The following is a 115,343-nucleotide window of genomic DNA, read 5'->3' as shown; positions in this document are numbered from 1 at the left end:
GCAGTAACACCAACAGACCTGAACGGACTGCCATCTTATCGTGATAAGATCAGTTTAGCCCTTAATATACCTACCTTTATTAATCTATACGGATATGGCTATCGTAATGTTTATGAATTAGCAGATCTCGTTTCTGTTAACGATAAAAGATTAGAATTTGAAGGTAGCGAAGTTAAATAAATCATTTACCTGCACAAATCATTAAACCCATCTATTCTGACTATTCACATGAATAGTCAGAATAAGTTCCGTACTTACTTTTTTCTCTCTGTTAATTGAAACCATACTAAGTTATTAACTTGCAGGCAAATACCAATATCATCTTCAGGAGCAAAACAGGAATCCGCCATCATAGCTCTGCACTTATTTTGTGATTATCTGCCAAACCTGCCTGTCCGGTACCCAGCACAACAAAAGAATAATCAAAAGCAACGAACTGTATTTACTATCATAACGGTTTCTTTAAAACCCATGCAGATGTATGAGCAGTAAAACCGATATGACCATAATAGTCGACAGCCTGTGGCGCAGCAATTAAAACAATTCCGGCATTCTCTCCAGTATTTTTCTGAATTTCCCGAATCAACTGCTTACCAATACCCTGCTTTTGATAGCGCTCATCAACAGCCAAATCAGCCAGATAAGTAATATAAACAAAATCAGTTAAACAGCGCGCAATACCTACCAGCTTCTGTCCGTCCCATGCTGTAATAATTAAATTTGCATTATTCAGCATAGACTGAAAACGGGATTTATCCGTAATCGGACGCCGTTCCCCCAGACTGCAGTTTCGGTAAAGATTCAGCGTTTCTTCGAGTTCGGGTTTGATATTACAACGGTAAGCAATATTATTCATACATAATACCTCCAGTAAACGAACAAAGTATTAACTTCACATACAGATACAGTGAAAAACTAATTTGTACAGATGAAACCAACTAATAACCCTGTTCATGGTTCAGCATATTATAAAATTTGTTTAGAAACTCAATAAAATCTGCAGCACTTTGATTGATTGCCTGCGGAGTAATTGTTACTAATGAAGCATCTGTATTAGCGCCAAACAAAGAAAATGCACCCTGATAATTTGCTTTAACATAATGTAAAGTCATTTCATACGGACGCAGAACTGCCGTTAAATCATAAGGTGCCTGATAATCCTGTTCCGAACTTCCCATAGAAACAGCCAAACCGATTTTTCGATCTTTAAGCTGAGTCCCGCGGGAACCATATGCCCATCCGTAGGTTAAAACATCATCAAACCACTGTTTCATTAGTGGCGTGCAGTTAAACCAGTAAACCGGAAATTGCCAGATCAGACTACCATATACCTCTACCAAAGTCTGCTCTTTCTCCACATCAATCTTACCGTCCGGATAAGACTGATACAGCTCACGCACCGGAAATTTTTTTACTTCTTCAATCCAGCGTTTATTGACTAAAGAATGTTCAATATCAGAATGCGCTATAATAATCAGTATTTTTTCATTTTATTCCCCTTGGTTGTTTGATTGCTAAATATAAATAAAAATTAGCTTATCCGAACACATCCGAATTTCAGTTTACAGTACAGCCTGCACTTTAGCCAGACAGAGCACAGTATTACAGACTATGGCCGTTGCTGATTAAATATTCAGCAAAACTCATCTGTTCAGATAAAAGACCCTGCTGCCGTCGCTGATACCATTCAATCTTATCATTCAGAATCTGCAGATGTTTTTGCAGTTTTGCCTGCTGTTGCAAAAAATCATCACGGGTCTGTAACAACAACTCCAGCCGTTCAGCAATAGTTACATCACCCTGACTGCGCAGCAACACATACTGCTGAAGCTGTTCCATACTCATACCAGTATTTTTCAGATGCAAAATAAAACGCATCCAGTCAACGTCCTTTTCGGTATAGAAACGACGCTGATTGACAGAGCGCTGCGGAGAAATCAGCCCAAGACTTTCATAATACCGGACAGTTGCCGGCGTTAATCCGAATATATCCGCAAAAGCACGGATACTGTATTGTTGTGACTCTGTCATTCTTATTCCCATCACGAAAATAAAGCTCAAACAACTTAAAATATCATTTCATATTAAAAACTAAGTAATAGCAAATCAGGCAAAACAAAAAGACTGAGCAATAACTTGCTTGCCTAACCCTTTTAATGCGTAAAATAAAGAATCAATCTGTATAAAAATAGTAATAAAACTTTGATAATGAATAAAAATATAATTTAAAATAGATATTCAGATAATAATACAGGAAAGCATATGCTTAATATATTGCTAAGGTATAATCAAACCACCACAGCAAAATCAGACAGTACTGGTAACTGTACTTAATTTTTACCAGAGATTAACACCATACATAAAACTCTAAAATATTAAAAATCTGAAAAATAATGGAATATCTGAATAATATTAATTGCCAACACTTTCCATTGGTATGGGATAACCATAAAACCAGTATTTATCAGTTTTTACTCCCTTATCAAAACGCGGATAAACTTCCCGAAACGGCCAAAATTCTGCCTGATCACTCCTTAGATAGTAGAAAAATAAAACAGGCAGCAAGAATGAGGGATGGAATTACAAATTATCATAGTGCCTCTGCAGAACAAAGTTGTGTAGAAAAAATTTTAGCATTACTCACCAAAATAACTGCGCAACCTAATCAATCAGATATCGAAACACTTTACACCCTAGTCCAAACAGGACGAACCTTAAGTTATATTGAAGATTTAACTGAGGAAATACCTAAACTCATTATTGATTTTGATAAATTATACGAATTTATTTATTGGCTAGCACTTCATAGTCCGGATCGTGAAATCATTAAATTCAGTATTGCCATATTAGGATGTTTTACTACCGAACAAACAGAATTATTTTTGTTATTTGGTATGCATGAAGAATTTTCATTATATTCTGCTGGCGCATTACAAAATACACTATCATCTGAAACCGATATTGAAAATGCCTTGCTGACATTAGCAAAAAAAATTGATGGTTGGGGGCGTATCCATATCATTTATCGATTAGTAACATATCCCTTATCATCATCAACAAAAGACTGGTTACTAAGATCCGGCTATCGAAATAGTTTGATGAATGAATATATTGCTTACACCTGTGCAACGTCAGGTGAATTAGATAAAGCTTTAGCGCTTGAAACCATTGATAGTGAATTAATCAGCTCCACAAGTGAAATTATTGAAGCGCTGATAAACGGCGGACCCACTCAGGATATGCATAACTATGCTGCTGGTGCTAAAGTTTGTCTAAATTATTTAACTCATTTACTCAATCTACCAAATTTAACGGATCTGAAAATATTACGAACCGTTTGGTTATTACACGATTTTGTGGTTAATAAAGTAAACCATTATTATCCTAACTGGGATACGCAAATCAAAAATCAAATAATCAACAAAGCAAATGAGGTTATTAAGCAAGATAAATGGTTAGACTTGATTAAAAATACGCTGACAACTAATAATACGCAACAATTTCAGCTGGCTGCAAACCTTTATACACAATATGGCTTTGATGCATGGGAAGCACATTTTGAACATCAAAAAAATTATCATAGCGATCAGTGGCCTTATTTACTACTAAGTGATTCATTACCGAGAATAAAGCAAGTTATTCAATTAGCTAATCAACAATATGATTTTGCCAAAATCGCAACAGGCCCTGCATTAATCCATGAATATGAAACAGAAATTGACACACATAATTTATTAGATTTGATTTTACAAGAACTCAATCATTTTCCCGGTATTGGAGAAGACTTAATATTAATCGGCTTGAATAGCCCGGTAATACAAAACCGCAATATAGCATTAAATACTATAGAAGCTTGGGATCGGTCATTTTGGTCAGAAAGAATTAAAATCGCAATCCAAGAACTGGCAATTATTGAACCTGATGACAAAATTAAACACAGAATCATCACGTTATTAACCTAAAACAATGATTAATAGCCTTATTATTAAAACAATCTTTATAAAATTAATTAACAGAGATGTTATTACATAGGCAAAACCGTATTAAACAGAACTGACTGCATTTGAGCAGCAAAATAATATCAAAATTATTTTGCCTGTGAATCTGGCAGCCGCATTTAGGGATTTCCTTCACCAAGTAGTGATTATGATGTGGGTTTTATATATGTTCATCCGTTTGCTAAATACTTATTAATTGATAATCCGGCTTCTCTTTTGACTCTTCTATTTAATAATAAATTGGATTTACATGGATGAGATTTGAAAAAAACCTTACAACTGCTTCGAAAATCGAATACTACGCCTTTTGAGTAAAAGATTAAGCAAACCTATCAATATAATAAATCAGTCCGAATGGTCAAAATAGATAGTAGACAAAATCTCAAAGAATAAGAAATTCGCGGCACCAAATATATTTAAAAAGCATATTTTTCGTTACATCTATGATGAAGATAGATATTCTTGAAACAACTGCTATACTTCTAAAACTAAATCTACAATCTTATAACTTTAATCTTTGCATAATTAAAACTATATCTAAAGTTGATGGTTCTGGTTCAATACAAAATAACTCTTGAGTTAAAGTTAACTTTAAGTTTTATACTCAAATACTGATAACAACAGGAGTTAGCCATGTCTACAGCATTCAAACAGATCTTTCCGCAAGGCAAGATTAATATTAATTATGCACAATATTTTATCGGCCAAAGCTATTTATGTAACTTAGCCGCTATCGATGAACAAATAGATGTCGATGTTAGCAATGTTACTTTTGAGCCGGGCTGCCATAATCACTGGCACAAACATCTGCATGGCTATCAGATTCTGCTTGTTACAGCAGGACAAGGCTGGTATCAGGAAGCAGATAAACCAGCGCGACTGTTAAATCCCGGGGATTCGGTAGTCATTCATGCCGGAGTCAAACACTGGCATGGTGCCACTAAAGATAGCTGGTTCAGCCATATAGCCATTACTAAAGGTCAAAGTGAATGGCTGGAACCGGTAGACAGTAGTGATTACAACAATCTTTAACTTATCTTTTTTAATCTATAGGAGTAAACCATGAAAAAACAGACAGCAGGCCATGATTTATTAGGTGATTTTGCCCCCCCAGTTTGCACATTTTAATGATGATGTGCTATTTGGAGAGGTGTGGTCTCGCGAACAGCAATTACCAGCGCATCAGCGCAGCATGATTACTATTGCCGCACTGATCAGTGCCGATAACTTTGAGCAGTTACGCGCGCATTTAAACATCGGACAACAAAACGGTATTACTGAAACTGAAATTGTTGAGATTATCACTCATCTGGCTTTTTATGTTGGCTGGCCCAAAGCATGGTCAGCATTTAATCTGGCTAAAGAAATATATCACGATACTAAAAAGTAATCTGTGCAATAATCATCATATCAAACAAATTAATTGTCAGATTAAAGACTTATTTGCAAACTATTCTGATTTGTTTGAAGACAGTAAATGCCGGTTTATTCAATTTTCTGCCGGTAATGTTCAATTTTACAATATGCAAAGGAATAAATATGAGTGTTCAGAATAAGGTTGTTATTATTACCGGTGCATCATCCGGTATTGGTGCGGCAACAGCCCGCTTACTGGCTCGGAACGGAGCTAAAGTTGTTCTGGCAGCACGCCGTGAACAGCAACTGCAATTATTGCAACAGGAAATTACTCAATCTGGCGGTCAGGCAGTTTATCAGGTTACAGATGTGCGCCAACCGGAACAACTGCAGACACTAGTCGAACTGGCACAAAAACATTTTCAGGGCATTGATGTGATATTCAATAACGCCGGAATCATGCCTAACTCACCAATCAGTGCCGTTCAAACTCAGCAGTGGAATGACATGATTGATATTAATCTGAAAGGTGTGCTAAACGGTATAGCTGCAGTAATGCCGATTTTTACTAAACAAAAATCGGGACATATTATTACCACCTCTTCTATAGCCGGTATCAAAAGCTTTATGGGTTGTGGTGTTTATGGAGCCACCAAATTTGCTGTACGCAATCTGATGGAAGTTATCCGGCAGGAAAGTGCAACCGAACAAACCAATATTCGCACCACTACCCTATATCCGGCTGCAATCAATACCGAGCTTTTACAAGGCATTACCGATACTGCTATTTTACAAAGTATGACTGAACTCTATAAACAGGTAGGCATCAGCCCTGACGCTATTGCGCACGTGGTAAATTTTGCAATTGAACAACCTGAAGATACCAATATTAGTGAATTAACTATTTATCCGACTAAACAAGCATAGAAGTCAAATGTGATTCACCAATAAGAGTGCAATACCATCTGTTTGAGCCGATATTACACTCTTATTACGTTTGCTGATACGGAGTGAATCACGATCATTTATATGCTTTTTTTCATATATAACATAGTTGCCTGTATACAATAAAATGTTCAGCATATTCAAATACCATTAAACAACTAAATGATGTATATCTAATGAATTCATTATTGATAACATTCCATTGAATCTATGCAGATATAAAAAGCCCGGACAAATTGTCCGGGCTTTTCAACATCTCAGTCAGGCAATCAGATAGTTATAGATTGATTGCCATCAAAGTTGTTTATTTTCGATGCGTGCGCAAGTAGTCCAGCGTTTTCAGTTGGGCAATTGCCGCAGCTAAAGCCACATGTGCTTTTACCAGAGAAACATCATCTTTGGCTTCATGTATACCTGATTCTGCTGCTTTTTTAGCCTCTTCGGCACGCTGCTGATCCATTTCTTCACTGCGAACGGCCACGTCCGCCAACAGCGTAAGCTTATCCGGCTGTACTTCCAGGACACCACCTGATACGGCTACCAGAATTTCTTCTTTCTGGCCAGGCACTGTTAAACGCAGGGCACCAGGACGCACCAGGCTCATAATGGGTTCATGGCGAGGATAAATACCAAGCTCACCTTCCAGAGTAGGCACGACTACAAAACTTGCTTCTCCGGAGTAGATGCTTTCTTCATTACTCACCACTTCCACTTGCATGGTACTCATCAAGTGCTCCTTAGTTTAGGGTTTTCGCTTTTTCAGCGGCTTCTTCGATATTGCCTACCATGTAGAAAGCCTGTTCTGGCAAGTGATCATATTCACCGCTCAGAATAGCCTTAAAGCCGGCAATAGTATCACGCAGAGATACATATTTACCCGGCGCACCGGTAAATACTTCCGCTACGTGGAAAGGCTGTGACAAAAAGCGCTGAATTTTACGCGCACGGTTTACAGTCAGCTTGTCTTCATCAGACAATTCATCCATACCCAGAATTGCAATAATATCGTTCAATTCTTTGTATTTTTGCAGAGTAGTCTGTACACCGCGTGCAACATCATAATGTTCCTGACCGATTACAGCAGGATCAAGCTGACGGGAAGTGGAATCCAGCGGATCTACAGCAGGATAAATACCTAAAGAGGCAATATCACGGCTCAGCACGACTGTAGCATCCAAGTGGGCAAAAGTAGTAGCCGGAGACGGGTCAGTCAAGTCATCCGCAGGTACATATACGGCCTGAATAGACGTGATAGAACCAGTTTTAGTGGAAGCAATACGCTCCTGTAAGCGTCCCATCTCTTCAGCCAGTGTCGGCTGATAACCCACAGCAGACGGCATACGTCCTAATAATGCAGATACTTCAGTACCGGCCAGTGTGTAACGGTAAATGTTATCGATGAACAGCAATACATCGCGACCTTTACCATTTTCATCTTTTTCATCACGGAAATATTCCGCCATGGTCAGCCCGGTTAATGCCACACGCAGACGGTTACCTGGTGGCTCATTCATCTGACCATACACCATCGCTACTTTATCCAGTACGTTGGAATCTTTCATCTCGTGATAAAAGTCGTTACCTTCACGGGTACGTTCACCAACGCCGGCAAACACAGACAAACCACTGTGTGCTTTAGCAATATTATTAATCAGTTCCATCATGTTTACGGTTTTACCCACACCGGCACCACCGAACAGACCAACTTTACCGCCTTTAGCAAACGGGCACAGCAAATCAATCACCTTGATGCCGGTTTCCAGCAATTCAGTAGAGCTGGAAAGTTCATCAAATTTCGGTGCCTGCTGATGAATAGAACGGGTAGTATCGGTTTTGATTTCACCTGCTTCATCTACCGGGTGACCCAAAACGTCCATAATCCGGCCCAGAGTCGCTGTACCTACCGGTACGGTAATCGGAGCACCGGTATTGATTACGGCCATACCGCGTTTCAGACCATCGGAAGTACCCATCGGAATGGTACGTACAATACCATCACCCAGTAACTGTTCAACTTCCAGAGTTAAATCAGTATCAACCAGTTTAAGAGCGTCATACACATTGGGGATAGAATCATGCGGAAATTCAACGTCCACTACCGCACCAATGATTTGTACGATTTTGCCTTGGCTCATTATCGCATCCTAAGTTTATTTGACCTGTGCTGCTTAAACAGCAGCAGCACCGGCCACAATTTCTGACAACTCTGTGGTAATCGCTGCCTGACGCGATTTGTTATATATCAGACGCAATTCTTTAATGGCATTGCTTGCATTATCAGTAGCAGCTTTCATCGCTACCATACGTGCAGCCTGTTCGGCAGCCATATTTTCAGATAAGGCCTGATAAACCACAGACTCTAAATAACGGCGGACTAAAAATTCCAGCACCTGCTGTGGTGATGGTTCGTATACATATTCCCAGCCGAACTCTTTGCTTTCAGATACTTCATCCAGAACATTCTGACCAATCGGCAACAGGGTTTCCAGACGTGCTTCCTGACGCATAGTATTGATAAAACCGGCATAAACCAGATAAATAGCATCCAGTTTACCTTCGGCATAGCGCTGGAAAATTTCCGTTAACGGACCTAATAATGTAGCTACTTTGGGTGTATCACCCAAACCCACAGCACTGGCAATGACATTCAAACCCACACGGTTACAGGCTGCCAGCCCTTTACCGCCCAGACACACAATCTCTGCATCCAGACCATTCTGCTCACATTCCTGCACCTTATGAAAGAATGCTTTTAAAATATTTGCATTCAATCCGCCGCACAAGCCTTTATCTGTGGTAATGACAATAAAGCCAGCACGCTTGCTGTCATTATTACTGCGTAATAAAGGTACGTTATGAGTAGAGTGGGTTTGTGCCAGATGGCTCATCACCAGACGAATTTTATCGGCATACGGACGCGCCTGACGCATCCGTTCCTGAGTCTTCCGCATTTTAGAGGTTGACACCATCTGCATCGCTTTAGTGATCTTTTGAGTATTCTGAACACTGCGAATTCTGGTGAGAATCTCTTTTCCTACTGCCATTTCAGACTCCTTTCAATAACACGCTTACGCAAAGCTGTAAGACGATTTGAAGGTCTTCATGGCGTTGTCCAATGCTTTGGCATTATCATCGCTCAAAGCGCCGGTTGTATCAATGTCCTGTAACACATTCGGACACTGGGTACGCACATAGCTTAAAAATTCTGCTTCAAAGGCCAATGCTTTTGATACCGGCACATCATCATAAGAGCCGTTATTAATCGCCCACAGTGTCAGCGCCATTTCACCTGTGCTCAGTGTACTGAACTGCTTCTGTTTCATCAGTTCCGTCACAACTTCACCATGACGCAGCTGTTTACGGGTAGCTTCATCCAGATCAGAAGCAAACTGCGAGAATGCAGCCAGTTCACGGTACTGTGCCAGTGCCAGACGAATACCGCCGCCCAGCTTTTTAATGACTTTAGTCTGTGCTGCACCACCTACACGGGATACTGAAATACCGGCATTGATAGCAGGACGAATACCAGAGTTAAACAGGTCTGTTTCCAGGAATATCTGACCGTCTGTAATCGAAATTACATTAGTAGGTACGAATGCAGATACGTCACCGGCCTGAGTTTCAATAATTGGCAAAGCAGTCAGAGAACCGGTTTTACCTTTAACGGCACCTTTAGTCAGTTCTTCTACCTCATGTGCATTAATGCGGGAAGCGCGTTCCAGCAAGCGTGAATGCAGATAGAATACATCACCCGGATAAGCCTCACGACCTGGCGGACGACGCAAAAGCAGGGAAATCTGACGATACGCCACAGCCTGTTTAGACAGGTCATCGTATACAATCAGCGCATCTTCGCCGTTATCACGGAAATATTCACCCATACTGCAACCGGCATATGGCGCAATATATTGCAGTGCAGCTGCTTCTGATGCAGTGGCAGCAATAATGATGGTGTGATCCATGGCACCATGTTCTTCCAGTTTACGTACTACACTGGCAATGGAAGAAGCTTTCTGACCGATAGCAACATAGATACAGATAACACCGGTATCTTTCTGATTAACAATGGCATCAAGTGCCACGGCTGTTTTACCAGTCTGACGGTCACCAATAATCAGCTCACGCTGACCACGACCAATCGGTACCATTGAGTCAATGGCTTTCAAACCGGTTTGCATTGGCTGATCTACAGACTGACGCGCAATCACCCCGGGAGCAATTTTTTCTACCGGAGCGGTGTGTGTAGTATTAATCGGACCTTTGCCATCGATCGGGCGGCCAAGTGCATCAACTACGCGACCAATCAGTTCACGGCCAACCGGTACTTCCAGAATTCGGCCGGTACAGGTAACTTCGTCACCTTCCTTAATATGTTCTGATTCACCCAGAATCACGGCACCTACAGAATCGCGCTCCAGGTTCATGGCGAGACCAAATGTATTGCCGGGAAACTCGAGCATTTCACCTTGCATCACGTCTGATAAGCCGTGAACGCGCACAATCCCGTCAGTTACAGACATTACAGTACCGCGGGTACGTAATTCTGAATCAACGTTCAGGTTTGCGATTTTAGCTTTAATCAAATCGCTAATTTCAGCAGGATTAAGCTGCATGAAAACTCTCCTAATTCATCAATGCCGTATGCAGGCTGTTTAATCTGCCTTGCACCGACAAATCCAATACTTGGTCACCAACTTCTACTTTTACGCCACCAATCAATTCCGGGGCAACCACCTGACGCGCTTTCAACCGGCTTTTGAAATGGGCTTCCATATCTAAAACGACTTGTGTAAATTGTTGTTCGTCAATGGGATAAGCCGTATATACAGTGGCCTCTTTTATGTCGTTTAGGGACAAAGCATAGTCTTGGAATAACGTATAAATTTCTGGCAAAACTGTTAAGCGTTTGTTCTGCGCTAACAGAAAGATGAAATTTTTTAATTCATCAGCCGGCGTAAAATCCACTAATGACAGGATTTGTTTTGCCTTTTCTGTGTATTCGCATTCCGGCTCGTCAATCAGTAACTGCACTTTAGGTTGCAGAATAATTTCAGCCAGTGTTTTCAGTTCGTCCAACCAAGACTCAATTTGATTCTGTTCTTGTGCCAGACTGAATAATGCCTTTGCATATGGTCTGGCTATGGTTGCGAACTCAGCCATGGGATTACAGCTCCTGTTTCAGGTTCGCCAGTAAATCAGCGTGACGTGAAGGATTAACTTCGCTGCGCAGGATAGATTCGGCACCTTTAACAACCAAATCAGCTACCTGCTGACGCAGTGCTTCACGGGCTCTGTTGGCTTCCTGCTCAACATCAGCTTTTGCCTGAGCCATGATACGGGCAGCTTCTTCTGATGCCTGCGTTTTGGCATCTTCAACAATCTGCGCGGCACGCTTTTCTGCATTGGCCACCATTTCGGAGACCTGACTGCGACCCTCGGCTAAGATATCAGCAACACGTTTTTCCGCCTGAGCAAAATCGTTTTTCCCGCGTTCGGCAGCAGCCAAACCTTCGGCAATTTTGTCGGCACGGGCATCAAGTACTTTGACAATGGGCGGCCATACGAATTTCATCGTAAATAGCACAAACATGACAAAAACGAGTACTTGTGCAATTAGGGTTGCATTGATATTCACGATTAAACCTTTAGAATTTGTGTTTATTAATTAAAACAGTTAACAACCAGCAAATCCAAGTTTATCAGCCGCCAATTTTGGCAAAGTATAAGAATGATACGCCCAGGGAGATAATGAACGCAGCATCAATCATACCCATGATAATGAAGAATTTACCCAGCAATGAGTTCATTAATTCAGGCTGACGGGCAGAAGATTCCATGTATTTTGCACCCAGCATACCAATACCGATAGAGGCACCCATTGCAGAAATACCAATCATCAGACCACAAGCGATAGCGATTAAACCACCCATTTACTTAACTCCTTAAATATAAAGAAAAGAGAATACTACAACAAATAAACTGACCCTTAATGGGAATCGTGAGCCTGACCCAGATAAACAAAAGTCAGTACCATAAAGAGATAGGCCTGCAGGGCGATTACCAGAATATGGAATATAGCCCATGCCAGACCTGCAATAATCTGCAGGATAAACAGCACAACATCACTGACACCGGCGGCACCGGACATACCCCATGCACCACCCATTAAGGCAATAACCATAAACAGAATTTCACCGGCATACATATTACCGAACAGTCGCATACCATGTGAAAGGGTTTTGGAGAAAAACTCAATAATATTCATCAGAAAGTTTGGGATAAACAACCAAACTTTGTTACCGAACGGCGCACTGAATAATTCATGAATCCAGCCACCCAGCCCCTTGATTTTAATATTATAAACAATACATAAAAACAAGACTGAAATAGCCATGGCCATGGTGGTATTCAGATCGGCGGTAGGTACCACACGCAGATAAGCATGATGATCACCGGTAGCATGCTGCCATGCCCATGGCAGTAAATCCACCGGCAATAAATCCATGATATTCATGAAGAGAATCCACATGAATACAGTCAGCCCCAGAGGAGCAATAATCTTACGAGATTTCTCGTTATGAATCATATCCTTGCAGATACCACTAACGAATTCAATCAGCAGTTCAATTGCAGCCTGAAAACGGGTTGGCACATCTGCTTTCATACGTCTGGCTGCTATAAACAAGATAGCAGAAGCGATTACACCGGTCAGAATGGAAAAGAATAGTGTATCCAGATTGAGAAATGAGAAATCAACCATATTTGTCTGATAATCTGGTGATTTCTGGGTGTAATTAATTAAGTGATGGCTAATATATTCGCCCGGAGTCATCTCTGTGCCGCTCATAATAACAATCTTTTTCTAAATGTGAACAATCCAGCCTGACTGACCAGTATTAGTCCTGTCAGGAAAGCAAACCAGTTAACAGCGGAATAGCATACATACACCAGTAACATCATCAGGCATATCATCAGAATTTTGCTAATCTCGGCTATTAACAGTGTTGCAGGTAATAGCGCCGGTAATTTTTTTGCAGCAATAATAGTTAATATCGCCAGTAATGTAGGTATCAGGTAACACAGCCCACCTAATACTGCTGACCAGATAGCAGAATAATTCCACAACCATGCGGACACGCAAACTGCGGCAAACAACATGACTGTTTGCCAAAACATGATCCACTTCATTCTGTTACCCTGAAAAACACTTCGGTAAGCTGCGATAATATAATCAACTAATACAATATCGTCAAGTAATTTTGTGAAATTTTGTTAAATTAAATACACCTAATTAATTAATTTTTCTATATATTTCTATAATATTGCTTGAACTGATAACCCAACTGAACAATTTTGCCACAGTTAATTTCTGTTTGCAGGAATTATTCTAGTCCCAGTTTCTGTAATAAATGACTTAAAGTTTCCGGATTATCAAACTGCAGAATAATCCGGCCGCTGCGCTGATTTTTACTTTGCACCTGCACAGGCACAGAAAAACGCTGCTCAAGTGCCGCTTCTATTTGCTGAACTTCACTGCTTTTTTCTGCCGGATGACGTTTGGCAGTCTCCGATTTAGCCTGAATTTGCTGACAGCGACGCTCAACTTCCCGCACTGACCAGCCATTTTGTACCGCTTTCTGTGCCAGGTCAATCTGCCGGATAACCGGCAAAGTTAATAAAGCTCTGGCATGTCCCATTTCCAGCTGACGGCCATACATCAGGTCCTGAACCGGCTGAGGAAGGTTAAGTAAACGGAGACTGTTAGAAATACTGCTGCGGCTGCGACCGACTGCTTTGGCTACTGTATCATGTGTAAGACCGAATTCATCTACCAGACGTTTCAACCCCTGGGCTTCTTCGATAGGATTCAGGTTCTGCCGCTGGATATTTTCAATCAGTCCCATGGCCAGCGCAGCTTCATCGGTAATACTTTTGATGACTACGGGTATTTCCTGCAACCCGGCAAGCTGAGCAGCACGCCAGCGACGCTCACCAGCGATAAGTTCGTACTGATGTAGCCCCATTTCACGTACGATTACTGGCTGAATAACGCCCTGAGCACGAATTGAATCAGCCAGTTCCTGTAACCCTTCATCATCAATCTGGGTTCGAGGCTGATAACGCCCGGGAATAATATCTGTAACTGCTACTGTTGTTAAACGATCCCCTCCGGTAATATCGCTACCGGAACCAAGCAGGGCATCCAGTCCTGCACCCAAACCTTTTGCTTTTACCATGTATTGCTCTTTAATTTCCGGATTAACACCACATTGTGGCAAAGGCTGTTATTACATAAATACATTTAATTTATGCTTATTAACTGCTTATTTGCTGGTACGCAGCAATACCTCATCAGCAAGTGCCAGATAGGCTCTGGTACCAGTGGCACGAGGATCGTATTGCAAGGCCGGCATGCCATGGCTTGGTGCTTCAGCCAGACGTATATTACGCGGAATCGGTGTACTGAACAGCTTATCGGGAAAGTGGGTACCCAGCTGTTCGTCCACCTGTTTTGCCAGCAAACTGCGCGGGTCGTACAGGGTACGGACAATACCTAAAATATCCAGTTGCGGATTGATGGCCTGGCGGATTTTACGCACGGTGGCAATCAGATCGGAAATACCTTCCAGTGCATAATACTCACACAACATGGGTACAATAATGTGCTGTGCTGCAACCAGACCGTTAATGGTTAATAAAGTCAGTGTCGGCGGGCAGTCAATGATAATGTAATCGTACTGATCTGCCACCTGTGCCAGTGCATTTTTCAGGCGCATTTCCCGCGCCAACTCCTGCACCAGCTCCACCTCAGCACCTGCCAGAGCACGATTAGCAGGCAAAACATCAAAACCGCCATGCTGAGCAGAAGTAATGGCCTGCTGAATAGTTTCATTACCAAGCAATACAGCATAAACTCCGCTGGTTACATTGGCTTTATTAATGCCACTACCAGTCGTGGCATTACCCTGAGGGTCGAGATCAACTATCAGAACTCTGGACTTTTTTTCCACCAGCGAAGCGGCCAGATTAACTACGGTTGTAGTTTTACCTACCCCGCCTTTCTGGTTGGCTACTGCAATAATATGCGCACTCATGCACTTTCTTTCTTGCGTACCAGAACCATATGCCGCTCTGCATCCAGATGCGGTACGCTGAGTTTATCTACCCGGATCAGTTCTGTATTTTCAGGTAACCGTTCAATTTCTTCATAGGGATAAACTCCCTTCATAGCCGCCCAGTAACCGCCTTTTGCCATCAGTTGTTTAGTGATGGTAACAAAATCATTCAATTCAGCAAAAGCCCTGCTGGTAATGACATCGAACTGCTCACCAACCATGGCTTCTACCCGTGCCGTTATAACCTGCACATTACTTAAGCCCAGCTCGATTACTGCCTGTTGCAGGAATGATGTTTTTTTGCTGTTAGCATCAAGCAGGGCGACAGCCAAATCAGGGCGTGCTATAGCTACGGGTATGCCCGGCATACCACCGCCGCTGCCTACGTCAATCAGGCCTCTGGCATGCTCTACATAAGGCAAAAGAGTGAGGCTGTCGAGAATATGATGACTGATAACATCCTGATCATTGCGCAGTGCAGTCAGATTGTAGGTACTATTCCATTTTTTCAACAGCTCTACAAAGGCCAGTAATTGTAATTGCTGCGGAACAGTCAGTTCGATATTCATCTGCTGCAAACCTTGTTGCAACATGGTTTTCATGTCATTCATATTTTTTTGCTCCCTCAAAACCCCGTTTCAGATGCACCATCAGTAATGCGACTGCCGCCGGTGTGATACCGGATATACGTGAAGCCTGTCCAACTGTTTCGGGACGAAATTGATTCAGTTTTTGTTGTACCTCTGCGGAAAGGCCTTTTACCAGTGTGTAATCAATGCTGGCCGGTAATTTTAGTTTTTCCAGATTCTGACGGTGGCTGATTTCTTCATTTTGCCGCTCAATATAACCCTGATATTTGGCCTGAATTTCTACCTGCTCAGCCGCATCGGCTTCAAGTACTTCTTGCTGTGCATCAGGTAAAGTCATTAAGTCAGCATAGCTAACATTAGGCCGGCGCAGCATATCCAGCAAACTGGATTCTTTACTCAGAGGCTGACCCAGCACTCGCTGCTGATCACTCAGTGGCAGATTCAATGGTGTATACCATGTGTGACTCATGCGTTGCAGTTCGCGCTCAACTGCTTCCTGTTTTCGCTGAAATATTTGCCATTGCGCATCATTTACCAGACCAACAGCTCGCCCCAGACCGGTCAGACGCATATCAGCATTGTCTTCACGCAATTGCAGACGGTATTCGGCACGGCTGGTAAACATGCGGTACGGCTCAGTAACGCCTTTAGTAATCAGATCATCCACCAGTACACCTAAATAAGCCTGATCACGTTGCAATACGAGTGGTTCAGCTTCACGCAGATATAATACAGCATTGGCTCCGGCAAGTAAGCCCTGAGCGGCGGCTTCTTCATAACCGGTAGTACCGTTAATCTGTCCGGCAAAAAACAGTCCGGCTATATTTTTGGTTTCGAGACTGGCCTTGAGATTACGCGGATCAAAGTAATCATATTCAATGGCATAACCGGGGCGCAGGATATGTGCGTTCTGCAATCCGGGCATTGAATGCACCAGCTTTAACTGAATATCAAACGGCAGACTGGTAGAAATACCGTTCGGATAATATTCGTGTGTTTTCAGCCCTTCAGGTTCCAGAAAAATCTGATGGCTTTCTTTATCGGCAAAACGATTGATTTTATCTTCTATAGAAGGACAGTAACGTGGACCGACTCCCTCAATCTTACCGGTAAACATCGGGCTGCGGTCGAAACCGCTACGGATAATATCGTGGGTGTGACTATTAGTATGAGTAATCCAGCAGGAAATCTGCTGCGGATGTATCTCCCGGCTGCCACGTACTGAAAATACTGGTGCCGGATTGTCGCCCGGCTGTTCTTTAAGCTGGCTGAAATCAATACTGCGACCATCAATTCTTGGCGGGGTACCGGTTTTCAGACGTCCCTGCGGCAAATTCAGTTCTTTCAGGCAGCCTGATAAACGCTGGGCAGCCGGATCACCGGCACGGCCACCGGCATAGTTTTCCAGACCAATGTGAATTTTACCAGCCAGAAAGGTACCTGCCGTCAGCACCACTGCACGACTACGGAATATAACACCCATTGCCGTCATTACCCCGACAGCACAGCCATGTTCCACAACAATATCTTCTACCTGCTGCTGAAATAATTGCAGGTTCGGCTGATTCTCCAGCATGGAACGGATAGCTGCTTTATACAGAATACGGTCGGCCTGTGCCCGTGTTGCACGTACTGCCGGTCCTTTTGATGCATTCAGGCGACGAAATTGAATACCTCCGTAATCAGCAGCCAGCGCCATTGCTCCGCCCAGCGCATCCAGTTCGCGCACCAGATGACCTTTGCCGATGCCGCCGATAGACGGATTACACGACATTTGTCCCAGAGTTTCGATATTGTGGGTAAGTAATAATGTTTGCGCACCCATACGCGCAGTGGCCAAAGCCGCCTCTGTACCGGCATGTCCGCCGCCCACCACAATTACATCGTATTCAATCGGATAATTCATTTGACAACAGTTGATTCCATAGCATTGTTTTTTCAAGAAACAATGCCTGAGCAAAATAGTGCTATTTTACGCGAGCTGTTGCCATTTGTCAGGCATGTAAAAATGCAAAGAGATTTTTCACCCCGGCAGTTATTGCAGCCTGTCTGTTTTAACGGCCGTGCACACCCTGCCATGCGGCATCCAGTCTGGTACCAGCTGCCTGTAATGCAGCATCAGCCTGCTGGCGCTGAACATCAGCCTGATTAAAATCATTTTGCAGACGAGTAACATTATCCTGTGCATTTTTCAGCTGTAACTGCGCCGATTGCAACTGAGTTTGCAATTGCAATGCTTTACTCTGGCTGGCACTTTGTGCTGACAGTGCCGCCTGATAAGCTTTCTGAGCACTGAGTAACTCTACATCGGCAGGAGATTCAGCCCATGCCGTAACCGCCAGACCTAAAATCAACCACAAGCTATATTTTACTTTCATGCCTGCTAACTTTCTTAATCAGAATTAATCTTAATTAGAATTAATGTGCACATACATGCTGATATTGCTGTTCGGAAGCTGAACCACTGGTAATACCCATCGGGCGCAAGTCTGTTTCACCGAAATGATCCTGACGGATCAGTTCGCCATGCGCATCCAGCAACTCTACATCAAGTACCTGGAATATTTTACGACTACAGTCAATCTGTGTTGTACTCAGTGCGGTTTTATAAGCCGGTGTGTTACTGTAATATTGCTGTTTAGGGTCGATAACGGTTTTGCGATCGCGGAAAGTAACCAGATTACCCTGGCGTTTAATACTGCCGCTATCAAGCGCATACTGGATATTACCACTGGCGGATACACCAAGCTCAACCCAGCTGCCGCTGGCTTTCGGAACATTGGTGGTAGTACATGCAGCCAGAATAGCACAAACAGCCAAACTGGTTATCAGGTGACGGAAATAAATGATTTTCATGCTAATTCCTTGCAACAGCCATCAGGTAACTGTCGGAAATAAAGGTAAATTGCAGTACAATACCCGTTTCAGATTAAATGTAACAGGTGTTTTGTGACCCATGCCGAGCAAATTTTACACGATGTTTTCGGCTATCCGGAATTTCGCGGACAACAGGCAGAAATTATCGACACAGTAGCCAGCGGTCATAATGCACTGGTACTGATGCCTACCGGCGCGGGCAAGTCTTTATGTTATCAAATTCCGGCATTAATGCGCGATGGTGTCGCTATTGTGATTTCACCACTGATCGCACTGATGCAGGATCAGGTTACAGCTCTGAATGTCAATGGTATTTCTGCTGCCTGTGTACACGGAGGCACCAGTGGTGAAGAGATACAGCGTATTGCTGATGAAATCGCGGCTGAGCATCTGAAGCTATTATATGTAGCACCGGAACGTCTGGTTATGCCGCGTTTTTTACAGTTTTTACACAACACCCGTATTAGCCTGTTTGCGATTGATGAGGCTCATTGTGTGAGCCAGTGGGGACATGATTTTCGCCCTGAATATCAGCAACTGAGCATTCTGGCAGACGAATTTGCCGGTATTCCGCGTATTGCCCTTACCGCCACAGCAGATAATGTCACCAGAGCAGATATTCAGCACTATCTGGATTTAACAGACGCACGATTATTTGTTTCCAGCTTTAACCGCCCGAATATTGACTATCAGGTTATTGAAAAAAACAACGGCAAGAAACAGTTATTACAATTCATCCGCAGCCAGATGTCCGGAGAGAATGGTATTGTGTATTGTCTGTCACGCAAGCGTGTGGAAGATATTGCTGCTTTTCTAAGCGAAAACGGTTTGACCGCCCTGCCCTATCATGCCGGACTGGACTGGGAAATACGCAGCCGGAATCAGCGCCGCTTCACACAGGAAGATGGCATTATTATTGTAGCAACAGTAGCATTTGGTATGGGTATAGATAAACCGGATGTACGTTTTGTTGCCCATCTTGATATGCCTGCCAGCATTGAACATTTTTATCAGGAATCAGGGCGTGCCGGCCGTGACGGCCTGCCTGCTACCAGCTGGTTGTGTTATGGTCTGAATGACTGGGTACTATTGCGCGAACGGATTGAGCTTGCTGAGCGCGATGAAGCGCAAAAACGCATTGATTTACAAAAACTCGATGCCATGCTGGCCTTTTGTGAGACTGCAGACTGCCGCCGCCGGCTATTGCTGCGTTATTTCGGAGAGGAAGGTGAGTCCTGCGGACATTGCGACAACTGCACTGATCCGCCCAGCAGATTTGACGGCACTGTACTGGCACAAAAATTACTTTCGTGCGTGTATCGGGTAAAACAGCGTTTTGCTACCGGACATGTGATTGATGTTTTGCGCGGTCGCGAAACAGACCTGGTAATACGCTGCGGACACCAGCATTTATCTACTTTCGGTATAGGCAGTGAATTAACAGTTAAAGAGTGGCGTACAGTGGTACGGCAATGCGTTGCGTCAGGGTATCTGAATGTTGATATAGCCAATCAGGCATTACAGCTTACTGAGCAGGCACGGGCAGTATTAAAAAACCAGCAACAGGTCTGGCTGCGACCATTGAAGCATGATAAAACCCGCAACAATCGCAATACTGATACCTGGCTGCGTACTGAACGCGAAGAACGTCTGTGGCAAACGCTGCGCAACTGGCGTAAAGAACGCGCCAGCAAAAACAATGTACCAGCCTATACCATTTTTGCCGACCGGACATTACAGGATTTAGTCCGGCATCCGCCGGCCACACTGGCTGATTTAAACCATATTTATGGATTAGGTGAAAGTAAAATCAGAAATTTCGGTGCAGATATTCTGGCTCTGTGTCGCAAATGGGCGCAGTAGCAGTCAAAGCGTCTCTGCGATTCTGCTCATAAATCACTTATTTTTATACCTTTTATCTTTGCTTATCCGGTCATGATTCTGCCTTTATACCAGCAAAGCAAATAGTTTTTCATAACAGGTGATTATCGGCAAAATAACACCTGATTTTGCCTACTTTATGTGCATGAGAATGTCCGGTAATGCGGGCATTCTGCTGCCGGTATCCTGCCATTATCTGATTGTTATTTTTTATTTGTTTTTTGGTAATTTATCGCATCTATTCTAGGGTTCATTTACCAATCCAACTGATTAGTTTGGCTGTATGCGTTTTTACAGCCATCACCTGTCTGCACATTTATAAAAGCATAGCAGCTCAATTTCGCCTGATAGGCATTCCTGCATTTATCAGGCACCTACCATGTTCAAATTTATCTGTATATAAGATTCACTATCATTACCGATGGCAAACTGTATTGTTTACCCGGTTGTCAATTATAAGTATCCCCATCTGATTTAACTTAGGCTACTTGCATAGCAATCATCTGATAATGACAATAAGCATATTACTGAAAATAAAATTATCTAATTCAGACCTGTTACCTTCTAACAGAGATTTCAGACGAGCTGGTTACAGATATCAGCATTTCAGTTGCAGGCAAGAAATGACCATTTTTTACACTTTGTTTTCAATAATATAAACCAATGATTTATCTATAATAAATAGCCATGTCAACCATGAATGATGCGCTATATCAAATAAATGTGAAAAATGCTGCTTTATTCATCATACAAATCCCATATATAGTAAAAAAAAGCGCAACAACAGCATTTAAACACTAAATATAGTATTTTTACATATAAGCACTGTGATCAGACAAATTGTTATTATTTAATAACAATGCAGTAACTGCTGCCGGTTATTACAGGCAGCAGAAGGATAATCAGCATGAAACCCATTGTAATTAAAAGAGATGGTTGTCACGTACCTTTTGATACAGCCCGCATCAAAGAAGCCATACAACAAGCAGCCAAAGCAGTACAGATTAACGATATCGATTATTGCCATCAGGTGGCAGAAAGTGTGGCCGGTCATCTTGCCGAGCGTGAATATATTGATATTCATGATATCCAGCAGGCTGTTGAAGACCAGTTAATGGCCGGACAGTACAAGGAACTGGCCCGTGCGTATATTGAATACCGCCATTCCCGCGATGTGGCACGTGAATCACGCAGTCGTCTAAATCGTGAAATTCAGGGTCTGGTTGAACAAACCAACTTTAGTCTGCTTAATGAAAACGCCAACAAAGACAGTAAAGTTATTCCGACACAGCGCGATTTACTGGCCGGCATTGTCGCCAAGCACTATGCACAACAGCACCTGCTGCCACGCGATGTGGTACTGGCACATGAACGGGGTGAAATCCATTACCATGATCTGGATTATGCGCCTTTTTTCCCGATGTTCAATTGCATGCTGATTGACCTGAAAGGCATGCTGACTAACGGCTTCAAAATGGGTAATGCCGAAATCGAGCAGCCGAAATCAATTGCCACTGCCACTGCGGTAACAGCACAGATCATTGCACAGGTAGCCAGCCATATTTATGGCGGCAGCACCATCAACCGTATTGATGAAGTACTGGCTCCCTTTGTTCGTGCCAGCTACAACAAACATCTGGCAGTAGCAACTGAATGGCAGATTGCCAATGCAAACGACTATGCACGCGCACGTACTGAAAAAGAGTGTTATGACGCCTTTCAGTCACTGGAATATGAAGTTAATACCCTGCATACGGCCAATGGTCAGACTCCTTTTGTAACCTTTGGCTTTGGGCTGGGCACAAGCTGGGAAAGCCGGCTGATACAAACCGCTATTTTACGCAATCGCCTCGCAGGCCTTGGTAAAAATGGCAAAACAGCCGTTTTTCCCAAACTGGTATTCAGCATAAAAGATGGTATTAACCACAAAGCCGATGATATTAACTACGATATTAAACAACTGGCTCTGGAATGCGCTTCCAAACGTATGTATCCGGATATTCTTAACTATGATCAGGTTGTCGCTGTTACCGGTTCCTTCAAAACCCCGATGGGCTGCCGCAGTTTCCTTGGTGTCTATGAAGAAAACGGGGAGCAAATCCATGAAGGACGGAACAATCTGGGGGTTATCAGCCTGAATCTGCCCCGTATCGCCATAGAAGCCAGATATGATGAAACACGTTTCTGGCAGTTACTGGATGAACGTCTGCAACTGTGCCGCAAAGCACTGATGACACGCATTGCCCGTTTTGAAAATGTCAAAGCAAGAGTAGCTCCGATTCTGTATATGGAGGGTGCCTGCGGGGTACGTCTGAATGCCGATGATTCAGTAGCTCAAATATTCAAAAACGGCCGTGCCTCAATTTCACTAGGTTACATCGGTCTGCACGAAACCATTAATGCCCTGTATGGTACCGAAAAACATGTTTTTGATAGCGAAACCCTGCGCGAGAAAGCCATTGCTATCGTACAAAAACTGCGTGACACTGCCGACCGCTGGAAAGCTGAAACCGGTTATGGTTTCAGCCTGTACAGCACACCCAGTGAAAACTTGTGTGATCGCTTCTGCCGGCTTGATACTGCCGAATTCGGAGTTATCAATGGTGTGACCGATAAAGGTTACTATACCAACAGCTTCCATCTGGATGTTGAGAAAAAGGTTAATCCTTACGATAAAATCGATTTTGAAGCACCCTATCCGAAAATGGCCAGTGGCGGTTTTATTTGCTACGGGGAATATCCGAATTTACAGCACAATCTTAAAGCATTAGAGGACGTATGGGACTACAGCTACCATTATGTCCCCTATTACGGAACCAATACACCGATCGATGAATGCTACGACTGTGGATTCAGCGGTGAATTTTCCTGTACCAGCAAAGGTTTTGTCTGCCCGAAATGCGGCAATCATGATCCTGCACGGGTATCCGTTACCAGACGTGTATGCGGTTATCTGGGCAGTCCGGATTCCCGCCCGTTTAATGCTGGCAAACAGGAAGAAGTCAAACGACGGGTCAAACACCTTGGTCAGCAATGTGGTGCACTGTAAGTATGAATTATCATCAGTATTATCCGGTTGATGTTGTCAACGGTCCCGGAACCCGCTGTACGCTGTTCGTAGCCGGCTGTGAACACAAATGCCGGGGCTGCTATAACGCCACCACATGGCGGACAGATTCCGGTAAGCCATTTGACCAGCAGATGGAAGAGCTGATTATCAGCGACCTTAACGACAAACGTATTGTGCGTCAGGGGCTGTCGCTCACCGGCGGAGATCCGCTGCACCCGCATAACCTGAATGCTATCCTGAAACTGGTCAGACGGGTACGGCAGGAAACCGAACATAAAGACATCTGGTTATGGACAGGCTACACACTGGCAGAATTATCACCGGCGCAAATGCAGATTGTAAATGAAATCAACACCCTTATCGACGGTAAATTCATACAGGAACTGAAAGATCCGGCGCTAGTCTGGCGCGGCAGCAGTAACCAGCAGATTCATTACCTGCATCCGGTATAATTCAACCATTTGACACCATTGTAGTTAACAGATTAATTCTGCATAACAGCAATGGTGTTTCTTTATTTCTTGCCGTCAGAAAATTTTTCTAATAAACCAGCCAGTTATTTTACTCGCATGTTCTCAGACTGCCCGAAATGGCCGGAATAGCATAAAATTCGCGTATTGCAAGTAAAATTCTGGGATAATTTACCTTTAATATTCTGGTTTAAACAATCAAAACACATTCGTCTTAGTGCTGCCAAATCACCAGAGCAGCACAAATTTACTCAATTAAACCGTAGACAACACTACCTGCATCTATTCTGAGCATATTGGTGGTCAGTTAATAGTGACATACGGTTTTATTTACCCGGATACACATGGACAATACCAATGAGCATAATTGATGTAACTGACAGACGCGCCGAAACTCAGGCAATGCTGGATAAAGCAGATTTATTGTTTGACCGCAGAACCTGTGAAACCAGGCTGGAGCAAATGGCTGCGGACATCACTGCAGCATTAAGTGATAAATACCCGCTGGTATTACCGGTGATGGGTGGTGCAGTTGTTTTCACCGGAAAATTACTGCCATTACTGCGTTTTCCGCTGGATTTTGATTACATCCATATTTCCCGCTATGGTGATAAGCTTAAAGGTGGTAATTATCAGTGGCTGCGTGCCCCGCAGAATGCGGTAGCCGGACGCCACATTCTGGTACTGGATGATATTTTGGATGAGGGGCATACACTGGCAGCCGTAAAAAAACAGATACTAGAAATGGGTGCAGCCAGCTGTTCTACAGCTGTTTTTGCCAACAAACTGATTGGCAAAGAAAAGCCCATTATGGCTGATTTTGTCGGACTGGATGTTCCCAATCGTTATGTTTTCGGGTATGGCATGGATGCTGAAGGTAAATGGCGTAATCTGGACGAAATTTATGCTCTGGCTGAGTAATCGTCAATAACAGTATTATTGTATGCAGGCCATGGTTATCTACACCGTGGCCACTTGCTCATTCTTAGATTTTCCGGTTTTAAAATACATATAGCATAATCAAATTTAATTCCATCATTATCATTAATAAAATCACGGTCTACTCAAAGCTATAGCATTAAAACTGTATCTAAATCATTAATATATCTACTGCATTAAATGATTATTTTTGAAAGACAGCAAACTGTTTCAAATCTGCTTTAAAATATATTTTTTATAAAAAATAAAGAATTAATGCGGGATTAAGCTAATTCATGTTCAAATTCAAATAACAGCCATACAGCACTAATAAAAATGTTAATATCATAATATATCAGCATACATAGAATATATATACTAAATATATATAAAAAATAATATGTTATATTTTATTAAATAGTTTTTTTAATGATTACAATAAAAAAATAAAATATTACATTAACTACTGATTATATTATTTAATTAACACATTCTTGACAAATTTAATTACTCGCCAGTATGATGTCTATACCGTATTAAATAGTACGGTCAGCTCTGGAAGGCTGTTTTATCAGACAGATAAACCATTAATATTTTTCATTATGGTTTTTTCATATTCTGTTTACCGAGTCATTGGCATACCTTTTCGATGGTAGACAATGGCAGGGAGGCTTTATGCCTGCCGGTTCTGATTAACGGTCTTCCAGCCTTGCCATTCTTCTGCCGCCAGATGCGTCTGGAAGCGCATAGCGGTTTGATTAGAATAATCAGGAAAGGCAGTGTTTATGACTATTTTTGTGGCGGAAAGCCGCCATTTGGAAGCGTATATGTTACGCCTGTTTCCGCCAGCGATGGCTCCAATTACCAATAAGCAGGTTTTACCAGAGTTTTGTCATATTAATTTGCGTGAAAACAACACCTTTGGTTCTGATATACGCTTATTTATCAGATATAAACTGAAACGCCCTAAAAAAGTAATTATTTACTCAGCCAAGCCTGACAGCAAAGTTAATTGAGTATTATAATCAGTAATGAGATAGTTAGTTTTTATAATATATTATATTTATTGCATTTAGTATATTTTTTGTATTAATAGCTACAATTATCTGATTGTAGAAAGGGGATAAAGAAATGTTGCAAAAAAAGGATTGCCTGAAAAATTTAAGATAATGTCCGTACAGACTCATTGTTTCCGGTCATTATCTATCAGTTAGTTTATTTGTCTATGTTTCCTGGTTCTTTAGCTTTTTAAGGGGCGGAACCAGGCTTTTTGCATTCTGGACTATCGTTTTTACTGCTATACCGCCCTAGTATCTTTTATTGCCTCATCGCTTTATGCCCTTCATCACGTAATTGCAATATTTTCTTACCTTCTGCCTTAGCCTGTACCATTTTTCCCGCTTTAACCAGATTATTGGTTTTATCAATTTCTGCAATCAATTTATCCATCTCAGCATAGTATGCTCTCAATTTTGGATTATTCGGTGCAGCATTTTCCAGACCGGAAGGTTTTTTTGCTTTAGCGGCCACGGCAGCAGCCCGCATACTGGCCAGAGCTTTACTGGCATCTGCGACTGTTTGCGCTGAATTAAAACGCGCATAACTCATATTAATAGCACTCATATAAACGTTTACGCCATTCGCCTGAACAGTCATCACTGATAATATCAGTGATAATAACAATATCCCTGCAGAGAGAAATTTTTTGGTTGCCATCTGATTTTCCTGTTCTTCAGTTAATCCTAAACATTTTATATATAAAACAGCGCAGAGTTTGATAATACCGTATCAAGTAAATGATAAGCTTTGCACCTGAATCAGTTTGCGTAAAAAGTGATCACAGCGTTCAAGCTGCTCCAGTTCTATATATTCATCAGCCTTATGAGCCACTGTAATACTACCGGGACCACATACAACAGTATTGATACCGCTATTCTGAAACTGGCCGCCTTCAGTCGCATAGGCCACTTTGGCTTGTTGTTTATTATCCACTAGTTGAGTAATCAATGCATGCAGCTGCTGATTATTTGCGTCATTTAAAGCAGGTACCTGTACATTATGGGTTAGCTTAATTGATGCTTCCGGTACCACTGCCTGCATAGCGGGTAAAAGGGTCGTTGCAATATATTGCCGAATCGGTTCAGTCAGCTCTTCTACCGTCATATGCGGCAAATTACGATAATCAAATTCAAAGGTACAATAATCCGGCACAATATTAATAGCAGTACCGCCACGAATCAGGCCGGTTGAAACAGTAGCAAACGGGACATCAAAAGCATGATCCAAATCAGCCCGCTGTTGTAATTGCTGAGCCAGCTGGTTGATAAACACAATCAGACGGGCTGCATATTCAATTGCATTCACACCATCAGGTGTGAGCGAAGAGTGAGCATTTTTACCGTGTACTTCACAACAGAAAGTATGGATCCCTTTGTGGGCTACTACCATTCGCATGGATGTAGGTTCACCAACAATACAGGATTGCGGCTGCAAACCTCTTTTTTCCAGCTCAGCCAGCATCACCGGTGCACCGAGACAGCCGACTTCTTCATCAAAAGACAAAGCAATATGTAATGGGACTTTCAGCTTTGTCTTCTGCATATCCGGAACCGTAGCCAGTACGCTGGCAATAAAACCTTTCATGTCACTACTGCCACGACCATATACGCGGCCATCGCGTATATTTGCTGCAAACGGATCTGATAACCATTTTTGCCCGTCTACCGGCACAACATCAGTATGACCGGAAAGTACTATCCCACCGGAAGTACTGCCATCAGCAGCCGGGATAGTGACAAACAGATTGGCTTTATCCCCCTTTTCATTATGTGCCAGCCATGGCGACAGTTTACGGCTCTCCAGATAATCGGCCACATAATTAATCAAGTCCAGATTACTCTGACGGCTGGTGGTATCAAAAGCAATCAGCTGACATAACCAGCTAAGTGTATCCACGGCAAATCTCCGGTTAATTCTGGTTAAACCATAGCATATTTTATGCCTATAGCGTAACCAATACATAAAACAAAATCCTCTTCGACGCTGATAATAGCTACAATAGCTATTTATGGAAAGGTATAACAGATGAAACAGCAATTTGACTTAGCCGGACATCCGCATGTTGCATTATGTGATCTGCTCAAACTGGCCGGGCTGGCAGAAAGTGGAGGCAGAGCCAAACAATTGATTGCCGAAGGTAAAGTACTGCGCAATCAGCAGCCGGAAACCCGTAAAACCGCGAAAATCGTCGCCGGAGACAGTATCCGGCTGTGTGACAGTGAAATCAATGTCATTAATAGTGAGTTATGAGCACACCGGAATTATTAACTCCGCCAGTACCACCGGAAGACTGGGAATGCTGCAATAGTGACTGTGGTGATGCCTGTGTCTGGCAAATTTATTACCGCGAAAAAGCTGCATATGAAGCGATGCAGGCACAGTTGTCCGCATCATCTTCCAATAACGAAAAAAGCTCATGAGTATTGATTTACATTGTCATTCCACGGTTTCTGATGGCGCACTGACGCCGGCCGAAGTTGTCCTGCGTGCTTCTGCTAATGGTTGCACATTGCTGGCATTAACAGACCATGACCATACCGGAGGTCTGGCCGCCGCGCATGCACAGGCTAAGCAGTCAGGAATCACTTTGATTAACGGGGCGGAAATCTCAGTAAGCTGGCGCGGACGCACTATACATATTGTCGGTCTGAATATATCTCCGGAAGATGAAGTATTACAAACTTTACTCGGACGTCTTCGCAGCGGCCGTTTACAGCGTCTACAGGCCATTGCCGATAAGCTGGCTAAAAAAGGAATTATTGATGCTTATGAAGGCACACTGGCACTTGCTACGAATATAGATATGGTGACACGTACGCATATTGCTGATTTTTTAGTCCGGTCCGGCCATGTGAATAAAAAAGCTGATGCATTTCGCAAATATCTGGGTGACGGTAAATCCTGCAGTGTTAAACATCAGTGGGCAGAATTGGCTGAGGTTGTTACCGCTATCCGACATGCCGGCGGGATTGCGGTTATTGCGCATCCAATGCGCTATGAGCTGTCTGCTACTGCACGCCGTAATCTGTTCAGTGATTTTAAGGCTTGTGGTGGCGAAGCGATTGAAGTGCATAGTGGGCGTTCTAATCTGAACGATAGACTGAACTATGCCTTACTGGCACAACAATTCGATTTTTTAGCCAGTTGTGGCAGTGATTTTCATCGTGATGGTGATTTTGGTGGTGGCCTGCTCGGCTGCTGTCCTGAACTACCACCTATCTGTAAACCAGTATGGGATCATTTAGCTGATTAACCGCATTATCCTCTGATAGATTTTAAATCAAACAAGGTATTTAAAGTTTGTTTCAGTCATAAACCAATCACAAAATGTTTGATTATAATATGCCAATATACTATAAAAGGCGTAATTATTGTTTTTTGTATACTCTATGCTTATTAAAGAATATTTTTACATTTAAATATGCTAAAATCATATAAAAATTCAGATAATAAGCATCAAACAGTAAATCAAGTTTTTATTGCCTGTACAGAAATAGCCAGTATGACCGGGAGAGTAAGATATATACGGAAATCCGCTATAAAAAAATAATATTAAATGTCTATCAATTCTGCTGAAAAACCGTACAGTCTTATTACTTACCAGATATGCGTGCTTACTTCGCTATTAATGTTAATAAATAATTGGCCTATTACAGATAAATTTATTTTATTTATATATTACTAATAGTGTTGCTTAATAGGCATTACCATTTCAATAAAATGTAAAATATATCTACATATACAATACTTTAATAGCAAATTATCCATAAAATAAAATAAGATTTAAAAAAATAAATAAAGTAACAGTATTAGACTTACCTTATTTTAAATTTGTGTTTTCCTATCGATTTCTTTTTTAAAAAAAATTATTAATCGATTTTCTTAACTTATTCAAGTCAATATAAAGGAAATAAAAAATGAGCACTCAGATCTCTGATAGTCAATCAGAGGCGTTAAATTTTATCCGCCCCTTGAACAGGCTGGAAAGTGGTATGGCAAATTTGCATACTAATTTTTCAGGAACAACACAATTTACTTTAATTCTGGAGGTTGAAGGTAAACTGGAACCGAGCAGAGTAGAGCGGGCTTTACAAATTATCCAAAAGCAATATGAGGCACTGGCATCCAAAATTCTTCTACAGGAAAGTCAATGGCATCTGGTTAAATCCTCTTTATCATTTCCCATAATATTCACCGTCATTACCGTACCGGAATTACCCTCAAATGATGTTCGCTGTTTTGATGAATTGCTGGAAAGAGAGGTAAATGATCCGTTAGATATCCATCAGCAATTATGCAGATTGACCATGCTGAGTCAGGATAATTTTAATCGCCACTTACTGATACTGACACTGGCTCACGTCATTGCAGACGCCACAGCCGGTCTGAAGATTTTTTCTGAAATATTACGTCTGTCTGCACAAAATTTTTCTGATAAAACTATTGGCGGAAATATATCTCCAGAAAATTCAGGTTTTAGTTCTGCAAATAAAACAGGGCACAGTTATCCTGATTATCAACAAGCTGTAAAAATGTGGAGTAATCCTGCCAGAGAAATCCAAACAGCAAGCTATACGGCCATAATTGAAGCAGAAACTGTTGAAAAATTAAGCTCAATAGCAAGCAGACATAATCTGACCATGAATTCATTATTGACTGCCCTGATTCAACAGACCAATACAGATTTTTTTAAGCTGGATTCATTTCCCATATTAACTGCGATTAACTGTCATCCTATACTCAACATAGAAGACAGCTTTACCTGCTTAATTCAGCAGGCAATAACTACCATTTCCGGAGATATTTACACCAGTGCACAGCAAATTAAACAAGATATTCTGGATGCCAAAGCAACAGTTGCAGCAAATAAAATGCTGTCACCGATAACGTTACAAAATCTGCAAAAAGATTTGGTTTTTATATATACCAATAATGGCCGGATTAACAAAATAACCGTACCGCCAAACTTCAAGCTGCATAACTTTCGTACCGGAGCCAATATGAACAGCGGCACTCTGACTGCCACCTTTCATCTGGCTTTTCTTAATGGCTGCCTGATACTTTGCCTTTCTTATTACACCAAAATATTACAACGTAAAATTATCAGCCAGTTGATGGAAAGAATTGCCAGACAGCTAACAGATTTCGCCATAAAAGAGTATTGAGCATTTAAAAAATCAATAAATTAAATGCTCAAAATATAGCTGCAATTGCTACATTTGGCTTGGAAAATCCTTGTTTTAAAGATAATAAGTACGCTATTAGCATTTTCTAATAAGGAAAGCAAGCATTTCGGGCTGATTTTTATGCTTGCACATCTGTCAGCGCCACTATCGATAGATTAAGTTTGATAGTGGCGCTTTCCGGTTAATAATTTTATTTATACATACAAATATACTATCCATACTGGCATACAAATAAAATTTATTAAAATATCAATATAAATCAGATTTTTATACTCAGAATATTTATTCTGCACAGCTTTTCTGGTCTCATATTCAGACTATCAGACTGGCAATTAAGAATCTGACAATTGATTTATTGCTGCAATCCCGTTATGTTAGCCGAATACATGCGCTTATTAATTCAAAGGATAGAGTATGAAATCTCGTGCCGCAGTTGCCTTTGCTCCGGGAGAAGCATTACAAATTGTTGAAGTAGACGTTGCACCGCCCAAGGCTGGTGAAGTACTGGTAAAGATTACCCATACCGGTGTTTGCCATACTGATGCATTTACTCTGTCGGGCAATGATCCTGAAGGTGTATTTCCGGTTATTCTGGGGCACGAAGGTGCCGGTATTGTGGTAGAAGTCGGTGAAGGCGTCACTTCTGTCAAACCCGGTGATCATGTTATTCCCTTGTATACCGCCGAATGCAGAAAGTGTTTGTTTTGCCGTTCGGGTAAAACCAACCTGTGTACCGCAGTAAGAGCAACACAGGGTAAGGGGCTGATGCCTGACGGTACAACACGTTTTTCCTATCAGGGAAAACCAATTTACCATTATATGGGTTGTTCAACTTTCAGCGAATATACTGTCGTGGCAGAGGTCTCTCTGGCTAAAATCAATCCTGAAGCCAGACATGATCAGGTTTGTCTGCTAGGCTGCGGAGTCACTACCGGTATTGGTGCAGTACACAATACTGCTAAAGTACAGGCAGGTGATACTGTTGCCGTATTCGGGCTGGGTGGTATCGGGCTGGCTGTAGTACAGGGGGCACGACAGGCCGGAGCCGGACGAATTATTGCTGTTGATACCAATCCGGCTAAATTTGCCCTTGCCAGACATTTTGGTGCCACAGAATGTATTAATCCGAACGATTATCAAGAACCTATACAACAGGTAATTATTGATCTGACTGAATGGGGCGTAGATCATAGTTTTGAGTGTATCGGTAATGTAGAAGTGATGCGTGCTGCTTTGGAATGCGCTCATCGGGGCTGGGGACAAAGCATTATTATCGGTGTCGCCGGTGCCGGTCAGGAAATAGCCACACGCCCTTTTCAGCTGGTTACCGGACGGGTATGGAAAGGATCTGCTTTCGGTGGGGTTAAAGGACGCTCACAACTGCCGCAGATGGTGGAAGAAGCCATGCAGGGTAAAATCGAGTTGACACCATTTATTACTCATACATTGCCGCTGACTGATATTAACCAGGCATTCGAGCTGATGCATACCGGCGAATCAATTCGTATAGTCATTTATTATTAATAATATGCGTATGTGCATACACATTATTAATGTAATTGCCTGTATTTCATCATGTTATAAACTCAATACGGATCCTTTAAAATGGCTGAAATTACTCTGCTGACCACCCATAAACTGTTTAACGGCGAACAACGACGTTACCGGCATTACAGTCACTCCAATCAATGTGACATGACATTTTCTGTCTATCTTCCGTCACGTGCCTTACAAGGCTACCGGCTGCCTGTACTGTATTGTCTGAGCGGGCTCACCTGTACTGATGAAAATTTTTCGATGAAAAGTGGTGCACAGCGTTTTGCTGCTGAATGGGGTATTGTTCTGGTTATGCCGGATACCAGTCCGCGCGGTACTGATGTAGCTGATGCAGATGTTCACTATCTGGGACAGGGAGCCGGTTTTTATCTTAATGCTACCCGGCAGCCATGGGCTCAGCATTACCAGATGTATGATTATGTGGTCACAGAACTGCCCGAACTTATCGAAAAACATTTTTCGGTCAACGAACAGCGTAGTTTATGCGGACACAGTATGGGTGGTCATGGTGCGCTGATGATTGCCCTGAAAAACCCTCAGCGCTACGTTGCTGTATCGGCATTTGCTCCTATCGCCCATCCGGTAGCCGGATCATGGAGTCAGGCAGCATTCTCAACCTATCTGGGAACCAATCAGCAAGACTGGGCGGCATATGACAGTACCGAACTGATCAGCCGGTATCCGTTTTCATTACCAGTTCTTATCGATCAGGGAAGCGGGGATGAATACTATCCAGAGCAATTAAATCCACAGGATTTCGTTCAGGCAGCCAAAGCCAAAGGCATTAACATTCGGTATCATCTGCGTGAAAACTATGATCACAGCTATTATTTTGTCAGTACATTTATAGAAAGCCACATCAGCTTTCATGCCGAAGCATTCGGACTATAAATCACCAGACCGGTAAATTAACAGCTAAGCTTCAATCACGGATTCGCGCGCAAACGTTTTTTCGCAGTAATGACAGCATAAACGGGTTTCGCCATGGCTCACCCGAACAGAAAAATGGCTCTTTACCGGTTCTCCATGGCTGGCACAATTGCTGTTCGGACAACGAAACACTTCACTGATACTTTCCGGTAAAGTCAGTGTACGTTTGCGTACTACCCGAAAATTTTCAATATCATTAACTGTAGCCTGCGGCGCGAACAAAGCCAAACGGTTAGCCGCAGCATCATCAAGATACTGACCGGAAATTTTAATAATATCCTTGCTGCCGGTGGATTTACTGCTCAGATTAAACCCTACCGTAACCGCATCACCGGAATGCAGCAATTTAAACTGGCGCAAAATAGTCAGCCCCTGCCCTACCGGGATGTGATCAATCACAGTACCATCTTTTATTGCCTCAACACTCAGTCTGGTCTGATTCATCATTGTTTATCCTTTTGCTCCAACTATATCAATATGTTCATTCAGAATCGCCGCCAGAATAGCCTGCCGCGCATACATACCATTATTGGCCTGCTGAAAATAATAAGCATGAATACTGTCATCGACATCTGCATGGATTTCATCCACACGCGGTAAAGGATGCAAAATACGCATATTCGGTTTAGCCTGCCCGAGCATAGACGCACACAAATTAAAATGACCACTGATTCTGGCAAACTCCTGTTCATCGAACCGCTCACGCTGAATACGCGTCATATACAGAATATCAGCCCAGGCCAATGCTTCTTCCAGACTGCCGGAAGTCCGGTAATGTACGCCATTATCATCCAGCTGCTCACAGATATAAGCAGGCATTGCCAGAGTTGGCGGAGACACAAAAATAAATTCACACCCCCAGCGACTGAGAGCCTGCGCCAGTGAATGTACAGTACGGCCGTATTTCAAATCACCAACTAAAGCAATTTTAAGATTCTGTAAATGCCCCTGCGTCTCATAAATGGTGACTAAATCCAGCAATGTCTGCGACGGATGCTGATTCGTACCGTCTCCTGCATTAATCACAGGCACCCGGGCAAATTCACTGACTACCCGGGCTGCACCATCTTTCGGATGACGCATTACAATTGCATCTGCATAATTACTGATAATTCTGGCGGTATCAGCAAGCGTTTCTCCCTTCTTGGCACTGGTATTGGCACCATCAGCAAAACCAATAACCTTACCGCCCAGCCGCTGGATAGCAGTTTCAAATGACAAACGGGTTCGTGTAGACGGTTCAAAAAAACACGAACCAATTAAACGTCCGTCCAATAAATCAGCCTGAGGCTGCTGTTTTAACTGTAAAGCGAGCGCCAGCAAAAATTCCAGCTGCGCAGTAGATAAATCATTAATAGAAATGAAATGTTGCCGATACAGCGGATTAGCCATAATTTAACCTTCAGCATTTATCAATAGGCACAAAAAAACCCGTCTTCAAACGGGTAATATATTACGGAAATTAGCTGTACTGATGTAATACCTGTTCCAGACAATCTTGAACATCTGCTGCCAGTATCTGCATCACGCTATCATTCCCGTAATAATAAATTAATACAAATTATCGCATAAACAGCGCAATGATAAAAGCTGGCCAAATTGAGTTACAATCAGCATTTCATTGCCTTTTTTATTTCTGCTTACATTGATTTACCATCAACTGGCACTGAATGTGCCCCTGTATTCACTGCTTACCTATGCCCATACCACAGCCCTGCCCGCCGGTACACGGGTAGCAGTACGCTTTCGCAAACGTCTGGTGGCCGCCATAGTATGGGAAAGTAATGTAGAACCGGAAATTGATATCAGCAAAATACGACCAATAGAATCAGTGCTTTCTGATGACTGGCAATTGCCTGAAGACTGGCGCACATTACTCAGTTTTACTGCCCGCTATTATCACTATCCTCTCGGGCAGGCAGTAATGGCAGCGTTGCCGAAGGGACTGCGTCAGCCTGAAGTCTTGCAACTACCCCGACCGGAAGTGATTTACACGTTAAATGCTCTGGGGCATGAACAGCCTCCTCCACCGGCACGCTTTCACAAACAAAATGCATTATGGCAACATCTGCAAACAACATCTGCTACATTACAACAACTTAAGACCATACATTCACAGGCTGCACATTATCTTAATCAGTGGCAACTACAAGGCTGGATACAGACTACTTCAGTTCCGGCCTGCGGCAGCATTCCGGAAAGCCAGCATCAGCTTAATCAGCAACAACTGCTTGCCAGTACAACAGTACAGAATAAATTCGGCCAGTTTGCTCCGTTTCTGTTATATGGCATTACAGGCAGTGGCAAAACAGAAGTTTATTTCGATATCATGGCCAAAATATTGCAGCAAGGCAAACAGGTTTTATTTCTGCTGCCCGAAATCAATCTGACCCCGCAATTGTTGCAGCGTGTGCGCCAGCGATTTCCACATACTATTACTGCTCTGCTGCACAGTCAGACTGCTTCCGGACAACGGACAACCAGTTATCTTCAGGCGGCACTTGGACAGGCGGCACTGATCATTGGCACCCGACTGGCTGTTTTTACTCCCATGCATAATCTGGGATTAATTGTAGTCGATGAAGAACATGATTACTCATTCAAGCAGGAAAGCGAACTGCGTTATCAGGCACGGGATCTGGCTGTGTGGCGTGCGCAGCAGGCAGGATGTCCTATTGTACTGGGCAGTGCCACTCCGTCTCTGGAAAGCTGGTATAAAGCCCAGCAAAAAGATTATCAACTACTGCAATTAAGCGAACGCGCCCATATCAGTGCTCAATTACCGCAAATTCATCTGGTAGATATTCGCCGGTTACCACTGGATAATGGTTTGAGCGACATTATCAAACAAAAATTACAGACCAATTTTGCCAATGGTGGCTTAAGTATGGTCTATCTGAACCGTCGCGGCTTTGCTCCGGCTTTATTCTGCGCCGCCTGCGGGCATACTTTCGGTTGCCCTAACTGCTCGGCCAAGATGGTTTTACATCAGCATGCCGGTCAGCTGCGCTGCCATCACTGTGATTTTCACCAGCGTATTCCACATTGTTGTCCGGAATGCGGTAATCAGGATTTAACAGCTGTCGGGCAAGGAACACAACGCATAGAAGAAAACCTGCAATATCTGTTACCTAAGGCACGTATTCTGCGGGTAGACCGCGACAGCACCGCCCACCGGCAGGATTGGTCAGATATTTACAGTAAAATCATTAACCGGCAGGTAGATGTTCTGATTGGCACCCAGATGCTGGCCAAAGGTCATGATTTTCCGCAATTGAATCTGGTTGTTGTTTTAAATGCAGATAACAGTCTTTACAGTGCGGACTTTCGCGCACCAGAACGCTTGTTTGCCGAATTGATGCAAGTAAGCGGCCGTGCCGGCAGAGCAGAATGCAGCGGCGAAGTCTGGGTACAAACCAGACAACCCGAACACAAAGTTTATCAGGCGCTGGCTGCACAAAATTATGTTACCTTTGCAACAGCAGAACTGGCGGAAAGAAAGGAACTGGGCATGCCACCTTTCAGCTATATGGCAGCTATTCGTGCTGACGCCAGAACCATGCGTGAAGCGCAGGAACTCCTGCGACAGGCATTACAGGGTATCGGACAGCAACAGTCTTTACCGCCCAGTGTCAGTATTTTCGGACCAGTACCAATGTTAATGGCACGGCTGGCCGGTTATGAACGGGCACAGGTCTTTCTGGAAAGTCATAACCGGCGCGAATTACATCACAGCATTACAATATGGCAAAGCTGGCTATTGCATCTGGAAAAAACCAGCCCGCACACACGCTGGCTGATCGATGTAGATCCGCTGGAAATGTAATTATTATGCCATTTGAATTATAGGCATACATACATTCATTCATTTTTGCCCCTATCAGTAACAAAAAACTGGTCATTAGCCAGATTGGCAGATGACCAGTAATCAGATTTAACTGATAACTTATTCGCGCCCACGCAGACTATGCCAAACACGTGAAAGTAATGATTTTTGTTTTTTCTGGCGGGTAACTTCATTGCCATCATAACCTACTTGAGATTCCTTAGGGAAAGCACCAAAAGGTTCCACAGCATAATTTTCCAGCTTATAGCCGGCATCCAGAGCTTCCTGATAGTACTGGTCAAACAGTTCAACCAGATCTTTACGCGGATGAGGCAGAATATCACTATCAAACCAATGTTTCTGACCAGCTGCAGACAAACGCGGGATTGAATACTTATGGCTAAATTGGGTACCCATATCCGAATAATGCAAAATTTTCATCTGCTCGATCGGCATACCTTCACCATCGACACAATTCCATGCAGCTGTATAAGCCTGTACCCATTCAGGATGCTCTTTAAACTTAGCCATCATTTTCTTATGCGAATCAGGGTCAGCACGCAGCGTAGCCTGTTCCGGCAATTTAGCTTTAGCTTTCGCACAATCCCAGACACAAGTACACAAGCGGGTAAAACGTTTGCCCTTGGCATGATCATGCACTTCCTTGGCAGCAACAATTGCTTCACCTTTAATAGGATGCTCCCAGAGTTCGGCTAAATCAGCCAGAATAATCATGTCTGCATCCATATAAATAGCCCGGCCTTCATAGTTGCAGGCAGCAGGAATACCCCAGCGGAAACCTGAAAACGGTGTTGCCCATTTTTCAGTATGCCAGCCGGCACCAGATTGCGGATCAGAGTACCAGGGGCTTTCCGGGTCATGACTTAACTGCATCCAGACAATTTCCACTGGCCGCGATGTATGTTTATGGATGCTGTAATCCACCACCATCATCTGTTCCAGATCACAGTTATTCGGGTCACAACCCACAAAGACCTTAATTACATCGTTGCTCATGCATATACTCCCGATTTGCTTACGTTATAAAGATAATTGTAATCTTACCGCAAAAATACCAGTAAAAATGATAATATTAATCAAGTAATATTTGATATGAAACAAATAATTCCAATCAAATTTATAAATATCAGACCGGTAGATACCTATTATCAGGTATTAATTCGTTTTAATATGGGCAAGTTAACAGATTAGCCGACAATATCTGCCACACTCTTAAAAATATAATAAGACTCAAGTAATTTATCCATATCATAAATATAACTCACAGCCATTACTTCATCCGGCTGTAAGCGCAGGCGATATTCCTCCAGCTGCTGACGAATAGTATCAGGAGCACCCAGTAATGTGCAGGCAGTAAAGTTACGCACATAAGTTTCCTCCTCAGCAGTCCATAAACCGTGCATATGAGGTACTGGTGGCTGTAACGGCGCCCGGCTATTGCGAACCAGTCCCAATACCGATTGAAACTGCGTAGTTTGCAGGTAATAAGCCTCTTCATCCGTTGCCGCAGCAACAACATTTAAACACAGCATAAAAAATGGCTTACTTAGCTGAGCTGAAGGCTGAAAACGTTCCCGGTAAATCGCTGCGGCCTCTTCCAGAAAACGCGGTGCAAAATGTGCAGCAAAAACGTATGGCAGCCCCATTTTGGCCGCCAGATAAGCACTATCCGTACTGGAGCCCAGTATATAGAGCGGAATATGTGTACCAATACCCGGATAGGCCTTTACTATTCCCTGACAATTCTCATCGCCCAGATAACGTTGCAACTGCACCACATCATCAGCAAACTGTAATGAAACATCATTTAACTGCCGACGCAAAGCTGCAGCTGTTACCCTGTCAGTACCGGGCGCACGCCCCAGTCCCAAATCAAGCCGGTGCGGATAAATGGTTGCTAAAGTGCCATACTGTTCTGCAACCATTAACGGACTGTGATTAGGCAGCATTACTCCTCCGCTGCCTACCCTTATCTTATGGGTATGTGCCAGTGTATGACCAATCAATACCTGAGTGGCAGAGCTGACTACCATCGGCATATTATGATGTTCTGCGATCCAGTAACGCACAAAACCTGACTGTTCAGCAGCCTGTGCCAGACGCAACATATCCTGTATAGCCGCTGCAGCAGTACCTTTATCCCGACGTGGTACCAGATTCAGTATAGAAACAGGAATAGCCATAAATTCCTCACATTGAAGAAAAACAGATATAAATCAAATTCGTCCTATGCGCAGAAAACGAATACTCTGCCCGCTTATAAAAAACCGCTGCATAAATTATACAGCGGCCTATACACAATCATGATACAGGCTTATTCCGGCAGTAACTCAATTTTACTCGGATCTCTTCCCTGCTGTTTGAGTGACACCACAGAGGTAAACAGCATATCGCTGGAAGAATTCAAAACTGTTTCAGCTGAGTCCTGAATTTCACTGATAACGAACCCGATTGCTACCACCTGAGCGGATATAGCCGGATCAATACCAAACATACTGCATGCTACCGGAATCAGTAGCAGCGAACCGCCGGGCACACCGGAAGCACCAAGAGCACATACCGTTGCCAGAATACTCAGCAACAATGTCTGAATAAAGCTCACATCCAGACCTAAAGTATGCACAGTAGCCATCGTCATCGTCGTAATCGTGATAGCTGCTCCATTCATACTCATTGTCACACCCAGAGGAATAGACAGCGAATAAATTTCTTCCGGCAATTGCATACGCTGAGCCAGGCGGATATTTACCGGAATATTTGCTGCTGAACTACGGGTAAAAAACGCTGTGATTCCACTATAACGCAAACAGGTAAACACCAGCGGATATGGATTTTTACGAAAATTCAAAAATACAATCAGCGGATTAATTACCAGTGCCACAAACACCATCAGACCCAGTAATACACCAATCAGCTCAAGATAATTCTTCAGCTTAGCCAAACCATCACTCGTAAAGTGAGAAGCAACCAAACCAAGTACACCATAAGGAGCAATTGCCACAACAAGGCGAACCACCCAGATAGTGGCATCTGACCAGTTTTTAATCACCGATTTCGTTGCCTCACTACTCTGGCGTAATGCAATACCCAATGCTGTTGACCATGCCAGAATACTCAGAAAATTACCGGTTGCCAGTGCATCAACCGGATTATCCACAAACTTGAGCACAATATTCATAAGAATTTCTGCCACACCTTCCGGCGGTTTTTCAGATATCGGCGGTACATCCATTACCAGCTGTAGCGGATATAAAAAACTTACCGTAGAAGCCAGTACAGCAGAAATCAGAACAGTAACAGCATATAACCAGGCTACTGACTTAATACTGGAAACATTATCAAATTTATTATTAACAATAGAAGATATGACTAATACAAAAACCAGTATCGGAGCAGCTGCACGTAAAGCCTGAATAAATACCTTACCCAGAAATTCCAGTTTCACCCCGTACTGCGGTAAAAACGCCGCAATAAACGCGCCGATAATCATACATATCAGCATACGTACAATCAGATTACTCTTAAATAATACCCATAAAAGCTTCTTCATTCACAATCCTTGGTTATCGCCGGATTCAAACACATTTAAAAACAGATACAAAATATCATCAGAACTGACAATAAATCCGTGAGCAGCAAATTATCTCTCATCAGAAAATCTGTTTTAATCCGTCTTTTCAACACCATTAAACCTTAACAGAAAACCATTTCAGTTTACCTAGCAGATAATAAGTTTAGCATTAAAACGAACACAAACAGCGAATAATCAATAAAATCGCGAAAAACAGTTAAAATCAATCAGCAATTTATTATTCTTAATCAATGGAATCAAACTATACAAAAATCTAAAATGCTATACTCCCACACCAGTAACCGCCCAGACAAAATATGCCATGGACACAGCTTCACAAAACTACATACTATGCATGAAATGGGGGCAAAAATATGATGCTGAATACATCAACCGCCTCTATAACATGGTGCAACGCCACTTAACGCTACCATTTACCATGATTTGCCTGACAGATGATGCTAAAGGCATCAATCCGGCTGTTCAGTGTTATCCGCTGATACCTCTTGATCTGCCTCAGGGTCTGCCTGAACGTGGCTGGAACAAACTGACAACATTCAGTGCAGATTTATATGGTTTACACGGTACAGCTTTATTTCTTGACATAGACATAGTCATAATCGATAACATAGACTGCTTCTTCACACATCCTTCCAGCCGTCAGGACGAAGTATGGATTATTCGTGACTGGAAAAAGCCGTGGCGAAAAGTCGGCAATAGCTCAGTATACCGATTTCAGATTGGTGCATTACCAGATTTAATGAACTATTTTCGCGAGCATTTCCAGACTATTCGTCAGCAATTTCGTCATGAACAGGCATTTTTATCATGGTATGTGCGCGAAAATCATAAACTAAGTTACTGGCCTGAAAACTGGTGTCTGAGCTATAAATATGACATATTAAAAAAAATGCCTTATGCGCTATGGCAGCCACCGGAAAAGCCGGATTACGGCAAAATTATCATCTTTCACGGCGAAGTTAATCCTCCGGATGCCATCAGAGGAGGTGGAGGAAAATGGTACCGTAAAGTTTTACCGGCTCCATGGTTAAAAAATTATTGGCAATAAAATTACTATTATGAAAATCGTACAAGCACACAGTAAATTCTTCATCATTGGCAATGCTGACGAACAAAATTCTATTGCCGGATTAATTCATGAAGACGATATCGTAGTCCGCTTTAACACCCCCAATCCAAACTGTACACTTATGGCCGACTGGGTATTTATTGCCAATGGCTACACACAAATCAGACATCTGAATATTGACCATCAGTTTTTTAAACCTGACACACAAATATTTTTCCGATATACCACAAAAGATATTTGTCTGGGACGATATCAGAATATTCCTTTACATAAACGAATAAAATATATATGGCGTTTTCCTAAATGGATTAAACACTCTCATCTGGATCAATACCAAATAAACACGATACCTACAGATACTTATCAGCACTGTGCCAATACACTGGGTTTTCGCCAACCAAGCACTGGTTTACTGGCCATTGATTACATTTGTCAGCATTATCCGGAAAAACAAATTTATATACATAATTTCACCAGTGAAGGCTGGACGGGGCATAACTGGGATGATGAAAAAAAACTAATTTATAAGTGGATTACCGAAGGTAAAATAACTGCAATCTGAACAGAAAATATTTACCTGCATGAGAATCGGGCTAAACCTGATTTCACTATCAGTTTAGCCGCCTTGTCCCACATACCCGTACGTACTAATAACGAAACAGTTGCGCAAGTCGATAACTGTTTTTGTGCATATAGCTCTTTAGCCAAAAGCAAAATATCAGCTTTTTCCATTTCCGGAAGATTCATTTTTCTGAGTTTACGACACAACCTGAAATAATAAAGATGAGCTTTATATAATAAATAAGCACAGCACTTTTTATCATCGACCACTTTATCTGCATATTCAGCCTGTTTCAGATAAGCCCTGATACCATATACCTGTTTCAGACTCATTTTCTGCACAATCGAATCCGGCCAGATACGATAATGTACTAAAGTTTGCGGATAATAAAAGTAAGTCTGACATTGATTCAGAATAATCGGAGTATTCGCAATATCTTCATAGGCAGGTATAGTGAAATCACACGAATCTGTTACCAAAGTACGCCGGAAAACTTTATTCCAGAAATAATGTTTACCATCCATAATTGCAAGGCGGTATAACTCACCGCTATTCTGATGCAATAATGTATTTACAGGAGTAACAGATAAATGTTCATGATATTTAACTTTACCGCTACCATCAAAAAATACATCATAATCAAACAGTACTACATCCGGACGATACTCACCCAGAATATTCCTTATCTGCCGTACCGCTTGCGGTTCAATCAAATCATCTGAATCAATAAACCAAACATATTCAGCATGACTGGCCTGTAACAGACACTGGCGAACCTGAGTAATACCCAGATTTTTCTTTCCGCACAGTATACGAATATTCACTTGCGGATAACTCTGCTGATATTTGCGAATCACACTAAGTGAATTATCCGGTGAACAATCATCATAAAATATAACTTCAGTTAAAGCAGTCAAATCCGGAAATAAAGCATCCAGCAATCCGGAAAGATACGATTCAACATTAAATACAGGAATCAGAATACTTAAATCTACCTTATCTGTACCTGCATAATTATTTTTTACTCCATCCACACAACTATTCCTCAAAATCACTTTTTATTATTGGCACCAGCATACGTTGCGCACACCGCAGCACAGACAATTGTCTCCATCCCATACGAACTTGTGCTGCCAGACGACGATATTTAAAGCATACGTTACTATAAATATCGTTTGCATGAGGTTTCAGATTATTCTCAGGAGTGATAGTAGAAATAAAAGATTCTGTATGCTCCAGACCATAATTAATACACTGATCCAGTTGAATTGCAGCGGCCGGATACACTTGTCTGGCATTCAAATCATATGAACGACATAAAAAAGCATCGGCAAGCGCCGGTGCCGAATATTTAGCTCTGTTTAACAGCTTCTGTGCCCCGGAAGGAAATAAAACATAGGCAGCGGCACCCGTCCGATCCTGATATAACCGGCGTAATTCATAACCATCAATTAAATTAAAAGCTTTTTTACTTATCCATTTACGTCGATGGCGCGTTTCCAGATTTACATAATCAACTTCATTTGCCAGAGGAATTAACGCAGCAAGAATATCTGCTGTTTTACGCGATAATAGAGCATCATCTTCAAGAATCAACCAAGGTTTATCGGTATTAAGTACATATCGCCATGCAGCTTTATGGCTTAAAAAACAGGCCACCTCAGCCGGACGCAATTTACGCTCCCAGCCATTTGCTAATTGTTCATATTGTTCACCAAGAATATCCGAACTATTAACAGCAGACAGGCGCTGCATAGGTATTTGCAAATGAATCAGTTGTTTGCGCTGAAATTCCAATCGCTCAAATGAATGATCCAGATTAATTACTAGAGCAGAAATCATCTGTTTGTATCACCACAGATATTATAATTAATCATCAGATTTTTGCTGAAACAGAACATCCTCAATTTCTCGTATCCGATCCATGCGGCGCTGTACTTTACTTTTCCGTATTGAAAACAGCTTCCCGCTGGTTCTCAGATTTTCATGAACCACACGGGCCGCCTGTAACTGTTCGATATAAACCTGCTGTTTAGGTGCACGAAGATTGTCTTCACGATCAAATATCCAGCAAAAGCCAACAGGCAAATGAAAAACTTTATAACGAGGATTGTCAGATGCCTGATCAGCAGCAATGACAGATTGTAAAACCTCCTGATCCCAGATTTCCGGATGTGCTATACACTGCCGGTTCCATTCAGCTAGCAAGTGTCTTGCAGCCTCAGTATCTTGGAAAAAAAGAGTTGCAGATACTAAATGACCATCTCCTAAATCATAATACACGGCAATATCACAATCCAGACTGGCAAGATATTTTAACGGAGAAACATGAAAAACCGCATCAACATCCACATACAGCATCGGTCCGCTGACTATATCACGTTCACGAAGCAAATAAGCTGCTTTAAACGACGTATTGGCTTCCCACCCACCCTGACTAGAAATAGTAGTTGTCTTAACCCTGATACCCAAACGTTCAGCAGAAGCACACATACGTTTGGCTTCATGCGTATAAAATTCATCATCTGTATGATAGGCTACAACTGTTACCGCATCATCTGCTGATGCTTTCATCTCATCAGTAACAACCCGTGCCAGCGGAACCACAACTTTACGATTCTTGGCTCGCCATGCATATTCTCTGCCCAGTTTAACCATTAGTATTATTCTCAGTGATTAACATACATTTATTATAAACGTGTCCATCCATACATTTTCACAACATCAAAATGACGCCGCCAATGCCGCCCCTTAAGAAAAAATCTTTTAATTTTTTGTCCCAAAGTAAGTTTAAAACGCACACGATGAGGAATATCTGAATCCAGATTCTGAAATGCCAGCGGCTCAACCAAAAAAGCCTCTTTTAGCCGGCCACCACTATAATGCCAGACCTTATCAATAGGATAAAAGAGATTTTTACTTGCCTGCAGCATATTTTTAGCTCCCTGCAAAGATACAATATAACAACATGCCAATGACGGAGCGATATCACATTCACAGGCAATCATATGATTACAGAGCGTATGTAAACGAAAAATTTTCCACCGGACAATAGCTTTACTTTCCATAAAGCGCCATAATCTGCGCCTTACCAATTGCCAGAATCGCGGCCGGACAAACTGTTCATGCGCAATACAAGAATTAACTGCCGCAACATCAATATCGTAAAAAGGTCTTTTTAAAGTCAGATTTAAAAAATCAAAAGACTGAAAATTTTTTTCATCAGCCAGCAAAGAAACCAGTTCAGGTTTAAGCTGAACATCATCTTCCAGAATCAGAGCATAGGGTATATTTTCATCTATCATTCTCTGCCATACCGTCTGATGGGATAAGGCACAACCAATTTCTCCATTAACGGCCTTACGTTTACATTCCAGTGCAAATCTTTTCTGGTTAAAAAAGGCTTTTTGCTCATCAGTTAAACAATTGCCATCAACTGCATTTACCCTTTCAAAAGCAATATTCAGATTTTCCAGTTGTTGTTTAACAAACATTAATCTATCCGGACGGCGTTCAAGATTAATTAAAAAAATTTTGAGCATTGATTAGCCCTGCACATACTTTAGTCATAAATTATCTATAAATTATAGCTAAAATATGTCTGCCATTCATAGATAAAACCAGTATCCTGATACACTCACCGGTATAAACTGCTAAAATAGCTATCTGATCTGATAATAGTTACACTATTTCAACTTTACAGTTATCGAGAATACCAGATTTCATAAAATTAAGTTAACAATGTCGCAACCAACTATTATTCTGGCAATGTCAAGCTATAGTGACTTCGCTGCTGCCATTCAAAAGCATTTAGAATACCATAATTTTAAAGTTATCTTTATAAACAGCACTTCAGAGGAATTGAAGAAGCAAGTTGATTCCAGTTTTTATTATCCTAACTTGAAATCGCACCTGATTCATACAGCCCGAAAAATTTTTCTTTCAGATTGTTCATACAAAGCATATCTGAAAGAACAAATGTACAATCAGAAATTACTGGCAAATATTAAAAAGCTATTAGGCAATCGTCATTACGACTATACTTTGGTTATACGCCCAGACTTATTTCCTATAGAAGCCTTACAACTGCTAAAAATTCATACAAAAAACGATTTTGTTGCTTATCAGTGGAATGGAATCAGACGATTTCCTAAAACAAAGCCGACAATAAACTTATTTGATCGTTTTTATGTATTCGATTCTGAAGATCTGCATAATGAGGAATACCAGCAGTACCGGCTAAATGGAATCAGTAATTTCTATTTTGATATGTATCAGCCACAACCTGTATCACATACCGGAACCATTGCCTATTTTGTCGGACTACATGTAGATAGTCGCATTGCAGCTATAGAAGCCTGTGCAAATGCATTAATTAAATACGGGATAAATCTAGATTTTAATATAAAATTTCGCCCGTCTGAAGCTAGCAAAGCAGGACTATATTCTTGCAAAGAAATTCATTTTATCCCTGAAAATATTACCTTCGATGACAATTTAAAGCATATCAACAATGCAGATATACTCATTGATATCGTTAATCCAGTTCATCATGGTTTATCATTTCGTACATTTGAAGCGTTATATTACCAAAAGAAATTAATTACCAATAACCCACAAATCAAAAATCTTGATTTTTATCATCCAGATAACATTTTTATATGGAAGAATGCGGATGATTTACAGAAAATAGAGAGCTTTCTGGCCAGACCATTTGTCAGCATCAATCCGGATATTATAAAAAAATACAGTTTTGCAAACTGGATAAACAATATTTTAAACAGACAGCCATTCCAGAAAATATCCGTTATATAATTGAAATATTCTAAAAAAAATGCTGTAGGCTCAAATTTGTATTTAAAAAATACTAACTACAGCACATTCAATTACACCACATCTGCTTCAGCAAAAATAAACCAACGGAACTTACTCTGCAAAATTGAATATTAAACGAATTATTGAAAAACAATTCTATATCATACTGAATATGAGTAAATCTTTTTGCTTTAGATATTGATCAAATTAAATGAAATTAATGTATTTGATATAATACCGGATACCATTATTTCTACAATCATAGTATCCGGTTAGCAATCTATTTATAAATTTATTATGAATAAAGTACTGAAAATCTAATATTTCTGCTACTTTTCAAACATATAAACCAATAAATAAAAAACAATATAGGCAATTTTAAACATTCTTAAATCTGTTAATTTAATGATTTATCTTCAGCTGAATTACGGTTTTCACCAAACTGCATCCGGTGTAAAAATGCATAACGTCCATTTTTTGCCAGTAAGTCTTCATGCTTACCCTGCTCGACAATTTTCCCCTGATGCATCACCACAATATTATCCGCATTTTCAATAGTCGACAGGCGATGCGCGATCACAATTGTGGTCCGGTTTTTCATTAGTGTCTCCAAGGCAGATTGCACTAATCGTTCAGATTCAGTATCCAAAGCACTAGTTGCCTCATCAAGAATTAAAATAGGCGCATCTTTTAGCAATGCCCGTGCAATTGCCAAACGCTGTCGCTGACCTCCGGACAACTTCATCCCCTGATCACCCACTTCAGTTTTTAATCCTTCAGGCATATTAGTGATAAATGACCAGGCATTAGCAGCTTTCGCAGCCTGAATAATATCTGCCTCTGTAGCATGTGGCGAACCATAAGCAATATTATTCGCAATAGTATCATTAAATAAAACAACATCCTGACTAACTAATGCCATTTTGGAACGAAGATTTTTCAATTCAAAATCATCAACATTTATACCACCTATACTTACATGTCCGCTGGTCGTATCGTAAAATCGCGGAATAAGATTTACAGTAGAAGTTTTACCGCAACCAGACTCCCCTACTAACGCAACCACACTACCCTGTTTAATTGTCAGGTTTAAATGATCTATCGCATTTTTATCCGCATGCTGATAACGCAATGTTACATTCTGAAAAACAATATCTCCAATAGGAGCAATCAGCTGCTTTTTTCCCTGATTTTTTTCTTCCGGTTCATCCAGAAATTGAAATACACTGGCTGCAGCCATCAGTCCGGCCTGCAAAACACTGGACATATTGGTAATCCGTTTTAACGGATCAAACATCATCAGCATAGCTGACAGAAAAGACATAAAATCACCGGCAGTAAAGCCTGCATGACTGGCTCTTTTAGCAGCAACATATAAAATAATTGATAACGATGTGGCAATTAACAGCTGTGTTACTGCACTGCCAATAGACGTATACGACTGACGTCTGACAGCAAGACTACGCAGAGCCTTATTGGTTTTTTCCAGACGACTCTGTTCATACTGTTCACCACCATAAATGCGTACAACCCTTGTACCATCAATTGATTCAGACAAAATTTGCATGACCTGACCAAGATCATTCTGACTTTTAGTAACTAATCGGCGAATACGCTTATTAATAACCCTTACACACCAGGCGATTAATGGAATGGTAACAAAAGTAATCAGTGTTAATTGCCAGTCAAGATAAAACAACCAAATCAGAAGTCCCAAAACAGTCACACCATCTTTGGCAAAGACAGTGATCACATCAAAACCGGCAGCCGTTATTCCCTTAGCGTCATTGGTAATGCGCGACATCATGCGTCCGCGGCTGTTTTCCTGATAGTAACTCACAGGTAACATCATCATTTTTGCAAACAGATCACGCTGAATTACCTGGACCATCTGATTAGAAATATAAGCACTGGTATATTCATTTATATAGTTGGCAACCCCACGAAAAATGAACAAACCGATGATTTCAAATGGTACCCATTTCATAGCTTCGATATTTTTGTCAACGAAACCATTATCAATGATCGGCTTTAACAAATAAGCAAAAAGGGGACCTGTCACACCTACGACAACCATTGCCAATACAGAAATAAAAAAATACTTTACCAGCCCGCGCATATACGGAAATAATCTCTTATAAAGATTATGCGGTGAAAAAGCATCAGCCTTTTTACTTTTTTTCATTCGCTTCCCAGAACAATCAAATACAAAACAAAACACTGTGTCGATGAAATTACCTGTCGTTATCTCATCATAAACGGCATAAATCCATTAAATTCAGCAAACTGCCAATCTAAACCTATACCAATTATCAACTTCTAAAATCACATACAACTTGTATTCTATCAAATCGAAAACAATCTGAATAAAATACCTGATAAAAATTCTCTCCAGTACAAAAATCCACTACCAAATCAATGAAATTTAAATCAGTTGAGACAAACTAAGCACTGATCTTACCGAATTCAATTTACATATTGCTAACAAATACAGTTTATTTAAAACAATTTGTTGATAAATATTGTATATATTTTTACTCTAAAAGAATAATCAAAACACATATGATATTTAAATTTGAATTAAAATATAAACTTATTCTGTATATTGATTGGATAAATCCAATTCTTTACATTCAGCAGTTTTAATTGTTATCAACATCTAAATCAGTTTTTATTCATGACTCGTAAAACCATCATATTAGCTATGCCACCAAGCAATGGTATAGTTGAATTAATTGAAAAAAACCTTCAATTTCACGGATATCAAGTTTTACGATTAGATAGTGTACTGAAATTCAAATATAACAGTATTTGGGAACGTATATATCACTTTCTGCATAAAAATATCACCCAGAGTAAGACATATAAAAAAACTCTACGAGAAAAACAAAGTTTTCATAAAGCAAAACAACTTCTGGCAGATAATCTTTATGACTATGCCTTAGTTATCCGGCCAGATATCTATCCGCCAAAGGTATTGGCTTTATTAAAAAAGCATACTAAAAAAAGATTTATTGGCTATCAATGGGATGGACTAAAACGCTTTCCAGTAAAAAATATTATTCATTTATTTGATCGGTTTTTTATTTTTGATCATACCGATTTAAATAACCCTGACTACCAAAACCATCAACTGTATAGTACTACTAATTTCTATTTTGATGTTATAAAGCCGGATTATGTCCAAAATGATAAGTTAGAAGCTTACTATATTGGTGACCATCAGAAAAGTCGCGTTGCCATGATAGAGCAGTGTGCCGAAAAACTTGCGGAAAATGGAGTCAGTATTAAATTTATAATACCTACGAGCAAAAAAAGCGACATTAAATGTTATAAATCAAAACATCTTATTTTTGGTAAAAAAAATCGCCTATCTTATCAAGATAACTTAAAAAATGTCTCTACAGCGGATATCTTGGTAGATTTTGTTATTGCAGATCATAACGGTTTATCGTTCCGCCATTTTGAAGCACTTTACTACAAAAAAAAAATAATCACTACCAACAAACACATTCAATATTATGATTTTTATCATCCGAATAATATATTCATTTGGGACGATAAAAATTTAGGAGAGATAAATAACTTTCTTATGAAACCATATAGCCCTATAAATCCGGATATAGTTGCGAAATACTGTTTTAAAAACTGGATAGAAAATATATTAGGTATTAATTCATAATTAAATATATAGACTAATTCAAAATTTAGTCTGAAATTTATAACACCAGATAAATTTTACAAATGACAGTCTTTAAAATTTCTAACTGAAATTAAATACAATAATATTTGAAATAAATACTCATTTTAATTTTTATTAAAATCAATTATTTAACTGGTATTTAATTTACAAAATATATATAAATACATATTTAAATTTATAAAAAGTAACTTATGTTAACAATATAAAGAACAATAATTTATTTAATTAACAACAAAAAATATTAATTGCCCAAGGAATTAAAATAGCGTTTATTATGGATACAACAAATCTAAATTCTTTATTAAATTCAGTTAATCATTATTACGCCCAAAATAATGCAGAAATAGATATTAAATACATAGAGCAACTATTAAAAGAGACAGAAGATTTCCCGATTATATCTTTTGATATTTTCGACACTGTATTAACCCGCTTGTTTGAATGTCCTATTGATCTGTTTGCCTGCGTTGAAGGAATACTAATTGAAAAAAATATTTCTTTGCCTGATTTCGCAAAAAATCGTCTTATAGCAGAAGAAACTAGCAGAAAATATTATGCAGCCAAAGAGTTTCAGGAAGAAGTAACATTAGATAATATCTATTCCCAAATGTTATCATTTTATTCAGGTAAAGAGAAAGAACTAAACTTAGCTAAAAATATAGAGCTGAATACAGAAAAATCCAGCATAATCCCGGTAATAGACAATCTTTCCCTCATTAAGAAACTGCAGGAACAAAATAAAATAATTTATTTTGTATCTGATACATATTTCTCAAAACAATTTATCGAAGAATTACTCCTGCAAGCCGGAATATCTGATTATGGAAAATTATTTGTTTCCTCTGAAATAATGAAGACAAAGCATAGTGGCAGAATTTGGGAAGAAGTACTAAAACATAGTGGAAATAAAAAAATTTTCCATATTGGTGATAATCTTCATGCTGATGTAATTCAACCTAAAAAATATAATATTCAAACATATCACTATTCACGTTTATTTGGAGAAAGGAGATTAGGGGCTCAATTAACACCGTCATTAGTCCCGTTTTCTTTACTACAAAAATTAAATATTCTGTCTCAAAAGATTAACTCCGATATAAAAGATGAGGAATCCAATTTCTGGATTAATCTGGGTAGTACATTTGGCGCAGTTATACTACAAAGCTTTATTTCGTGGTTAAGCCAACAAATAAACAAATATAAAATTGAACATATATTTTTTTGTGCCAGAGATGCACAGGTTATCCAAAAAGTATGGGATTTACTTGAAATGGATAACAAACATCAAACAACATCAAGTTATCTCTACTTATCGCGTCACACGCTTTGGTATCCTACCTTTTATATAGAACTTGCAACAGATAACCGGTTATCAGCATCATCCTTAGACCTTATCGTTAACGGTTCTGTAACTAAAGGGGATACTTACGAAACTTATTTTCAGCGTATTGGTATAGATACAAATATATTAGCAAAAACAAATTTCAAAAAGAAATTTGGTAGCTTAACCCAAAAATTTGATTTTAATAAAATTAATGAAATAAAAGATTTCATACAAAATAAATTATCTCACTATTTATTAAAAATTTATTACGATCAATATGATAAAACAATATCTTATTGCAAACAGGAAGGGTTATTTAATTCAGAAAAAAGAATTGCTATTATAGATTTGGGATGGAATGGAACAGTACAAACAGCATTAACAAAATTTCGTCTTTATCAAGGAGTAAAGAAAAAATTATATGGCTTTTATTATGGTTTTTTTAATCGAAGCGTACCAGGTTGTCTCTTTAATAATGGCATAATGAAGTCTGCTTTTTTTAAATTATTTCAACAACGAGAAGAAGAATGTTTATTAGAAAATACATTGAATATTCTTGAAAATTTACATTCTGCAGATCATCAAACTACAAAATCTTTCTCTAAAAATTCTGCAACGGATAAATATATACCTATTTTAAAACCAGATACAGATAGCTCATATATTAATAACTTTAATAGAACTATTAATTTATTTCAGCAAAGTGCATTACAATCAATCCTCCACTGGGCAAAAAAAGAATCAATATATGGTATTAGCTCTGAATGGATAAATACATCTGTAGCAAAAGCAGCCATTCTACAAGTTTGCATCACACCCAATCACAGTGAAAGAAAATATTTAGGAAAAATACAACATAGTACTTTAAATGATCATAAAAAATATTATCCATTAATTACTACTGAAATACCAACAGAGAGTAAAGATGTTACACGTTTATTGCTTCAGGGGGGCTGGCCATGTGGCGTAATAAGATATTGGAACGAAAATAAAAAACAAATAAAACCGGAAATATATAATAAAGTCATCCGATTTTTTGATCAATATCCTGAATTAATTAAACAATATTTGGTGGTTTAGTATGAATACAAATCTATATCCCATTAGTAGCTGGTCAGATAAAAAATACAATCAAATAAAGCATGATAACTCAGTAGCAATAATTATGCGTACTAAAAATCGCCCAGTTTTACTAGCCAGAGCATTTGAAAGCGTAATACAACAAACTCATCATGAATGGCATCTTTATTTGATAAATGATGGGGGAGATCCAAAACCTATTAATGAATTAATTGAGCTAAATTCAATAGATTTAGAGAATAAAATAACTTTTATAAATAACTCTAAATCATATGGCAGAGAGACTGCATCCAACTGTGGATTAAAAATTGCAACAGAAGAATTTTTGGTTATACATGATGATGATGATGCATGGCATCGAGATTTTCTTAAAGAAACAGTTACATTTTTAAATCAAAATAAAAATTCAATAGCAGTAGCTACTAATTATACAGTTGTAAATGAAGAAATTCAGAAAAATCAAGCAATACAAATTAATACGGAAAATTGGCTATATTGCTTTAAACAAATTGATATTTTTGCATTACTTCAATTTAATGTACTACCACAAATTTGTTTAATCATCAGAATGGAAATTGCTAAAGAAATTGGTGAATTCAATGAAAAAATGCCTATACTTGGTAATTGGGATTATATGTTAAGGCTATTCAGAGCAGGAGAAATTAAAACAATTAATAAAAATCTGGCATTCCATTATCATAGAATAAATAATACTTCCGAGAGAGTCACATCGAATCTCTTTGATAATTATTATCAAGAATATAGAGACTCATTAGTTAGACAATCTTTACAGGAAAATCAAGGAAACTATGGCATATTACATACAATATTGAGTGATAGCAGAATAAGACATGAACAAATAAATCAAAAAATCGGTCTCCTTGAATATCAATTGGCAGAAATTCTGGATAATATATGGTATTTAAAAAGAAAATCCTTTCCATTAAAAAGGTTTGCAGCAAGAGTAAGGCACTTCATCAAAAAAATAAGACCATAAAGAATATAGCATTTCAGAACTGCGAACCTTTTATATAATTAACTTTTGTTTTAATTAATCTGATAAATTAATTTTTATATAGGGCGGTAAATTTAAAATATTCCTGATCCAGTTATTAAACCCATATTTTTTTACTATTTCAGGATCTATCGGTCTAAAAGGTTTAGATAAAAACTCTTTAATTTTTTGTGAAAGATCATCTTTATGCCAGATAAGGATATTATCAGGATGATAAAAATCGTAGTTAGATACATTAACATTATTGGTAATTAACTTTTTCTGGTAATACAAAGCTTCAAAAACCCGAAAAGATAAACCATTATGAAGAGGATTAACGAAATCGACAATAATATCGATTTCGTTTAACATTTCTATATTTTTAGAAAAATCAACTTCATTCTCGGAACCAAAAATAAAATAATCTGAGCAATGGTATTGATTAATCTTATTCTGATTACTCGTAGGGATAATAAACTTGAGCTGAATATTGTTTTTAATTAGCTCTGCTGCACAATATTCAATGTCAGCAACACGTTCGGAAACATGTGTTCCTACATAATATGCTATTGTTCCATTGTGCTTCACCGGTTGCGGCTTGTTCATATCAAAATAAAAATTGGTTATTCCCTCCAATTTATAGTCCTGATAATTATTATCAACTAAATCATGACTATCAAATACATAAAATCTATCAAATAAATTTATTGTTTCTTTTGTACAAGGCATGCGTCTCAGTCCATCCCATTGATAAGCAATAAATTTGTTTTTGGTATGTGCCTTCATCAGGTTTAATAAGCTTACCGGATACAAATCAGGACGTATAATAATAGCATATTCATAATTCCTTTTACTTAGCACTCGCTCAGCATTTGATAAAAGTAATTTTTCTTTTAATTTTGTTTTATATGAATAATTTCTAAAAAAAAGCTTTTGTACCTGATTATACAAATAATCTTTAAAACTCTGATAATGAAAATGCTTGATATATTCTGGATAGTTATCTATGTACAATACCTCAAACCCGTAAAATTCCAGATTTTTTATGATTTGTAAGTAAATATTACGGCTTTTAGGCATACCCAGAATAATTGTTTTTGTCATAAAATATACCTTGTCTCCCATACAAAATTTACGGAACCATTATACAATATAAATTTAAACAATATCAGACCAACTATATTGCTCATTAAACAAAGATGACTCAAATTAATTAAATAAATTTTTTCCATCTTACTTTAAATTTTTTATATCCTGATATAATTTATATTATAAAATATTACATTTTTACTAATTTTGAATGTAATTTTATGAATATCCTTATCACTGGGGGAGCAGGATTTATTGGTTCAGCAGTTATCAGATATCTGATTAATGAAACTGACCATAAAATTTTGAATGTTGACAAATTAACCTATGCCGGTAACTTAGAATCATTAGCCACCATTGCAAATAATTCACGTTATCATTTTTGTCAGGCCGATATTAGTGATCAAGCACATATAACACAATTATTTAAGCAATTTCAGCCAGATACAGTAATGCATCTGGCAGCAGAATCACATGTTGATCGTTCAATATCTAGCTCAGCAGAATTTATTCAGACTAATATTGTAGGCACATTTCAACTTTTGGAAATAAGTCGTCATTACTGGGAAAATTTGCCTGAAGAAAAACAACATCTATTTCGCTTCCATCACATTTCAACTGATGAAGTATATGGTGATCTTAGTGATTTAAGTTCAGAATTATTTACAGAATCTACTCCATACGCTCCAAGTTCACCATATTCAGCCAGTAAGGCAAGTTCAGATCATCTGGTTCGTGCCTGGCACCGTACTTATGGACTGCCTGTTATTATTACAAATTGTTCGAATAATTATGGACCTTATCATTTCCCGGAGAAATTAATCCCATTAACTATTCTTAATGCTTTACAAGGTAAAAAACTGCCTGTATATGGAAATGGCGAACAAATCCGAGACTGGCTGTATGTTGAAGATCACGCCAGAGCTTTATATCAGGTTGTCACAAAAGCCAAAGCAGGCAGTACCTATAATATTGGTGGGCACAATGAACAGAAAAATATTGATGTCGTAAAAAATATATGTACTCTTCTAGATGAACTGGCACCCAATAAAACACTTGGGATAAAATCCTACAAAGATTTAATCACATTTGTTCCGGATCGTCCCGGACATGATGTACGTTATGCTATTGATGCGAGTAAGATTAAACAAGAACTTGGCTGGGAACCAGAAGAAAATTTTCAATCAGGTTTACGCAAAACCGTATTATGGTATTTAAACAATCAGGATTGGGTAAATCATATTCTGACCGGAGAATATCAGAAATGGATACAACAACAATACCACCCGCAATAAGACATAATAAACCAAATATTTATTTAAAATTAAATTCTAATTGAATTAATAATCAAGGAACAAAAAATGGTTAAACGAAAGGGTATTATACTGGCTGGCGGATCCGGAACCAGACTTTATCCTATTACTTTAGGCGTATCAAAACAGTTATTACCCATTTATGATAAACCGATGATTTACTATCCCCTTTCTGTACTTATGCTGGCCGGGATACGAGAAATCATGATTATTTCAACTCCTGCAGATTTACCTAATTTTAAAAAAATGTTAGGTGACGGCAGAGATTTAGGAATTGATTTATCTTATAAAGTACAACCATCTCCTGACGGATTGGCACAAGCTTTCATTCTCGGAGCAGAATTTATTGGCAAAGATAATGTCACACTTATTCTGGGTGATAACATTTTTTACGGGCAAAGTTTCGGTGCACAATTACAAAAGGCAGCACAACAAGAAAAAGGTGCTACCGTATTCGGTTATTATGTTAATGACCCTGAGAGATTCGGTGTAGTCGAATTTGACACCAATGGAAAAGCACTTTCCATAGAGGAAAAACCGAATGAAGCAAAATCAAATTATGCAATTACAGGATTGTATTTTTATGATAATGGCGTTATTGAGATAGCCAAGAGTATTCGTCCTTCACCCAGAGGTGAACTCGAAATAACCGATATTAACAATGCTTATTTAAATAAGAAATTATTAAATGTTGAAATACTTGGACGTGGCTTTGCCTGGCTGGATACTGGTACACATGATTCACTGATTGAAGCCAGCTGTTTTGTTCAGACAATTGAAAAAAGACAAGGTTTAAAAATAGCATGTCTTGAAGAAATTGCTTTTAATAATAGCTGGATAGATTTAGATCAATTGTTTAAACGCGGCAAACTTTTTCAAAAGACAGATTATGGTCAATATCTATTAAAACTATATAGTGAATTTTCTAGGAAAGCCTGAATATGAATGTGATTGAGACTAAGATTAAAGATCTGTTGATTTTAGAACCCAGAGTTTTTGCAGACAATCGTGGTTGGTTTATGGAAAGTTTTAACCAGACAACCTTTAATTCCATTTTATCGTCATATAATCAATCAATTGTAAATTTTGTACAAGATAATCACTCAATTTCACATAGAGGTGTAATTCGTGGATTGCATTATCAGATAAATCCACATGCTCAAGGAAAACTTGTACGAGTAGTCAGTGGAAAAGCATGGGATGTCGCTGTGGATATACGGACATCATCTCCAACTTTTGGTCAATGGGTGGGAGTCGAGCTATCTGAAAAAAATCTTCGGCAATTCTGGATACCCGCTGGATTTGCACATGGTTTTATTGCCTTAGAAGATAATACTCAATTCTTATATAAAACCACCAATTATTATTCTAAAGAATGCGAACGCAATCTGTTATGGAATGATACAGATCTAGCTATTAATTGGCCGATTGAAAACGATATGTTAATAAATCAAACAGATAAAGACAATAATGCTCCAAATTTTAAGAAACTGATAGATAACAAAATCGATTTATTTTAAGCAAAAAAAGGATTAAATCATTAATCCTTTTTTTGCTTAATTCAATACTATTCGTATCAATTAACCAAACCTCTGCCACAATAATCGTCATCCAGAATTAGATTTTCTAAAACTTTATTTTTTTTAATTCTTAAAGTTAAACAAAAATCTTTATATAAAGAGTCGGCGATAAACAAAGAAGGTTTAAAATCAAAGTAAAGATTTTTACGAAGATTGACCGCATCCTTTACAAAATCTATAGTACCTTGTTGTAAAGCATTTCGTATTGGCCGGGTTGCCAGTTCTCTATCGGACAAATTTTTAAACTCTCCTTTTAGCATATCATCATTAATGCAATATTTTATAATTTGAGTATCATCAGCACTTAATAATTTTTCTAACTCAAAACTTCGGGCAAAAATTTGAGAATCAGGATACAGATTTGCTAAATTATTCACATAACAGCCTTTTATCTTAATATCTTTTGTTAATCCTTCTATATTCGGGATGATTGTTGCAAAATAATAACCATGAATTGGCTGTATCGATAGTTTATTTAATGCTTGTTGAATTGTCCCGGAATATCCTACATCTACAACTGCAGAATTTTTACTTGAAAAGAGACCGGATGTTTTCAGATATGCCATTAAAGGTTGCTTTTCAGTATGTGCCAGACTTAAAATATCTGTTTGCAGGTATTCTAATAAAGGCTTTATATGATCAATTTGTTTTTGTTTTATAATTAATTTTTTATTCTTATCCCATAAATTTTTTTGATATATATTTTTCCAACGTTCAGCATCCAGAATTAAGCCAAATCGCTCAATCAAATAATTTTGAATACTATTTTCACAGTAGTTTTTCTCTGCAATATCAATAATATCCTCAAAAGAATTAATAGCCGGTACTGTTACACATCTACGAGAAACTTGCAGATAATGGCTTTGAGGAGTATTTTTTTGAGGTGAACTCCACAAATCATAAATTTGTTTAACAAACTTACCTTCTCTGGCTAAAAAATATAATTCATTAATATGATCTATTTGGGCTTGCTCAATCAGCCATTGACAAAAGGCACTCACTACAGGCCCTAATACGTTATAACCTAACTGATAAGGATTTGAGCTAAATAATTTGAATTTTTCTGATGAGTTATTATACCCATATATATTGTTTAAATTTTTTCTGACTAATAAGCCTATTGTTAATTCATTATTAATATTATCTTGATTTAAATCGCTTTTTATAATTTTAAAATAGTCAGGCAGTGCACATGCCAAATCCGCAGCCCTCAGAATATGAATACATTTTATTCCAAATTCATCCGTAGGCAATTGTATATCCGAACGTTCATTGTCACCAATCATCACTACTTCGCGTCCAATGATATCCTCTTTGTTTAACATGTACTTATATAGCTCTCCAGTATCCTTTCGAACTCCGGTTTCTGAAGATAAATATAAATTATGCCATTCAGTAATTCCATGCTGGGATAACATCCTCTCAACTATTTCCCTTGATAAAAACATATCACTAATTAAAATAACTTTTTTCCCTATATTTTTAGCAAATTGCATTAATTCAATTACGTCATAACGGGGACTGACTGAAGCCAGTTCAACCCTTTCCTCAATTTTTTGTATTTGCTGAACCTGATTATCTGTAAGTTGTGATAAATTTTTAAACTGGACATATATTTCATTTAATGAAACATCCTTACCTTTACTACTTCTGGCCTGAGTTTCCGCAACTACCCGATATTTTTTAAAAATCATTCTGTATTCATCATCAAGATATTGGGATATTATTTTTTTTGTGTGATCAGGATTTAAAAGTGGTCTTACCAATAAGGTATCAAATATATCAAAAGCAACTACTTTTACTTTCTCTTTGTTAATTCTTGATTTATAAAATTGTATGTCTCGTGTCAGGTATTGAGTATCAATCCGGAAGGATGACCAGGCAGGATACTTTAAATCCTGAATAATTACTGAGTTGTAACCGGTTAAAGGGGGTACAATGCCTAGCAATCTTTCAAGTGCATGTGCCAATGTTCCATCTGTTTGTCCTCGTTCTTCTGGAAAATCTTCCCATTTCAAATTGAGATCAAATAAAGGCATTAATGCATTCGTTTTAGCCCAGAACATTGAGCCAACCGGATAACTGAAATAACCATTTATCATTGGTAATTGCATACGAGTTAATAACTTTTGCCCCTGGCTTTTATTTGCTAACCAAGTACAGGCAAAATAAGGTAGCCGATGATAAATTTGGGGATAAATTATACCTAAATTATTATTTTCTATTAATAATGAATAAATTTTCTGTATGTTTGCCGCAGAACCAAACAGCGAATTAAAAAGATATGAACGCCAACCATCTGTAACCCCTTTGTTATATATCGATTTCTTACTGTGTAAATGTGCCAGATAATCATACTGCTTTAATTGCTGACCAAACTCTGCAAACATTGGCGCGAGGTCACGACCACGATTTGGAACTATTTTTATGTTAATTTCACATGCATTCTTTAATTTACTCATATATATTTGACATCGTTGCTGAGAATCCTTATCCGATACAGAAACAAATAAATCAAATCTAAACGGTATTTTTGATAAATGATCTATAAACTCAGGTATTAAATCTATATAAAAAATATGACAATGAATTGCAAATTTATATAATTTTAGTACTGGTTTATATTTATAGGTATCAATATTTAACAGTAATATACTATTTTCATAATAAATTTTTTTATTTAATACTTTTGGATGGTTTTTAAACCAGCTTGGATGAATTTTGATTGCCCAAGCTAATAAATTCGGTCGCCACCGTTCGGGGAATATGTAATAAAGTTTTCTAAAATAATTTCGTATTGCTTTCTTAATTTTTTTTTTCACTTTCGACCTTTGTATGTTTGATATAACTGAAATAGTCTGATAAGTGTATAAAATTAAATATTTCTCTCACTTTTCTATGACTATCTCAGTTTATGGGGTTAACACATCCCCTAATTTTTATAATTAATTCAAACATTAACAAAAACAATACTATTAATTTCAATATATTTTTATATAAGAAAATTTTATGTGAAAAATTTTTTATTTACAAGACAATAAATAAAAAATTTATTATCTGCAACATATTAACAACCTAATACGTTGAAATAAGGGTATACATATATTTGTGATTATTGGAAATAAATTTGTGTTTTATGATATCTTTTTATTATTTCAGCATATTAAATACAGATATCTGCAAAAAATAAAACCAAATACAGAATTCATTAATAAATATCGATTATTTTGATACTACTTATAAATTTTATTATTTTATATGCTTTTAACATTTTAAATATACTTAATATAAATATAATATACGAATTCAATATTCACATAACTATTTTTCAGTAGCTCATCAATAGGTTTAGTCTAATCTTCACATTACAACACTGAATTATTCGATGTCAGTGTTAAATAAATGCTATTATTTAACACTGTTGTTTGCTATAAATTTTAATAAATCATGACCATTATGACCTGGCTAATTTTGATATTTTTATTTATCTTAATCATTTGTATATTATATCTATTTTCACGCCAAAAGTTGTTACAGGAACGCCAGGCCGGACATATTCTTTTATCTGAAGCCCAAAATGACCTAAGTCGAATCCAGGCAGAAGTAAATAATCTACACCAAATCAATCAGAATTATAATGCTGAGCTTTGTAATTGCCGCCAAGAGTTACAGATCGTACATAAACGTTTAAGTGCAGCCGAAGCTGTTAATGCTCAATTAACCGATATTCAGGGGGTTTTAGAGCGGGAACAGCAAATGTGCCGGTCTGTTTCTACCCAACTGGCAGCAGCAGAACAGCAACTACAAGACTGGCAGTTACGTAGTGAGGAATGGCATTTGCGTGAAGAAGAGTTTCTAAAGGTACAGGAAGAATTAAATCATGTGCGTGTGGAAAATAGTCGTCTGGCTACACAATTAAAGCATGAACGTGAAACTTATGATGAAAAGCTGACTTTGCTTAATGAAGCCCGTGTTAGTCTGACTGATCAGTTTAAATCACTGGCCAATGATATACTTGAAGAAAAAAGTAAACGTTTCAGTGAACAGAATCAAACCAGTCTTAATCAGTTATTAACTCCCTTACATGAACGTATGCAGGGATTTAGTCAGCTTATACAAAATACTTATGAAAAAGAAGCTAAAGAGCGCACTACTCTTGAAACAGAACTGAAACATTTACAGCAGTTAAATGCGCAGCTGCACAATGATGCTAAAGCACTTACGGATGCATTAACTGGTACCCAGAATAAAAATCAGGGTAATTGGGGCGAAATGATTCTGGAAAAAGTGCTGGAAAATTCAGGTTTACATAAGGGGCGTGAATATGTTTTACAGGCATCCTCTACTGTTATTGATGAGGATGGCCGGCAGCGCCGGCTGCAACCGGATGTACTGGTGAATTTACCGGAGAATAAACAGATAGTTATTGATGCCAAAACTTCGTTAACTGCTTATGTACGCTATACTCAGGCAACAGATCCCGGTTCTGCGACCAAGGCACTGGCAGCCCATATTCAGTCGGTACGCCAGCATATTAAGGATCTTTCAGCTAAAAGCTATGATGAAATTGACGGGTTAAATACACTGGATTTTGTGTTCATGTTTATTCCGGTTGAACCCGCATACTTACTTGCTTTGCAACAGGATAATCAGCTTTTTGATGATTGTTTTCAGAAACGGATTATGCTGGTCGGACCCAGCACCTTACTGGCGACATTACGTACAATTGCGCATATCTGGCGTAATGAACAGCAAAACCAGAATGCTTTGGCTATAGCCAAAGAAGGCGGCAAACTATATGACAAATTTGTTGGTTTTGTGAATACGCTTGAAGGTGTAGGTAAAAATCTGGATCAGGCTCAGGGACAATTTCAGAAAGCAATGGGGCAATTAGTAAACGGACGTGGTAATCTGGTAAGTAAAGCCAATAAATTACGTCAATTAGGTGTACAAAGCGGTAAAATTTTACCAGAACATTATCAAATCTCAGAAGACGACGAGGAAGAACTAACGCTGTCTATTCCTGATTCACTTTGAAAAAAGTTCGCCATTTATTTTAATGTATTGATGATTTAAATATGATTTTGTTTAAGTATATATCAGCAACTTAAATTATAAACCAACTTACAAGAGCTGTTGACAGACAGTATTTTTAACCATCTTGCCAATTACATAAATAATTAATATTTATGTAGTCTTTCAGGCATATATCATTTGATGCTGGATTGTATCCGAATGACTCAAACTGATTCTCAATCATCTGTTCCATTATTACGCAGAATTTTTAGCCGACATATGCTGATATGTATATTTACAGGTTTCAGCTCCGGTTTGCCGTTATATTTTCTGATTAATCTGATTCCGGCATGGTTAAGTAGTGAACATATAGATTTGGCTACTATTGGTTTATTTTCCATTATCGGCCTGCCTTTTACCTGGAAATTTTTATGGTCCCCATTGATGGATTCAGTTAAATTACCATGGCTGGGGAGACGGCGTGGCTGGATGCTTATCACACAAGTTGCATTATTGCTGACTTTACTCGGTTACATCGGGCTTAATCCTAATCAGAATATGACAACTATAAAAATCCTGTCTGTGTTCGTAGCCTTTTTTGCGGCCAGTCAGGATATTGTTCTGGATGCTTTCCGGCGTGAAATATTGCAGGATAATGAGTTAGGATTAGGTAATACGATTCATGTTTATGCCTATCGTATTGCCGCACTTGTACCGGGTTCCTTATCATTGATTCTGGCTGACACATATCCATGGTCGACAGTATTCGCCATTACCGCATTATTTATGCTTCCTGGTCTATTTATGACGCTCTTTCTGGCACAAGAACCCAAACTTCCGGTAATTACTCATAAATCTTTTAAACAAACAGTTACTGAGCCTTTTAATGAATTTTTTAATCGTAAAGGTGTTGAAAGTGCGTTGCTGATACTGTGTTTTATTTTTTTGTATAAACTGGGTGACAGTATGGCTACTGCACTGGCTACACCTTTTTATCAAGCTATGGGCTTCAGTAATAAAGATATCGGTCTGATTGCTAAAAATGCCGGTTTGTGGCCAACAATTATTGCTGGCATTCTGGGCGGGATCTGGATGATTAAATTAGGTATTAATCGTGCTTTATGGCTATTCGGGCTGGTACAGGTTTTTTCTATATTGGGATTTGTCTGGCTGGCAAGTCAGGGACCTTTTGCCGTAATCGGTTTAAAGCAGCAGTTAATGCTGGCAACCGTTATTGGCGTTGAAGCAATTGGTGTGGGTCTGGGTACGGTTGCTTTTGTGGCTTATATGGCACGTGAAACCAATCCTGCTTTTACTGCCACACAACTGGCATTATTTACCAGTCTGGCAGCAGTACCAAGAACTTTGATTAATGCAACAACCGGTTATCTGATTAACTGGCTGGGCTACGTCAATTTTTTCTGGTTATGCTTCTTTCTGGCATTACCCGGTATGCTGTTATTAATAACAGTTGCGCCATGGAATAAAAATGTAACAGATACTTAGTACTGCTTGTACATATAATTAAACTAAAAAGAGATTATCAGAACTTAGTTTGTGCCTGATTCAAAAGCCAATTGGCAAACTGAATGATCTGGTTCAATTCAGAATATATAATTCTGCATATTTGCATTAAAGCTTCAATAATCAGGTTTTGCAGGATAAATTTGAACTCTTTGTCAGTTAAATGCAAGCCTGATTAGCGTAAATATGGATTATGCAGTTTCTCATGACCGATAGTAGTCATAGGACCATGCCCCGGCAAAACACGAGTACTATCTGGCAAAGTTAGTAGTTTACTTTGAATCCCATGAATTAAATCAGCATGATTTCCGCCTGGAAAATCAGTACGGCCAATAGATTCACGGAACAAAACATCACCAGCAATCAATAAGTTATTTTCCTGACTGTAAAACACAACATGACCGGGCGTATGACCGGGTATGTGATAAACAATAAATTTATGTTCACCAACGGATAATTCATCGCCATCTTCCAACCAGCGTGTGGGAGTAAGTGGTTTACTAACCGGAAAACCATAATTAGCGGTAATTTCAGGCAATGCCTGCAACCAATAATCATCAGACTGATGCGGCCCCAGCACGGGAACACTTTGCTGCTCAGTTAAATCGGCTACACCACTGGCATGATCAAGATGTCCATGTGTTAACCAGATAGCCTGCAGTTTAAGCTGGTGCTGGCTGACTGCTGATAATAAACGTTCAGCCTCTCCGCCAACATCAGTTAGTACAGCTTCCCTGCTGACATCATCCCAAAGCAATGCTGCATTTTGTTGAAATGGTGTTACTGGTATCACTTGAATTTGTAAAGCCATTATTTTCTCTTATTTTGCTACAAATTTATAAGAATAGTGCTTTGCTTAAAAAATATATACTCATGAACAATAATAAACAGGCAAAAGATTGCTTCAACATTGTCGGTGAAAGCCGATGAGCTACTTTAGCACCTTGTCTGGCTGTGATAAAGCTCATAATACTTATACCAATAAATGCGTAAATATGAACATAACCAATGGTATGAGCTATATCAATGTGTTCATGCGTTCCAAAGAATATAAAGCCTAAAGCTCCGGCAATCGCAATCGGCAAACCACATGCAGCGGAGGATCCTACTGCCTGCTGCATTGCTATTCCGCTTCGATTCAGATAAGGCACTGTTAAACTTCCGCCTCCGATACCAAATAAAGCAGATGCCAGGCCAATAACAACACCTGCACACCAGTGCCAGCGTGGATTAATTAACGGCCTGTTCTGTCTGCTGGATTTTACCCGGGCACTGCGAAGCATATTGCTGCCAACGAACAAAGTAAAAATACCGATAACCAGTTGCAATTTCTGACCGGATAAAGCATCTGCAATAGCCGCACCTGCGAATGAGCCAAATACAAGTCCGGGAGTTAACCGTCCTACCACCGGCCAGAGCACTGCATGATTTTTATTATGAGCCAGCATGGAACTGACTGACGTAACCATAATAGTGGCTAAGGATGTGCCAAGCGCAAGATGCATGGTGACAGCCTCACCATAGCCCGCATGCATAAAGACTATATAGAGTATAGGAACAACGATTAAACCGCCACCTACTCCGAACAGACCGGCTGCAAAGCCGGCTACCGCACCGATTATTAAATAAGCAAGCAGTTCCATAGATTATTTTTTTGCTGCATTAATATTGTATATTAATGGCGAAAGTGACGTACTCCGGTTACTACCATTGCTATACCATGCTCATTGGCAGCATTAATCACCTCTTCATCCCGTACAGAACCGCCAGGCTGAATAATGGCCTTAATACCCTGCGCAGCAATTACATCTACGCCATCTCTGAAAGGAAAAAATGCATCTGAGGCAGCACAGGCACCTGCCAGCTCAAAACCTGCATCCTGTGCCTTACGGGCAGCGATTCTGGTTGAATCGACCCTGCTCATCTGACCTGCCCCGATACCGTAAGTTTGACCGCCTTTACCAAAAACAATTGCATTCGATTTTACGTATTTCGCTACTTTCCATACAAACAGTAAATCATGCATTTCCTGTTCAGTCGGTGAACGTAATGTGACTACCTGCAATTGTGCTTTTTCGATCTGATGATTATCCGGTGTCTGTACCAGCAGACCACCGCCAACACGCTTTAATTCAAACTGATTGGCTCCGGCTGACAAAGGAATTTCAAGCACACGTACATTTTTTTTAGCAGCAATAATAGCTTTTGCCTCTGCACTGAATCCGGGTGCCATTAATACCTCAAGAAACTGACCGGTAACTGCTTCTACTGTTGCTGCATCTACCTCACGGTTAAACGCGATAATACCGCCAAATGCACTGGTTGTATCGGTAGCAAATGCCAGACGGTAAGCGGTTAACGTATTCGCTGCAACTGCTACTCCGCAAGGGTTAGCATGCTTAACGATAACACAGGCTGGCTGAGTAAAAGATTTAACAGCCTCCCATGCTGCATCGGCATCAGCAATATTGTTATATGATAATTCTTTGCCTTGCAATTGCTGATAATTAGCCAGACTACCGGCAGCCGGTTTCACATCACGATAAAATGCTGCCTGCTGATGAGGATTTTCTCCATAGCGTAAATCCTGCACTTTCAACCAGTTCTGGTTATATTGCTGAGGAAAAATGTGTAATTGCGGCTTTCCGGACAGATTCTTATCGTCAATACAAGTCAGGTAATTAGTGATCATGCCGTCATATTGAGCTGTATGGGCAAAAGCTTTTCGTGCCAGATTAAAACGCGTTTGCATAGATAAACTGCCAAGCTGCTGTATTTCGGCAATAACGGCTTCATAATCATGATAATCTGTAACAATGGCTACATCCCGCCAGTTTTTGGCCGCAGAACGCACCATTGTCGGACCACCAATATCAATGTTTTCAATAGCATCTTCCAGTGTGCAGTCAGGTTTAGCTACTGTTGCCGCAAATGGATACAAATTTACACAAACCAGATCAATGGTTCCAATATCATGCTCTGCCATTTGTGCTACATGCTCAGGACAGTCACGCCGTCCCAGAATACCGCCATGAATTTTCGGATGTAATGTTTTAACCCGTCCGTCCAGCATTTCCGGAAAACCGGTATAGTCTGCCACTTCGGTGACAGCAATACCGGCATCAGCCAGTAAACTGGCTGTGCCGCCGGTTGACAGCAATTCAACTCCTAATTGTGCCAGCTGATGCGCAAATTCAATTACACCAGTTTTGTCTGATACACTCAGCAGTGCCCGTTTGATTACAGCCATAATTTCTCCCTTAATATGCGAATATTACTGATTTAATCCAGCAGATGATGCTGGATTAATTTTTTACGTAAAGTATTGCGGTTCAAACCAAGAATTTGTGCTGCACGTGTCTGATTGTTATCACATACGTCCATTACACAACGTAATAGCGGTAGTTCCATCTGCTGTAATACCATATCATATACTGCACAAGGTGTTTCACCATCAAGATCAGCAAAATATTGACGTACATTTGCCTCTATACATTGAGCGATACTAACTTTAGGCATTTCACTCATTTACATTTTCCTTATATAACTCAGGGCAAACTGCTTATTGCTCACGGTAATCACATGGCCACTCTGTTAATTGTGCTACTTGCCTGTCCAGAAAATCATTAACCAGCTGCAACTGTATTTGCGCATCATCTCTCGTATTCACCTGTCTGCGAAAAATTTCACCTTCCGGTAAACCAGACACATACCAGCCAATATGTTTACGGGCAATGCGCACCCCCGTAAATATCCCGTAAAAATCATGTATAGCAGAAACATGATTAACTATAATCTGCGCATGCTCCGCTACGGTCAGTGGCTGCGGTAAACAACCATGCTTATAGTAATGTACCAAATCGCGGAACAACCATGGCTGTCCCTGTGCAGCGCGCCCGATCATTACACCATCGGCGCCAGTTTGTTGTCTTATATCAATCGCTTTTTGCGGGCTGGTAATATCACCGTTAACCCATAATGGCAGATTTATCTGCTGTCTTACTTGTGTAATCAGATCATAACTTGCCGTTCCCCGGTACATTTGTGTTCGTGTTCGTCCGTGGATAGCAAGAGCAGCAATTCCTGCTTGTTCAGCTATTTGCGCAATGGTTAAAATATTACGATGATCATCATCCCATCCCAGACGGGTTTTCAGCGTTACCGGAACATCAACTGCGCCGACAACGGTTTGCAAAATAGTCTTAACCAGTGCTTCATTTTGTAATAGAGCACTACCAGCCAATACATTACATACTTTTTTTGCCGGGCAGCCCATATTAATATCAATTACTTCAGCACCACGGGCTACATTATAGCAGGCAGCCTCGGCCAGCTGCTGCGGATCACTACCCGCAATCTGTACTACCCTGACCCCGCTTTCACCGTCGTAGTCTGCCCGCTGCAAAGTCTTACGAGTTTTCTGTAAATAAGGATCACTGGTAATCATTTCACTTACAGCCCAGCCTGCACCAAATTCACGGCATAACTGACGGAAAGGTTTATCAGTTATACCTGCCATCGGAGCTAAGGCAAACGGAGTAGCAAGCTGATAACAACCAATTTGCATAATTGCTAAATCAAACGGAGAAAGAAGAATAAATATCTAAATATTGTACATTTTTTAGGCACTCACTCCAAATATAAATAATATTATTAACCCAGTACATTGATTATTTTAAAAAAATTATTTCTTAAATATAAAATAGTTTTAGCCCGATAATACAATAGCCCAGTTTGTATTCTGCAATTTGCTTTCAGAGAGCTGAAATAGATATTTGCTGCATCGGTTAAATACTGATTAATCAATTACGAGTAAAATACTGACACAGGTCAGAATATAATAAATTTTATGCTATTTGCTTATATTTATCTCTGCTGCAATAAAGCGACTATTTCAAAATGTCAGTACTTAGATAAGAAGATATAAAAAGCCTATCGACTTGTTGGTCAAATAACCACAAGCAGATTACTGGTGATATTTAAAGTGATTTTAAAGCTTGCTGGCAGTATTTATTTTATTTGTATGAAGTTAAATGATTTTAGTTACAGTTAGGTGGCAGGAAGATAATGAAAGCTACAAATACAGTCCATCATACTAAGAGCAGCTTAATAAAGTTTTATTAAGATAAAAACTCTATTAAGCTGCCTGATACTATTCAGATAATAATTATTCTATCCATTGTAGAATTTGTTGCTGAATTTTTTCTGCACTTAATCCCATTTGCGCTAACAATCGTGCTGTATCACCATGTTCAGTAACAATATCAGGAATTCCGAGTGTCAAAACGGGTTTAGTCAGATTATGCTGTGTTAGAGCTTCAAGCACAGCACTTCCTGCACCACCAATTTTACTGTTTTCTTCAAGCGTAACTATATAATCATGTTCTGCTGCAAGCTGTACTAATAACTCTTTATCCAGTGGTTTGACAAAACGCATATCTGCTACTGTAGCATCAATAGCATTAGCTACAGTCAGTGCTGGTTGTACCATACTACCAAACGCTACCAAAGCAATTTTACTGCCTTTGCGGCGTACTACTCCCTTACCAATTGCTACTGTGGACAAATCTGATCCCGCTTCGATACCGGTACCCATACCACGCGGATAACGCACAGCCGCCGGCTGATTAAGCTGATAGCAGCTTGATAATAGTAAACGGCATTCGCGTTCATCACTAGGAACAGCAATTACCAGATTGGGTACACAGCGCAAATAGCTTAAATCATAGACACCCGCATGTGTCGGACCATCTGCACCGACAATTCCGCCGCGATCAATAGCAAACAAAACTGGCAAATTCTGTAATGCCACATCATGAATCAGCTGATCGTAAGCACGTTGCAAAAAAGTTGAATAAATTGCTACAACCGGCTTCATCTGCTCACAGGCAAGTCCGGCAGCAAAAGTAACTGCATGCTGTTCTGCAATACCAACATCAAAATAACGTTCAGGGTAACGCTTCTCAAACTCTACCAAACCACTGCCTTCACGCATTGCCGGAGTAATGGCCAGTAATTTATTGTCTGCCGCGGCCTGATCAATTATCCACTGACTAAAAATCTGTGTATAAGTAGGTTTAGCAGCTTCGGCAGATGAATGCAAACCCTGCTGAGGATCAAATGCACTGACAGCATGGAATGCAACCGGATCATTTTCTGCCAGTTTATAGCCATGCCCTTTTTTAGTAATAATATGCAACAATTGCGGTCCTTTACGGCTGCGCATTTCCTGCAATACATCTACCAGCTGAATCACATCATGCCCGTCAACCGGACCGGAATAGGTAAATCCAAAATTATCAAATAATGATAAAGTTTCGGAGCTGGTGCTTTCTTCAATCAGCCCCTTAATTTTATTTTCTACCCGCTGAGCCACATCCAGAGCGCCCGGAACCAGACTCAGCACTTTTTCTGATTTGTGCTTGATAGATTTCACTAAGTCTTTTACATCATGCAAAGGATTTTTCGCTAAATATTTGGGTAAAGCTCCCACATTGGGTGAAATAGACATTTCGTTATCGTTGAGAATAACCAGCAAATCAATGTCCATATCCCCGGCATTATTCAACGCTTCAAATGCCTGTCCCGCCGTCATTGCCCCGTCACCAATAATAGCCACACTACGATTGGTTTTATGCTGTAATTTATCAGCAACAGCCATACCCAGAGCAGCACCAATCGAAGTAGAGGAATGACCGACGCCAAACACATCATATTCAGACTCGCTGCGTTTAGGAAAACCGGCCAGACCACCGCATTGCCGCATTGTATTCATGCGTTGCTTACGTCCAGTCAGAATTTTATGCGGATAACTCTGATGCCCTACATCCCAAATCAGATGGTCATATGGCGTCTGATATACATAATGCAAAGCAACAGTTAACTCAACTGCCCCCAGATTACTGGCAAAGTGTCCTCCTGTTTTACTTACTGATTCCAGTAAATAGGCGCGCAATTCATTGGCCAGCTCAGGTAACTGTGTTTTTTGTAAACGACGAACATCCTGCGGTAAATCAATGGTATCAAGCAGTGGTGTAGGATTCATGATCAGACTTTGCTTATTATTAATTTATTAATCCGGGTGACAGATCAAATACCTGCCAAGTAAATGCAGAGTAATTATATACCAGCATACCCCCTACACGGGGGTATTTCATTGTATGACGATAAATTATTTTTATCCGGATTCATCCAAATAATTTCAGTCAATCAAAACAATTCAATCTTAAATTACCAATCAACACTATTGAATTACTCACGATGATAAGGATGATTATGCAGAATCGACTGTGCACGATAAAGCTGCTCTGTCAGCAATACCCGCACCATACCATGAGGTAAAGTAAGACTGGAGAGCCGCAATAACAAATTCGCCCGCTGTTTTAAACTATCGGTCATACCATCGGCACCACCAATAACAAAACACAGATTATCACCCTGATGCTGCCATTTTTTTAACCAGTTAGCGAGTTCCATCGAAGTAGGGGCTTTTCCGCGCTCATCCAGAACTATCAGGTAACTATGCGCAGGAATGGCTGCAACAATACGCGCCTCTTCTGCAGCCATTGCCTGCGCTGTACTCGTTCCGGGACCACGCTTTTCCGGCTTGATTTCTTTAAGCTGAAACTGAATTTCACGACCAAATCTTTTACTGTAATCGGTTACAGCATAATCTACCCATTGCGGCATTTTCGTTCCTACCGCCAGCACAGTAATATTCATTCAATTCCAGTAAAATTAGTATCCGGCACAAATCAATCTGCAGCCTGCCATGGCTTAGCTACCCCTGCATGAAAGGAAGGTTTTTCACCACCCCACAAAGCTTCAATATCATAATAATCGCGTACTGCCGGCTGCATAACATGCACAACCAGATCACCAGCATCAACCAATGCCCATTCACCGCTATCAAGACCTTCAGTGCTGATAATTTCATAACCAGCCTCTTTCAAATCGACAGCCACATTATTGGCCAGAGCTTTCACCTGACGTGTACTGTCACCACTGGCAATAATCATGCGTGAAAACAGTGAAGTTTGTGCTGAAGTATCCAGCACAATAATATCTTTTCCTTTAATATCTTCAAGTGCATTAACGCTAACGGCTACCATATTTTCCCATTGAGCGATAAGATTTTCATCCATATAGTAAAATACCCTATTATGTTAAAAGCATTTCCAGCTTAGAAATACTCTATAAATATAAATTATGCCTGATAAAGACCTTCATGGTCGATGTATTCAGCCACAGTCTCCAGAACATCATCATGATGACCTGATGACCATTTTGCACGAATATCAGTTGAGCTGACTGGTAAAAATGATGTTTGTAATAAAACAGCACGTCCGCCATCACTACCATCCGGTACAGTCATATTTTTAGCCAGTGCATCTGGCAACCATTGCTGCAATGATTCCGGCAAATCGGTTAATCCCTGTTGACCGCGCTGAGCAATTGCCAGATTCACACTTTGTAGCAGAGCCTGATAGCGATGCCAGTGAGGTAATTGCAACAATGAATCCATTCCCAGCAACCACCATAACTGAGTCTGCGGAAATACCTGATGAAACAGAGATACCGTATCAATAGTATATGTAGGCCCATTACGTAGTACATCGCAATCAGATACACTAAAACGTTTGTCTGTACTAATTGCCTTTTCCACCATAGCAAGACGTTGTAGTGCCGGCGTACAGGCAACCGTCGGTTTATGATACGGATCACCAGCCGGAATAAAAATAACATTATCCAGCATTAACTCATCCGCAAAACCCTGTGCAATATGAATATGTCCATTATGCGGAGGATCAAAAGTGCCGCCGAACAAACCGATACGTTTCATACTTTATTTCCGTTAACCACAATATTCAGCTTACCGGTAATGGGATGAATAACTAGACCATGTACCCTAATCTCACTGGGCATCAGAGGATGCTTACGTATCATATTCACCGAATGCATAATAGCATCTTCCACACAATCAAAATCAGTTAACCATTTATGGAAATCTACGCCGGCATTTTCCAGAATTTCAAGGCGCTCATCGCTGATCCCCCGGGCGCGCATCCGGTCAAGCATATCAGGCACATGTAATTCCTGCATGCCGCAATCATAATGCCCGATCACCATAATTTCAGTTACATTCATTTCAAATACAGCCACTAGTAATGAACGCATCACGGAACCCCAGGGATGGGTGACTAAAGCACCGGCGTTACGAATTACCTTAGCATCTCCATTCTTCAATCCCAGAGCACGGGGTAATAAATCCAGAATCCGTGCGTCCATACAGGAAACAATCGCCAGATTTTTTTCCGGATATTTATCTGTAAAAAATTGCTCATACTCTTCTGCATCAACAAATCTTTGATTAAAGTCCATAATTTCATCGATTAAAGACATAATTTCTCCCTCTGCATTTATTTAATCGTTACATGAATCTTATTACATTGATACATCAGTCCGAAGAACAAAAACCATAAAATATTCAGGCAGCCCAACGGCTGCCTGTTAACAAACCGAACTGTCTATGCACCTAACCAGAGCAATTTAAAAGCCCATAGTACAGCAATAATCCACACCATATAAGAAACTTCTTTAACTCTGCCACAGAACAGTTTAATTAGTGCATAACTAATAAAACCCATTGCAATACCATCTGCAATTGAATAAGCGAAAGGCATAAAAATCAGTGTAAAAAATGCAGGTGCAGCTTCCGATACATCTTTCCAGTCAATTTCCGTCATACTGCGCATCATCAGTACACCCACATATAACAAAGCAGGCGCAGTTGCATATGCCGGTACACTGGCAGCAAGCTTGGAAAACCACAAACTGGCCAGCATCAGCAGACCAACCACTACTGCTGTCAGACCTGTACGGCCGCCTGCAGCTGCTCCGGCTGCCGACTCTACATAAGCAGTAGTAGAAGAAGTACCCAGCCCGGCACCGACTACAATTGCCGTTGAATCGGCCAGCAACGCTTTTTTTACCCGTGGTAATTTGCCATCCACCAACAAACCGGCACGTCCGGCAACACCAATCAGAACACCGGTACTGTCAAATAAATCCACAAAGAAAAACACAAAAATAACGCTAACCAGACTCATGGTAAATAAATCATGAAAATCCAGCTGTAAAAAGGTAGGAGCCAGAGAGGGTACCGGCGCAAATACTCCCTTAAATTCATTAAGACCTGTTACTGAAGCAATGGCCGTAATTGCCAAAATACCGATAATAATTCCGCCACGTATGCGGAAATGCTCCAAAGTAACAATAAAACAAAAGCCCACGATCGTCAGCAACACCTGAGGAGAATGAATATCACCCAGGCTGACCAGAGTGGCCGGATTAGATACCACCACTCCGGCACTTTTGAGCGCTACCAGAGCCAGAAATAAACCAATACCGCCGCCAATAGAATACTTGAGAGAATTCGGCAGTGAATTAACAATCGCTTCGCGCACCTTAAACAGGCTCAGGATAATAAAAACAATACCGGAAACAAAAACTGCACCCAGTGCTACCTGCCATGAGATACCCATTCCTTTTACAACAGCATAAGTAAAATAAGCATTCAGTCCCATACCGGGCGCGAGTGCGATCGGATAATTGGCTACCAATCCCATCATCATGCAGGCAAAAGCTGAAGAAATACAGGTAGCCACAAATACCGCACCAAAATCCATTCCGGCATCCTTAAGAATGGAAGGATTAACTACCAGAATATAGCTCATTGCCAGAAAAGTAGTCAGACCGGCTAACACCTCAGTGCGCACACTGCTGCCACTTTCTTTAATTTTAAAAAAACGATCCAGAAAAGAAGTACCCGCTGGGCTCATGCCAATTCCTTTTAATACCGAACAAAGGCCAGACAAAACTGATTATCATTAATAAATGTTTACTGATAACCAGACGAAAAAACAAAAAATATAGCATCACATTCCGACAACAAGCACAGCCTTTATACTGTATTAATGTACATGTTCCGGTATCCAGATAAATGGATTAATGCGGCGTTTCCCCTTATTAGAAAAATTAATCACTTAATCGGCTAAAACCATTTTCCCGCGTAAAGAAAAAGTATGTGCCTCAGTGATTTTCAGCTCTACCATCTGATTAATTAAACGAGGATGTCCCGTAAAATTAACTACCCGGTTATTTGCTGTACGCGCCTGTAACTGATCAGGATCTTTTTTAGACACACCTTCTACAAGACAGCGCTGTACACTACCAAGCATAGATTGATTAATACGCGCTGTCTCAGCTTCAATCACTGTATTTAATGCTTCCAGACGACGTACTTTTTCAGCATGAGGAGTATCATCCGGTAAATTTGCTGCCGGTGTTCCCGGACGCGGACTATAGATAAATACAAAGCTCAAATCAAAAGCCAGGTCTTGTACCAACTTCAGAGTTTGCTCAAACTCACGCTCAGTTTCTCCCGGAAAGCCAACAATAAAGTCTGAACTTAAACATAAATCCGGCCGGATAGCCCGCAACTTACGGATAATATGTTTATACTCTAAGGCTGTATAGCCACGTTTCATTGCCATTAAAACCCGGTCGGAACCAGACTGTACCGGAAGATGCAAATGTGATACCAGCTTAGGTAAATCACGATAACATTCAATAATTGCATCAGAAAATTCACGCGGGTGGCTGGTGGTAAAGCGCATACGTTCAATTCCGGGTATCTCATGCACTATACGCAGCAACGTTGCGAAATCACAGATTTCACCATCACCCATATCGCCGCGATAGGCATTTACATTTTGTCCCAGCAAATTAATTTCTTTGACACCCTGTTGTGCCAGACCGGCAATTTCAGTAAGCACATCGTCAAGTGGACGTGAAAATTCCTCTCCGCGTGTGTAGGGTACAACACAAAAACTGCAATATTTAGAACAGCCTTCCATAATAGATACGAATGCTGCTCCACCTTCAACACGTGCAGGTGGTAAATGATCAAATTTTTCTATTTCCGGAAAAGAAATATCTACCTGTGACAGACCACTGGTTTCTTTATCGAGAATCATTTGTGGTAAACGATGCAAAGTCTGAGGACCGAAAACCACATCCACATAAGGGGCGCGCTGAATAATTGCCTCACCTTCTTGTGAAGCCACACAACCACCAACACCGATAATTAAATCCGGATTTTTAACTTTCAAAGGTCGGATACGACCCAAATCTGAAAATACTTTTTCCTGAGCCTTTTCCCGAACCGAACAGGTATTAAAAAGAATAATATCTGCATCTTCAGCCCTGTCAGTTCGTTCTAAAGATTGCCCTTCTGCCAGAACAGACAGCATTTTTTCACTGTCGTATTCATTCATCTGACAACCAAAGGTTCGTATAAATACTTTTTTCATAACACCTACAATAATTATTCAACCTGCGGATTATTAGGTCTTACTAATGCGTCCTGCTCTTCATCAGTCAGTACCCAGATTTCCTGAATCTGATTTGCTCTGTCAACGCGCACTGCTATCGTTGCATTCTTAAATTTGTACAAATTGTTATACGTAACAAAACGATTATTTGTATCATGTATACGTACTCCCCTGCTTAATTGAAATGTTTTATTACCTTTAACTAAGCCCAGACTTAACGTACGTAACCATGCCTTTTTTGCCGTTCCTAATATAACCTGCTGTCCTTCTGCTTGTTTCAATACAACTATATGAATATCATTAGGTAAAACACGACCTGCCCATACTAATGAAGAGGATAAAAAAATCAGGCTCAACAATACTAAACGTAAATATTTCATGATTTCTCCTTAAATAACAATAGTCAGCTAAGAGTCAATAATTATACGCAGAAGAGAGATAAACAGCAGCTTTTTAAGAAAAACGAATTCTGAAAAGCTAAAACAGTAAATACAAACTTATCAAATCAAACAAATATATTTAAATAGAATTACGGTAATAAACTTACACTAAACAAGTAGTTTAAATTCGGTTCAAAAATCAGCTTTTTATTTGTGTATTGATTAATTCCTAAAATAACTACATTTTTCGGCATCATAACAAAAAAACAAACTTATTCAATGATGAAAAAAGTAGCGAATCGTACCTACTAAAATTTATAGATATATACTGAATTAATACATCTCAACTACTAAATAAATACACATTTTCAAACTATTCACAAAACCATAAAGCAAAAAATCAAAATGAAACAAGCCAGCCTAAAGGCTGGCTTGTTCGTGAAGCCTGATTACTCAGCTACAGCTTCAGATTCAGGTGCTTTCTCAACCAACTCGACCAGAGCCAGCGGAGCATTATCGCCTTTACGGAAGCCATACTTCAATATGCGCAGATAGCCACCATTCCGATTAGCAAAGCGCGGGCCTAACTCATTGAATAATTTAACAACAACATCACGATCACGTGTACGATTAAAAGCTAAACGATGATTAGCCAGTGAAGGCTTTTTACCTAAAGTAATCAATGGTTCAGCTACACGACGCAACTCTTTTGCTTTCGGCAAAGTAGTTACAATTGTTTCGTGAGTCAATAAAGAATTGGCCATATTACGCAACATAGCAGCGCGATGACTGCTGGTGCGATTTAATTTGCGGTTACCATTACGATGACGCATGTCATTATCCTTTAATCATCAAACTTGTGGCTTTTCCAGACTGGCCGGCGGCCAGGCTTCCAGTTTTGAACCCAACGTCAATCCTTTGGAAGCCAGGACTTCCTTGATTTCGTTCAGAGATTTTCTACCCAGATTCGGGGTTTTCAACAATTCAGTCTCTGTGCGTTGAATCAAATCGCCAATATAGTAAATATCTTCAGCTTTCAAGCAGTTTGCTGAACGAACGGTCAACTCCAGATCATCAACTGGACGAAGCAGAATCGGATCAATCGGTGGTTCTTTCTCTTCTACCACGGTAACTGGAGTTCCCTGTAAATCTGCAAAAATTGACATTTGATCAATTAAAATACAGGCCGCATTGCGAACTGCTTCTTCAGGGTCAATAGCACCGTTAGTTTCAATATCCAGAACCAGACGATCTAAATCAGTACGCTGCTCAACACGAGCAGGTTCTACTTCAAAGCTGACACGACTGATAGGCGAAAAGCTTGCATCTAGTTGAATAGCGCCGATACGTTTGTGGTCGTCTTTATTACGACGGCCTGACACAGACTCATAGCCTCTGCCTTGTTCAACCTTAATTTCCATATTAATACTACCACCTTCAGACAGGTGGCAGATAACATGATCAGGGTTAACAATTTCGACATCATGAGGTAACTCAATATCAGCTGCGGTAACAACACCGGCACCTGATTTTTTCAAACTTAAAGTTACTTCTGTGCGGCCATGCACTTTAAATACTACACCTTTCAGGTTCAGTAGAATATCAACAACATCCTCCTGAACGCTGTCAAGTGTAGAATATTCATGCAATACGCCTTCAATCGTTACTTCTGTCGACGCATAACCATTCATTGATGACAGTAAGATACGACGCAAAGCATTACCCAAGGTATGGCCGAAACCACGTTCAAAAGGCTCCATAGACACTTTGGCACGGGTAGCAGACAAGGTGTCAACGTCAATTTGACGTGGCTTCAAGAATTCGGATGTGTTTTGCATTTAACTGTCCTCACTTAACCAGCTTTATTTAGAGTAAAACTCTACCACCAGCTGTTCATTAATATCGCCACTCAATTCAGTGCGATCTGGCATGTTTTTGAAAACACCTTCCAGCTTGCCTTCTTCAACAGAAACCCAGCTTGGTAAACCAATCTGACTGGCAAGACTGAATGCTTCCTGAATTCGCACCTGTTTTTTGGCTTTTTCGCGAACAGCAACCACATCACCAGCTTTCACCTGAAAAGAAGGGATGTTTACAACCTGACCGTTCACGGTAATGGCTTTGTGAGATACCAACTGACGGGCTTCGGCACGAGTAGAGCCAAACCCCATACGGTATACCACGTTGTCTAAACGAGACTCCAACAACTGAAGCAGCAATTCACCAGTCGAACCTTTACGACGGGCTGCTTCAGCAAAATAACGGCGGAACTGACGTTCTAACACACCGTAAATACGGCGGATTTTCTGTTTTTCACGTAATTGCAGACCATAGCCGGACAAACGCGGTTTTTTTGCGCCATGCTGGCCGGGAGCAGAATCTAGTTTACATTTTGAATCCAGAGAGCGACGTGCACTCTTCAGAAACAGATCTGTGCCCTCACGACGGGCTAATTTACATTTCGGGCCGGTATAACGTGCCATACTCAAATACTCCTGTTAGATACGACGTTTTTTAGGTGGCCGACAACCATTGTGTGGCAATGGAGTAACGTCTGTAATACTGGTAATCTTGAAACCAAGAGCGTTGAGCGCACGCACAGAAGATTCGCGACCAGGACCCGGCCCTTTAATGCGAACTTCCAGATTTTTTACGCCATACTCTTGGGCAACTTTACCAGCTGCTTCTGCCGCAACCTGAGCGGCAAATGGTGTGCTCTTACGTGAACCTTTAAAACCAGCACCGCCAGAGGTAGCCCAAGATAATGCATTGCCCTGACGGTCAGTGATAGTAATGATGGTATTATTGAAAGATGCATGTACATGCACAATACCTTCACTTACGGATTTACGTACTTTCTTGCGCACACGAGCTGTGTTTGCTTTAGCCATTATTATTCCTTATCAATTATTTCTTGCCTGCGATCGCTTTACGCGGACCTTTACGCGTACGCGCATTGGTACGGGTACGCTGACCACGGCACGGTAAACCACGACGATGACGCAGACCACGATAACAGCCCATGTCCATCAGACGTTTGATGTTCATGGTTACTTCACGGCGCAGATCACCTTCCACATGGTATTTGGCAATCTGTTCACGCAAAGCATCAAGCTGAGTCTCGTCTAAATCTTTTACTTTAGTGCTCGGCACAACGCCGGCAGCTTCGCAAACCAGTTTAGCGCGAGACGAACCAATACCATAAATAGCCTGAAGGCCAATTACGATATGGGCATTGTTAGGGATATTTACCCCTGCAATACGAGCCATATTTTTTCCTTAGGGCAAAAGTCTGTCACTATAACACAAAGACTTATGGTTATCCATTAGCCTTGGCGTTGTTTATGACGAGGGTCAGTACAAATCACGCGTACGACACGATTACGACGAATGATTTTACAATTACGGCAAATTTTCTTTACCGATGGCTGAACGCGCATATTATTTCCTTTCTACTCTTAGCGGGCGCGGAAAACGATGCGGGCACGAGTCAAATCGTACGGAGTCAATTCCACAGTCACTTTATCACCGGGTGAAATACGAATGTAATGCATGCGCATTTTTCCGGAGATATGACCTAAAACGACGTGATCGTTTTCAAGTTTAACTTTAAAAGTTGCGTTGGGCAGGGTTTCAAGAATTTCACCCTGCATTTGTATGGTATCTTCTTTAGCCATAATACTTAACGACGTGATGATAATGATTTCATCGCAGAACGCTTCATCAGATGTTCATACTGACTGCTCATTACGTAAGAAGCGATTTGCGTTTTAAAATCCATGGTCACCACCACCAGAATAAGTAGTGAGGTGCCACCTAGGTAGAAAGGTACATTCATCGCAGAAGTCAGCACTTCCGGAATCAGGCACACGATAGCAATATAAATTGCGCCCCAAAAGGTCAAACGCAATACAACTTTCTCCAGATAACGACTGGTTTGCTCACCAGGCCGGATACCCGGAACGAAAGCACCACTTTTCTTCAGATTTTCTGCCATTTCCCTTGGACTGAACACCAAAGCCGTATAGAAATAACAAAAGAAGATAATAGTAGCTGCAAATAACAAAATATAAACAGGCTGACCATGCTGCAATAATGTAGCCAGTTTCTGTAACCAACTATCCGGATTTGCCGAACCAAACCAGCTTAACAGAGTAGATGGAAACAAAATGATACTGGATGCAAAAATTGGCGGAATAACCCCGGCCATATTCAGTTTGAACGGCAGATGAGAGTTTTGCGCCTGCATAATGCGATTACCTACCTGACGTTTGGCATATTGCACAGGTACTTTACGTTGTGCACTTTCAATATATACAACAGCATATATCAATGCCAGCGCACCAACAATCAGTGCAACAGCCATCAGATAACTAATTGATCCCTGACTGGTTAATGTCAGCAAACGACCAATACCGGCAGGCAGACTGGCTGCAATACCGGCGGTAATAATCAGCGAAATACCATTACCTATACCACGTTCAGTAATTTGTTCACCCAGCCACATCAGAAACATGGTTCCTGTAACCAGACAAACCATAGTCGAGAAATAAAACTCAATCTGACCGGAAACTACTACATTCTGCTGGTAAACAAATGCAGCAGCACCAAAGCTTTGCAAAGTGGCCAGCAAAACAGTACCGTAACGGGTATATTTGGTCAAAGTACGGCGCCCCGCCTCACCTTCTTTTTTTAGAGCCTTCAATGAAGGAATAATTTCAGAAGCAAGCTGAATAATAATTGAGGCTGAAATATAGGGCATCACACCTATTGCAAAAATACTGAACCGTTGCAGAGAACCGCCGGAAAACATATTAAGCATACTTAATATGCCTCCGCCGGCACTTTCATACAATTTGGTCAAAGCAGCACCATCCACACCGGGCACTGGAATATGTGAACCGATGCGGAATACAACCAACGCACCAAGTAAAAATAACAGACGATTTTTCAAATCACCGAACTTTGAAAGTCCTGTTGCGGATTGCGGATTAGCCACTTGAGTCCTTGCCTTATTCTGCTACTTTACCACCGGCAGCTTCAATGGCCTGTTGCGCACCTTTGGTGGCCTTAATACCATTTAAAGTTACCGCCTTATCAATACTGCCTGATGCAATAATTTTAACATTCAGAGCAGTAGCAGGCACCAGTCCTGCCTGTTTCAGAACTAAAACATCAATTTCATCAACTGCAATTTTAGCCAGTTCATCTAAACGCACTTCTGCATTCAGATTAGCAGTCAGAGATTTAAAACCGCGTTTCGGCAGGCGGCGTTGCAAAGGCATCTGACCGCCTTCGAAACCGACTTTATGATAACCACCTTTACGGCTTTTCTGACCCTTATGGCCTCGGCCACAAGTTTTGCCTAAACCGCTGCCAATGCCGCGACCTACACGGCGAGCCGCGTGTTTAGCACCTTCAGCAGGTTGAATGGTATTCAAAAGCATGTTACTTCTCCACTTTCAAAAGGTAGCTGATTTTGTTGATCATGCCACGATTTTCGGGGGTATCAAGCACTTCAACAGTATGCTCGCGGTGACGTAAGCCTAAACCGCGTGCACAGGCACGATGAGCAGCAATAGTGCCAATCAGGCTTTTAACCAGTGTAATGCGTATGGTTTTTTGCTCACTCATGATCTGCTCCTAAAATTTCTTCTACGGTCAGGCCACGTTTAGCAGCAATCTCAGCCGGCGTATACAGTTTAGACAATCCGTCCAGAGTTGCGCGAACAATGTTGTATGGATTGGTTGAACCATGTACTTTAGCAGAGATATTATGAATACCCATTGCATCAAATACCAAACGCATTGGACCACCAGCTTTCACACCATTACCTTCTTTGGCCGGTTGCATGAATACACGTGTTGCACCATGGCGACCAATTACTTCGTGATGAATAGTACGTCCATTCAAAGGCACTTTGATCATATTGCGGCGGGCTTGATCCATAGCTTTCTGTACAGCCACAGGTACTTCTTTAGATTTACCCTTGCCCATACCAATGCGACCATCGCCATCACCTACTACGGTTAAAGCCGAGAAGGCCATAATGCGGCCACCCTTAACCACTTTGGTCACACGGTTTACGGCAACCATTTTTTCAATCAGGCCGTCACCGCGTTCTTCAGTTTCGTGTTTTGCCATATTTCTGGTCTCCAGTTTATTAGAAGCTCAAACCGTTTTCACGGGCTGCCTCAGCCAAGGCTTTAACGCGACCATGGTATTGAAAACCAGAACGGTCAAAAGCCACTGCATCAATGCCGGCCGCTTTGGCTTTTTCAGCAATGCGTTTGCCAACTACAACAGCAGCATCTACATTGCTACCATATTTAATGCTGGCACGAACATCAGCCTCAAGAGTAGAGGCCTGAGCCAGTACTCGGTCACCTTCAGCGCTAATAACCTGGGCATAAATGTGATTATTGGTGCGGAAAACGCACAATCTCACTTTGTTCAGGGCTGCAATTTTGGCACGGGTTTTACGTGCTCGACGCAGTCTTGCTACATTTTTATCCATCAGTGAGCCTCAATTATTTTTTCTTGGTTTCTTTAATAACGACACGCTCATCAGCATAACGTACACCTTTACCTTTATAAGGTTCCGGCGGACGGAATCCACGAATTTCAGCGGCCACCTGCCCTACTACCTGTTTATCTGCACCGGCAATGATTACCTCGGTAGCAGAAGGAGTAGTAGCAGTAATACCTTCAGGCAATTCGTAATTAATCGGATGAGAGTAACCTAAAGAAAGATTCAATACTTTACCCTGAGCCTGAGCGCGATAACCCACACCAATCAGTTGCAGCTTTTTCTCAAAACCATTGCTCACGCCCACAACCATATTATGCAATAAAGCACGAACTGTACCGGATAAAGCATTTGCTTTTGTACTGTTATCATTGGCGGTAACAACCAGCTGACCATCATTCAATGCTACATTCACCTCAGCGTGCTGATGCAGAGACAATTCGCCGTTTTTACCTTTAACAATGATAGCCTCTGGAGAAAACTTAACGTCAACGCCAGCCGGAACCACTACCGGATGTTTTGCAATTCGAGACATGTTTTCTCCTTAGGCTACTACGCACAATAACTCACCGCCAATACCATTGGCACGGGCTTTACGGTCAGTCATTACGCCTTTAGAAGTGCTCACAATCACAACGCCCAAACCATTCATTACAGAAGGAATGTCGTTGGAACCTTTATACACACGCAGACCAGGACGTGATACGCGCTGAATGCGCTCAATTACCGGCTGACCAGCATAGTATTTCAATTGTATTTCCAATGTCGCCTTGGTTTCAGCAGATACGGCGAAATCTTCTACGTAGCCTTCTTCTTTCAAAACTTTGGCAATTGCTACTTTCAGTTTTGAAGAAGGCATACTTACAGAGACTTTATTCGCACGCTGAGCGTTGCGAATACGGGTCAACATATCGGAAATAGGATCATGCATACTCATATTTTATACTCCTATTACCAGCTGGCTTTGATGACACCCGGAATTTCACCACGCATGGCGATTTCACGGATTTTGGTACGGGCCAAGCCGAATTTACGGAAATTACCACGCGGACGACCGGTCAAAGCGCAGCGACGACGTTGACGAATCGGAGCAGCATTACGCGGAATAGCCTGCAGTTTCAGACGTGCCTGAAAATGTTCTTCATCAGTCGCGTTAGCATCATTGATGATGGCGAAAATGGCTTCACGCTTTGCAGCATATTTTTTTGCCAAAGCTTCACGCTTCAGCTCACGATTAATAAGTGCTTTCTTAGCCATAATTAACCCTTAAACGGAAATTTGAACAGAGACAGCAGTGCTTTGGCTTCTGCGTCAGTTTTGGCAGTAGTGGTAATAGTAATATTTAAACCACGCAAAGCATCAATTTTATCGTATTCAATTTCCGGGAAAATAATTTGTTCACGCACGCCCATGTTGTAATTACCACGACCGTCGAATGATTTACCATTTACACCGCGGAAGTCACGTACACGCGGCAAAGCGATTGCAATCAGACGATCCAGAAATTCATACATACGATCACGGCGCAAAGTTACTTTGCAGCCAATCGGGTAATTATCACGGATTTTAAAGCCTGCAATTGACTTGCGTGCTACAGTTACTACTGGTTTCTGACCAGCAATTTTTTCCAGATCACCAACTGCATGTTCCATTACTTTTTTATCGGCAACCGCTTCACCAACACCCATGTTGAGGGTAATTTTTTCAATACGCGGTACTTCCATGATAGATTTGTAACCGAACTGTTTGGTCAACTCAGGAACAACAGTAGTGTTATAAAAGTCTTTTAAACGAGCCATTGATTACTCCTTAAGCTCCCACGGCGGCACCGGTAGATTTATATACACGGGTACGCACTACTTTGCCGTCTACAGTTTCTACTTTGATACCTACGCGGTCAGCTTTTTGGGTTTCCGGATTGAAAATCGCTACATTGGAAATAGCCAATGGCGCATCTTTGGTGATTACACCACCTTCAATCCCACGCATGGGGTTAGGTTTCTGGTGACGTTTAACACGATTTACGCCGTCAACAATCACTTTATCACCCAAAACACGCACTACTTTACCCTGTTTGCCCTTATCTTTACCGGCAATAATGATCACCTGATCACCAGTTTTAATCTTTTTCATTGCAACCTCACTTACAGTACTTCAGGAGCCAATGAAACGATTTTCATGAATCGCTCAGTACGTAGCTCACGGGTTACCGGGCCAAAAATACGGGTACCAATTGGTTCCAGTTTGGTATTCAACAGCACGGCTGCATTGTTATCAAATTTGATCAGTGCTCCGTCATTACGACGTACACCTTTAGCTGTACGCACTACCACAGCGTTATATACATCGCCCTTTTTAACGCGACCACGGGGAGCTGCGTCTTTTACGGCCACTTTAATAATGTCGCCTACAGATGCGTAGCGACGCTTAGATCCACCTAATACTTTGATGCACATTACGCGGCGCGCACCAGAGTTGTCAGCCACATCTAAGATGGTCTGCATTTGAATCATGTTATTACCTTTAAAAATCCAACTTAATTTACCGCTTTCAGTCAGCCTGTTACCACTTAATAGCTGTCTGAAACCATTAACGGTTCTAGTAAACCAGTCTTGGGTCCCGAAGGGAGAGTTCCGGCGACTGCCGGAGACTTTCAAGAAACTGAAAGTTAAGGAACGAAGTTTACAGACAATATCTGATTGTCGCAAGACTTCGTTCCCTAATTGCAGCACATTGTTGTGTTAATTACACATTACGTGCTTTCTCAATCAGCTCAGTTACAACCCAGCTTTTGGTTTTTGACAACGGGCGACCTTCGGAAATGACAACAACGTCACCAATACCGTATTGGTTTTGCTCATCGTGCGCATGGATTTTAGTAGAACGACGGATTACTTTACCATACAGCGGATGTTTCACTTTACGTTCCACCAATACTGTTACAGTTTTATCCATTTTGTCGCTCACGACTTTGCCCTGCAAAGTACGTACGTTTTTAGCTTCAGTCATTATTCACCATCCTTCTGATGCAAAATGGTTTTTACACGAGCAATATTACGACGCACTTTTTTCAGCTCACTGTTTTTACCCAGCTGGCCGGTGGCGTGCTGCATACGCAAACCAAACTGCGCTTTCAACAGACCAACCAGTTCTTCGTTTAACTGCTCAACAGATTTGTCTTTCAATTCACTGGTTTTCATTATTGACCTACCTGGCGTTTAACAAATACAGTCTGAATCGGCAATTTGGCTGCAGCCAGTTCAAAAGCCTGACGAGCCAATGTTTCATCAACACCGTCCATTTCGTAGAGCATTTTGCCCGGCTGGATTTCAGCAATGTAATATTCCACATTACCTTTACCGCCACCCATACGAACCTGAATTGGTTTTTCAGTAATAGGTTTATCCGGGAATACGCGAATCCAGATACGACCGCCACGTTTAATATGACGGGTCATTGCACGACGTGCTGCCTCAATCTGGCGTGCAGTCAAACGACCGCGACCCACAGCTTTCAGACCAAAATCACCAAAGCTAACTTTATTGCCACGAGTAGCAATACCGGTGTTGCGGCCTTTTTGCTGTTTGCGGTATTTCATTCTAGTTGGCTGCAGCATTTCGACCACCTGCCTTTCTGCTGTGTTTCTTGTCCTGTTCCGGCTTAGCCTGAATTTCACCCGGTGTCAGTTCACCTTTGTAAACCCAAACTTTGATACCGATAATGCCATATGTAGTTTTGGCTTCGCTGGTAGCGTAGTCAACATTGGCACGCAGGGTATGTAAAGGCACACGACCTTCACGATACCATTCGGTACGCGCAATTTCGATACCGTTCAGACGACCTGAAGACATAATTTTGATGCCTTTGGCGCCAACGCGCATAGCATTCTGCATAGCACGTTTCATGGCACGACGGAACATAACGCGTTTTTCCAGTTGTCCGGCAATATTGTCCGCAATAATTTGCGCATCGATTTCCGGTTTACGGATTTCTTCGATGTTTACATGCACCGGTACGCCCATGATTTTCTGCAAATCACGTTTTAATACTTCAATATCTTCACCTTTTTTACCGATTACAATACCAGGACGGGCACTGTAAATGGTAATACGTGCAGATTTTGCCGGGCGTTCAATTACCACGCGACCTACAGAAGCATTTGCAAGACGTTTGCGTAAAAAATGACGTACGTCAATATCTTCTTTCAGCACTTTGGAAAAGTCGCCGCTTTTGGCAAACCACTTGGAAGACCAATCTTTATTCACTGCCAGGCGAAAGCCTGTAGGGTTAATTTTTTGTCCCATCGCTTTTCCTTAGTTGCCTACAATCACGTTGATGTGACAAGTTTGTTTTTCGATGCGGTTACCACGACCTTTAGCACGTGCCTGAAAACGTTTCAGACTCGGACCTTTGTCGATATAAATAGTAACCACTTTCAGTTCATCGATATCAGCACCTTCGTTGTGTTCGGCATTGGCTACTGCAGATTCCAGCACCTTTTTAATCAGTTCAGCACCTTTTTTCGGGCTGAATGTCAAAATATTCAACGCTTGGGCAATATCTTTACCACGTACTAAGTCAGCTACCAGACGGGCTTTTTGTGCTGAAATACGGGCATTTTTGTGTTGTGCACTAACTCTCATGTTTTATCCCTTATTTTTTAGCCTTCTTATCAGCCAAATGGCCTTTGAAGGTACGGGTCAATGAGAACTCACCCAACTTATGACCAACCATGTTATCGCTGATAAATACCGGCACGTGGGTACGGCCGTTGTGTACAGCAATGGTCAGACCGATAAAATCAGGCAGAATAGTGGAACGACGTGACCAGGTTTTAATCGGGCGTTTGTCGTTATTAGCACGAGCCGCATCGACCTTTTTCAGTAAATGCAGGTCGACATATGGGCCTTTTTTTAATGAACGAGCCATATCAGTTAACCTTTATTTGAGTAACGGCGGCGAACAATCATATTGTTCGTGCGTTTATTACGACGAGTACGATAGCCTTTAGTCGGTGTACCCCACGGGCTAACCGGTTCACGAGCTTCACCAGTACGACCTTCACCACCACCATGCGGGTGGTCAACCGGGTTCATCACAACACCGCGTACGGTCGGACGAATACCACGCCAGCGTTTAGCACCGGCTTTACCCAGTTTTTGCAGGCTTTGTTCTTCATTGCCTACTTCACCAATGGTGGCACGACAGTCAACATGGATTTTACGTACTTCACCTGAACGCAGACGCAGCTGTGCATATACGCCTTCTTTTGCCAGCAATACAGCAGATGCACCGGCTGAACGGGCAATCTGTGCACCTTTACCCGGTTTCATTTCAATACAATGAAGAGTTGTACCTACCGGAATATTGCGGATTGGCAGATTATTACCAGCTTTAATTGCAGCTTCAGAACCGGAAACCAATACGGCACCTACCTGAACATTACGCGGCGCAATAATGTAACGGCGTTCACCATCTGCAAAACACAATAACGCAATATGAGCGGTACGGTTCGGATCGTACTCAATACGTTCTACTTTAGCAGCGATACCGTCTTTATCATTACGTTTAAAGTCTACAATACGGTAATGGTGTTTGTGACCACCACCTTTATGACGGGTTGTAATGCGTCCGCCATGATTACGACCGGCAGTTGAAGACTGTTTTTCTAATAATGGTGCATAGGGTGCACCTTTGTGCAAGCCTTCCGCAACCACGCGTACCATGCCGCGACGGCCAGCAGAAGTCGGCTTCATTTTAACAATAGCCATAGTGCTTATTCCTTATCTGCAGAAGCGGCAGCAGATTCAATATCCAGCTCCTGACCAGCCGCCAGGCTGACATAAGCTTTCTTAACATCACTGCGCTTACCGATGGTACGGCCAAAACGTTTGTTTTTGCCTTTAATGATGGTTGTGGCTACAGAATCCACTTTCACATTAAATAATAGTTCCACTGCTGCCTTAATTTCAGGTTTAGTGGCATTTGGCAATACTCTAAACGTCATCTGGTTGCGTTTTTCAGCCAGCATGTTGCTTTTTTCGGAAACAACAGGAGCCAAGAGCACTTGCATTAAACGTTGTTGATTCATACCCATTGCTCCTCAAGTTGTGCAACTGCTGCTTTGGTAAGCACCACTTTCTTAAAGCGTAACAGATTGTACGGATCAGTTTGCTGTGCTTCCAGAACCAGTACATTCGGCAGGTTGCGGCTAGACAAGTAAACGTTTTCATCCAGCTGTTTGGTAATGAACAATACCTGCTCCATACCCAGATTTTTAACCTGTTCAGCAAATGCTTTGGTTTTAGGAGTAGCAGCAGATAATTCATCAATTACAAACAGGCGTTCATCGCGTACCAGCTGAGACAGAATGGCTGCCATACCCGCACGGTACATCTTACGATTTACTTTCTGGGTAAAGTTTTCATCTGGTTTATTCGGGAACGCACGACCACCACTGCGCCACAGCGGAGAAGATGTCATACCGGAACGGGCACGGCCGGTTCCTTTCTGACGCCATGGTTTTTTAGTGGAGTGTTTTACTTCGGCACGGGTTAACTGTGAACGGTTACCGGAACGGGCATTAGCCAGAAAAGCTGTAACCAGCTGGTGAACCAGATCTTCATTGTATTCACGTGCAAACAATGCGTCAGACGCAGCAACTGCACCTGCAACCTGACCCTGAGCATCAATTAATTTCAGTTCCATTACGCACCTACCTTCACGCTCGGACGCACGACAACGTCGCTGTTAACCGCACCGGGCACCGCACCTTTTACCAGCAATAACTGACGTTCGGTGTCTACGCGTACGATTTCCAGATTCTGAATGGTGGACTTAACGTTACCGTACTGTCCGGCCATACGTTTACCACGGAATACGCGACCCGGATCCTGTGCCATACCGGTTGAACCAGGCACACGATGAGAGCGTGAGTTACCGTGAGAAGCACGCTGAGAACCAAAATTGTGACGTTTGATGGTGCCAGAAAAGCCTTTACCTTTACTGGTACCTGTAACATCAATTAACTGACCTGCTGCAAAAATGCCGACATTGATTTCAGCACCGGCAGACAATTCAGCCAGTTTTTCTTCAGAAACAGCAAATTCAACCAAGCCACGACCGGCTTCAACACCTGCCTTGGCAAAATGACCTGCCTGTGCCTTGCTTACGCGATTGGCTTTTTTCTGACCAAAAGTTACCTGTACGGCAGTGTAGCCATCAGTAGCTTCGGATTTGAGTTGAGTGACGCGATTAGCAGACATATCCAGTACAGTTACCGGAACTGATGCGCCGTTCTCATCGAACACGCGCGTCATGCCTACTTTGCGCCCAACCAGACCTAAAGTCATAGTTATTTCCTTTTATAAAGGGACCAATTACGATTGATTGGCCTCGCACAAATAAAGAATCTTGCCGACGTAAAATCGGCAAGATGGCGATAGTATCATGTTTACTCTGCATGAATCAATTTTTTATGCAAGTAAAGCACGGATTTTTAGATAAAAAAACAACGTTTATGCCTTATACATGACTATTAGTCTGGATTTCGGGTATTTTTACTCTGCCTGAATATAAATATTATCCGGTTAATTCATCAGTAATACTTTGCAGAAACTGAAGTCGTTCAGGCTTCAGTTTCCCATCTGCCGCAGCCTGTTTCAGTGCACAGCCCGGTTCCTGACGATGAGTACAATTATGAAAACGGCACTTCCCGATATACTGACGCATATCAGGGAAATAATGCAGCAGATTACTAACTGACAAATGATGTAAGCCAAATGCCTGCAATCCGGGCGAATCAATAAGCTGACTGTGTGCATCCAGATCATATAATTGCGCATGAGTCGTGGTGTGACGACCTGAATCCAGTGCCGCTGAGATATCACCTACCCGTGCCTGTTCATTACCCAGCAATGCATTGGTTAAAGTTGATTTACCCATACCTGACTGACCTAACAGGATTGCCCGCTCTCCCTGTAAATACTGACGCAGCTCAGCCACATTATATAAGGCACTAATATTGATTACCTGATAACCCAGACTCTGATAAAAGGCCAATTTTTCGAGCCAAAGCTTATTTTGTAGTAAATCTGCTTTATTTAATACAATCAGTGGCGGTATATCCGCAGCCTCTGCAGCCAGTAATGCACGCTGCAATAATAATTCACTGGGAGTCGGTACAGCAGCCAGTACGATTAGCATAAGGGTAACATTAGCCGCAATGAGTTTACTGCGCGTAGCATCCTGCCGGTAAAGCAGGCTGCGCCGGGGTAAATAATCCTCAATTACAGCCTGCTGCTGATTGATATGACTAATATGGACTTCATCACCACAGGCAAAATCAACTCTTTTCTTTCGCGTAGTGGCTTCATAAGTTTTACCCGCATGTGTGCGCACCATGAAGCGGCGCCCGAAACTGGTAATAATCTGTGCTGTTAATAATTCATTCGCAGGCTGTGCCATTCTCAGTCTGCCTTTACGGCTGTTTGTAATGCAGCAATACGTTCCCGTGCTCCCGGATGCGAATCATAAAACCGCGAATACCAGATATCGCTAACCAGACTGGAGGCATTAGTACGATAAAGTTTGGTTAAAGCATGAATCAGATCATCGGCATTTGCATATTTTGCTGCAAAACGGTCTGCTTCAAATTCATTTTTACGGGACAAAACACTCGACAATGGTGAAAACGGAAAAGTAAATACTGGCAGCACCAGCATAAATAATAATAAAGCCATAGCATGACTGACTTCATGCACACCCAGACCAGTATAAAAACCAGTCTGAGGTAATAGCCAGCCCAAAACAGCAAAAACAATTAAAGCCAATATAAAAGTAACAATCATTTGTTTGAATACATGTTTGTGGGCAAAATGACCTAACTCATGAGCCAGCACAGCCTCAACCTCACTTATCTGCATATCTTTCAGTAAGGTATCAAAAAATACAATGCGCTTATGTTTCCCCAGACCGGTAAAATAAGCATTACCATGCCCGCTGCGTCTGGAGCCATCCATTACAAAAATACCATCACTCTGAAAACCAGTACGCTGCAACAAGTTTTCAATCCGGGTTCGCAATGCATCATCTTTCAATAGTTCAAATTTATTGAAAAGCGGCGCAATCCATTTTGGAAAAGCCCACATCAGCAACAAGGAAAAACTGACCCATACCAGCCATACAGCCAGCCACCATGCGCCACCAAACCAGTTTGCTGCAATCAGAATCCGCATCAGCCAGAGAATAATATACAGTAAGGGCAAGCCAACAATAATGGCTAAAAGACTACCTTTAAACTGATCAGCAATAAAAGTAGCCATGGTCATTTTGTTAAAGCCAAATTTTGCCTCCAGACAAAAACTGCGGTACCAGGCGATCGGCCAGCCAAGAATCATATTAACCAAAGCAAACAGACCAATAAGCACAATTCCCTGTGCAATATCGTGCTGCACCCATTTCTGACTTAAATGCGCTAATAGATCAAGACCGCCACCAAGTGTGAATATTAGCAATAAGAATGCCTGAAACAGAATTTCATAACGAGCCAGACGCTGCTTGGCCAAAGTATAATCCGCTGCTTTTTGATGCTCTGCCAGAGACACACTTTGCACAAAAGCCGCTGGAACATGGCTACGATGTGCCAGTACAGCTTTACTTTGGCGAACAGAAAGATATAACTGACCACATATGCTGCAGATGAAAAATAATAAAAACAATATATAAATCGTTTGGGCAGAAAGATAAAACACCATAAAAATACTTTGTACCTGAAAATAATCATTTTAACGGAGTTTATCTGTTACTGGCTAAAAAGTGACTGAATAAACATCCTTCTATTTAAAATTAACATGATTATTTGACTGAATAATATATTATTACCGTATGTTGTCTTGTGATAATATCCGAAACTACTTACAGCATTGCATAAAATCTATTCAATTAGAATAACTGAAATTCAGTCTGTTCTCCTAAAACTATTATTACTTTTGCCTGATTTTAGCTCTATATAGGTAAAAAAATCAGCTTAACCTATCAGCCTTACCAGAAAGAAGCTAAAATCATATTTTATTATTAATCAAGATTAAGATATGCAAAACGCTAAAAATCTTGCGTGGCTGGATATGGAAATGACCGGATTAAATCCGGATACAGACCGTATTATAGAGGTTGCCATGATCATTACCGATAGTGACCTGAATATACTCGCACAGTCTGAAGTACTGGTAATTCATCAGCCAGACAGCATTATCGATCATATGGATAAATGGAATACCACTACGCATACCCGTACTGGTCTGGTAGATAAAGTAAAAGCTTCAACGCTAACAGAAGCTGAGGCTGAAGAAAAATTGCTGGCTTTTATCAGTGAGTGGATACCGGAAAAAGCCTCACCAATGTGTGGCAATTCCATTCATCAGGATCGCCGCTTTATGGTGCGCTACATGCCGCGACTGGAAGCTTACTTCCATTACCGCAATCTGGATGTTTCTACTCTTAAAGAATTAGCCAGACGCTGGAATCCTACCATTGTCAAAGGTATAAGTAAAAAAGGTGCACATCAGGCTCTGGATGACATTAAGGAAAGCATTGAGGAAATGGCTTATTATCGCGAACACTTCTTAACAATACCTAGCTGATTTTGTATACTGCCCTATTTATCTTTGCTGAAATTAATTCCGGTTATGATCAATCCGTCCTGCCCCATTAATCAGACAGCCATTTGGGCACAATTGCATCAGCATCAGCGCAGCACCCGTTTCTTGCATATGCGCGACTTATTCCGTCAGCAACCGGATCGTTTTGCACAAATGCATGAACAATTAAATGGTCTGTTACTGGATTACAGCAAAAACCGTATTACTGAAGATACGCTTGCATTACTGATTGAGCTGGCCAATATTGCAGATGTACGTGGCTGGACTGACAAAATGCGCCGCGGTGATAAAATTAATGTTAGCGAAAATCGTGCCGTATTACATACAGCACTCAGGCTACCGCCGCATGCTGAAGTGTATGTTGATGATCATAATATCGTACCAGATATCCATCGGGAACTGGAACGAGCCTACCACTTTGCCGAATCAGTGCGCAATGGTGAATATACCGGAGCTGGTAATGAACGTATTACGGATATTATTAATATAGGTATTGGCGGATCTCATCTTGGTCCGGAAATGGTGACACTGGCCTTACGTCCGTTTCAGCAAACTGGTCTGAATATTCATTATGTTGCCAATGTTGACGGCGCCAACCTGATTCAGGTGTTAAATAAAGTTAATCCAGCCACAACCATTTTTATCATTGCCAGCAAATCTTTCACTACACCTGAAACTTTGCTGAATGCACAAACCGCACGTAACTGGTTTTTACAACAGGGAATGAGTGAAGCTGATATCAGCCGCCATTTTATAGCTATAACCAGTGCTGTTGATAAAGCACAGGCTTTTGGTATCACTTCAGATCATACATTCTCCATGTTTGACTGGGTAGGCGGCCGCTACTCTGTTTGGTCAACTATTGGATTATCAGTTATTTGCGCCATTGGTAAAGAAAATTTTCAGGATTTTCTTGCTGGCGGCAGAGCGATGGATGAACATTTTTTTCATGCACCGCTAAGACATAATATTCCGGTTTTACTCGGACTGATCGGATTGTGGTATCACACCTTTTATACCACAACCAGCCATGCAATCATTCCTTATGACCACGGACTGCGCCGTCTGGCTGCGCACTTGCAGCAGCTGGACATGGAAAGTAATGGAAAACAGGTAAGCCGTTATGGAGAACGGCTGGACTTTGATACTGGTCCGATAATCTGGGGTGAGGAAGGTGTTAACTGCCAGCATGCTTTTTTTCAATTACTGCATCAGGGACCACGACTGATTTCTTCCGATTTTATTGTTCCAGTTAACAGTTTTTATCATGTCAGTACCCAGCATAAAGTTCTTGTTGCTAATGCCTTTGCTCAAACTGAAGCACTTATGCGTGGCAAAACACTGGCGGAAGCTTATGCCGAGTTAATTCATCTGGATAACAAATCTCGCGATATTATGGCTCCGCAAAAAGTATTTCCGGGCAATCAGCCATCTAATACACTCTTAATAGATGAAATTAACCCGTTTAATCTGGGTATGCTGCTGGCCATGTATGAACATAAAGTATTTGTACAAGGTGTAATCTGGGGAATTAATTCATTCGATCAGTGGGGTGTAGAGTACGGAAAAGTTCTGGCTAAAAATATTGAACCGGAATTAAGTACTAATGATTCGCTACACCATGATGCTTCAACTAACGGGCTCATTGACTATTTCAGAAAACATCATCATGACACAAACCTTAATTGACATCACCACCAAACTGGACGAACTGGGACACACTGTAACCTGTGCTGAATCATGTACCGGAGGGCTGCTGGCAGCAGAGCTAACTCGCCTGCCGGGCAGTTCCAATTGGTTTAACATGAGCTATGTCACCTACAGCAATCAGGCAAAAAAACAATTGCTTAATGTTAATGAAACGACTTTGCGCCATTATGGAGCTGTTAGTGAGGAGTGTGTACGCGAAATGGCACTGGGCGCTTTGATTAATTCGAAAGCAAATTATGCTATTTCGATTTCCGGTATTGCCGGACCAACGGGAGGAAGTGCCGAAAAACCAGTTGGTACAGTATGGTTCGGGCTGGCAACTAAACAGCGTATCTGGGCTAAAAATTACCAGTTTAACGGCAACAGAGATACAATCCGCACCCAGGCTGTGGGATACGCATTGCGTTTTTTACGTCAATATTTATACCGTTAAACCAGGTTATATACATATCAAAATCCAGCAGATAAAATAAAACTGACCGGTTTTTCACAGCCGGCCAGTTTTTCATTTCAAACAAATCAAATAATTAATCACAATTATTCAATACGTTCACCATGAATACTCACATCCATACCTTCTCGTTCTGAATCATGATCAATACGTAAACCACGACACACAATTGCTACAATTTTAAGAATCAGATAAGTCATAATCAAGCTGTATACGATTGTAATAGCCACATCTTTAATCTGTGCCAGCAGTTGACTACCTATAGTCGTCTCGCCGCCAAAAATGGCGTTACTGAACAGCAAACCGGTTAAAATTGAACCAACGATACCGCCAAAGCCGTGAATACCAAAGGCATCAAGCGAATCATCATAACCGAATCTGCGTTTTAAATACACTGCGGCAAAATAGGCAGCAACAGCCGTCAATACTCCGATTACCAATGCAGCCTGCGGACCGACAAACCCGGCTGCCGGTGTAATACCTACCAGACCAGACACTGCACCAGAAGCCATACCCAATGCAGAAGGTTTATGTCCTGCCAGTTTTTCACATAACATCCATGTTAATGCTGCTGAAGCTGCTGCTATCTGAGTTACAGCCATAGCCATACCGGCAGAAGCATCCGCAGCACCTGCTGAACCGGCATTAAAGCCAAACCAGCCAACCCATAACATTGCAGCACCGGTTAAAGTCAGTACCATATTATGCGGTGCCATTACATCTTTACCGTATCCAAGACGTTTGCCAATCACCAGTGCAGCTACCAGCCCAGCAACACCGGCATTAATATGCACAACCGTTCCTCCGGCAAAATCTAGAACCGGCGTATGTGTATCACTCATAAAGCCTCCGCCCCAGACCCAGTGACATATCGGCACATAAACACAAGTAACCCAAAGACCGGAAAATAACAATAAGGCTGAAAATTTCAGACGTTCGGCAAAAGCACCTGTCACAATAGCCGTTGATATAATGGCGAAGGTCATTTGAAAAAACATGAATACTGATTCAGGAACAGTACCATCTCCATTAACAATGGTAGTCATTTCTCTGGTTTTATCCAGTCCCATACCGCCAAGCATAAAACGATCCAAACCACCAATAAATGAATTCCCCGGGGTAAAAGCTAACGAATAGCCTATTATCATCCACAGCACACTCACCAGTGCGGCAACGACAAAGCTGTGCATCATGGTTCCCAGTACATTTTTTTTTCGTACCATTCCGCCATAAAACAATGCCAGACCAGGAACAGTCATCAGCAAAACCAGTACGGCAGAAGTCATTACCCATGCTGTATTACCTGCATTTATCTCAGACAGCGGTCGCCACCATCCGGACAAATCAGCAGCCAGTAGCGGCAATGGTAATAACAGAGCTGTCGTTACTACACATTTATCAATCAACTTCATTGTATTTCCCTTAATAATTATTCAGATTATTTATACAGCATCCGATCCGGACTCACCTGTACGTATTCGCACCACCTGCTCAACCGCTGAAACAAAAATTTTGCCATCACCCACTTTACCTGTACTGGCACATGTCATTATCGCTTCAACAGCCCGCTCTACCAGATCATCTATGAGTACAATTTCTATTTTAATTTTAGGTAAGAAATCGACTTCATATTCTGCACCCCGATAGATTTCAGTATGTCCTTTTTGCCTGCCAAAACCTTTTACCTCACTAACAGTCATTCCTTGCACACCTATTTCAGCCAGTGCTTCACGTACATCATCCAGCTTGAATGGTTTAATCATCGCTGTAACTTTTTTCATATAACTCTCCTCTTTTCTGAATTTTTGAATGTTGCTCATCAAGACAGTCTTAATGACATTCATCAAATCCAATTTGTTAATTCTGTAATTTGCAGCAAGCAAAAATTTTAATTACACCATACATCTTTATTTTAAATCTGCAAAGATGTATCAAAATTACTGGGGTATTTATCTTATCTTTTGCTAATGAATCCATCAGACAAATGTCATAATCAATCTGGTCGATATAGCCTATAGAACAATTAAAATAGTTATATAAACCATTTATATTTCAATTCTGCATATAAACTAATCAGCTCAATAGATTTAATTACATAACAAGTCCAGATGATATCTTTATCAGAAATTATATCTGACAGAATAAAAGTAGCAGATGAAATAAAATTACATTTATTATTCTTTTTGCATAAATAATTTCAATAGAAAACACACACATGTGACATACATTAAATATGCCGTATCAGGTATAATTAATCACGACAGTAAAAATAAATATATGCATTATTGAAACTTCATGTTTCTATCAAGAGGTCAACATGCTAATTTGCAATCCGTATGAAATCGTTATCCAGGGTATGACTAATAATAATAAACGTTTTCGTCCTAGTGACTGGGCCGAGCGTTTATGCGGGATATTGTCCTCTTTTGATCAGGGACATCGTCTGTCTTATCATCAATGGGTTCGTCCTATTTTAATAGATAATATTCGTTGTGTTGCCGTTGATCGTAAACTGGAAGAAATCAGCAGCACAGCATTCAATTTTCTGATGGACTTTGCCCGTGATAACGACCTACGTATTCTGGATTGCAAATCTTTATTAGAAGAACAGGAACATAAACAAATTACACTCACCGATGCTGTATCTCAGCAAAATGCAGAAACAGCACAAACACAATTAAATACAATTCAAACAGAAATAGAAATAGAACCACAGGTTCCGGTTAATCAATTACGTGAACTGACTCCTGCAGAGATTAGTTCTGCTTTTGCAGCTTTGCATCTGTTACATCCCAATATTCGTGATATAGCTCAGTTTCAGGATCTGGTCAAAATTCAGCAGACCGAAGGTTATCGTCTTTTGGGGATATTTGAAGAAGGTAAACAGAATGCCGTGACCGTTTGTGGCTTTCGAATTGTGACTAACTTTGCTTCTGGACGCCATATACATATTGATGATTTAGCCAGCCTTCATTTACCCATAGCTGATGAGCAGGCTAGCCAGATTTTCGAAACATTGAAGACAATTGCAATAAATGAACACTGTAGCAGTATTCATGCTGATTCAAATGTATCTTCAGATAGTAGCAATATGCATCATTTATATCTGAAAAACGGTTTTACGTTATGCAGCCATAAATTCAGCCAAAAACTTGATTAAATAACATTTTCAAAACATATAAAAATACAGGATATTTCATATCCTGTATTTTTATCAGCATATCAGCTATTAAGATAGCAAATTTATCTTCAATTAATTTGTTTTTAAAAATACTACAAATCAGATTGAATTTATTTTCATATTTCTGAATAGCACGATATAAATCTCATTCTTTTTCAGCAAGATAGCCACGCAATTTCTGCATAGCTTTGGCTTCAATCTGGCGGATACGCTCTGCAGATACACCATATTCACCAGCCAGGTCATGCAAGGTTAATCCACCATCATCTGCCAGCCAGCGACTTTCAACAATATGCCGGCTGCGATCATCCAGTTTGGCCAGTGCATTCTGCAAACCTTCTGTCTGCAAAGTATAATGTGCCTGCTGCGCCAGTACTTGTGTTGGTTCTGTAGTACTGTCAGTCAGCCAGTCTATCGGTGCAAAATTATCCTCATCATCATTTTCTGCCAGCAGCGACATGTCCTTACCTGTCATCCGCTGTTCCATTTCCAGAACTTCAGAAAGTTTCACACCTAAATCATCAGCGATCGACTGTGCTTCTTTGTTACTTAACGCAGCCATAGATTTTCGCATACTGCGTAAATTGAAGAATAATTTACGCTGTGGTTTAGTAGTAGCTACACGCACCAAACGCCAGTTACGTAAAATAAATTCGTGTATTTCAGCTTTAATCCAATGTACCGCAAACGAAAATAAACGTACGCCACGACTTGGCTGAAAGCGTTTTACCGCTTTCATCAAACCAATATTGCCTTCCTGAATCAAATCAGCCTGATTCAAACCATAACCATCATAACCACGAGCGATAGAAACGACTACACGCAAGTGGGACAAAATCAGTTTTTTTGCAGCCTCTAAATCCCCTTCGGTCTGGCGTACCGCTAAATCCTGTTCTTCCTCGGGAGAAAGCATAGGAATATTGTTTACGGTATGAATGTATTGCTCCAAACTACCATGCCCGGTCAGCACGGGTAATGCAAAAGCGGTATTCATGCCTGTCCTTTCTCTGTGTGCCCAGCTATTTAATTATTTTTCGTTCCCTACAATAACACATTGTTTATTTCAGGAAAACCAATTAATAACTGAGTTAATAATTTATCATTGTAATTAAAATATTAATGTACTTCAATTACTATTTATGATTTGTTCATTATAGGAAAAATAATGTATATTTAAAATTTTGATTGTATAAATTTATCATTATACACATTAGTTTAGTTTATTCAATGGCGATAATGTCCATAAATACCTAGTATTAACAGTAAAAACAGACTGATCAAAGCTAAAGGCCAGCTACTTCCGAGTCGCATATAGGGTGTACTACCTTTATAACCGGATATTTCACCTTCTAATACAGATGCAGTATCAGGTTTGAGTTGTGCCACAACTTTCCCTTTAGGATTAATAATTGCAGTCATTCCTGTATTGGTTGCACGAACCATATAGCGCCCTGTTTCTAATGCACGTGCCTGAGATTGCTGTAATTGCTGCTGCATAGCATGTGACTTTCCATACCAGGCCATATTGCTTACATTTGCCAGTAAACTCGCCTGTTTGGCTGTAGCAATTAGTTCATCTCCGAAACCATCTTCATAACAGATATTAAATGCAATATGCTGATTAGCCAGTTGTAAAGGCATTTGTCCTATACCACCACCGGAAAAACCGACCAGTGGCATGTCCATCTTACTATACAGCCAGCCCAGTAAAGCCGGAAAAGGAATATACTCACCAAACGGAACCAGATGATTTTTTGCATAGAAAGGCAATCCGGCTGTTACAGGAGTAGCTGTAAAATTAATCACTGCATTTTGATAACCGGTTCCATCTGCCGTATATTGCGGAATACCCACGGCGAGTGCAGAACCATGGCTGCGCGCAAGCTGAGCAAATTCATCTAATAGCTCAGCAGGCATATCCTGACGCATTACCGGAATCGCTGTTTCTGGCAAAATAACAATATCTGCATGGGTACTGGCTATCTGATCAAAATAACGTTGTAAGGTTGGCTGTAGTGACCGCTCATCCCATTTGAATGACTGCGGAATATTCCCTTGTGCCAGAGCAATCCTGACATGAGTGCCATCTGACTGCGTAAAGTGAAACTGTAATAATATTGCTCCAAGCAACCATACACCTATTAAAGCAACACCACAGCTAATCTTTGCTCTCCAGCTTTTTGCCAGTACCAACTCAGCCAGCCAGGCACCACTGGCTACAGTAACCAGTGTAACCAGAAAAATACCACCCACTGGTGCATAACCGGCCAGAGCCGAATCTGCTATTTGGCTATAACCCCAGATGCCCCAGCCAAAACCTGTTAGTGCACGTTCACGGACAAATTCAGCCAGACACCATAACAAAGGCAATACAATAGTATGGCAAATAGTGCCTGAAAACCTGAATTTACCCAGTAACCAGAATACTATAGCAGGATAAATGGCCAAATAAGCAGGTAATATCAATGTCAGCGGCCAGGCCCAAATTTGCGCTAATCCGGCAATATCATGTAAAGCAATATCTATCCAGTAGAGTAATGATGTATATGCAGTTAATGCCCACAGATAGGCTGTCCTGATACGCCATTGTGGCCGTACACTCTGCAAAATCAGCAATACTGCCAGTAAAACTGGTAATAACCAATAATGATAATAAGGAGCAAAGGTAAATGGTACCAGAACCGCAGATATAAATAATAACGGCCAGTACACCCATGCTTTAGCTAAAATAGCATGACACTTCATAGCAGAAGAATGTTGTGCAGCTATCTCCAGTTGAGCAGTCACATAAATCTCCGCAGCTTTTAGACAGCTAAATTAAAATTTAATAATTACATTAGCCATGAATGGCAAACATCAATATTCATTATATTTTAATAATATATTTTCAATACAATATATTATTAATTACCATAAATATTGTCTTCTATAAAATACGGATTGATAAGCTATCTCTATGTTTCTGTAGCTAAAACAATGTAAATAAAAAAATTTTCAATGCGCAACCGCATTAAGTATACTAATCTACATCATGTTTAACAGTTACCATTAGTGTCTGTAAGCGCCGTGCATCAGCGCGGGCTATTGTGAAGTTTAATTTACCAATGGTAATTTTTTCACCTCGTACTGGCATGTGGCCTATTTCCTGAATAACCAGACCGCCAATAGTGTCTACTTCTTCATCAGAATAATCAGTACCGAAGAATGCATTGATATCTTCTATTTCTGTCACCGCATTAACGCGAAACCGCTCAGCAGACACTGCAAAAATATTATCAGCACTATCATCTTCATCAAATTCATCTTCGATATCACCAATGATAGGCTCTATTACATCTTCAAATGTTACCAGTCCGGAAGTACCGCCATATTCATCAACAACAATAGCCATATGATTACGTTGCTCACGGAATTCTTTCAGCAATGTATTCAGTGATTTACCCTCCGGAACAAATACAGCAGGACGCAATATTTGTTCTAGCTGAAAATGCTCTGTTTTATTCCAGTATTTGAGTAAATCTTTTGCATGCAGGATACCCAGAACTTCATCTTTATCCTCACCAATTACCGGAAAACGAGAATGAGCAGTATCAATGATATAAGTAATAATTTTGTCTAATGAATCATCAATCTTAATCACATCCATCTGGCTGCGCGTTATCATCGCATCGCGTACTTCCAGATCAGCAAAGTCCAGTACATTTTCCAGACATTGTAGGGTATCTGCATCAAAAACCTGTCGTTCATGGGCTTCCCGCAATGTTTGCAGTACGTCTTCTTCAGTATCCGGCGTCTCTCCAGATATACGATTAACCAGTCGCTCAAAAAATCCGGGTTTCGATGAACTTTCGTCCATAATCAATATTCATCCTGTATATAGGGATTAGTATATCCTAACTGATGCAGAATACGAATTTCAAGCGCTTCCATAATTTCTGCTTCATCATCATCAATATGATCATAACCCATCAGGTGTAAAACACCATGGACAGTCAGATGGGCGTAATGCGCTATCACTGATTTATGTTGGTCAGCGGTTTCTTTTTCTATCACCGAAGGACAAAAAATCAGATCGCCATTGAGTTCTGAACAATCAGGCAAATACATGCTTTCGCCTTCGTTGAGTGCGAAACTCAGAACGTTAGTTGCATAATTTTTGTTTCGATAATTATGATTAAATTGGCATGCCTCATCTTCATTACATAGTAATATGGCAATATTGGCTCGTTTATAACTATTTTTACACGTTTGCCATATCCATTGCCGCCACTGTCTATAAGTAGGAACAAGGCTGGTATTACTGCGATTATCGACATTTAAACTGAATATTTGATTCAAATGCTGTAAAACCGGCTTTTTTTTGGCAATTTTCATCTAATTTATTTTGGATCCTAATGGATATATTTTAGCAAGTGCTACTGATAAATGCACTAACTACTCCTATTTCGTTTTAATTACCTTAAAAATCCGATATTTCATTCCAATTACTACTATTCGTATTAAAAATCTGACCAATAAAAATTTATTTATTCAGTGTTTTTAAAAATATTTTGGTTCTTATTTTAAGATTAAGGTATTTATTATTTCAGTAGTTAATGAATACTAGGCTTTAAAAACAATATTTTGATATTTCACTAATAGATATAGCTGATTAATGAATAATTAAGACTATTTCTTTCGTCAATAAACAAAATCCATAAGTAAATTCAATATTTTATTCAAATATGAATATACTTATGGCAAAAGACATCTGGTAAATTGATTGCTTCAAATAATTTAAAATATACTGCTATTCTAAGCCACTTATCAATTTACCTCTTTGATATAAAATTACTCACCCTGCTTAAATATATGAAAACAGGGCTTTCATTATATATGATAATTTAGCGTAAAATATCTACAATACTACGTGCTGCGCGGCGGGCATCCAATAAAATGAGACCAAGCTTAGCGCCTTCGTTAGCAGTAACTGCCAGCACATTGGTCTCACCTGCCTGAATTAGCAGAATATAACCATGTTTACCCTTTACCATAACCTGTTCGAGTTCATCACACTGTAACTCACGGGAGGTACGGTTACCCAAAGCAAGCAGAGCTGCTGCCATTGCACCAACGCGGTCTGGATCAACACCATTCGGTAACAAGGTTGCTACCGGCAGACCATCGGAGGAAATTACAGCAGATGCAGTAATATCAGCCGAAGAGCTGTTTAAATCACTTAATACCGAAACCAGTAATTGTTCTTGCATCTTGATGTCTTTCTATTGATGTTATTCATTTACCACATGAATGTCTTCACCCGCCAATACGTACAGACCACGCACCATAGTGACAAAAGCTTCACTATTAAGTAGTGGTAATCCGGCCGTTACCAAAATATTTTTGGTATTCCCTATGTATAGAGGGAAGAATGTTAATTCACTCTGACCGGCAGGATCACAGATCCCGATAGCGTTGTTGTATATATTGAGGTTATTTTTAATCAGCAGGCTGTGCTTTTCGGTCAGTCGCGTTGCTTCACTGGCAAGGTTGGCCACTTCTTCAGCAGTTTCGTGATTAAAACCGACATTAGCAAAATAAAAACCGTCCTGATCAACTAACAGAGCTTTATGACTATCTGATAACTGACCCAGAATATTCTCAAATCCGTCTGAAGTTACTTTAACCAGTTGAGAGCTGGGTTTAGCTTCACCGTATAAAAACTCCAGACGCTGTAAGCGATATAACAAATTCAATGCTGTATGAACATCATCTGTTTCAGCCCATTGCTTCAAACGATCTTCGGTTAACCTCGAATTAATATCCGCCTGAAGAATATTGGCCAGTAACATACGGCTGGCGCTGTGACTTGGGCTGGATACTGCATAGAATGCACCGGCCGGCATCACTTTGGGATATAGATCATGATGTAGCTGTAATGTAGATTCCATACTGACTACCCTTCTAAACCTGGATCAATAGAGTACAGCATAGCAGTAACAAGTTGTTTTACATCATCTTCATTACGAGCATCAACTTCAAAAACAGGTACATTGAGCTTATGCTGTGCCAGATACTGCTGATAAACATCCACACCCGGCTGAGGATTGATATCCATTTTAGTTACACCAACCACAACCGGGGCATCTTCTAGTAAATCATGAAATGAAGTAAGGAAAAACTTCAAGTCTTTCAATGGATTCTGTCTGGTATTATCCAGCAACAGAATTAAACCCATACTCCCCTTACTCAAAATGCTCCACATGAAATCGAAGCGCTCCTGACCTGGTGTACCGTATAAATGAACTTTAGTATGCTCATCCAGCCGAATAACACCATAATCCATGGCAACGGTAGTATGACCTTTTCTATCCTGAGTCATATCTGAAGCACTGGCATCCGTCTGTACCGGAGGATCATCCGATAATGCAGCAATGGCAGTTGTTTTTCCCACCCCAACCGGGCCGGTAAATATAATTTTATTTTCAACCATGATTACTCCCTGTTTAGGTATTAGTTGCCACGTAAGCGACCCATCAAACGTGCCAGTAAACCCTTCGGCCTGTCTTCATCGCTTTCTTCATATTCTGTTGTTTGTGTACCACTTGCCGGTTTAGTAGTGGCTGCTTGTGGTGCTTTTCTGGTCAGAACCATTTCTTTCTCCTGTTGTGCAGCAGGAGAAGTCAACTGTTGCTCAACAATCAAGGCACCAATTGAATAAGTAGCAGCTATATAGTTTAAAACATCTTCTAAAGAAACTGGTAATAGCTTGTATAAAGTATTCAGTGCCACAGGAGTTCGCACCAGAAAAGCAGACAGACGCATGGCTTCAGGCAAATAAGCCAACCGAGTCATATTTGGCCATGCTTTCAGTTTGATCACTGTATCCGGCGTAATAGGCTCAATCAGACGACCTCGCGCTGTCCAGATTGACAGCTGCCATATACAGGATTGCAAAGTTAGTTTAGCTTTATCATGCAACTGTGCCGTTGGTGCAGAAGCAGGTACTGCTTTAGTCTGCCATTCGGCATCTGTTTGCATACATAGTTGCTGCAAAGCATCACTTTCAACAGCCAGTAATACTTTTTCAACACTCGGAAATACAATTAATACTGGCTTATTGTCAAAAAGAATTGCTGTATCTTCGGATTGCTGCGCGAGCTTCTGTACCATGCCCAGTAGTGTTCCCTGAGTATGAAAGCGCGCTACGGTTACTGACTGATGTGCATGCTCTGCGGTATTGTTTGTCTGATGTACAGCAGATTCAGCCTTTTCATTAGCTGTTTCTTTCTGTGCAGCAGCTTTATCAGCAAGCCAGACCCCGTTACCTTGCTGCAAATTGCGTAAATGCTGAAACAAAGTATCGAATCTGATAGGTTTCATCAGATAAGGAGCCGTAAATGAAGGAGAGTTACGACCAAAAAAGACTACTACAGCATCAGGAAATTTCTTTTTTGCCTTATGCCAGAGCTCTTCACCATCATCAGCGTCACCATCCACCAGAATTAGTTCAGGCTGCAGATTATCTTCAGGCTGAATCAGCTGGTAATTAACACTATTGTACATTTTAAATGCCATGCGCAACATGGCTGTCTGGCGATCATCCACATTGACGAGCAAAACATAGGCAGTTTTTACTTTGGGTATTGAATTGTTCATCATTGATTTTGCACACCACCGTGGTTAATACGTTTCAATAATTGACTCATAGCAAGTACAACTTCTTCAGGTGGCGTCTGAATTTCAGCGCGAATTACCTGTAACATTTTTTCCAGACGTGACCATTCTTCTGCACGTTCATATAAGTCAAATAAAGTAATGTAAAGCTGTGACTCTTGCGGATAAAGCAGGACTGATTTTTCCAGTAAATCCATTGCTTCATCAAACTGACCAAAGGTAAGCAACGACTCCACATCCCGCAATACAAGTTCTGCAGGTGTTTCGGCCACGTCATTCTCTGAAGAGGCTTTATCGACCAATGACAGGCGTTTAGCTTTAAGGGCACTGCTGTTCATAGGCAGATAGCCCTGAGTCACGCCGATATCACGTAATATCGTTTCGCTAGGCTTAGTCTCCAGCTGTTCAAACATTGGATGGTTACCAAGACTGTATCCCCAACCCAGCATACGTTCTTTTACGACGTTACCATATTGGCCCAAAGTATAATACAAACGCCATAAATGCTGTGCAAATACATTGATATTATTATGTCTGTAATCCAGCACCAGAGCATCAATAATCATACCTGCTGGTTTTCTGGATGTTTTAATTGCTTTATTTAGACAGCGAATGGCTGCATCATAGGGCAACTGTTCTTTCAGCAACACGTAGCTGTTTTCGGGTTTGGAAAAACTCAGCAGAACATCACGCTCATCACCGCGAATTTTAAAGTTACCTAGATTACCTTCTACCAGCAGTTCGTGCGGCTGCTCCTCAGCATTTTGTTTATTAGCAGAGGATTCTGCTTCAGGCCGGATATCTTCAGGTTTTTTATCCTGATTGATGCCTACTTCTTTTTCCGTTTCCTTGACATCCCATTGCAGCAGATCTTCTGCAAGCACGCGCAGACCCAGATGATTTTCATCAAGTGCAAGCCCCTGGCGAATCAGATTTTCTAATTCAGGCCGCTGGAAATAATTACGATATTGATCAATTACTTCAGCAAGTTTATCTGAATTTTTGGCATCTAAGCATAATGCAGCCAGTTCATTGACCAGAGTATTTGCCATTGCTGGACTCTGCTGGGCAATATTCTGCTCCAGATATGCACCGAGTGAATCAGCTGCTTTCTGAAAATAACCAAACTGTTTATAAACTTTATATTCAGTAAGATGATCTACAGTAGCGACAGAAACCGTGGATTTATCCGGACTGGTGGTTAACTGCCAGTCCCAATCCTCATCCTCCAGAGAAGCTGAAGCATCCTCATTTTCGGATGTATTCTGGGCTTCAGCAGCCTGTTTATCTGTCTTTTTATTTTGTTTAGATGCGGACTGCTTTTTGCGGACCGAACTTTTACTTTTGCCTTGTCCTGCCGCTTTCTGCCGCTTTTTCAGCACGAGCAATACAGCCAGCAAGATAACCAAAAGGGCAATAGGTAAATATAATTCCATAATTTACATCCCTTTTATAATTAGCTGCCAGATGCATGAGCGCATGGTTAAATGCATGTTTTTCATTTACGGTAACGCTTCACATACAATTGTCAATACTGTAACTATTTTACCTTAGCTTGCATTTGTTCGCCAGATTTTTATTTAACCTGGGGCAACATTCCGTTAGGTAATAGTTGCCAGACGTATCCGGGATATTTCATTTTCCCCGCCAAAGCACCGGCTTCATCGCCATAACCCCAGAAATAATCTACTCTTACTGCACCGTTAATAGCACTGCCGGTATCCTGCGCCATCATTAACCGGTTTAAACCAAAACCATTAGCGGGATGGGTAGTAGCAACAAATAATGGGGCACCCAGATTCATAAAGTGGCTGTCGACAGCAGCAGAATATCCTTTGGTAAGGGGTACACCCAATGCACCGGTTGGTCCGCTGGCTGGTTCTGCAGATGTGCGAAAAAAGACATAGCTTGGATTTTGCCCTAAGACTTCAGCCAATTGCTGCGGATGTTGCTGTAGCCAGGCTTTAATACCCTGCATTGAGGTTTGTGCAAGTGGCAGATAGCCTTTGTTAGCCATATATTTTCCAATTGATACATAAGGGTAGTCATTTTTATCAGCAAAACTGAGGCGCAGCATCCGGCCGTCAGGTGTTCTTAACTGCCCCGACCCCTGTACGTGCAGAAAAAATAATTCTACTGGGTCATTAGCATAACCCAGAACAGGGGCTTTGCCATTAAGTGCGCCTGCATTAATCTGGGCACGGGTGTAATACGGAATTAATTGGTTACCACTGATGCGGCCTTTTAGTGCCCGTGTTTTCTCATTCAGGGGAAAGGAGGCCAGATTAGCGGTGTAATCTCCGTTAGGTGTAATGACGCCGCTATTTGCTCCAGTAAGTCGGATACGTACAACACCCTGACGCTGTCCGGCATTCAGCGGAACGACGATAAAATCGCTGGGAATACCATAAATAGGAAAGCGCGCCTGTGCAGTCTGTCTGGTATCGCCCGGCAGCATTGGTTCATAGTAGCCGGTTACAGTACCGGCCAGCTGTCCGTTCTGGCTGACTTCCCATGGCGTGAAATAAGTTTCAAAAAATACTCTGGCATGCTGGTTATGTCTGGATGTGCGTGCTGCCTGCTGACATACTGGCTGCCAGGCTGGCTGCATTTGTAGTTTGGTGCAACTGGTTTTGAATGCATCCAGACTTTCAACAAACGACTGAATCGGCCATTGTGGCAATTCCTGATAAGAAACAACCCGATAACTGACACCAGCTTTCCCCGGGGTAAAGACATAATTCCGAGGTAACGGTTTACTCGGTGTTACTGAACCGGTTTCGCCTGGAAGAATTTTATCTGTAGGTTTACGGACATGAGGACAGGCACTCAGAAATAAAACACAGAAGCACAGTATCCCGCAGCGAATTAGGCTGAATTTCTTTGATGGCAAGATTTTTGACATTTTTTAATAGGAATTGAGATCGATACAGATAATATAAACTCTATTTTTACATCATTATGACAGTCCGTCACGCTTTTAAACAATGAACTACTGAATAACTGATTTTAGGCAGTGATATTTGGTGTTGTATAAACTGAATGTAAACACTCTGTTACAATAGCGTTTTTTTAATCAATTCAAATATTCTCCACATTATGAGTAAACCCGCCCTCACACCGATGATGACGCAATACCTGTCTATTAAGGCTGAACATCAGGACAAATTACTGTTTTACCGGATGGGGGATTTCTATGAACTGTTTCTGGAAGATGCCGTTGAAGCAGCCCGTCTGCTGGATATAACGCTGACTACTCGCGGACAGATTAACGGGGAACCGGTCAGAATGGCCGGTGTACCTTATCATGCAGCCGAACAATATCTGGCTAAGCTAGTAAAACTGGGTAAAAGTGTAGCTATTTGTGAACAAACGGGTGAAGTGGGGGCAAATAAGGGACCGGTAGAACGGCAGGTTGTGCGTATTGTGACACCGGGTACAGTGACTGATACGGCGTTACTTGAAGATAAAGAGACCAACCGTATTGTGGCCGTTTCTTTATTGAAAAAACAGCTTGGCATAGCGTGGCTTTCGCTGCAAAGCGGAGAATTCAGATGCAAAATCATTACTCCTGAAGCATTGCCTAATGAGCTGGCACGTTTGCAGGCTGCAGAAATACTGCTTTCTGATCAGACTCAGGAAAAATTGAATCTTAGTGGCTATGACCGGCAGCTAACCCGGTTACACGCTTGGCAATTTGCTGCTGATACTGGTGCCCGTATGATTGAGCGTTATTTTGGCAGTCAGGATTTACGTGCTTTCGGTTTACAACCGGGAGTGCATGATGCAGCAATCGGTGCTGCGGGTGCTTTGCTGAACTATGTGCAGCAAACCCAAATGCAGTTACCTAAACATTTAGACAGCCTGTCACTGGAACAGGAATCTGCTTATATTGGTATGGATGCGGCAACCCGCCGCAATCTGGAACTAACTCAGACTTTAAGCGGTTTAAAAGCACCGACACTATTTTCTGTTTTAGACCAGTGTGCAACTCATATGGGCAGTCGTCTGCTGGCACAATGGTTACATCAGCCATTGCGTCAGCGTCAGCAAATTATAGCCCGGCAACAGGCAGTTGCAGAGCTGACCTCTCAGCAGGCACAAGTAACATCCATGCTACATCAGGTAGCAGATATTGAACGTATTGCCGCACGAATTGCTATTGGCAGTGCCCGCCCTCGTGATTTATCTGCTTTACGGGATAGTCTGACTATTCTGGCAGAATTCCGTTTAGAAGAATCCGTCCAGAATAGCAGCCTGATACAAACTCTGCTGGAACAGTTCCCACCAGCCGCACCGGTTGCCGAACAGTTAAATATGGCGATTATGCCTGAACCGTCGATATGGTTGCGCGACGGTGGGGTGATTAATGATGGCTTTGATGCGGAACTGGATGAATTACGCCGTTTACAGAATCATGCGGATGATTTTTTGCTGCAATTGGAAAACCGGGAACGGGAACGCACAGGTTTATCCAGTTTGAAAGTTGAATTCAACCGTGTGCATGGTTTTTATATTGAATTGAGCAAGGTACAGTCTGAACAAGCTCCGGCAGACTATCAGCGACGCCAGACTCTGAAAAATGCGGAACGTTATATCACGCCTGAATTAAAAGATTTCGAAGAAAAAGTATTAAGTGCACAGCAAAATGCACTGGAACGGGAAAAACAGATATATGACACGCTGTTACTGCAATTACAAAGTAAACTGCCGGTATTACAGCGCTGCGCCCGTGCGGCAGCCAGTCTGGATGTATTAAATACACTGGCCAGATATGCATGCACCGAACATTATTGTTTTCCGGAATTGGTAAACTACCCATGTTTACAGATTAAAAATGGCTGTCATCCGGTAGTGGCTGCGCAAGTTAAACAGTTTACCGCCAATGATACGCGTCTTGATGAAAAACGGCGCCTGATGCTCTTAACCGGTCCGAATATGGGGGGTAAATCTACTTATATGCGACAAGTAGCCTTAATTGTGTTACTGGCGCATATCGGTGCTCCGGTACCTGCAGACAGCTGTACACTGGGAGAATTTGACCAGATATTTACCCGTATTGGTGCTTCGGATGATCTGGCAGGTAACCGCTCTACCTTTATGGTAGAAATGTCGGAAACGGCTTATATTCTGCATCATGCAACGGAACAATCGCTGGTATTAATGGATGAAGTTGGCCGTGGCACATCTACCTTTGATGGTCTGGCTCTGGCGCAGGCCATTGCAGAACATTTACTGCAAAGAAATCGCAGTTACACTCTTTTTGCTACCCATTATTTTGAGTTAACCCGCTTACCTGAGCAGCATGCACACGCATTCAATATGCATCTTGCGGCTTTGGAACAAGGACAGGATATTGTTTTTCTGCATCATATTGAATCCGGACCAGCAAGTAAAAGTTATGGGATAGCAGTAGCGAAACTGGCCGGACTGCCGGCGCGGGCACTAAGTGCCGCCTACCGCCATTTACAAACACTTGAACAGCATGCAGCTTCCGAGCAGCCGCAACTGGATATGTTTCAGGCTCAGGCAGCAGACAGCGAAGAAGAAACCATGATGGATACTGATATTAATCATGTTGCTATATCGGCAATTCCTGCTGATTTATGCGCTCAGCTAAATGCACTAAAGCCTGATGAACTGACACCTAAAGCAGCACTGGCTGCTATTTATGATCTGGTGAACTGCTGGCAAAATCATCAGTCATCATAAAAAATGCATAGAAAATCGGTTTTTTAGTTGACATAAGGCTGATTATCCGTATAATAGCTCCCTTACCAGACGCGGGGTGGAGCAGCACGGTAGCTCGTCGGGCTCATAACCCGAAGGTCGTAGGTTCGAATCCTGCCCCCGCATCCAGATTTCTAAAATGTCCTGTTTTAAACAGGACATTTTGTTTTATTCATTCTCTGAACATCTTTTCAAAAATAGATATTTCTGGTTTTCGATTGCCGATTTTACTTATTTATTTTTATTAGTAGTTGCGATTTATCTTAATTATCCATTTCATAACAAGCTGATTGATACAACCAGATTCAATATCTGACTAATAAATGTAAAACGACAATATCAAAAATGCAGGTTTAATGGCTTTGAACATATAAAGGCAGAAAAGATATGCAAAATCTTTCTGTACTGAGAATATTTTCAGATATCGAAAAATATCTTAATTACTCATATCAATCACATGTAAACCTGTAAAATTAACAATATTATTTTCACATGCATCACTGCACGGTATATATTTTATTAAATCTTTCAAAGTCTCAGTAATATTGGTTATCGGTTCAAAGCTTCCATGATTAATATCAGATATCCGTAAAACTTTAGATTAATTATATGAGATTCGACACGGAAACACTGGAATGTAAACAACAGTGTTATGTTCAGATAAGCTCGGAAATCAGAAATTATATTAAAAATTAATTTTCAACCAGTTTATTTACTCTGCCTGAATACTGGATTAACTCTAACTACTTAGGTAAGATAAAAATGAAGTAAGTAATCTGGAAATCCCGTGCGTTTTCTGGAATATTTAAAGGGTGATTAATGTATAAATTCAACGGATTTACGCAGGCTGGACTCAATTTTTTACAAGATATCCGGATTAATAATAGTAAGCCGTGGTTTGATGAGCATCGTTCAATTTATGACCATGAATTGATACAGCCATTTCGGGCACTGGTTGAACAGTTAACCCCTGAAATGTTGAAAATCGACAAAGAATTTGAAACTCGCCCGGCTATTGGTAAAACGATATCACGTATTCATCGTGATACCCGTTTCTCAAAAGATAAATCTCTTTATCGCAGCCGTTTATGGCTGACATTCAAACGTCCAAGCCGCGACTGGAAAGAGGCTCCTGCCTATTTTTTTGAAATTAGTCCCGATACTTATCGATATGGGCTTGGTTATTATTGT

The 115,343-nt window shown here is 40.7% G+C and carries 120 protein-coding genes, 1 tRNA gene and 2 pseudogenes (2 of these 123 cut by a window edge); 36 read left to right on the top strand and 87 right to left on the bottom strand.

What is annotated here, in order from left to right:
* On the top strand, window positions 1-180 hold the 3' portion of the coding sequence (locus H3V01_RS08825) for a rhodanese-like domain-containing protein (protein ID WP_198186559.1). The gene continues 462 nt to the left of window position 1, outside the view; 180 of the gene's 642 nt are visible here — the last part of the coding sequence; its start codon lies off the left edge, out of view; it ends in the stop codon at window positions 178-180.
* 268 nt (window positions 181-448) lie between these two features.
* Here the strand turns inward: H3V01_RS08825 and H3V01_RS08820 are convergent, their stop codons facing one another.
* From H3V01_RS08820 to H3V01_RS08810, 3 genes are all read right to left on the bottom strand, one after another.
* On the bottom strand, window positions 449-856 hold the full coding sequence (locus H3V01_RS08820) for a GNAT family N-acetyltransferase (protein ID WP_084551381.1): 408 nt from the start codon (window positions 854-856) through the stop codon (window positions 449-451).
* Window positions 857-938: 82 nt separating this feature from the next.
* Window positions 939-1,472 carry an NAD(P)H-dependent oxidoreductase gene (locus tag H3V01_RS08815; RefSeq protein ID WP_370570130.1) on the bottom strand — a complete coding sequence of 178 codons (534 nt, stop codon included), beginning with the start codon at window positions 1,470-1,472 and terminating at the stop codon, window positions 939-941.
* A gap of 130 nt (window positions 1,473-1,602) precedes the next feature.
* Entirely contained in the window at window positions 1,603-2,031 is a 429-nt protein-coding gene (locus H3V01_RS08810) for a MerR family transcriptional regulator (protein ID WP_198186558.1), read from the bottom strand.
* A 362-nt stretch (window positions 2,032-2,393) separates the two neighbouring features.
* Between H3V01_RS08810 and H3V01_RS08805 the strand changes: the two genes are divergently transcribed.
* The 5 genes and pseudogenes from H3V01_RS08805 (at window position 2,394) to H3V01_RS08785 (ending at window position 6,281) form a co-directional block, all read left to right on the top strand.
* Window positions 2,394-3,962: a hypothetical protein gene (locus H3V01_RS08805; protein WP_198186557.1), complete on the top strand. Its 1,569-nt coding sequence runs from the start codon at window positions 2,394-2,396 to the stop codon at window positions 3,960-3,962.
* 171 nt (window positions 3,963-4,133) lie between these two features.
* Window positions 4,134-4,256 (top strand): annotated as a pseudogene (locus H3V01_RS11280) (DNA polymerase beta superfamily protein); the annotation flags it as partial.
* 375 nt (window positions 4,257-4,631) lie between these two features.
* Window positions 4,632-5,030: a cupin domain-containing protein gene (locus tag H3V01_RS08795; RefSeq protein ID WP_084587403.1), complete on the top strand. Its 399-nt coding sequence runs from the start codon at window positions 4,632-4,634 to the stop codon at window positions 5,028-5,030.
* A gap of 64 nt (window positions 5,031-5,094) precedes the next feature.
* Window positions 5,095-5,388 (top strand): carboxymuconolactone decarboxylase family protein, encoded by a 294-nt coding sequence (locus tag H3V01_RS08790; RefSeq protein WP_370570127.1) that lies wholly within the window; start codon window positions 5,095-5,097, stop codon window positions 5,386-5,388.
* Between the two features lie 149 nt (window positions 5,389-5,537).
* Window positions 5,538-6,281, top strand: a complete 744-nt coding sequence (locus tag H3V01_RS08785) for an SDR family oxidoreductase (RefSeq protein ID WP_198186556.1) — start codon at window positions 5,538-5,540, stop codon at window positions 6,279-6,281.
* A 322-nt stretch (window positions 6,282-6,603) separates the two neighbouring features.
* On the opposite strand, the gene H3V01_RS08780 is transcribed toward H3V01_RS08785, so the two are convergent.
* From H3V01_RS08780 to H3V01_RS08710, 15 genes are all read right to left on the bottom strand, one after another.
* Window positions 6,604-7,026 (bottom strand): F0F1 ATP synthase subunit epsilon, encoded by a 423-nt coding sequence (locus H3V01_RS08780; protein WP_041881260.1) that lies wholly within the window; start codon window positions 7,024-7,026, stop codon window positions 6,604-6,606.
* A 10-nt stretch (window positions 7,027-7,036) separates the two neighbouring features.
* Window positions 7,037-8,434 (bottom strand): F0F1 ATP synthase subunit beta, encoded by a 1,398-nt coding sequence (atpD, locus tag H3V01_RS08775; protein WP_084548194.1) that lies wholly within the window; start codon window positions 8,432-8,434, stop codon window positions 7,037-7,039.
* Window positions 8,435-8,467: 33 nt separating this feature from the next.
* Window positions 8,468-9,343, bottom strand: a complete 876-nt coding sequence (gene atpG / locus H3V01_RS08770) for a F0F1 ATP synthase subunit gamma (protein WP_198186555.1) — start codon at window positions 9,341-9,343, stop codon at window positions 8,468-8,470.
* 24 nt (window positions 9,344-9,367) lie between these two features.
* The gene (atpA, locus tag H3V01_RS08765; protein ID WP_025331624.1) at window positions 9,368-10,912 is read right to left on the bottom strand and encodes a F0F1 ATP synthase subunit alpha; all 1,545 of its coding nucleotides are present in this window, start codon (window positions 10,910-10,912) and stop codon (window positions 9,368-9,370) included.
* A 10-nt stretch (window positions 10,913-10,922) separates the two neighbouring features.
* Entirely contained in the window at window positions 10,923-11,459 is a 537-nt protein-coding gene (locus tag H3V01_RS08760) for a F0F1 ATP synthase subunit delta (protein WP_078475494.1), read from the bottom strand.
* Between the two features lie 4 nt (window positions 11,460-11,463).
* The gene (locus H3V01_RS08755; RefSeq protein ID WP_025331626.1) at window positions 11,464-11,934 is read right to left on the bottom strand and encodes a F0F1 ATP synthase subunit B; all 471 of its coding nucleotides are present in this window, start codon (window positions 11,932-11,934) and stop codon (window positions 11,464-11,466) included.
* 64 nt (window positions 11,935-11,998) lie between these two features.
* Window positions 11,999-12,229 carry a F0F1 ATP synthase subunit C gene (gene atpE / locus H3V01_RS08750; RefSeq protein WP_025331627.1) on the bottom strand — a complete coding sequence of 77 codons (231 nt, stop codon included), beginning with the start codon at window positions 12,227-12,229 and terminating at the stop codon, window positions 11,999-12,001.
* Between the two features lie 56 nt (window positions 12,230-12,285).
* Window positions 12,286-13,146: a F0F1 ATP synthase subunit A gene (atpB, locus tag H3V01_RS08745; RefSeq protein ID WP_025331628.1), complete on the bottom strand. Its 861-nt coding sequence runs from the start codon at window positions 13,144-13,146 to the stop codon at window positions 12,286-12,288.
* Entirely contained in the window at window positions 13,143-13,475 is a 333-nt protein-coding gene (locus tag H3V01_RS08740) for an ATP synthase subunit I (protein ID WP_198186554.1), read from the bottom strand. Before H3V01_RS08740 ends, atpB begins: the two co-directional genes overlap by 4 nt.
* Before the next feature lie 206 nt (window positions 13,476-13,681).
* Complete coding sequence (locus H3V01_RS08735) at window positions 13,682-14,536, bottom strand: ParB/RepB/Spo0J family partition protein (RefSeq protein ID WP_198186553.1); 855 nt, start codon at window positions 14,534-14,536, stop codon at window positions 13,682-13,684.
* An 87-nt stretch (window positions 14,537-14,623) separates the two neighbouring features.
* Window positions 14,624-15,394, bottom strand: coding sequence for a ParA family protein (locus H3V01_RS08730; protein ID WP_025331630.1), 771 nt, complete (start codon window positions 15,392-15,394; stop codon window positions 14,624-14,626).
* Window positions 15,391-16,026, bottom strand: a complete 636-nt coding sequence (gene rsmG, locus H3V01_RS08725) for a 16S rRNA (guanine(527)-N(7))-methyltransferase RsmG (RefSeq protein ID WP_025331631.1) — start codon at window positions 16,024-16,026, stop codon at window positions 15,391-15,393. The genes H3V01_RS08730 and rsmG overlap by 4 nt, the downstream gene beginning before the upstream one ends.
* Window positions 16,019-17,911: a tRNA uridine-5-carboxymethylaminomethyl(34) synthesis enzyme MnmG gene (gene mnmG, locus H3V01_RS08720; protein WP_198186552.1), complete on the bottom strand. Its 1,893-nt coding sequence runs from the start codon at window positions 17,909-17,911 to the stop codon at window positions 16,019-16,021. Before mnmG ends, rsmG begins: the two co-directional genes overlap by 8 nt.
* Before the next feature lie 148 nt (window positions 17,912-18,059).
* On the bottom strand, window positions 18,060-18,383 hold the full coding sequence (locus tag H3V01_RS08715; RefSeq protein ID WP_025331633.1) for a hypothetical protein: 324 nt from the start codon (window positions 18,381-18,383) through the stop codon (window positions 18,060-18,062).
* 40 nt (window positions 18,384-18,423) lie between these two features.
* Window positions 18,424-18,861, bottom strand: coding sequence for a surface-adhesin E family protein (locus H3V01_RS08710; protein ID WP_198186551.1), 438 nt, complete (start codon window positions 18,859-18,861; stop codon window positions 18,424-18,426).
* A gap of 93 nt (window positions 18,862-18,954) precedes the next feature.
* Here H3V01_RS08710 and recQ point away from each other — a divergent pair, with 93 nt between their 5' ends.
* The 5 genes from recQ (at window position 18,955) to H3V01_RS08685 (ending at window position 26,237) form a co-directional block, all read left to right on the top strand.
* The gene (recQ, locus tag H3V01_RS08705; protein WP_037394741.1) at window positions 18,955-20,745 is read left to right on the top strand and encodes a DNA helicase RecQ; all 1,791 of its coding nucleotides are present in this window, start codon (window positions 18,955-18,957) and stop codon (window positions 20,743-20,745) included.
* Between the two features lie 925 nt (window positions 20,746-21,670).
* Window positions 21,671-23,812 carry an anaerobic ribonucleoside-triphosphate reductase gene (gene nrdD / locus H3V01_RS08700; protein WP_198186550.1) on the top strand — a complete coding sequence of 714 codons (2,142 nt, stop codon included), beginning with the start codon at window positions 21,671-21,673 and terminating at the stop codon, window positions 23,810-23,812.
* A gap of 2 nt (window positions 23,813-23,814) precedes the next feature.
* On the top strand, window positions 23,815-24,285 hold the full coding sequence (nrdG, locus tag H3V01_RS08695; RefSeq protein ID WP_174830724.1) for an anaerobic ribonucleoside-triphosphate reductase-activating protein: 471 nt from the start codon (window positions 23,815-23,817) through the stop codon (window positions 24,283-24,285).
* Window positions 24,286-24,666: 381 nt separating this feature from the next.
* On the top strand, window positions 24,667-25,224 hold the full coding sequence (locus H3V01_RS08690) for a hypoxanthine-guanine phosphoribosyltransferase (RefSeq protein ID WP_174830780.1): 558 nt from the start codon (window positions 24,667-24,669) through the stop codon (window positions 25,222-25,224).
* Between the two features lie 782 nt (window positions 25,225-26,006).
* Window positions 26,007-26,237, top strand: coding sequence for a hypothetical protein (locus H3V01_RS08685; protein ID WP_174830725.1), 231 nt, complete (start codon window positions 26,007-26,009; stop codon window positions 26,235-26,237).
* A gap of 301 nt (window positions 26,238-26,538) precedes the next feature.
* On the opposite strand, the gene H3V01_RS08680 is transcribed toward H3V01_RS08685, so the two are convergent.
* A complete protein-coding gene (locus tag H3V01_RS08680) occupies window positions 26,539-26,937 on the bottom strand; it encodes a cytochrome b562 (protein WP_025331641.1) in 399 nt (132 codons plus the stop codon).
* A 72-nt stretch (window positions 26,938-27,009) separates the two neighbouring features.
* Complete coding sequence (gene argE, locus H3V01_RS08675; RefSeq protein WP_198186549.1) at window positions 27,010-28,176, bottom strand: acetylornithine deacetylase; 1,167 nt, start codon at window positions 28,174-28,176, stop codon at window positions 27,010-27,012.
* A gap of 129 nt (window positions 28,177-28,305) precedes the next feature.
* Here argE and H3V01_RS08670 point away from each other — a divergent pair, with 129 nt between their 5' ends.
* From H3V01_RS08670 to fghA, 6 genes are all read left to right on the top strand, one after another.
* Window positions 28,306-28,530 (top strand): RNA-binding S4 domain-containing protein, encoded by a 225-nt coding sequence (locus H3V01_RS08670; RefSeq protein ID WP_025331643.1) that lies wholly within the window; start codon window positions 28,306-28,308, stop codon window positions 28,528-28,530.
* Window positions 28,527-28,700, top strand: a complete 174-nt coding sequence (locus H3V01_RS08665) for an oxidoreductase-like domain-containing protein (protein WP_080690470.1) — start codon at window positions 28,527-28,529, stop codon at window positions 28,698-28,700. The genes H3V01_RS08670 and H3V01_RS08665 overlap by 4 nt, the downstream gene beginning before the upstream one ends.
* Entirely contained in the window at window positions 28,697-29,533 is an 837-nt protein-coding gene (locus H3V01_RS08660) for a PHP domain-containing protein (RefSeq protein ID WP_198186548.1), read from the top strand. The genes H3V01_RS08665 and H3V01_RS08660 overlap by 4 nt, the downstream gene beginning before the upstream one ends.
* 664 nt (window positions 29,534-30,197) lie before the next feature.
* On the top strand, window positions 30,198-31,445 hold the full coding sequence (locus H3V01_RS08655) for a condensation domain-containing protein (RefSeq protein WP_198186547.1): 1,248 nt from the start codon (window positions 30,198-30,200) through the stop codon (window positions 31,443-31,445).
* A gap of 435 nt (window positions 31,446-31,880) precedes the next feature.
* Window positions 31,881-32,990, top strand: a complete 1,110-nt coding sequence (locus H3V01_RS08650) for an S-(hydroxymethyl)glutathione dehydrogenase/class III alcohol dehydrogenase (protein WP_198186546.1) — start codon at window positions 31,881-31,883, stop codon at window positions 32,988-32,990.
* A gap of 90 nt (window positions 32,991-33,080) precedes the next feature.
* A complete protein-coding gene (gene fghA, locus H3V01_RS08645; RefSeq protein WP_198186634.1) occupies window positions 33,081-33,914 on the top strand; it encodes an S-formylglutathione hydrolase in 834 nt (277 codons plus the stop codon).
* Between the two features lie 24 nt (window positions 33,915-33,938).
* On the opposite strand, the gene pyrI is transcribed toward fghA, so the two are convergent.
* Together pyrI and pyrB are read right to left on the bottom strand one after the other, a co-directional pair.
* On the bottom strand, window positions 33,939-34,397 hold the full coding sequence (gene pyrI / locus H3V01_RS08640; RefSeq protein ID WP_025331648.1) for an aspartate carbamoyltransferase regulatory subunit: 459 nt from the start codon (window positions 34,395-34,397) through the stop codon (window positions 33,939-33,941).
* A 6-nt stretch (window positions 34,398-34,403) separates the two neighbouring features.
* Window positions 34,404-35,345 carry an aspartate carbamoyltransferase gene (gene pyrB / locus H3V01_RS08635; RefSeq protein WP_198186545.1) on the bottom strand — a complete coding sequence of 314 codons (942 nt, stop codon included), beginning with the start codon at window positions 35,343-35,345 and terminating at the stop codon, window positions 34,404-34,406.
* A 253-nt stretch (window positions 35,346-35,598) separates the two neighbouring features.
* Here pyrB and H3V01_RS08630 point away from each other — a divergent pair, with 253 nt between their 5' ends.
* Window positions 35,599-37,779 (top strand): primosomal protein N', encoded by a 2,181-nt coding sequence (locus tag H3V01_RS08630; RefSeq protein ID WP_198186633.1) that lies wholly within the window; start codon window positions 35,599-35,601, stop codon window positions 37,777-37,779.
* Between the two features lie 120 nt (window positions 37,780-37,899).
* On the opposite strand, the gene H3V01_RS08625 is transcribed toward H3V01_RS08630, so the two are convergent.
* The 3 genes from H3V01_RS08625 to sstT form a co-directional block, all read right to left on the bottom strand.
* Window positions 37,900-38,796: a glycosyl transferase gene (locus H3V01_RS08625; RefSeq protein ID WP_198186544.1), complete on the bottom strand. Its 897-nt coding sequence runs from the start codon at window positions 38,794-38,796 to the stop codon at window positions 37,900-37,902.
* Window positions 38,797-38,987: 191 nt separating this feature from the next.
* A complete protein-coding gene (locus tag H3V01_RS08620; RefSeq protein ID WP_232332657.1) occupies window positions 38,988-39,983 on the bottom strand; it encodes an LLM class flavin-dependent oxidoreductase in 996 nt (331 codons plus the stop codon).
* A 131-nt stretch (window positions 39,984-40,114) separates the two neighbouring features.
* Complete coding sequence (sstT, locus tag H3V01_RS08615) at window positions 40,115-41,350, bottom strand: serine/threonine transporter SstT (RefSeq protein ID WP_041880555.1); 1,236 nt, start codon at window positions 41,348-41,350, stop codon at window positions 40,115-40,117.
* 343 nt (window positions 41,351-41,693) lie between these two features.
* Between sstT and H3V01_RS08610 the strand changes: the two genes are divergently transcribed.
* Both H3V01_RS08610 and H3V01_RS08605 read left to right on the top strand, forming a co-directional pair.
* Window positions 41,694-42,440, top strand: coding sequence for a hypothetical protein (locus H3V01_RS08610; RefSeq protein WP_198186543.1), 747 nt, complete (start codon window positions 41,694-41,696; stop codon window positions 42,438-42,440).
* Between the two features lie 10 nt (window positions 42,441-42,450).
* Window positions 42,451-43,023, top strand: a complete 573-nt coding sequence (locus H3V01_RS08605) for a hypothetical protein (protein ID WP_025331655.1) — start codon at window positions 42,451-42,453, stop codon at window positions 43,021-43,023.
* An 11-nt stretch (window positions 43,024-43,034) separates the two neighbouring features.
* Here H3V01_RS08605 and H3V01_RS08600 read toward each other — a convergent pair whose 3' ends face one another.
* Genes H3V01_RS08600 through H3V01_RS08585 form a run of 4 tightly spaced genes read right to left on the bottom strand, consistent with a single transcriptional unit; the run spans window position 43,035 to window position 46,565 of the window.
* Window positions 43,035-44,057: a glycosyltransferase family 2 protein gene (locus H3V01_RS08600; RefSeq protein ID WP_198186542.1), complete on the bottom strand. Its 1,023-nt coding sequence runs from the start codon at window positions 44,055-44,057 to the stop codon at window positions 43,035-43,037.
* Window positions 44,058-44,061: 4 nt separating this feature from the next.
* Window positions 44,062-44,865: a glycosyltransferase family 25 protein gene (locus tag H3V01_RS08595; protein WP_198186541.1), complete on the bottom strand. Its 804-nt coding sequence runs from the start codon at window positions 44,863-44,865 to the stop codon at window positions 44,062-44,064.
* 27 nt (window positions 44,866-44,892) lie between these two features.
* Complete coding sequence (locus H3V01_RS08590) at window positions 44,893-45,681, bottom strand: putative nucleotide-diphospho-sugar transferase (protein WP_198186540.1); 789 nt, start codon at window positions 45,679-45,681, stop codon at window positions 44,893-44,895.
* A gap of 32 nt (window positions 45,682-45,713) precedes the next feature.
* Window positions 45,714-46,565: a glycosyltransferase family 25 protein gene (locus H3V01_RS08585; protein ID WP_198186539.1), complete on the bottom strand. Its 852-nt coding sequence runs from the start codon at window positions 46,563-46,565 to the stop codon at window positions 45,714-45,716.
* A 199-nt stretch (window positions 46,566-46,764) separates the two neighbouring features.
* On the opposite strand from H3V01_RS08585, the gene H3V01_RS08580 reads away from it, so the two are divergent.
* The gene (locus H3V01_RS08580) at window positions 46,765-47,838 is read left to right on the top strand and encodes a hypothetical protein (protein WP_198186538.1); all 1,074 of its coding nucleotides are present in this window, start codon (window positions 46,765-46,767) and stop codon (window positions 47,836-47,838) included.
* Window positions 47,839-48,235: 397 nt separating this feature from the next.
* Here H3V01_RS08580 and msbA read toward each other — a convergent pair whose 3' ends face one another.
* Entirely contained in the window at window positions 48,236-50,023 is a 1,788-nt protein-coding gene (msbA, locus tag H3V01_RS08575) for a lipid A export permease/ATP-binding protein MsbA (protein WP_198186537.1), read from the bottom strand.
* A 492-nt stretch (window positions 50,024-50,515) separates the two neighbouring features.
* Here msbA and H3V01_RS08570 point away from each other — a divergent pair, with 492 nt between their 5' ends.
* The 3 genes from H3V01_RS08570 to H3V01_RS08560 all read left to right on the top strand — a co-directional run bounded on the left by H3V01_RS08570 (window position 50,516) and on the right by H3V01_RS08560 (window position 54,942).
* Window positions 50,516-51,520, top strand: coding sequence for a hypothetical protein (locus tag H3V01_RS08570; RefSeq protein ID WP_198186536.1), 1,005 nt, complete (start codon window positions 50,516-50,518; stop codon window positions 51,518-51,520).
* 295 nt (window positions 51,521-51,815) lie between these two features.
* Window positions 51,816-53,945, top strand: coding sequence for an HAD-IA family hydrolase (locus tag H3V01_RS08565; protein WP_198186535.1), 2,130 nt, complete (start codon window positions 51,816-51,818; stop codon window positions 53,943-53,945).
* 1 nt (window position 53,946) lies between these two features.
* Window positions 53,947-54,942 (top strand): glycosyltransferase family 2 protein, encoded by a 996-nt coding sequence (locus H3V01_RS08560; RefSeq protein WP_198186534.1) that lies wholly within the window; start codon window positions 53,947-53,949, stop codon window positions 54,940-54,942.
* A gap of 54 nt (window positions 54,943-54,996) precedes the next feature.
* Here H3V01_RS08560 and H3V01_RS08555 read toward each other — a convergent pair whose 3' ends face one another.
* Window positions 54,997-56,043, bottom strand: coding sequence for a hypothetical protein (locus H3V01_RS08555; protein ID WP_084563155.1), 1,047 nt, complete (start codon window positions 56,041-56,043; stop codon window positions 54,997-54,999).
* 206 nt (window positions 56,044-56,249) lie between these two features.
* On the opposite strand from H3V01_RS08555, the gene rfbB reads away from it, so the two are divergent.
* The 3 genes from rfbB to rfbC all read left to right on the top strand — a co-directional run bounded on the left by rfbB (window position 56,250) and on the right by rfbC (window position 58,861).
* Window positions 56,250-57,323 (top strand): dTDP-glucose 4,6-dehydratase, encoded by a 1,074-nt coding sequence (gene rfbB / locus H3V01_RS08550; protein WP_084554652.1) that lies wholly within the window; start codon window positions 56,250-56,252, stop codon window positions 57,321-57,323.
* A gap of 66 nt (window positions 57,324-57,389) precedes the next feature.
* The gene (rfbA, locus tag H3V01_RS08545) at window positions 57,390-58,280 is read left to right on the top strand and encodes a glucose-1-phosphate thymidylyltransferase RfbA (RefSeq protein ID WP_198186533.1); all 891 of its coding nucleotides are present in this window, start codon (window positions 57,390-57,392) and stop codon (window positions 58,278-58,280) included.
* A 2-nt stretch (window positions 58,281-58,282) separates the two neighbouring features.
* Complete coding sequence (rfbC, locus tag H3V01_RS08540) at window positions 58,283-58,861, top strand: dTDP-4-dehydrorhamnose 3,5-epimerase (protein WP_198186532.1); 579 nt, start codon at window positions 58,283-58,285, stop codon at window positions 58,859-58,861.
* Between the two features lie 56 nt (window positions 58,862-58,917).
* On the opposite strand, the gene H3V01_RS08535 is transcribed toward rfbC, so the two are convergent.
* Window positions 58,918-61,743 (bottom strand): HAD-IA family hydrolase, encoded by a 2,826-nt coding sequence (locus tag H3V01_RS08535; protein ID WP_198186531.1) that lies wholly within the window; start codon window positions 61,741-61,743, stop codon window positions 58,918-58,920.
* 1,063 nt (window positions 61,744-62,806) lie between these two features.
* Between H3V01_RS08535 and H3V01_RS08530 the strand changes: the two are divergent.
* Window positions 62,807-63,889, top strand: a pseudogene (locus tag H3V01_RS08530) (DNA recombination protein RmuC); the annotation flags it as partial.
* Between the two features lie 267 nt (window positions 63,890-64,156).
* Window positions 64,157-65,443 carry an AmpG family muropeptide MFS transporter gene (locus H3V01_RS08525; protein WP_041880062.1) on the top strand — a complete coding sequence of 429 codons (1,287 nt, stop codon included), beginning with the start codon at window positions 64,157-64,159 and terminating at the stop codon, window positions 65,441-65,443.
* A 193-nt stretch (window positions 65,444-65,636) separates the two neighbouring features.
* On the opposite strand, the gene H3V01_RS08520 is transcribed toward H3V01_RS08525, so the two are convergent.
* The 43 genes from H3V01_RS08520 to H3V01_RS08310 all read right to left on the bottom strand — a co-directional run bounded on the left by H3V01_RS08520 (window position 65,637) and on the right by H3V01_RS08310 (window position 94,521).
* On the bottom strand, window positions 65,637-66,272 hold the full coding sequence (locus H3V01_RS08520) for an MBL fold metallo-hydrolase (RefSeq protein WP_198186529.1): 636 nt from the start codon (window positions 66,270-66,272) through the stop codon (window positions 65,637-65,639).
* A 25-nt stretch (window positions 66,273-66,297) separates the two neighbouring features.
* A complete protein-coding gene (locus H3V01_RS08515; protein ID WP_198186528.1) occupies window positions 66,298-67,104 on the bottom strand; it encodes a sulfite exporter TauE/SafE family protein in 807 nt (268 codons plus the stop codon).
* A 32-nt stretch (window positions 67,105-67,136) separates the two neighbouring features.
* A complete protein-coding gene (purH, locus tag H3V01_RS08510; RefSeq protein ID WP_198186527.1) occupies window positions 67,137-68,711 on the bottom strand; it encodes a bifunctional phosphoribosylaminoimidazolecarboxamide formyltransferase/IMP cyclohydrolase in 1,575 nt (524 codons plus the stop codon).
* A 32-nt stretch (window positions 68,712-68,743) separates the two neighbouring features.
* A complete protein-coding gene (locus H3V01_RS08505; RefSeq protein WP_037394816.1) occupies window positions 68,744-68,980 on the bottom strand; it encodes a Fis family transcriptional regulator in 237 nt (78 codons plus the stop codon).
* Between the two features lie 43 nt (window positions 68,981-69,023).
* Window positions 69,024-70,028: a tRNA dihydrouridine synthase DusB gene (dusB, locus tag H3V01_RS08500; RefSeq protein ID WP_174830742.1), complete on the bottom strand. Its 1,005-nt coding sequence runs from the start codon at window positions 70,026-70,028 to the stop codon at window positions 69,024-69,026.
* 600 nt (window positions 70,029-70,628) lie between these two features.
* Complete coding sequence (gene dxs / locus H3V01_RS08495; RefSeq protein ID WP_198186526.1) at window positions 70,629-72,506, bottom strand: 1-deoxy-D-xylulose-5-phosphate synthase; 1,878 nt, start codon at window positions 72,504-72,506, stop codon at window positions 70,629-70,631.
* Window positions 72,507-72,712: 206 nt separating this feature from the next.
* Window positions 72,713-73,183 (bottom strand): 23S rRNA (pseudouridine(1915)-N(3))-methyltransferase RlmH, encoded by a 471-nt coding sequence (gene rlmH, locus H3V01_RS08490; RefSeq protein WP_025331678.1) that lies wholly within the window; start codon window positions 73,181-73,183, stop codon window positions 72,713-72,715.
* Window positions 73,184-73,215: 32 nt separating this feature from the next.
* The gene (rsfS, locus tag H3V01_RS08485) at window positions 73,216-73,605 is read right to left on the bottom strand and encodes a ribosome silencing factor (protein ID WP_198186525.1); all 390 of its coding nucleotides are present in this window, start codon (window positions 73,603-73,605) and stop codon (window positions 73,216-73,218) included.
* Between the two features lie 62 nt (window positions 73,606-73,667).
* Window positions 73,668-74,303: a nicotinate (nicotinamide) nucleotide adenylyltransferase gene (nadD, locus tag H3V01_RS08480; protein WP_198186524.1), complete on the bottom strand. Its 636-nt coding sequence runs from the start codon at window positions 74,301-74,303 to the stop codon at window positions 73,668-73,670.
* On the bottom strand, window positions 74,300-74,863 hold the full coding sequence (locus H3V01_RS08475) for a beta-class carbonic anhydrase (protein ID WP_025331681.1): 564 nt from the start codon (window positions 74,861-74,863) through the stop codon (window positions 74,300-74,302). Before H3V01_RS08475 ends, nadD begins: the two co-directional genes overlap by 4 nt.
* Window positions 74,864-74,988: 125 nt before the next feature.
* The gene (locus H3V01_RS08470) at window positions 74,989-76,302 is read right to left on the bottom strand and encodes an NCS2 family permease (RefSeq protein ID WP_096765807.1); all 1,314 of its coding nucleotides are present in this window, start codon (window positions 76,300-76,302) and stop codon (window positions 74,989-74,991) included.
* Between the two features lie 204 nt (window positions 76,303-76,506).
* On the bottom strand, window positions 76,507-77,835 hold the full coding sequence (gene miaB, locus H3V01_RS08465) for a tRNA (N6-isopentenyl adenosine(37)-C2)-methylthiotransferase MiaB (protein WP_096765806.1): 1,329 nt from the start codon (window positions 77,833-77,835) through the stop codon (window positions 76,507-76,509).
* A 14-nt stretch (window positions 77,836-77,849) separates the two neighbouring features.
* Entirely contained in the window at window positions 77,850-78,236 is a 387-nt protein-coding gene (locus tag H3V01_RS08460; RefSeq protein WP_198186523.1) for a hypothetical protein, read from the bottom strand.
* A 449-nt stretch (window positions 78,237-78,685) separates the two neighbouring features.
* Window positions 78,686-79,069, bottom strand: a complete 384-nt coding sequence (gene rplQ / locus H3V01_RS08455; protein ID WP_025331685.1) for a 50S ribosomal protein L17 — start codon at window positions 79,067-79,069, stop codon at window positions 78,686-78,688.
* Between the two features lie 18 nt (window positions 79,070-79,087).
* The gene (locus H3V01_RS08450) at window positions 79,088-80,074 is read right to left on the bottom strand and encodes a DNA-directed RNA polymerase subunit alpha (protein ID WP_025331686.1); all 987 of its coding nucleotides are present in this window, start codon (window positions 80,072-80,074) and stop codon (window positions 79,088-79,090) included.
* Between the two features lie 24 nt (window positions 80,075-80,098).
* Entirely contained in the window at window positions 80,099-80,719 is a 621-nt protein-coding gene (rpsD, locus tag H3V01_RS08445; RefSeq protein ID WP_025331687.1) for a 30S ribosomal protein S4, read from the bottom strand.
* Between the two features lie 15 nt (window positions 80,720-80,734).
* Window positions 80,735-81,127: a 30S ribosomal protein S11 gene (rpsK, locus tag H3V01_RS08440; protein WP_025331688.1), complete on the bottom strand. Its 393-nt coding sequence runs from the start codon at window positions 81,125-81,127 to the stop codon at window positions 80,735-80,737.
* 16 nt (window positions 81,128-81,143) lie between these two features.
* Window positions 81,144-81,506 (bottom strand): 30S ribosomal protein S13, encoded by a 363-nt coding sequence (rpsM, locus tag H3V01_RS08435; protein ID WP_025331689.1) that lies wholly within the window; start codon window positions 81,504-81,506, stop codon window positions 81,144-81,146.
* Window positions 81,507-81,562: 56 nt separating this feature from the next.
* Complete coding sequence (gene rpmJ / locus H3V01_RS08430; RefSeq protein ID WP_003697674.1) at window positions 81,563-81,676, bottom strand: 50S ribosomal protein L36; 114 nt, start codon at window positions 81,674-81,676, stop codon at window positions 81,563-81,565.
* A gap of 18 nt (window positions 81,677-81,694) precedes the next feature.
* Window positions 81,695-81,913, bottom strand: a complete 219-nt coding sequence (infA, locus tag H3V01_RS08425) for a translation initiation factor IF-1 (RefSeq protein WP_003684714.1) — start codon at window positions 81,911-81,913, stop codon at window positions 81,695-81,697.
* 5 nt (window positions 81,914-81,918) lie between these two features.
* Window positions 81,919-83,235 carry a preprotein translocase subunit SecY gene (gene secY / locus H3V01_RS08420; RefSeq protein WP_025331690.1) on the bottom strand — a complete coding sequence of 439 codons (1,317 nt, stop codon included), beginning with the start codon at window positions 83,233-83,235 and terminating at the stop codon, window positions 81,919-81,921.
* Between the two features lie 13 nt (window positions 83,236-83,248).
* Window positions 83,249-83,683 carry a 50S ribosomal protein L15 gene (rplO, locus tag H3V01_RS08415; protein WP_025331691.1) on the bottom strand — a complete coding sequence of 145 codons (435 nt, stop codon included), beginning with the start codon at window positions 83,681-83,683 and terminating at the stop codon, window positions 83,249-83,251.
* A gap of 1 nt (window position 83,684) precedes the next feature.
* Window positions 83,685-83,870, bottom strand: a complete 186-nt coding sequence (gene rpmD / locus H3V01_RS08410; RefSeq protein WP_025331692.1) for a 50S ribosomal protein L30 — start codon at window positions 83,868-83,870, stop codon at window positions 83,685-83,687.
* Window positions 83,863-84,381 (bottom strand): 30S ribosomal protein S5, encoded by a 519-nt coding sequence (gene rpsE, locus H3V01_RS08405; RefSeq protein ID WP_025331693.1) that lies wholly within the window; start codon window positions 84,379-84,381, stop codon window positions 83,863-83,865. Before rpsE ends, rpmD begins: the two co-directional genes overlap by 8 nt.
* A gap of 19 nt (window positions 84,382-84,400) precedes the next feature.
* Window positions 84,401-84,754, bottom strand: a complete 354-nt coding sequence (gene rplR, locus H3V01_RS08400; protein WP_025331694.1) for a 50S ribosomal protein L18 — start codon at window positions 84,752-84,754, stop codon at window positions 84,401-84,403.
* A gap of 13 nt (window positions 84,755-84,767) precedes the next feature.
* Complete coding sequence (rplF, locus tag H3V01_RS08395; RefSeq protein ID WP_025331695.1) at window positions 84,768-85,301, bottom strand: 50S ribosomal protein L6; 534 nt, start codon at window positions 85,299-85,301, stop codon at window positions 84,768-84,770.
* Window positions 85,302-85,310: 9 nt separating this feature from the next.
* Entirely contained in the window at window positions 85,311-85,703 is a 393-nt protein-coding gene (gene rpsH / locus H3V01_RS08390; RefSeq protein ID WP_025331696.1) for a 30S ribosomal protein S8, read from the bottom strand.
* 14 nt (window positions 85,704-85,717) lie between these two features.
* Complete coding sequence (gene rpsN, locus H3V01_RS08385; RefSeq protein ID WP_025331697.1) at window positions 85,718-86,023, bottom strand: 30S ribosomal protein S14; 306 nt, start codon at window positions 86,021-86,023, stop codon at window positions 85,718-85,720.
* 2 nt (window positions 86,024-86,025) lie between these two features.
* Entirely contained in the window at window positions 86,026-86,565 is a 540-nt protein-coding gene (rplE, locus tag H3V01_RS08380; protein WP_025331698.1) for a 50S ribosomal protein L5, read from the bottom strand.
* 10 nt (window positions 86,566-86,575) lie between these two features.
* The gene (rplX, locus tag H3V01_RS08375) at window positions 86,576-86,899 is read right to left on the bottom strand and encodes a 50S ribosomal protein L24 (protein ID WP_025331699.1); all 324 of its coding nucleotides are present in this window, start codon (window positions 86,897-86,899) and stop codon (window positions 86,576-86,578) included.
* An 11-nt stretch (window positions 86,900-86,910) separates the two neighbouring features.
* Complete coding sequence (gene rplN / locus H3V01_RS08370; RefSeq protein WP_025331700.1) at window positions 86,911-87,279, bottom strand: 50S ribosomal protein L14; 369 nt, start codon at window positions 87,277-87,279, stop codon at window positions 86,911-86,913.
* Window positions 87,280-87,511: 232 nt separating this feature from the next.
* Window positions 87,512-87,775 (bottom strand): 30S ribosomal protein S17, encoded by a 264-nt coding sequence (rpsQ, locus tag H3V01_RS08365; RefSeq protein ID WP_025331701.1) that lies wholly within the window; start codon window positions 87,773-87,775, stop codon window positions 87,512-87,514.
* Window positions 87,775-87,966: a 50S ribosomal protein L29 gene (rpmC, locus tag H3V01_RS08360; protein WP_025331702.1), complete on the bottom strand. Its 192-nt coding sequence runs from the start codon at window positions 87,964-87,966 to the stop codon at window positions 87,775-87,777. Before rpmC ends, rpsQ begins: the two co-directional genes overlap by 1 nt.
* On the bottom strand, window positions 87,966-88,382 hold the full coding sequence (gene rplP / locus H3V01_RS08355; RefSeq protein ID WP_037394618.1) for a 50S ribosomal protein L16: 417 nt from the start codon (window positions 88,380-88,382) through the stop codon (window positions 87,966-87,968). The genes rpmC and rplP overlap by 1 nt, the downstream gene beginning before the upstream one ends.
* Window positions 88,366-89,070: a 30S ribosomal protein S3 gene (rpsC, locus tag H3V01_RS08350; protein WP_037394614.1), complete on the bottom strand. Its 705-nt coding sequence runs from the start codon at window positions 89,068-89,070 to the stop codon at window positions 88,366-88,368. Before rpsC ends, rplP begins: the two co-directional genes overlap by 17 nt.
* Before the next feature lie 9 nt (window positions 89,071-89,079).
* On the bottom strand, window positions 89,080-89,409 hold the full coding sequence (rplV, locus tag H3V01_RS08345) for a 50S ribosomal protein L22 (RefSeq protein WP_037394611.1): 330 nt from the start codon (window positions 89,407-89,409) through the stop codon (window positions 89,080-89,082).
* 10 nt (window positions 89,410-89,419) lie between these two features.
* On the bottom strand, window positions 89,420-89,695 hold the full coding sequence (gene rpsS / locus H3V01_RS08340; RefSeq protein ID WP_025331704.1) for a 30S ribosomal protein S19: 276 nt from the start codon (window positions 89,693-89,695) through the stop codon (window positions 89,420-89,422).
* Between the two features lie 5 nt (window positions 89,696-89,700).
* Window positions 89,701-90,537 (bottom strand): 50S ribosomal protein L2, encoded by an 837-nt coding sequence (gene rplB / locus H3V01_RS08335; protein WP_037394606.1) that lies wholly within the window; start codon window positions 90,535-90,537, stop codon window positions 89,701-89,703.
* A gap of 5 nt (window positions 90,538-90,542) precedes the next feature.
* Complete coding sequence (gene rplW / locus H3V01_RS08330; RefSeq protein WP_025331706.1) at window positions 90,543-90,857, bottom strand: 50S ribosomal protein L23; 315 nt, start codon at window positions 90,855-90,857, stop codon at window positions 90,543-90,545.
* Window positions 90,854-91,474, bottom strand: a complete 621-nt coding sequence (gene rplD / locus H3V01_RS08325; protein WP_025331819.1) for a 50S ribosomal protein L4 — start codon at window positions 91,472-91,474, stop codon at window positions 90,854-90,856. Before rplD ends, rplW begins: the two co-directional genes overlap by 4 nt.
* Complete coding sequence (rplC, locus tag H3V01_RS08320; RefSeq protein WP_037394597.1) at window positions 91,474-92,118, bottom strand: 50S ribosomal protein L3; 645 nt, start codon at window positions 92,116-92,118, stop codon at window positions 91,474-91,476. Before rplC ends, rplD begins: the two co-directional genes overlap by 1 nt.
* 229 nt (window positions 92,119-92,347) lie before the next feature.
* Window positions 92,348-93,232, bottom strand: coding sequence for a ribosome small subunit-dependent GTPase A (rsgA, locus tag H3V01_RS08315; protein WP_096766389.1), 885 nt, complete (start codon window positions 93,230-93,232; stop codon window positions 92,348-92,350).
* Window positions 93,233-93,234: 2 nt separating this feature from the next.
* Entirely contained in the window at window positions 93,235-94,521 is a 1,287-nt protein-coding gene (locus H3V01_RS08310) for a M48 family metallopeptidase (protein ID WP_084548676.1), read from the bottom strand.
* A 336-nt stretch (window positions 94,522-94,857) separates the two neighbouring features.
* Here H3V01_RS08310 and orn point away from each other — a divergent pair, with 336 nt between their 5' ends.
* The 3 genes from orn to H3V01_RS08295 are packed head-to-tail and all read left to right on the top strand — an operon-like array spanning window position 94,858 to window position 97,567.
* Complete coding sequence (gene orn, locus H3V01_RS08305; protein WP_025331709.1) at window positions 94,858-95,406, top strand: oligoribonuclease; 549 nt, start codon at window positions 94,858-94,860, stop codon at window positions 95,404-95,406.
* A gap of 45 nt (window positions 95,407-95,451) precedes the next feature.
* Window positions 95,452-97,113 carry a glucose-6-phosphate isomerase gene (pgi, locus tag H3V01_RS08300; RefSeq protein ID WP_025331710.1) on the top strand — a complete coding sequence of 554 codons (1,662 nt, stop codon included), beginning with the start codon at window positions 95,452-95,454 and terminating at the stop codon, window positions 97,111-97,113.
* On the top strand, window positions 97,094-97,567 hold the full coding sequence (locus tag H3V01_RS08295) for a CinA family protein (protein WP_096766391.1): 474 nt from the start codon (window positions 97,094-97,096) through the stop codon (window positions 97,565-97,567). Before pgi ends, H3V01_RS08295 begins: the two co-directional genes overlap by 20 nt.
* 104 nt (window positions 97,568-97,671) lie before the next feature.
* Here H3V01_RS08295 and H3V01_RS08290 read toward each other — a convergent pair whose 3' ends face one another.
* On the bottom strand, window positions 97,672-98,997 hold the full coding sequence (locus H3V01_RS08290; protein ID WP_198186522.1) for an ammonium transporter: 1,326 nt from the start codon (window positions 98,995-98,997) through the stop codon (window positions 97,672-97,674).
* Between the two features lie 30 nt (window positions 98,998-99,027).
* On the bottom strand, window positions 99,028-99,366 hold the full coding sequence (locus H3V01_RS08285) for a P-II family nitrogen regulator (RefSeq protein ID WP_096766392.1): 339 nt from the start codon (window positions 99,364-99,366) through the stop codon (window positions 99,028-99,030).
* Window positions 99,367-99,902: 536 nt separating this feature from the next.
* On the opposite strand from H3V01_RS08285, the gene H3V01_RS08280 reads away from it, so the two are divergent.
* Complete coding sequence (locus H3V01_RS08280) at window positions 99,903-100,745, top strand: DUF3579 domain-containing protein (RefSeq protein WP_096766393.1); 843 nt, start codon at window positions 99,903-99,905, stop codon at window positions 100,743-100,745.
* Window positions 100,746-100,911: 166 nt separating this feature from the next.
* Here H3V01_RS08280 and rpoH read toward each other — a convergent pair whose 3' ends face one another.
* The 10 genes from rpoH to mltA form a co-directional block, all read right to left on the bottom strand.
* Entirely contained in the window at window positions 100,912-101,760 is an 849-nt protein-coding gene (gene rpoH, locus H3V01_RS08275) for an RNA polymerase sigma factor RpoH (RefSeq protein ID WP_084563183.1), read from the bottom strand.
* A gap of 230 nt (window positions 101,761-101,990) precedes the next feature.
* Window positions 101,991-103,511 carry an apolipoprotein N-acyltransferase gene (gene lnt, locus H3V01_RS08270; RefSeq protein ID WP_198186631.1) on the bottom strand — a complete coding sequence of 507 codons (1,521 nt, stop codon included), beginning with the start codon at window positions 103,509-103,511 and terminating at the stop codon, window positions 101,991-101,993.
* A 274-nt stretch (window positions 103,512-103,785) separates the two neighbouring features.
* Window positions 103,786-104,622, bottom strand: a complete 837-nt coding sequence (locus tag H3V01_RS08265) for an HlyC/CorC family transporter (RefSeq protein ID WP_198186521.1) — start codon at window positions 104,620-104,622, stop codon at window positions 103,786-103,788.
* A 2-nt stretch (window positions 104,623-104,624) separates the two neighbouring features.
* Window positions 104,625-105,140: an rRNA maturation RNase YbeY gene (gene ybeY / locus H3V01_RS08260; RefSeq protein ID WP_198186520.1), complete on the bottom strand. Its 516-nt coding sequence runs from the start codon at window positions 105,138-105,140 to the stop codon at window positions 104,625-104,627.
* Between the two features lie 509 nt (window positions 105,141-105,649).
* On the bottom strand, window positions 105,650-106,015 hold the full coding sequence (locus tag H3V01_RS08255; protein ID WP_025331721.1) for a roadblock/LC7 domain-containing protein: 366 nt from the start codon (window positions 106,013-106,015) through the stop codon (window positions 105,650-105,652).
* Between the two features lie 21 nt (window positions 106,016-106,036).
* Complete coding sequence (locus H3V01_RS08250) at window positions 106,037-106,696, bottom strand: hypothetical protein (RefSeq protein WP_025331722.1); 660 nt, start codon at window positions 106,694-106,696, stop codon at window positions 106,037-106,039.
* A gap of 5 nt (window positions 106,697-106,701) precedes the next feature.
* Window positions 106,702-107,238 (bottom strand): GTP-binding protein, encoded by a 537-nt coding sequence (locus H3V01_RS08245; RefSeq protein WP_025331723.1) that lies wholly within the window; start codon window positions 107,236-107,238, stop codon window positions 106,702-106,704.
* A gap of 20 nt (window positions 107,239-107,258) precedes the next feature.
* Window positions 107,259-108,407, bottom strand: coding sequence for a hypothetical protein (locus tag H3V01_RS08240; protein ID WP_096766398.1), 1,149 nt, complete (start codon window positions 108,405-108,407; stop codon window positions 107,259-107,261).
* The gene (locus tag H3V01_RS08235) at window positions 108,404-109,858 is read right to left on the bottom strand and encodes a hypothetical protein (protein ID WP_037393692.1); all 1,455 of its coding nucleotides are present in this window, start codon (window positions 109,856-109,858) and stop codon (window positions 108,404-108,406) included. The genes H3V01_RS08240 and H3V01_RS08235 overlap by 4 nt, the downstream gene beginning before the upstream one ends.
* A 140-nt stretch (window positions 109,859-109,998) precedes the next feature.
* Window positions 109,999-111,327, bottom strand: coding sequence for a murein transglycosylase A (gene mltA, locus H3V01_RS08230; RefSeq protein ID WP_198186519.1), 1,329 nt, complete (start codon window positions 111,325-111,327; stop codon window positions 109,999-110,001).
* A 194-nt stretch (window positions 111,328-111,521) separates the two neighbouring features.
* Here mltA and mutS point away from each other — a divergent pair, with 194 nt between their 5' ends.
* From mutS to H3V01_RS08215, 3 genes are all read left to right on the top strand, one after another.
* Window positions 111,522-114,134 (top strand): DNA mismatch repair protein MutS, encoded by a 2,613-nt coding sequence (gene mutS / locus H3V01_RS08225; protein WP_198186518.1) that lies wholly within the window; start codon window positions 111,522-111,524, stop codon window positions 114,132-114,134.
* A 70-nt stretch (window positions 114,135-114,204) separates the two neighbouring features.
* Window positions 114,205-114,281, top strand: a tRNA-Met gene (locus tag H3V01_RS08220).
* A 690-nt stretch (window positions 114,282-114,971) separates the two neighbouring features.
* Window positions 114,972-115,343: the 5' portion of a DUF2461 domain-containing protein gene (locus tag H3V01_RS08215; protein WP_198186517.1), read on the top strand. 321 nt of this gene lie beyond the right edge of the window; 372 of the gene's 693 nt are visible here — the first part of the coding sequence; the start codon lies at window positions 114,972-114,974; the stop codon falls past the right edge of the window.

Source organism: Snodgrassella sp. M0351 (assembly GCF_016100575.1).
Classification (GTDB): domain Bacteria; phylum Pseudomonadota; class Gammaproteobacteria; order Burkholderiales; family Neisseriaceae; genus Snodgrassella; species Snodgrassella alvi.
This window is presented reverse-complemented; position numbering and strand designations above follow the sequence as displayed.

What these genes read in the sequence shown, in the direction of transcription:
- H3V01_RS08280 (WP_096766393.1), top strand. Translation starts at nt 99,903, where the DNA reads ATGCTAATTTGCAATCCGTATGAAATCGTTATCCAGGGTATGACTAAT.
- H3V01_RS08250 (WP_025331722.1), bottom strand. Translation starts at nt 106,696, where the DNA reads ATGGAATCTACATTACAGCTACATCATGATCTATATCCCAAAGTGATG.
- rfbB (WP_084554652.1), top strand. Translation starts at nt 56,250, where the DNA reads ATGAATATCCTTATCACTGGGGGAGCAGGATTTATTGGTTCAGCAGTT.
- H3V01_RS08730 (WP_025331630.1), bottom strand. Translation starts at nt 15,394, where the DNA reads ATGAGTGCGCATATTATTGCAGTAGCCAACCAGAAAGGCGGGGTAGGT.
- H3V01_RS08590 (WP_198186540.1), bottom strand. Translation starts at nt 45,681, where the DNA reads ATGGTTAAACTGGGCAGAGAATATGCATGGCGAGCCAAGAATCGTAAA.
- ybeY (WP_198186520.1), bottom strand. Translation starts at nt 105,140, where the DNA reads ATGAAAATTGCCAAAAAAAAGCCGGTTTTACAGCATTTGAATCAAATA.
- H3V01_RS08555 (WP_084563155.1), bottom strand. Translation starts at nt 56,043, where the DNA reads ATGACAAAAACAATTATTCTGGGTATGCCTAAAAGCCGTAATATTTAC.
- rpsN (WP_025331697.1), bottom strand. Translation starts at nt 86,023, where the DNA reads ATGGCTAAGAAAGCACTTATTAATCGTGAGCTGAAGCGTGAAGCTTTG.
- rplW (WP_025331706.1), bottom strand. Translation starts at nt 90,857, where the DNA reads ATGAATCAACAACGTTTAATGCAAGTGCTCTTGGCTCCTGTTGTTTCC.
- rlmH (WP_025331678.1), bottom strand. Translation starts at nt 73,183, where the DNA reads ATGAATATTACTGTGCTGGCGGTAGGAACGAAAATGCCGCAATGGGTA.
- H3V01_RS08810 (WP_198186558.1), bottom strand. Translation starts at nt 2,031, where the DNA reads ATGACAGAGTCACAACAATACAGTATCCGTGCTTTTGCGGATATATTC.
- H3V01_RS08760 (WP_078475494.1), bottom strand. Translation starts at nt 11,459, where the DNA reads ATGGCTGAGTTCGCAACCATAGCCAGACCATATGCAAAGGCATTATTC.
- H3V01_RS08460 (WP_198186523.1), bottom strand. Translation starts at nt 78,236, where the DNA reads ATGAAATATTTACGTTTAGTATTGTTGAGCCTGATTTTTTTATCCTCT.
- H3V01_RS08660 (WP_198186548.1), top strand. Translation starts at nt 28,697, where the DNA reads ATGAGTATTGATTTACATTGTCATTCCACGGTTTCTGATGGCGCACTG.
- H3V01_RS08520 (WP_198186529.1), bottom strand. Translation starts at nt 66,272, where the DNA reads ATGGCTTTACAAATTCAAGTGATACCAGTAACACCATTTCAACAAAAT.
- H3V01_RS08570 (WP_198186536.1), top strand. Translation starts at nt 50,516, where the DNA reads ATGACTCGTAAAACCATCATATTAGCTATGCCACCAAGCAATGGTATA.
- lnt (WP_198186631.1), bottom strand. Translation starts at nt 103,511, where the DNA reads ATGAAGTGTCATGCTATTTTAGCTAAAGCATGGGTGTACTGGCCGTTA.
- H3V01_RS08565 (WP_198186535.1), top strand. Translation starts at nt 51,816, where the DNA reads ATGGATACAACAAATCTAAATTCTTTATTAAATTCAGTTAATCATTAT.
- H3V01_RS08715 (WP_025331633.1), bottom strand. Translation starts at nt 18,383, where the DNA reads ATGAAAGTAAAATATAGCTTGTGGTTGATTTTAGGTCTGGCGGTTACG.
- H3V01_RS08785 (WP_198186556.1), top strand. Translation starts at nt 5,538, where the DNA reads ATGAGTGTTCAGAATAAGGTTGTTATTATTACCGGTGCATCATCCGGT.
- rpmC (WP_025331702.1), bottom strand. Translation starts at nt 87,966, where the DNA reads ATGAAAACCAGTGAATTGAAAGACAAATCTGTTGAGCAGTTAAACGAA.
- atpB (WP_025331628.1), bottom strand. Translation starts at nt 13,146, where the DNA reads ATGAGCGGCACAGAGATGACTCCGGGCGAATATATTAGCCATCACTTA.
- mnmG (WP_198186552.1), bottom strand. Translation starts at nt 17,911, where the DNA reads ATGAATTATCCGATTGAATACGATGTAATTGTGGTGGGCGGCGGACAT.
- H3V01_RS08680 (WP_025331641.1), bottom strand. Translation starts at nt 26,937, where the DNA reads ATGGCAACCAAAAAATTTCTCTCTGCAGGGATATTGTTATTATCACTG.
- H3V01_RS08685 (WP_174830725.1), top strand. Translation starts at nt 26,007, where the DNA reads ATGACTATTTTTGTGGCGGAAAGCCGCCATTTGGAAGCGTATATGTTA.
- rplB (WP_037394606.1), bottom strand. Translation starts at nt 90,537, where the DNA reads ATGGCTATTGTTAAAATGAAGCCGACTTCTGCTGGCCGTCGCGGCATG.
- rfbC (WP_198186532.1), top strand. Translation starts at nt 58,283, where the DNA reads ATGAATGTGATTGAGACTAAGATTAAAGATCTGTTGATTTTAGAACCC.
- rpoH (WP_084563183.1), bottom strand. Translation starts at nt 101,760, where the DNA reads ATGAATACCGCTTTTGCATTACCCGTGCTGACCGGGCATGGTAGTTTG.
- rpmD (WP_025331692.1), bottom strand. Translation starts at nt 83,870, where the DNA reads ATGAGTGAGCAAAAAACCATACGCATTACACTGGTTAAAAGCCTGATT.
- H3V01_RS08505 (WP_037394816.1), bottom strand. Translation starts at nt 68,980, where the DNA reads ATGCCTAAAGTTAGTATCGCTCAATGTATAGAGGCAAATGTACGTCAA.
- H3V01_RS08595 (WP_198186541.1), bottom strand. Translation starts at nt 44,865, where the DNA reads ATGATTTCTGCTCTAGTAATTAATCTGGATCATTCATTTGAGCGATTG.
- H3V01_RS08515 (WP_198186528.1), bottom strand. Translation starts at nt 67,104, where the DNA reads ATGGAACTGCTTGCTTATTTAATAATCGGTGCGGTAGCCGGCTTTGCA.
- H3V01_RS08265 (WP_198186521.1), bottom strand. Translation starts at nt 104,622, where the DNA reads ATGGACGAAAGTTCATCGAAACCCGGATTTTTTGAGCGACTGGTTAAT.
- H3V01_RS08295 (WP_096766391.1), top strand. Translation starts at nt 97,094, where the DNA reads ATGACACAAACCTTAATTGACATCACCACCAAACTGGACGAACTGGGA.
- purH (WP_198186527.1), bottom strand. Translation starts at nt 68,711, where the DNA reads ATGGCTGTAATCAAACGGGCACTGCTGAGTGTATCAGACAAAACTGGT.
- rpsH (WP_025331696.1), bottom strand. Translation starts at nt 85,703, where the DNA reads ATGAGTATGCATGATCCTATTTCCGATATGTTGACCCGTATTCGCAAC.
- rfbA (WP_198186533.1), top strand. Translation starts at nt 57,390, where the DNA reads ATGGTTAAACGAAAGGGTATTATACTGGCTGGCGGATCCGGAACCAGA.
- msbA (WP_198186537.1), bottom strand. Translation starts at nt 50,023, where the DNA reads ATGAAAAAAAGTAAAAAGGCTGATGCTTTTTCACCGCATAATCTTTAT.
- pyrB (WP_198186545.1), bottom strand. Translation starts at nt 35,345, where the DNA reads ATGGCTAATCCGCTGTATCGGCAACATTTCATTTCTATTAATGATTTA.
- rplV (WP_037394611.1), bottom strand. Translation starts at nt 89,409, where the DNA reads ATGAGAGTTAGTGCACAACACAAAAATGCCCGTATTTCAGCACAAAAA.
- H3V01_RS08620 (WP_232332657.1), bottom strand. Translation starts at nt 39,983, where the DNA reads ATGGCTATTCCTGTTTCTATACTGAATCTGGTACCACGTCGGGATAAA.
- H3V01_RS08610 (WP_198186543.1), top strand. Translation starts at nt 41,694, where the DNA reads ATGGACACAGCTTCACAAAACTACATACTATGCATGAAATGGGGGCAA.
- infA (WP_003684714.1), bottom strand. Translation starts at nt 81,913, where the DNA reads ATGGCTAAAGAAGATACCATACAAATGCAGGGTGAAATTCTTGAAACC.
- H3V01_RS08735 (WP_198186553.1), bottom strand. Translation starts at nt 14,536, where the DNA reads ATGGTAAAAGCAAAAGGTTTGGGTGCAGGACTGGATGCCCTGCTTGGT.
- orn (WP_025331709.1), top strand. Translation starts at nt 94,858, where the DNA reads ATGCAAAACGCTAAAAATCTTGCGTGGCTGGATATGGAAATGACCGGA.
- H3V01_RS08740 (WP_198186554.1), bottom strand. Translation starts at nt 13,475, where the DNA reads ATGTTTTGGCAAACAGTCATGTTGTTTGCCGCAGTTTGCGTGTCCGCA.
- H3V01_RS08605 (WP_025331655.1), top strand. Translation starts at nt 42,451, where the DNA reads ATGAAAATCGTACAAGCACACAGTAAATTCTTCATCATTGGCAATGCT.
- nrdG (WP_174830724.1), top strand. Translation starts at nt 23,815, where the DNA reads ATGAATTATCATCAGTATTATCCGGTTGATGTTGTCAACGGTCCCGGA.
- mltA (WP_198186519.1), bottom strand. Translation starts at nt 111,327, where the DNA reads ATGTCAAAAATCTTGCCATCAAAGAAATTCAGCCTAATTCGCTGCGGG.
- H3V01_RS08475 (WP_025331681.1), bottom strand. Translation starts at nt 74,863, where the DNA reads ATGTCTTTAATCGATGAAATTATGGACTTTAATCAAAGATTTGTTGAT.
- H3V01_RS08580 (WP_198186538.1), top strand. Translation starts at nt 46,765, where the DNA reads ATGTCGCAACCAACTATTATTCTGGCAATGTCAAGCTATAGTGACTTC.
- miaB (WP_096765806.1), bottom strand. Translation starts at nt 77,835, where the DNA reads ATGAAAAAAGTATTTATACGAACCTTTGGTTGTCAGATGAATGAATAC.
- atpG (WP_198186555.1), bottom strand. Translation starts at nt 9,343, where the DNA reads ATGGCAGTAGGAAAAGAGATTCTCACCAGAATTCGCAGTGTTCAGAAT.
- atpD (WP_084548194.1), bottom strand. Translation starts at nt 8,434, where the DNA reads ATGAGCCAAGGCAAAATCGTACAAATCATTGGTGCGGTAGTGGACGTT.
- H3V01_RS08710 (WP_198186551.1), bottom strand. Translation starts at nt 18,861, where the DNA reads ATGAAAATCATTTATTTCCGTCACCTGATAACCAGTTTGGCTGTTTGT.
- mutS (WP_198186518.1), top strand. Translation starts at nt 111,522, where the DNA reads ATGAGTAAACCCGCCCTCACACCGATGATGACGCAATACCTGTCTATT.
- atpE (WP_025331627.1), bottom strand. Translation starts at nt 12,229, where the DNA reads ATGGGTGGTTTAATCGCTATCGCTTGTGGTCTGATGATTGGTATTTCT.
- rplX (WP_025331699.1), bottom strand. Translation starts at nt 86,899, where the DNA reads ATGAAAAAGATTAAAACTGGTGATCAGGTGATCATTATTGCCGGTAAA.
- rplN (WP_025331700.1), bottom strand. Translation starts at nt 87,279, where the DNA reads ATGATTCAAATGCAGACCATCTTAGATGTGGCTGACAACTCTGGTGCG.
- H3V01_RS08560 (WP_198186534.1), top strand. Translation starts at nt 53,947, where the DNA reads ATGAATACAAATCTATATCCCATTAGTAGCTGGTCAGATAAAAAATAC.
- H3V01_RS08795 (WP_084587403.1), top strand. Translation starts at nt 4,632, where the DNA reads ATGTCTACAGCATTCAAACAGATCTTTCCGCAAGGCAAGATTAATATT.
- H3V01_RS08625 (WP_198186544.1), bottom strand. Translation starts at nt 38,796, where the DNA reads ATGAGCAACGATGTAATTAAGGTCTTTGTGGGTTGTGACCCGAATAAC.
- H3V01_RS08255 (WP_025331721.1), bottom strand. Translation starts at nt 106,015, where the DNA reads ATGCAAGAACAATTACTGGTTTCGGTATTAAGTGATTTAAACAGCTCT.
- nrdD (WP_198186550.1), top strand. Translation starts at nt 21,671, where the DNA reads ATGAAACCCATTGTAATTAAAAGAGATGGTTGTCACGTACCTTTTGAT.
- H3V01_RS08245 (WP_025331723.1), bottom strand. Translation starts at nt 107,238, where the DNA reads ATGGTTGAAAATAAAATTATATTTACCGGCCCGGTTGGGGTGGGAAAA.
- H3V01_RS08290 (WP_198186522.1), bottom strand. Translation starts at nt 98,997, where the DNA reads ATGAAGTTGATTGATAAATGTGTAGTAACGACAGCTCTGTTATTACCA.
- rplR (WP_025331694.1), bottom strand. Translation starts at nt 84,754, where the DNA reads ATGGATAAAAATGTAGCAAGACTGCGTCGAGCACGTAAAACCCGTGCC.
- H3V01_RS08655 (WP_198186547.1), top strand. Translation starts at nt 30,198, where the DNA reads ATGAGCACTCAGATCTCTGATAGTCAATCAGAGGCGTTAAATTTTATC.
- H3V01_RS08805 (WP_198186557.1), top strand. Translation starts at nt 2,394, where the DNA reads ATGGAATATCTGAATAATATTAATTGCCAACACTTTCCATTGGTATGG.
- sstT (WP_041880555.1), bottom strand. Translation starts at nt 41,350, where the DNA reads ATGAAGAAGCTTTTATGGGTATTATTTAAGAGTAATCTGATTGTACGT.
- rpsK (WP_025331688.1), bottom strand. Translation starts at nt 81,127, where the DNA reads ATGGCTAAAGCAAACACAGCTCGTGTGCGCAAGAAAGTACGTAAATCC.
- dxs (WP_198186526.1), bottom strand. Translation starts at nt 72,506, where the DNA reads ATGAATCCTACACCACTGCTTGATACCATTGATTTACCGCAGGATGTT.
- rpmJ (WP_003697674.1), bottom strand. Translation starts at nt 81,676, where the DNA reads ATGCGCGTTCAGCCATCGGTAAAGAAAATTTGCCGTAATTGTAAAATC.
- rpsD (WP_025331687.1), bottom strand. Translation starts at nt 80,719, where the DNA reads ATGGCACGTTATACCGGCCCGAAATGTAAATTAGCCCGTCGTGAGGGC.
- rplO (WP_025331691.1), bottom strand. Translation starts at nt 83,683, where the DNA reads ATGCTTTTGAATACCATTCAACCTGCTGAAGGTGCTAAACACGCGGCT.
- H3V01_RS08470 (WP_096765807.1), bottom strand. Translation starts at nt 76,302, where the DNA reads ATGAGCCCAGCGGGTACTTCTTTTCTGGATCGTTTTTTTAAAATTAAA.
- rplE (WP_025331698.1), bottom strand. Translation starts at nt 86,565, where the DNA reads ATGGCTCGTTTAAAAGACTTTTATAACACTACTGTTGTTCCTGAGTTG.
- pyrI (WP_025331648.1), bottom strand. Translation starts at nt 34,397, where the DNA reads ATGAATCAGACCAGACTGAGTGTTGAGGCAATAAAAGATGGTACTGTG.
- rplP (WP_037394618.1), bottom strand. Translation starts at nt 88,382, where the DNA reads ATGCTGCAGCCAACTAGAATGAAATACCGCAAACAGCAAAAAGGCCGC.
- H3V01_RS08820 (WP_084551381.1), bottom strand. Translation starts at nt 856, where the DNA reads ATGAATAATATTGCTTACCGTTGTAATATCAAACCCGAACTCGAAGAA.
- H3V01_RS08650 (WP_198186546.1), top strand. Translation starts at nt 31,881, where the DNA reads ATGAAATCTCGTGCCGCAGTTGCCTTTGCTCCGGGAGAAGCATTACAA.
- H3V01_RS08665 (WP_080690470.1), top strand. Translation starts at nt 28,527, where the DNA reads ATGAGCACACCGGAATTATTAACTCCGCCAGTACCACCGGAAGACTGG.
- rpsC (WP_037394614.1), bottom strand. Translation starts at nt 89,070, where the DNA reads ATGGGACAAAAAATTAACCCTACAGGCTTTCGCCTGGCAGTGAATAAA.
- rpsQ (WP_025331701.1), bottom strand. Translation starts at nt 87,775, where the DNA reads ATGACTGAAGCTAAAAACGTACGTACTTTGCAGGGCAAAGTCGTGAGC.
- H3V01_RS08670 (WP_025331643.1), top strand. Translation starts at nt 28,306, where the DNA reads ATGAAACAGCAATTTGACTTAGCCGGACATCCGCATGTTGCATTATGT.
- rplQ (WP_025331685.1), bottom strand. Translation starts at nt 79,069, where the DNA reads ATGCGTCATCGTAATGGTAACCGCAAATTAAATCGCACCAGCAGTCAT.
- H3V01_RS08585 (WP_198186539.1), bottom strand. Translation starts at nt 46,565, where the DNA reads ATGCTCAAAATTTTTTTAATTAATCTTGAACGCCGTCCGGATAGATTA.
- H3V01_RS08235 (WP_037393692.1), bottom strand. Translation starts at nt 109,858, where the DNA reads ATGGAATTATATTTACCTATTGCCCTTTTGGTTATCTTGCTGGCTGTA.
- rsgA (WP_096766389.1), bottom strand. Translation starts at nt 93,232, where the DNA reads ATGGCACAGCCTGCGAATGAATTATTAACAGCACAGATTATTACCAGT.
- rpsS (WP_025331704.1), bottom strand. Translation starts at nt 89,695, where the DNA reads ATGGCTCGTTCATTAAAAAAAGGCCCATATGTCGACCTGCATTTACTG.
- nadD (WP_198186524.1), bottom strand. Translation starts at nt 74,303, where the DNA reads ATGAAACGTATCGGTTTGTTCGGCGGCACTTTTGATCCTCCGCATAAT.
- H3V01_RS08780 (WP_041881260.1), bottom strand. Translation starts at nt 7,026, where the DNA reads ATGAGTACCATGCAAGTGGAAGTGGTGAGTAATGAAGAAAGCATCTAC.
- H3V01_RS08450 (WP_025331686.1), bottom strand. Translation starts at nt 80,074, where the DNA reads ATGCAAAACACATCCGAATTCTTGAAGCCACGTCAAATTGACGTTGAC.
- H3V01_RS08525 (WP_041880062.1), top strand. Translation starts at nt 64,157, where the DNA reads ATGACTCAAACTGATTCTCAATCATCTGTTCCATTATTACGCAGAATT.
- rsmG (WP_025331631.1), bottom strand. Translation starts at nt 16,026, where the DNA reads ATGAATGACATGAAAACCATGTTGCAACAAGGTTTGCAGCAGATGAAT.
- atpA (WP_025331624.1), bottom strand. Translation starts at nt 10,912, where the DNA reads ATGCAGCTTAATCCTGCTGAAATTAGCGATTTGATTAAAGCTAAAATC.
- H3V01_RS08240 (WP_096766398.1), bottom strand. Translation starts at nt 108,407, where the DNA reads ATGATGAACAATTCAATACCCAAAGTAAAAACTGCCTATGTTTTGCTC.
- dusB (WP_174830742.1), bottom strand. Translation starts at nt 70,028, where the DNA reads ATGCAAATTGGTTGTTATCAGCTTGCTACTCCGTTTGCCTTAGCTCCG.
- H3V01_RS08310 (WP_084548676.1), bottom strand. Translation starts at nt 94,521, where the DNA reads ATGGTGTTTTATCTTTCTGCCCAAACGATTTATATATTGTTTTTATTA.
- rplF (WP_025331695.1), bottom strand. Translation starts at nt 85,301, where the DNA reads ATGTCTCGAATTGCAAAACATCCGGTAGTGGTTCCGGCTGGCGTTGAC.
- rsfS (WP_198186525.1), bottom strand. Translation starts at nt 73,605, where the DNA reads ATGGATGAAAATCTTATCGCTCAATGGGAAAATATGGTAGCCGTTAGC.
- pgi (WP_025331710.1), top strand. Translation starts at nt 95,452, where the DNA reads ATGATCAATCCGTCCTGCCCCATTAATCAGACAGCCATTTGGGCACAA.
- H3V01_RS08285 (WP_096766392.1), bottom strand. Translation starts at nt 99,366, where the DNA reads ATGAAAAAAGTTACAGCGATGATTAAACCATTCAAGCTGGATGATGTA.
- rpsM (WP_025331689.1), bottom strand. Translation starts at nt 81,506, where the DNA reads ATGGCTCGTATTGCAGGGGTAAATATCCCTAACAATGCCCATATCGTA.
- rplD (WP_025331819.1), bottom strand. Translation starts at nt 91,474, where the DNA reads ATGGAACTGAAATTAATTGATGCTCAGGGTCAGGTTGCAGGTGCAGTT.
- rpsE (WP_025331693.1), bottom strand. Translation starts at nt 84,381, where the DNA reads ATGGCAAAACACGAAACTGAAGAACGCGGTGACGGCCTGATTGAAAAA.
- rplC (WP_037394597.1), bottom strand. Translation starts at nt 92,118, where the DNA reads ATGACTTTAGGTCTGGTTGGGCGCAAAGTAGGCATGACGCGCGTGTTC.